Origin of the sequence: Roseomonas sp. BN140053, assembly GCF_047690175.1 — a bacterium.
In the GTDB taxonomy this organism is placed as follows: domain Bacteria; phylum Pseudomonadota; class Alphaproteobacteria; order Acetobacterales; family Acetobacteraceae; genus Roseomonas.
This window is the reverse complement of record NZ_JBLLEB010000001.1, coordinates 112,958-221,703: the sequence shown is the minus strand read 5'-3', so window position 1 is coordinate 221,703 and position 108,746 is coordinate 112,958. Positions and strand designations below refer to the sequence as shown.

At 71.8% G+C, this 108,746-nt stretch carries 111 protein-coding genes and 2 tRNA genes (1 of these 113 cut by a window edge); 54 read left to right on the top strand and 59 right to left on the bottom strand.

Annotation, left to right across the window (positions count from 1 at the left end; all coding sequences use genetic code 11):
* On the bottom strand, positions 1–179 hold the 5' portion of the coding sequence (locus tag ACLIBK_RS01100; protein WP_415385359.1) for an NAD(P)-dependent oxidoreductase. It extends 1,261 nt beyond the left edge of the window; 179 of the gene's 1,440 nt are visible here — the first part of the coding sequence; the start codon lies at positions 177–179; its stop codon lies off the left edge, out of view.
* Between the two features lie 192 nt (positions 180–371).
* On the bottom strand, positions 372–1,322 hold the full coding sequence (locus tag ACLIBK_RS01095) for a complex I NDUFA9 subunit family protein (RefSeq protein ID WP_415385358.1): 951 nt from the start codon (positions 1,320–1,322) through the stop codon (positions 372–374).
* A 237-nt stretch (positions 1,323–1,559) separates the two neighbouring features.
* Here ACLIBK_RS01095 and ACLIBK_RS01090 point away from each other — a divergent pair.
* From ACLIBK_RS01090 to hflX, 8 genes are all read left to right on the top strand, one after another.
* A tRNA-Leu gene (locus ACLIBK_RS01090) sits at positions 1,560–1,643 on the top strand.
* Positions 1,644–1,713: 70 nt separating this feature from the next.
* On the top strand, positions 1,714–2,349 hold the full coding sequence (locus ACLIBK_RS01085) for a ribonuclease D (RefSeq protein WP_415385357.1): 636 nt from the start codon (positions 1,714–1,716) through the stop codon (positions 2,347–2,349).
* Positions 2,350–2,373: 24 nt separating this feature from the next.
* Positions 2,374–3,417: a KpsF/GutQ family sugar-phosphate isomerase gene (locus ACLIBK_RS01080; RefSeq protein WP_415385356.1), complete on the top strand. Its 1,044-nt coding sequence runs from the start codon at positions 2,374–2,376 to the stop codon at positions 3,415–3,417.
* Positions 3,414–4,118: an LPS export ABC transporter periplasmic protein LptC gene (gene lptC, locus ACLIBK_RS01075; protein ID WP_415385355.1), complete on the top strand. Its 705-nt coding sequence runs from the start codon at positions 3,414–3,416 to the stop codon at positions 4,116–4,118. The genes ACLIBK_RS01080 and lptC overlap by 4 nt, the downstream gene beginning before the upstream one ends.
* A complete protein-coding gene (locus tag ACLIBK_RS01070; protein ID WP_415385354.1) occupies positions 4,115–5,209 on the top strand; it encodes an LptA/OstA family protein in 1,095 nt (364 codons plus the stop codon). The genes lptC and ACLIBK_RS01070 overlap by 4 nt, the downstream gene beginning before the upstream one ends.
* A complete protein-coding gene (gene lptB, locus ACLIBK_RS01065) occupies positions 5,206–5,970 on the top strand; it encodes an LPS export ABC transporter ATP-binding protein (RefSeq protein WP_415385353.1) in 765 nt (254 codons plus the stop codon). The genes ACLIBK_RS01070 and lptB overlap by 4 nt, the downstream gene beginning before the upstream one ends.
* A gap of 2 nt (positions 5,971–5,972) precedes the next feature.
* Positions 5,973–7,454, top strand: a complete 1,482-nt coding sequence (gene rpoN, locus ACLIBK_RS01060; protein WP_415385352.1) for an RNA polymerase factor sigma-54 — start codon at positions 5,973–5,975, stop codon at positions 7,452–7,454.
* Between the two features lie 117 nt (positions 7,455–7,571).
* Positions 7,572–8,924, top strand: coding sequence for a GTPase HflX (hflX, locus tag ACLIBK_RS01055; RefSeq protein ID WP_415385351.1), 1,353 nt, complete (start codon positions 7,572–7,574; stop codon positions 8,922–8,924).
* A 52-nt stretch (positions 8,925–8,976) separates the two neighbouring features.
* On the opposite strand, the gene ACLIBK_RS01050 is transcribed toward hflX, so the two are convergent.
* Positions 8,977–9,201 carry a DUF1150 family protein gene (locus ACLIBK_RS01050; RefSeq protein WP_415385350.1) on the bottom strand — a complete coding sequence of 75 codons (225 nt, stop codon included), beginning with the start codon at positions 9,199–9,201 and terminating at the stop codon, positions 8,977–8,979.
* An 86-nt stretch (positions 9,202–9,287) separates the two neighbouring features.
* Positions 9,288–9,665, bottom strand: coding sequence for an Hsp20 family protein (locus ACLIBK_RS01045; protein ID WP_415385558.1), 378 nt, complete (start codon positions 9,663–9,665; stop codon positions 9,288–9,290).
* A 362-nt stretch (positions 9,666–10,027) separates the two neighbouring features.
* On the opposite strand from ACLIBK_RS01045, the gene def reads away from it, so the two are divergent.
* Genes def through truA form a run of 3 tightly spaced genes read left to right on the top strand, consistent with a single transcriptional unit; the run spans position 10,028 to position 12,260 of the window.
* A complete protein-coding gene (gene def / locus ACLIBK_RS01040) occupies positions 10,028–10,570 on the top strand; it encodes a peptide deformylase (RefSeq protein WP_415385349.1) in 543 nt (180 codons plus the stop codon).
* 8 nt (positions 10,571–10,578) lie between these two features.
* Positions 10,579–11,493: a methionyl-tRNA formyltransferase gene (gene fmt, locus ACLIBK_RS01035; RefSeq protein ID WP_415385348.1), complete on the top strand. Its 915-nt coding sequence runs from the start codon at positions 10,579–10,581 to the stop codon at positions 11,491–11,493.
* 5 nt (positions 11,494–11,498) lie between these two features.
* Positions 11,499–12,260, top strand: coding sequence for a tRNA pseudouridine(38-40) synthase TruA (gene truA / locus ACLIBK_RS01030; protein ID WP_415385347.1), 762 nt, complete (start codon positions 11,499–11,501; stop codon positions 12,258–12,260).
* Positions 12,261–12,276: 16 nt separating this feature from the next.
* On the opposite strand, the gene ACLIBK_RS01025 is transcribed toward truA, so the two are convergent.
* The 3 genes from ACLIBK_RS01025 to dapD are packed head-to-tail and all read right to left on the bottom strand — an operon-like array spanning position 12,277 to position 14,856.
* Positions 12,277–12,825 carry a hypothetical protein gene (locus ACLIBK_RS01025; protein ID WP_415385346.1) on the bottom strand — a complete coding sequence of 183 codons (549 nt, stop codon included), beginning with the start codon at positions 12,823–12,825 and terminating at the stop codon, positions 12,277–12,279.
* A gap of 50 nt (positions 12,826–12,875) precedes the next feature.
* On the bottom strand, positions 12,876–14,003 hold the full coding sequence (gene dapE / locus ACLIBK_RS01020) for a succinyl-diaminopimelate desuccinylase (protein WP_415385345.1): 1,128 nt from the start codon (positions 14,001–14,003) through the stop codon (positions 12,876–12,878).
* A 13-nt stretch (positions 14,004–14,016) separates the two neighbouring features.
* Complete coding sequence (gene dapD / locus ACLIBK_RS01015; RefSeq protein ID WP_415385344.1) at positions 14,017–14,856, bottom strand: 2,3,4,5-tetrahydropyridine-2,6-dicarboxylate N-succinyltransferase; 840 nt, start codon at positions 14,854–14,856, stop codon at positions 14,017–14,019.
* A gap of 120 nt (positions 14,857–14,976) precedes the next feature.
* Here dapD and ACLIBK_RS01010 point away from each other — a divergent pair, with 120 nt between their 5' ends.
* Complete coding sequence (locus tag ACLIBK_RS01010) at positions 14,977–16,344, top strand: diguanylate cyclase domain-containing protein (protein WP_415385343.1); 1,368 nt, start codon at positions 14,977–14,979, stop codon at positions 16,342–16,344.
* Positions 16,341–17,492 (top strand): DUF2336 domain-containing protein, encoded by a 1,152-nt coding sequence (locus ACLIBK_RS01005; RefSeq protein WP_415385342.1) that lies wholly within the window; start codon positions 16,341–16,343, stop codon positions 17,490–17,492. The genes ACLIBK_RS01010 and ACLIBK_RS01005 overlap by 4 nt, the downstream gene beginning before the upstream one ends.
* Positions 17,493–17,573: 81 nt before the next feature.
* Here the strand turns inward: ACLIBK_RS01005 and argB are convergent, their stop codons facing one another.
* The 6 genes from argB to rpmH form a co-directional block, all read right to left on the bottom strand.
* Positions 17,574–18,434 carry an acetylglutamate kinase gene (gene argB / locus ACLIBK_RS01000; RefSeq protein WP_415385557.1) on the bottom strand — a complete coding sequence of 287 codons (861 nt, stop codon included), beginning with the start codon at positions 18,432–18,434 and terminating at the stop codon, positions 17,574–17,576.
* Between the two features lie 136 nt (positions 18,435–18,570).
* The gene (gene yihA / locus ACLIBK_RS00995) at positions 18,571–19,233 is read right to left on the bottom strand and encodes a ribosome biogenesis GTP-binding protein YihA/YsxC (RefSeq protein ID WP_415385341.1); all 663 of its coding nucleotides are present in this window, start codon (positions 19,231–19,233) and stop codon (positions 18,571–18,573) included.
* Between the two features lie 11 nt (positions 19,234–19,244).
* Positions 19,245–21,011 (bottom strand): membrane protein insertase YidC, encoded by a 1,767-nt coding sequence (gene yidC, locus ACLIBK_RS00990; protein WP_415385340.1) that lies wholly within the window; start codon positions 21,009–21,011, stop codon positions 19,245–19,247.
* A 3-nt stretch (positions 21,012–21,014) separates the two neighbouring features.
* A complete protein-coding gene (yidD, locus tag ACLIBK_RS00985) occupies positions 21,015–21,251 on the bottom strand; it encodes a membrane protein insertion efficiency factor YidD (RefSeq protein ID WP_415385339.1) in 237 nt (78 codons plus the stop codon).
* Positions 21,248–21,652, bottom strand: a complete 405-nt coding sequence (gene rnpA / locus ACLIBK_RS00980; RefSeq protein ID WP_415385338.1) for a ribonuclease P protein component — start codon at positions 21,650–21,652, stop codon at positions 21,248–21,250. Before rnpA ends, yidD begins: the two co-directional genes overlap by 4 nt.
* A 28-nt stretch (positions 21,653–21,680) precedes the next feature.
* Positions 21,681–21,815 carry a 50S ribosomal protein L34 gene (rpmH, locus tag ACLIBK_RS00975; protein ID WP_415385337.1) on the bottom strand — a complete coding sequence of 45 codons (135 nt, stop codon included), beginning with the start codon at positions 21,813–21,815 and terminating at the stop codon, positions 21,681–21,683.
* A 290-nt stretch (positions 21,816–22,105) separates the two neighbouring features.
* Here rpmH and ACLIBK_RS00970 point away from each other — a divergent pair, with 290 nt between their 5' ends.
* Positions 22,106–23,533 carry an FAD-dependent oxidoreductase gene (locus ACLIBK_RS00970; protein ID WP_415385336.1) on the top strand — a complete coding sequence of 476 codons (1,428 nt, stop codon included), beginning with the start codon at positions 22,106–22,108 and terminating at the stop codon, positions 23,531–23,533.
* A 38-nt stretch (positions 23,534–23,571) separates the two neighbouring features.
* Positions 23,572–24,363, top strand: a complete 792-nt coding sequence (locus ACLIBK_RS00965; RefSeq protein WP_415385335.1) for a 3-hydroxybutyrate dehydrogenase — start codon at positions 23,572–23,574, stop codon at positions 24,361–24,363.
* Positions 24,364–24,408: 45 nt separating this feature from the next.
* On the opposite strand, the gene ACLIBK_RS00960 is transcribed toward ACLIBK_RS00965, so the two are convergent.
* Entirely contained in the window at positions 24,409–25,629 is a 1,221-nt protein-coding gene (locus tag ACLIBK_RS00960) for a class I SAM-dependent rRNA methyltransferase (RefSeq protein WP_415385334.1), read from the bottom strand.
* A 194-nt stretch (positions 25,630–25,823) separates the two neighbouring features.
* Here ACLIBK_RS00960 and ACLIBK_RS00955 point away from each other — a divergent pair, with 194 nt between their 5' ends.
* The 6 genes from ACLIBK_RS00955 to ACLIBK_RS00930 all read left to right on the top strand — a co-directional run bounded on the left by ACLIBK_RS00955 (position 25,824) and on the right by ACLIBK_RS00930 (position 33,187).
* Positions 25,824–26,579: a peptidoglycan-binding protein gene (locus tag ACLIBK_RS00955; RefSeq protein WP_415385333.1), complete on the top strand. Its 756-nt coding sequence runs from the start codon at positions 25,824–25,826 to the stop codon at positions 26,577–26,579.
* A gap of 80 nt (positions 26,580–26,659) precedes the next feature.
* On the top strand, positions 26,660–27,298 hold the full coding sequence (locus tag ACLIBK_RS00950) for a glutathione S-transferase family protein (RefSeq protein ID WP_415385332.1): 639 nt from the start codon (positions 26,660–26,662) through the stop codon (positions 27,296–27,298).
* A 112-nt stretch (positions 27,299–27,410) separates the two neighbouring features.
* The gene (locus ACLIBK_RS00945; protein WP_415385331.1) at positions 27,411–28,658 is read left to right on the top strand and encodes a Zn-dependent hydrolase; all 1,248 of its coding nucleotides are present in this window, start codon (positions 27,411–27,413) and stop codon (positions 28,656–28,658) included.
* A gap of 298 nt (positions 28,659–28,956) precedes the next feature.
* Positions 28,957–30,903: a transketolase gene (gene tkt, locus ACLIBK_RS00940; RefSeq protein ID WP_415385556.1), complete on the top strand. Its 1,947-nt coding sequence runs from the start codon at positions 28,957–28,959 to the stop codon at positions 30,901–30,903.
* A 30-nt stretch (positions 30,904–30,933) separates the two neighbouring features.
* Complete coding sequence (gap, locus tag ACLIBK_RS00935) at positions 30,934–31,974, top strand: type I glyceraldehyde-3-phosphate dehydrogenase (protein WP_415385330.1); 1,041 nt, start codon at positions 30,934–30,936, stop codon at positions 31,972–31,974.
* A gap of 13 nt (positions 31,975–31,987) precedes the next feature.
* Complete coding sequence (locus tag ACLIBK_RS00930; protein ID WP_415385329.1) at positions 31,988–33,187, top strand: phosphoglycerate kinase; 1,200 nt, start codon at positions 31,988–31,990, stop codon at positions 33,185–33,187.
* An 82-nt stretch (positions 33,188–33,269) separates the two neighbouring features.
* Here the strand turns inward: ACLIBK_RS00930 and ACLIBK_RS00925 are convergent, their stop codons facing one another.
* The gene (locus ACLIBK_RS00925; protein WP_415385328.1) at positions 33,270–34,259 is read right to left on the bottom strand and encodes a D-2-hydroxyacid dehydrogenase; all 990 of its coding nucleotides are present in this window, start codon (positions 34,257–34,259) and stop codon (positions 33,270–33,272) included.
* A 91-nt stretch (positions 34,260–34,350) separates the two neighbouring features.
* On the opposite strand from ACLIBK_RS00925, the gene ACLIBK_RS00920 reads away from it, so the two are divergent.
* The 4 genes from ACLIBK_RS00920 (at position 34,351) to wrbA (ending at position 38,172) form a co-directional block, all read left to right on the top strand.
* Positions 34,351–35,925: an ABC transporter substrate-binding protein gene (locus tag ACLIBK_RS00920; RefSeq protein WP_415385327.1), complete on the top strand. Its 1,575-nt coding sequence runs from the start codon at positions 34,351–34,353 to the stop codon at positions 35,923–35,925.
* Complete coding sequence (locus tag ACLIBK_RS00915) at positions 35,925–36,683, top strand: SDR family NAD(P)-dependent oxidoreductase (RefSeq protein WP_415385326.1); 759 nt, start codon at positions 35,925–35,927, stop codon at positions 36,681–36,683. Before ACLIBK_RS00920 ends, ACLIBK_RS00915 begins: the two co-directional genes overlap by 1 nt.
* Positions 36,680–37,456, top strand: a complete 777-nt coding sequence (locus ACLIBK_RS00910) for an N-acyl homoserine lactonase family protein (RefSeq protein WP_415385325.1) — start codon at positions 36,680–36,682, stop codon at positions 37,454–37,456. The genes ACLIBK_RS00915 and ACLIBK_RS00910 overlap by 4 nt, the downstream gene beginning before the upstream one ends.
* Before the next feature lie 116 nt (positions 37,457–37,572).
* Entirely contained in the window at positions 37,573–38,172 is a 600-nt protein-coding gene (wrbA, locus tag ACLIBK_RS00905) for an NAD(P)H:quinone oxidoreductase (protein ID WP_415385324.1), read from the top strand.
* Between the two features lie 13 nt (positions 38,173–38,185).
* On the opposite strand, the gene ACLIBK_RS00900 is transcribed toward wrbA, so the two are convergent.
* Positions 38,186–39,013 (bottom strand): IclR family transcriptional regulator, encoded by an 828-nt coding sequence (locus ACLIBK_RS00900; RefSeq protein WP_415385323.1) that lies wholly within the window; start codon positions 39,011–39,013, stop codon positions 38,186–38,188.
* Between the two features lie 102 nt (positions 39,014–39,115).
* Here ACLIBK_RS00900 and ACLIBK_RS00895 point away from each other — a divergent pair, with 102 nt between their 5' ends.
* The 5 genes from ACLIBK_RS00895 (at position 39,116) to ACLIBK_RS00875 (ending at position 45,264) form a co-directional block, all read left to right on the top strand.
* Positions 39,116–40,087 carry a ketopantoate reductase family protein gene (locus ACLIBK_RS00895; protein WP_415385322.1) on the top strand — a complete coding sequence of 324 codons (972 nt, stop codon included), beginning with the start codon at positions 39,116–39,118 and terminating at the stop codon, positions 40,085–40,087.
* Positions 40,084–41,073 carry a Bug family tripartite tricarboxylate transporter substrate binding protein gene (locus tag ACLIBK_RS00890; protein ID WP_415385321.1) on the top strand — a complete coding sequence of 330 codons (990 nt, stop codon included), beginning with the start codon at positions 40,084–40,086 and terminating at the stop codon, positions 41,071–41,073. Before ACLIBK_RS00895 ends, ACLIBK_RS00890 begins: the two co-directional genes overlap by 4 nt.
* Positions 41,074–42,282, top strand: a complete 1,209-nt coding sequence (locus tag ACLIBK_RS00885) for an alpha-hydroxy acid oxidase (RefSeq protein ID WP_415385320.1) — start codon at positions 41,074–41,076, stop codon at positions 42,280–42,282.
* Positions 42,283–42,432: 150 nt separating this feature from the next.
* Positions 42,433–44,166: a thiamine pyrophosphate-requiring protein gene (locus tag ACLIBK_RS00880; RefSeq protein WP_415385319.1), complete on the top strand. Its 1,734-nt coding sequence runs from the start codon at positions 42,433–42,435 to the stop codon at positions 44,164–44,166.
* A 105-nt stretch (positions 44,167–44,271) separates the two neighbouring features.
* A complete protein-coding gene (locus ACLIBK_RS00875; protein ID WP_415385318.1) occupies positions 44,272–45,264 on the top strand; it encodes an ABC transporter substrate-binding protein in 993 nt (330 codons plus the stop codon).
* Between the two features lie 36 nt (positions 45,265–45,300).
* Here the strand turns inward: ACLIBK_RS00875 and ACLIBK_RS00870 are convergent, their stop codons facing one another.
* The 4 genes from ACLIBK_RS00870 to ACLIBK_RS00855 all read right to left on the bottom strand — a co-directional run bounded on the left by ACLIBK_RS00870 (position 45,301) and on the right by ACLIBK_RS00855 (position 50,766).
* Entirely contained in the window at positions 45,301–46,269 is a 969-nt protein-coding gene (locus tag ACLIBK_RS00870; RefSeq protein WP_415385317.1) for a Bug family tripartite tricarboxylate transporter substrate binding protein, read from the bottom strand.
* 64 nt (positions 46,270–46,333) lie between these two features.
* Positions 46,334–47,422 carry a Bug family tripartite tricarboxylate transporter substrate binding protein gene (locus ACLIBK_RS00865; RefSeq protein ID WP_415385316.1) on the bottom strand — a complete coding sequence of 363 codons (1,089 nt, stop codon included), beginning with the start codon at positions 47,420–47,422 and terminating at the stop codon, positions 46,334–46,336.
* 33 nt (positions 47,423–47,455) lie between these two features.
* A complete protein-coding gene (locus ACLIBK_RS00860; protein WP_415385315.1) occupies positions 47,456–49,246 on the bottom strand; it encodes a thiamine pyrophosphate-binding protein in 1,791 nt (596 codons plus the stop codon).
* Between the two features lie 251 nt (positions 49,247–49,497).
* Positions 49,498–50,766 carry an FAD-dependent monooxygenase gene (locus ACLIBK_RS00855; RefSeq protein WP_415385314.1) on the bottom strand — a complete coding sequence of 423 codons (1,269 nt, stop codon included), beginning with the start codon at positions 50,764–50,766 and terminating at the stop codon, positions 49,498–49,500.
* 144 nt (positions 50,767–50,910) lie between these two features.
* Between ACLIBK_RS00855 and ACLIBK_RS00850 the strand changes: the two genes are divergently transcribed.
* On the top strand, positions 50,911–51,525 hold the full coding sequence (locus ACLIBK_RS00850; protein WP_415385313.1) for a MarR family winged helix-turn-helix transcriptional regulator: 615 nt from the start codon (positions 50,911–50,913) through the stop codon (positions 51,523–51,525).
* Here the strand turns inward: ACLIBK_RS00850 and ACLIBK_RS00845 are convergent.
* Positions 51,489–52,220, bottom strand: a complete 732-nt coding sequence (locus ACLIBK_RS00845) for a class II aldolase/adducin family protein (RefSeq protein ID WP_415385312.1) — start codon at positions 52,218–52,220, stop codon at positions 51,489–51,491. The two genes, ACLIBK_RS00850 and ACLIBK_RS00845, sit on opposite strands and share 37 nt — an antisense overlap.
* 74 nt (positions 52,221–52,294) lie before the next feature.
* Here ACLIBK_RS00845 and ACLIBK_RS00840 point away from each other — a divergent pair, with 74 nt between their 5' ends.
* Genes ACLIBK_RS00840 through ACLIBK_RS00820 form a run of 5 tightly spaced genes read left to right on the top strand, consistent with a single transcriptional unit; the run spans position 52,295 to position 57,390 of the window.
* Entirely contained in the window at positions 52,295–53,287 is a 993-nt protein-coding gene (locus ACLIBK_RS00840) for an amidohydrolase family protein (RefSeq protein ID WP_415385311.1), read from the top strand.
* A 51-nt stretch (positions 53,288–53,338) separates the two neighbouring features.
* On the top strand, positions 53,339–54,325 hold the full coding sequence (locus ACLIBK_RS00835; protein WP_415385310.1) for a Bug family tripartite tricarboxylate transporter substrate binding protein: 987 nt from the start codon (positions 53,339–53,341) through the stop codon (positions 54,323–54,325).
* Positions 54,326–54,336: 11 nt separating this feature from the next.
* A complete protein-coding gene (locus ACLIBK_RS00830; protein WP_415385309.1) occupies positions 54,337–55,317 on the top strand; it encodes a Bug family tripartite tricarboxylate transporter substrate binding protein in 981 nt (326 codons plus the stop codon).
* Positions 55,318–55,352: 35 nt separating this feature from the next.
* On the top strand, positions 55,353–56,360 hold the full coding sequence (locus ACLIBK_RS00825) for an amidohydrolase family protein (protein WP_415385308.1): 1,008 nt from the start codon (positions 55,353–55,355) through the stop codon (positions 56,358–56,360).
* Positions 56,361–56,412: 52 nt separating this feature from the next.
* On the top strand, positions 56,413–57,390 hold the full coding sequence (locus tag ACLIBK_RS00820) for a Bug family tripartite tricarboxylate transporter substrate binding protein (RefSeq protein WP_415385307.1): 978 nt from the start codon (positions 56,413–56,415) through the stop codon (positions 57,388–57,390).
* Between the two features lie 13 nt (positions 57,391–57,403).
* On the opposite strand, the gene ACLIBK_RS00815 is transcribed toward ACLIBK_RS00820, so the two are convergent.
* Entirely contained in the window at positions 57,404–58,381 is a 978-nt protein-coding gene (locus ACLIBK_RS00815) for a Bug family tripartite tricarboxylate transporter substrate binding protein (protein ID WP_415385306.1), read from the bottom strand.
* Positions 58,382–58,526: 145 nt separating this feature from the next.
* Here ACLIBK_RS00815 and ACLIBK_RS00810 point away from each other — a divergent pair, with 145 nt between their 5' ends.
* Positions 58,527–59,519 carry an ABC transporter substrate-binding protein gene (locus ACLIBK_RS00810; RefSeq protein WP_415385305.1) on the top strand — a complete coding sequence of 331 codons (993 nt, stop codon included), beginning with the start codon at positions 58,527–58,529 and terminating at the stop codon, positions 59,517–59,519.
* 40 nt (positions 59,520–59,559) lie between these two features.
* On the opposite strand, the gene ACLIBK_RS00805 is transcribed toward ACLIBK_RS00810, so the two are convergent.
* From ACLIBK_RS00805 to ffh, 19 genes are all read right to left on the bottom strand, one after another.
* Positions 59,560–59,928 carry a response regulator gene (locus ACLIBK_RS00805; RefSeq protein WP_415385304.1) on the bottom strand — a complete coding sequence of 123 codons (369 nt, stop codon included), beginning with the start codon at positions 59,926–59,928 and terminating at the stop codon, positions 59,560–59,562.
* 58 nt (positions 59,929–59,986) lie between these two features.
* Positions 59,987–61,138 carry a sensor histidine kinase gene (locus ACLIBK_RS00800; RefSeq protein ID WP_415385303.1) on the bottom strand — a complete coding sequence of 384 codons (1,152 nt, stop codon included), beginning with the start codon at positions 61,136–61,138 and terminating at the stop codon, positions 59,987–59,989.
* Positions 61,139–61,405: 267 nt separating this feature from the next.
* Entirely contained in the window at positions 61,406–62,281 is an 876-nt protein-coding gene (locus tag ACLIBK_RS00795; protein ID WP_415385302.1) for an ABC transporter permease, read from the bottom strand.
* Positions 62,281–63,213, bottom strand: a complete 933-nt coding sequence (locus ACLIBK_RS00790) for an ABC transporter permease (RefSeq protein WP_415385301.1) — start codon at positions 63,211–63,213, stop codon at positions 62,281–62,283. The genes ACLIBK_RS00795 and ACLIBK_RS00790 overlap by 1 nt, the downstream gene beginning before the upstream one ends.
* 6 nt (positions 63,214–63,219) lie before the next feature.
* A complete protein-coding gene (locus tag ACLIBK_RS00785) occupies positions 63,220–64,269 on the bottom strand; it encodes an ABC transporter ATP-binding protein (protein ID WP_415385300.1) in 1,050 nt (349 codons plus the stop codon).
* Complete coding sequence (locus ACLIBK_RS00780) at positions 64,266–65,264, bottom strand: ABC transporter ATP-binding protein (RefSeq protein WP_415385299.1); 999 nt, start codon at positions 65,262–65,264, stop codon at positions 64,266–64,268. Before ACLIBK_RS00780 ends, ACLIBK_RS00785 begins: the two co-directional genes overlap by 4 nt.
* Positions 65,261–66,517, bottom strand: a complete 1,257-nt coding sequence (locus ACLIBK_RS00775; protein WP_415385298.1) for an alkaline phosphatase family protein — start codon at positions 66,515–66,517, stop codon at positions 65,261–65,263. The genes ACLIBK_RS00780 and ACLIBK_RS00775 overlap by 4 nt, the downstream gene beginning before the upstream one ends.
* A 5-nt stretch (positions 66,518–66,522) precedes the next feature.
* Complete coding sequence (locus tag ACLIBK_RS00770) at positions 66,523–68,154, bottom strand: ABC transporter substrate-binding protein (protein WP_415385297.1); 1,632 nt, start codon at positions 68,152–68,154, stop codon at positions 66,523–66,525.
* A 5-nt stretch (positions 68,155–68,159) separates the two neighbouring features.
* Positions 68,160–69,788 carry an ABC transporter substrate-binding protein gene (locus ACLIBK_RS00765; RefSeq protein ID WP_415385296.1) on the bottom strand — a complete coding sequence of 543 codons (1,629 nt, stop codon included), beginning with the start codon at positions 69,786–69,788 and terminating at the stop codon, positions 68,160–68,162.
* Positions 69,788–71,320, bottom strand: coding sequence for a phosphoric/sulfuric ester hydrolase PehA (gene pehA / locus ACLIBK_RS00760; RefSeq protein WP_415385295.1), 1,533 nt, complete (start codon positions 71,318–71,320; stop codon positions 69,788–69,790). The genes ACLIBK_RS00765 and pehA overlap by 1 nt, the downstream gene beginning before the upstream one ends.
* A gap of 275 nt (positions 71,321–71,595) precedes the next feature.
* Positions 71,596–71,672 (bottom strand) — tRNA-Arg (locus ACLIBK_RS00755).
* A gap of 46 nt (positions 71,673–71,718) precedes the next feature.
* Entirely contained in the window at positions 71,719–72,831 is a 1,113-nt protein-coding gene (leuB, locus tag ACLIBK_RS00750; protein ID WP_415385294.1) for a 3-isopropylmalate dehydrogenase, read from the bottom strand.
* The gene (gene leuD / locus ACLIBK_RS00745; RefSeq protein ID WP_415385293.1) at positions 72,828–73,457 is read right to left on the bottom strand and encodes a 3-isopropylmalate dehydratase small subunit; all 630 of its coding nucleotides are present in this window, start codon (positions 73,455–73,457) and stop codon (positions 72,828–72,830) included. The genes leuB and leuD overlap by 4 nt, the downstream gene beginning before the upstream one ends.
* A complete protein-coding gene (gene leuC, locus ACLIBK_RS00740; RefSeq protein ID WP_415385292.1) occupies positions 73,454–74,872 on the bottom strand; it encodes a 3-isopropylmalate dehydratase large subunit in 1,419 nt (472 codons plus the stop codon). Before leuC ends, leuD begins: the two co-directional genes overlap by 4 nt.
* An 82-nt stretch (positions 74,873–74,954) precedes the next feature.
* Positions 74,955–75,386 (bottom strand): 50S ribosomal protein L19, encoded by a 432-nt coding sequence (gene rplS, locus ACLIBK_RS00735; protein ID WP_415385291.1) that lies wholly within the window; start codon positions 75,384–75,386, stop codon positions 74,955–74,957.
* Between the two features lie 15 nt (positions 75,387–75,401).
* Positions 75,402–76,142, bottom strand: coding sequence for a tRNA (guanosine(37)-N1)-methyltransferase TrmD (gene trmD, locus ACLIBK_RS00730; RefSeq protein ID WP_415385290.1), 741 nt, complete (start codon positions 76,140–76,142; stop codon positions 75,402–75,404).
* Positions 76,139–76,672: a ribosome maturation factor RimM gene (gene rimM, locus ACLIBK_RS00725; protein WP_415385289.1), complete on the bottom strand. Its 534-nt coding sequence runs from the start codon at positions 76,670–76,672 to the stop codon at positions 76,139–76,141. The genes trmD and rimM overlap by 4 nt, the downstream gene beginning before the upstream one ends.
* A gap of 29 nt (positions 76,673–76,701) precedes the next feature.
* A complete protein-coding gene (gene rpsP / locus ACLIBK_RS00720; protein WP_415385288.1) occupies positions 76,702–77,043 on the bottom strand; it encodes a 30S ribosomal protein S16 in 342 nt (113 codons plus the stop codon).
* A 24-nt stretch (positions 77,044–77,067) separates the two neighbouring features.
* Positions 77,068–78,453, bottom strand: a complete 1,386-nt coding sequence (gene ffh, locus ACLIBK_RS00715) for a signal recognition particle protein (RefSeq protein WP_415385287.1) — start codon at positions 78,451–78,453, stop codon at positions 77,068–77,070.
* A 349-nt stretch (positions 78,454–78,802) separates the two neighbouring features.
* On the opposite strand from ffh, the gene ACLIBK_RS00710 reads away from it, so the two are divergent.
* Positions 78,803–80,311: a serine hydrolase domain-containing protein gene (locus tag ACLIBK_RS00710; protein WP_415385286.1), complete on the top strand. Its 1,509-nt coding sequence runs from the start codon at positions 78,803–78,805 to the stop codon at positions 80,309–80,311.
* 63 nt (positions 80,312–80,374) lie between these two features.
* Here the strand turns inward: ACLIBK_RS00710 and ACLIBK_RS00705 are convergent, their stop codons facing one another.
* From ACLIBK_RS00705 to ACLIBK_RS00670, 8 genes are all read right to left on the bottom strand, one after another.
* Positions 80,375–80,770, bottom strand: coding sequence for a hypothetical protein (locus tag ACLIBK_RS00705; RefSeq protein ID WP_415385285.1), 396 nt, complete (start codon positions 80,768–80,770; stop codon positions 80,375–80,377).
* Entirely contained in the window at positions 80,767–81,474 is a 708-nt protein-coding gene (locus tag ACLIBK_RS00700; protein ID WP_415385284.1) for an RraA family protein, read from the bottom strand. Before ACLIBK_RS00700 ends, ACLIBK_RS00705 begins: the two co-directional genes overlap by 4 nt.
* Positions 81,475–81,667: 193 nt before the next feature.
* Entirely contained in the window at positions 81,668–82,072 is a 405-nt protein-coding gene (locus ACLIBK_RS00695) for a hypothetical protein (RefSeq protein ID WP_415385283.1), read from the bottom strand.
* Between the two features lie 6 nt (positions 82,073–82,078).
* A complete protein-coding gene (locus tag ACLIBK_RS00690) occupies positions 82,079–82,360 on the bottom strand; it encodes a DUF883 family protein (protein ID WP_415385282.1) in 282 nt (93 codons plus the stop codon).
* A gap of 78 nt (positions 82,361–82,438) precedes the next feature.
* Positions 82,439–84,160, bottom strand: coding sequence for a sensor histidine kinase (locus ACLIBK_RS00685; RefSeq protein ID WP_415385281.1), 1,722 nt, complete (start codon positions 84,158–84,160; stop codon positions 82,439–82,441).
* Positions 84,161–84,228: 68 nt separating this feature from the next.
* Positions 84,229–84,402: a NepR family anti-sigma factor gene (locus tag ACLIBK_RS00680; RefSeq protein WP_415385280.1), complete on the bottom strand. Its 174-nt coding sequence runs from the start codon at positions 84,400–84,402 to the stop codon at positions 84,229–84,231.
* A 32-nt stretch (positions 84,403–84,434) separates the two neighbouring features.
* Positions 84,435–85,076, bottom strand: a complete 642-nt coding sequence (locus ACLIBK_RS00675) for a sigma-70 family RNA polymerase sigma factor (RefSeq protein WP_415385279.1) — start codon at positions 85,074–85,076, stop codon at positions 84,435–84,437.
* 117 nt (positions 85,077–85,193) lie between these two features.
* Positions 85,194–85,727 (bottom strand): sigma-70 family RNA polymerase sigma factor, encoded by a 534-nt coding sequence (locus tag ACLIBK_RS00670; RefSeq protein ID WP_415385278.1) that lies wholly within the window; start codon positions 85,725–85,727, stop codon positions 85,194–85,196.
* A gap of 51 nt (positions 85,728–85,778) precedes the next feature.
* Between ACLIBK_RS00670 and ACLIBK_RS00665 the strand changes: the two genes are divergently transcribed.
* The 5 genes from ACLIBK_RS00665 (at position 85,779) to ACLIBK_RS00645 (ending at position 90,935) form a co-directional block, all read left to right on the top strand.
* Positions 85,779–86,510 carry a PhyR family response regulator anti-anti-sigma factor gene (locus tag ACLIBK_RS00665; protein WP_415385555.1) on the top strand — a complete coding sequence of 244 codons (732 nt, stop codon included), beginning with the start codon at positions 85,779–85,781 and terminating at the stop codon, positions 86,508–86,510.
* A 195-nt stretch (positions 86,511–86,705) separates the two neighbouring features.
* A complete protein-coding gene (locus ACLIBK_RS00660; RefSeq protein WP_415385277.1) occupies positions 86,706–86,867 on the top strand; it encodes a DUF1328 domain-containing protein in 162 nt (53 codons plus the stop codon).
* A gap of 11 nt (positions 86,868–86,878) precedes the next feature.
* The gene (locus ACLIBK_RS00655; RefSeq protein WP_415385276.1) at positions 86,879–87,559 is read left to right on the top strand and encodes a hypothetical protein; all 681 of its coding nucleotides are present in this window, start codon (positions 86,879–86,881) and stop codon (positions 87,557–87,559) included.
* Positions 87,556–89,409: an ABC transporter ATP-binding protein/permease gene (locus tag ACLIBK_RS00650; RefSeq protein ID WP_415385275.1), complete on the top strand. Its 1,854-nt coding sequence runs from the start codon at positions 87,556–87,558 to the stop codon at positions 89,407–89,409. The genes ACLIBK_RS00655 and ACLIBK_RS00650 overlap by 4 nt, the downstream gene beginning before the upstream one ends.
* A gap of 155 nt (positions 89,410–89,564) precedes the next feature.
* On the top strand, positions 89,565–90,935 hold the full coding sequence (locus ACLIBK_RS00645) for a glycosyltransferase family 4 protein (protein WP_415385274.1): 1,371 nt from the start codon (positions 89,565–89,567) through the stop codon (positions 90,933–90,935).
* Here the strand turns inward: ACLIBK_RS00645 and ACLIBK_RS00640 are convergent.
* A complete protein-coding gene (locus ACLIBK_RS00640) occupies positions 90,919–91,893 on the bottom strand; it encodes a glycosyltransferase (protein ID WP_415385273.1) in 975 nt (324 codons plus the stop codon). The two genes, ACLIBK_RS00645 and ACLIBK_RS00640, sit on opposite strands and share 17 nt — an antisense overlap.
* A gap of 125 nt (positions 91,894–92,018) precedes the next feature.
* Here ACLIBK_RS00640 and ACLIBK_RS00635 point away from each other — a divergent pair, with 125 nt between their 5' ends.
* Entirely contained in the window at positions 92,019–92,780 is a 762-nt protein-coding gene (locus ACLIBK_RS00635) for a glycosyltransferase (RefSeq protein ID WP_415385272.1), read from the top strand.
* Here the strand turns inward: ACLIBK_RS00635 and ACLIBK_RS00630 are convergent.
* The 3 genes from ACLIBK_RS00630 to ACLIBK_RS00620 form a co-directional block, all read right to left on the bottom strand.
* Complete coding sequence (locus ACLIBK_RS00630) at positions 92,762–93,901, bottom strand: glycosyltransferase family 4 protein (RefSeq protein ID WP_415385271.1); 1,140 nt, start codon at positions 93,899–93,901, stop codon at positions 92,762–92,764. The two genes, ACLIBK_RS00635 and ACLIBK_RS00630, sit on opposite strands and share 19 nt — an antisense overlap.
* Entirely contained in the window at positions 93,898–94,779 is an 882-nt protein-coding gene (locus ACLIBK_RS00625; RefSeq protein WP_415385270.1) for an aldo/keto reductase, read from the bottom strand. Before ACLIBK_RS00625 ends, ACLIBK_RS00630 begins: the two co-directional genes overlap by 4 nt.
* Positions 94,780–94,931: 152 nt before the next feature.
* A complete protein-coding gene (locus tag ACLIBK_RS00620; protein ID WP_415385269.1) occupies positions 94,932–96,515 on the bottom strand; it encodes a hypothetical protein in 1,584 nt (527 codons plus the stop codon).
* A gap of 137 nt (positions 96,516–96,652) precedes the next feature.
* Here ACLIBK_RS00620 and ACLIBK_RS00615 point away from each other — a divergent pair, with 137 nt between their 5' ends.
* Genes ACLIBK_RS00615 through ACLIBK_RS00600 form a run of 4 tightly spaced genes read left to right on the top strand, consistent with a single transcriptional unit; the run spans position 96,653 to position 99,173 of the window.
* Positions 96,653–97,366, top strand: coding sequence for a class I SAM-dependent methyltransferase (locus ACLIBK_RS00615; RefSeq protein ID WP_415385268.1), 714 nt, complete (start codon positions 96,653–96,655; stop codon positions 97,364–97,366).
* A 30-nt stretch (positions 97,367–97,396) separates the two neighbouring features.
* Positions 97,397–98,437, top strand: coding sequence for a glycosyltransferase family 2 protein (locus ACLIBK_RS00610; protein ID WP_415385267.1), 1,041 nt, complete (start codon positions 97,397–97,399; stop codon positions 98,435–98,437).
* Entirely contained in the window at positions 98,434–98,769 is a 336-nt protein-coding gene (locus ACLIBK_RS00605) for a multidrug transporter (RefSeq protein WP_415385266.1), read from the top strand. The genes ACLIBK_RS00610 and ACLIBK_RS00605 overlap by 4 nt, the downstream gene beginning before the upstream one ends.
* On the top strand, positions 98,766–99,173 hold the full coding sequence (locus ACLIBK_RS00600; protein WP_415385265.1) for a DUF3574 domain-containing protein: 408 nt from the start codon (positions 98,766–98,768) through the stop codon (positions 99,171–99,173). Before ACLIBK_RS00605 ends, ACLIBK_RS00600 begins: the two co-directional genes overlap by 4 nt.
* Before the next feature lie 13 nt (positions 99,174–99,186).
* On the opposite strand, the gene ACLIBK_RS00595 is transcribed toward ACLIBK_RS00600, so the two are convergent.
* The 4 genes from ACLIBK_RS00595 to ACLIBK_RS00580 form a co-directional block, all read right to left on the bottom strand.
* The gene (locus ACLIBK_RS00595) at positions 99,187–99,663 is read right to left on the bottom strand and encodes a hypothetical protein (protein WP_415385264.1); all 477 of its coding nucleotides are present in this window, start codon (positions 99,661–99,663) and stop codon (positions 99,187–99,189) included.
* 77 nt (positions 99,664–99,740) lie between these two features.
* A complete protein-coding gene (gene pdxY, locus ACLIBK_RS00590; RefSeq protein ID WP_415385263.1) occupies positions 99,741–100,589 on the bottom strand; it encodes a pyridoxal kinase PdxY in 849 nt (282 codons plus the stop codon).
* Positions 100,590–100,710: 121 nt separating this feature from the next.
* Complete coding sequence (locus ACLIBK_RS00585) at positions 100,711–102,129, bottom strand: amidase (protein WP_415385262.1); 1,419 nt, start codon at positions 102,127–102,129, stop codon at positions 100,711–100,713.
* An 86-nt stretch (positions 102,130–102,215) separates the two neighbouring features.
* Complete coding sequence (locus ACLIBK_RS00580) at positions 102,216–103,175, bottom strand: ornithine cyclodeaminase family protein (RefSeq protein WP_415385261.1); 960 nt, start codon at positions 103,173–103,175, stop codon at positions 102,216–102,218.
* 161 nt (positions 103,176–103,336) lie between these two features.
* Between ACLIBK_RS00580 and rpmE the strand changes: the two genes are divergently transcribed.
* The 3 genes from rpmE (at position 103,337) to ACLIBK_RS00565 (ending at position 105,072) form a co-directional block, all read left to right on the top strand.
* Positions 103,337–103,567 carry a 50S ribosomal protein L31 gene (rpmE, locus tag ACLIBK_RS00575; RefSeq protein ID WP_415385260.1) on the top strand — a complete coding sequence of 77 codons (231 nt, stop codon included), beginning with the start codon at positions 103,337–103,339 and terminating at the stop codon, positions 103,565–103,567.
* A gap of 215 nt (positions 103,568–103,782) precedes the next feature.
* The gene (locus ACLIBK_RS00570) at positions 103,783–104,271 is read left to right on the top strand and encodes an Hsp20 family protein (RefSeq protein ID WP_415385259.1); all 489 of its coding nucleotides are present in this window, start codon (positions 103,783–103,785) and stop codon (positions 104,269–104,271) included.
* 225 nt (positions 104,272–104,496) lie between these two features.
* On the top strand, positions 104,497–105,072 hold the full coding sequence (locus ACLIBK_RS00565) for a DUF1013 domain-containing protein (protein WP_415385258.1): 576 nt from the start codon (positions 104,497–104,499) through the stop codon (positions 105,070–105,072).
* A 75-nt stretch (positions 105,073–105,147) separates the two neighbouring features.
* On the opposite strand, the gene ACLIBK_RS00560 is transcribed toward ACLIBK_RS00565, so the two are convergent.
* Entirely contained in the window at positions 105,148–106,260 is a 1,113-nt protein-coding gene (locus ACLIBK_RS00560; protein WP_415385257.1) for a DNA topoisomerase IB, read from the bottom strand.
* 236 nt (positions 106,261–106,496) lie between these two features.
* A complete protein-coding gene (locus ACLIBK_RS00555; RefSeq protein WP_415385256.1) occupies positions 106,497–106,679 on the bottom strand; it encodes a YdcH family protein in 183 nt (60 codons plus the stop codon).
* 111 nt (positions 106,680–106,790) lie between these two features.
* On the opposite strand from ACLIBK_RS00555, the gene ACLIBK_RS00550 reads away from it, so the two are divergent.
* Genes ACLIBK_RS00550 through ACLIBK_RS00540 form a run of 3 tightly spaced genes read left to right on the top strand, consistent with a single transcriptional unit; the run spans position 106,791 to position 108,606 of the window.
* Positions 106,791–106,991 (top strand): DUF465 domain-containing protein, encoded by a 201-nt coding sequence (locus ACLIBK_RS00550; protein WP_415385255.1) that lies wholly within the window; start codon positions 106,791–106,793, stop codon positions 106,989–106,991.
* Positions 106,988–107,479 carry a 5-(carboxyamino)imidazole ribonucleotide mutase gene (gene purE, locus ACLIBK_RS00545; RefSeq protein ID WP_415385254.1) on the top strand — a complete coding sequence of 164 codons (492 nt, stop codon included), beginning with the start codon at positions 106,988–106,990 and terminating at the stop codon, positions 107,477–107,479. Before ACLIBK_RS00550 ends, purE begins: the two co-directional genes overlap by 4 nt.
* The gene (locus ACLIBK_RS00540) at positions 107,476–108,606 is read left to right on the top strand and encodes a 5-(carboxyamino)imidazole ribonucleotide synthase (RefSeq protein ID WP_415385253.1); all 1,131 of its coding nucleotides are present in this window, start codon (positions 107,476–107,478) and stop codon (positions 108,604–108,606) included. Before purE ends, ACLIBK_RS00540 begins: the two co-directional genes overlap by 4 nt.
* Positions 108,607–108,746 lie beyond the last annotated feature (140 nt).

Sequence of the window (108,746 nt, the reverse complement as noted above, 5' to 3'; positions counted from 1 at the left end):
GGGCAGTGAATCTGGCAGAAGGGCACGCCGCACTGCGAGCAGCGGCTGGCCTGCTGCGAAGCCCGGGCCGGGTCGAAGCGGTTATAAATGTCCGCGAAGTCCTGGCGACGCTGTTCAGCATCGCGCTTGTCCGGCTGCCGCTGCTCGAGGCGCACGAATTGCAGCATGCGTTCAGCCATGATGAGACCCCTGGCGTTCGGGCAAGCACGATCTGCCCTGAAACAGTTTCGGCGCTCCATTGGCATGCCTGGCCGCACAACGCGAGGGCAAAATTCAGCCAAAAGTCAGTAAAGCTGCCATTTTCCTGCAGTGACGTTGTAGGTAGCCGAGGAACTCCGGCTCGACACAACCTTATTAGGACCGGATCGGGCTCATTCCGTCCGGGTCCGCCGCCGCCCGCCGCCGGGCCGGAACCGATTGAGGTAGCCGGGCAGAATGCTTTCCAGGGAGTGGGGAACGATGCCGAGTTCCTGCAGACCCGGCACCCGCCCGGACGGCACATTGTCGTGCTGCAACAGCAGGATCTGGTCGCGGGTCAGGGGCGGGTTCGGCAGAAACTCGCCGAGGCGGGCCTGTAGCCGTGCCAGTCCGGCAGGAACTTCCACCACCCGACGCCGACGGCCGACGATGTCCAGCATCATCTCCATCAGTTCCCGGAAGGTGGCGACGCGTGGCCCGGCCAGTTCATAGGTCTTGCCCGGCGTGTCCTCCCGGGTGATGGCGGCGATCACGGCATCGGCCACGTCGCCCACGTAGACCGGCTGGAAGCGAGTGGCAGCACCGACCACCGGCAGCACGGGTAATACCCGGGACAGGCCGGCGAAGCGGTTGAAGAACTGATCCTCCGGTCCGAACACGATGGAGGGGCGCAGGATGGTGGCGCCGGGAAAACCTGCCCGCACGGCATCCTCACCTGCCGCCTTGCTGCGAGCGTAGAGGCTGTCGCTGCCATTCTCGGCGCCGATGGCGGACAGTTGCACCAGGCGCGACACCCCGGCCGCAGCCGCGGCGCGGGCGATGCGGCCGGCAGCCTCGGCCTGCAGGCGCTGGAAGTCGCCGGGGCGGCGTTCCGCCAGGATGCCGACGAGGTTGATCACCACCTCCGCCCCCTGCACGGTCCGGGCGATCTCCGCATCGTCGCCCAGGTCCAGGCCGAGCGGCACGATCTGCCCGACGCGACCCTGGGTGATCAGCGGGCGGACGCGGTCGGGGATGCGGGTGGGCACCCGCACGACGTAGTCCAGCCGCGCCAGCCGCTGGACGACATACCGCCCGATAAAGCCGGAGCCCCCGAAAACCGTCACCACGCGCCGCGTCGCCATGCTGCATCAGTCCTGTTGCGGAATGCTGGCGGACCATATGGGCGGCGCTTCCCGGCGCCAAGGCGCAGCGGCCATGCCGTGGCGCGGGTGCCGCCGCGAGGGCCGATGGCAGGCTTTCGGAAGCGACGGCCGACGCGAGCCGGCGGGAGCAGGTTGGAGCACGTTCGGGAACCCGTTTGGGGTGGCTTGACGGCGTCGCGGCACGACCGTAATACCCGCCCCACACAGTGCCTGTTTGCCCAGGTGGTGGAATTGGTAGACGCGCTGGCTTCAGGTGCCAGTGACCGCAAGGTCGTGAAGGTTCGAGTCCTTTCCTGGGCATAACTCCTCCCCCTCCTGCCGGTGTGCAGCGCCAAGCGCGACGGGAACCACTTTGGGGAGCACAGTGTTCATGCCCAACGCCGCGATCCGCCTGTACCGGCATGACCTGCCCGACGATCTCGACCTCGGCCCGGTGGTGGCCGTGGATACGGAAACGATGGGCCTCAACCCGCATCGCGACCGTCTCTGTCTCGTGCAGCTTTCTGCCGGCGACGGTAGCGCGCATCTCGTGCAGATCGTGCCGCGGGAACTGGGTGGGCGAGGCGACGATTGCCCGAACCTGAAGCGGCTGCTGGCCGACCCTGCACGCATCAAGCTGTTCCATTTTGCGCGATTCGACGTGGCGGTGCTGCGGCACGCGCTGGGCGTGCACACCGCGCCGGTGCGCTGCACCAAGGTGGCGTCGCGGCTGGTGCGGACCTTCACCGATCGGCACGGACTGAAGGAACTGTGCCGGGAATTGCTGGGCGTGGATATTTCCAAGCAGCAGCAGAGCAGCGACTGGGGCGCGGCCGAGCTGAGCGCCGAGCAACTGAGCTATGCGGCGTCCGACGTGCTGCACCTGCATGCGCTGTGGAACCGCCTGGAAGGCATGCTGCGCCGCGAGGGACGCCTGGAACTGGCGGAAGCCTGCTGCCATTTCCTGCCCTTCCGGGGGCAGCTGGATCTCCTGGGCTACGGCGATCCCGACATCTTCGCCCATTGATGGTGTTCCAGCAGGGGATTTGGCATGGTTCTTGTCCAGCAGGATGCCGCGCGCGTTGACCCGCTGCCCGCCGCGCCGCATAACGCGGGCGTGAACGCACCCTTTCCCGATCCCGACCTGCTGGTCGGCCGACGCGTGCTGGAGATCGAGGCCGCGGGGCTCTCGGCCCTGGCGGCGTCGCTGGACGGGCGCTTCCGGCAGGCGGTGTCGCTGCTGGGTTCGGCCACCGGCCGCGTGGTGGTGTCGGGCATGGGCAAGTCCGGCCACGTCGCGCGCAAGGTCGCGGCGACCCTGGCCTCCACCGGCACGCCGGCGCAGTTCGTGCACCCCGCCGAAGCCTCGCATGGCGACCTCGGGATGATCGTGGCGGGGGATGCCGTGCTGGCCATCTCCAACAGCGGCGAAACCAGCGAGTTGGCGGATCTGGTGGGGCATGCCCGTCGCTTCGCCTTGCCGCTGGTGGCCATGGTGGGACGGGCGGACAGCACGCTGGGCCGCACCGCCGACGTGGCGCTGGTGCTGCCGCAGGCGCCGGAAGCCTGCCCGATGGGGCTGGCGCCCACCACCTCCACCACCATGCAGCTGGCGCTGGGCGATGCGCTGGCGGTGGCCCTGCTGGAACGCCGCGGCTTCACCGCCGCCGATTTCCGTGTCTTCCACCCCGGCGGCAAGCTGGGCGCCCGGCTGATGCGGGTGCGCGAGCTGATGCATGCCGGCGACTCCGTGCCACTCGTGCCCCCGGACATGCGCATGGACGCGGCTCTGGTGGCCATGACGCGCAAGAGCCTGGGCTGCCTGGGCATCGTGGAGCACGGCCGCCTGGCCGGGGTGATCACCGACGGCGACCTGCGCCGCGCCCTGGATGCCGGGATCGACGACCTGCTCGGGCGGGAGGTGCGGGAGGTGATGACGCGCGAGCCGCGCACCACGGCGCCCGACGCGTTGGCAGTGGAAGCGCTGCGCGTGATGAACGAACGCAGCATCACCGCCCTGTTCGTGACCGATGCGGACGGCGTGCCGGTGGGGCTGCTGCACATCCACGACCTTTTGCGCGCGGGGGTCGCATGAGCGGCGCGTCCGGCCCGCAGGGCGGCGGCGTCGCCCCCCTGCCCTTTCCCGCCCGGGACGCCGCGTCGCGCGATCTGCCGCTGCCGTCGCGCGCGCGCCGGCGGCCGACGCGCGGTTCGCTTCTGCGCCGGCGCTGGTTGTTGCGGGCCGCCAAGGTGCTGCTGCCGGTGGGCGCGCTGGGGCTGCTCGCGGCCGTGGCGCTGTGGCCGGAGCTGGACCGCGCGGAAGACCGGGCGCGGCTGTCGTTTCGCCGGGTGACCCAGGGCATGGCGGACGCCATCCGGGTGGTGTCGCCGCGCTACCAGGGCATCGACGAGCAGAACCGGCCCTTCGACGTCACCGCCGCCTCGGCCACGCAGCCCGCCAGCGACGCCCCGATCGCGCTGGATGCGCCCCGGGCTGACATGACCCTGGCCAACGGCGCCTGGGTGCTGCTGGAAAGCGAGCGCGGGCTGTACAACAGGCCGGCCGACCTGCTGGATCTGGAAGGCAACGTGACGGTTTGGCACGACAACGGCACCACCATGCGGACGGCGGCGGCGCGCATCGAATCCAGGCTCGGCCGTGCCGAGGGCGACAGGCCGGTGGCAGCGCAGGGTCCGTTCGGCACGCTGACGGCGGATGGCTTCCGGTTGGAGAACAGCGGGCAGGTGGTTTTCTTCACCGGCAACACCCACGCCATGCTGGAGGGCAGCCGGTGACCCGCGCCATCTCCCCCCGTCGCAACGCGGCCGCCGGCCTGCTGCTGCTGGTCGCGGCGGCGCTGCCGGGGCCGGTGCTGGCTCAGGGCCTGGACATGACCCAGGGCGGGCCGGTCGAGGTCACCTCCACCAATGGCATCGAGTGGCGGCAGGGTGAGCAGGTGGTGATTGCCCGCGGCAATGCCCGCGCGATCCGCGACGGCGTGACGCTGGAAGCCGACCGGCTGATCGCGCGCTACCGCAACCGCGGCGGCCAGGCGGCCCCGGCCGCTCCGGCAGCGAGCGGGGCGCCGGCGGCGGCCGACACGCCGCTCTCGGGCGGCGAGATCTGGCGCATGGAGGCGGAGGGCAGTGTGCGCATCAGCACCGCCACCGACCGCGCCCAGGGCGACCGCGCCGTGTACGACATGGATCAGGCAGTGATGGTGCTGACGGGCCGCGACCTGAAGCTGACCACGCCGCAGGACACCATCACGGCCCGCGACAGCCTGGAATACTGGTCCGGCCGGCGGATGGCCGTGGCGCGTGGCGCCGCCGCCGTGGTCACCGAGGACAACCGGCGCATCAACGCCGACACGCTGGTGGGCTACTTCCTGGAACAGGCGCCCCCGCCGCGGCCCCAACCGGTGGCCGCGCGTCCCCCGGCCCGCCCGGGACAGCCGGCGCCTGCCGCGCAGCGCCCGGTGCCGGGCGAAGGCTCCAAGCTCGACCGCGTGGAAGTGTTCGGCAACGTGGAGATCCGTACCGAGGCCGAGGTCGTGCGTGGCGACCGCGCCGTGTACAGCCCGGTGAACGGCACCGCCCGCGTGCTGGGCAATGTCCGGATCACCCGTGGCGACAACCAGCTCAACGGCGCCGAGGCTATCGTGAACCTGCGCTCCGGCGTGGCGCGGCTGGTGGCTGCCCCCGGCAGCCGGGTGCAGGGGCTGGTGCTGCCCGGCAGCGGCAGCAACCTCGCCGCCGGCGCCGCGCCGGGACGCAACCGCCCGGCGGCGCAGACCCCGCCGGCCGGCGGCAACGCCCCCGCCCGGGGCACCCCGAACCGCAACGCTCCCGCCGGCAACGCCCCGGCCCCGGGGGCCGCGCGATGAGCGCCGCGCGCGAGGACCGGCTGAGGCCGGTGGAAGGCTCCGGCGGGCTGGTCGCCAAGGGGCTGGGCAAGCGCTTCAAGAAGCGCTCGGTGGTGAAGAACGTGTCCATCAGCCTGCGCCGCGGCGAGGCGGTGGGGCTGCTCGGGCCGAATGGCGCGGGCAAGACCACCACCTTCTACATGATGACCGGGCTGGTGCGGCCGGACGAGGGTCAGGTCTTCCTCGACGGTCACGACGTCACCATGCTGCCCATGTACCGCCGCGCGCGCCTCGGGCTGGGTTACCTGCCGCAGGAAGCCTCGATCTTCCGGGGCCTGTCCGTGGAGAACAACATCCGCGCTGCGCTCGAGGTCGTGGAGCCGCAGCGCGAGCGGCGCGAGCAGATGCTGGACGGGCTGCTGGCCGAATTCGGCATCGCCCATCTGCGCCGCTCGCCGGCGCTGGCGCTGTCGGGCGGTGAGCGGCGGCGCTGCGAGATCGCCCGCGCGCTGGCGACGCATCCCGACTACATCCTGCTGGACGAGCCACTGGCCGGCATCGACCCGATCGCGGTGGGCGAAATCCGCGACCTCGTGAAGCACCTGAAGGATCGCGGCATCGGGGTGCTGATCACCGACCACAACGTCCGCGAAACGCTGGAGATCATCGACCGCGCCTATATCCTCCACGAGGGCCAGGTGCTCATGGAGGGCAGCCCGCACGACGTCGTCGCGCATGAGGGCGTGCGCAAGGTCTACCTGGGGGAGCGCTTCGCGCTCTAGCCATGGCGTTCTCCCTCGGCCCTCGGCTGGACCTGCGGCACTCGCAATCGCTGGTGATGACGCCGCAGCTGCGGCAGGCGATCAAGCTGCTGCAATCCTCCAACCTGGAAGTCGTGGCCTTCGTGGAGGAGGAGTTGGAGCGCAACCCGCTGCTGGAGCGGGAAGAAAGCGAGCCCGCCGGTTTCGCCGAGGATGCCGGGCCGGAAGCCGGACTCGCCGTCAGTTCGATCGGCGACGATGCGCCGGTGGATGGCGAAGCCGGCACCAGCGCTTCGTCGCTGGACCTGCACGACACGCACAACCTCTACGAGGCCGCGGACGCGGCGATGCCCTCCCGTGGCGCCGGCCAGGGCTTCGAGGAGGATGAGCGCGGCATCGACGAGCTGGCGCGGGAACGGCCGCGCTCCCTGCGCGAGGAGCTGGCGGAACAGGCGCGCCTCGCCTTCGGCACGCCGCGCGAGCGGCTGATCGCCGGGCAGTTCATCGCCCTGCTCGACCCGGCCGGGCGCGTCGCCGTGACCGATGCGGTGATCGCCCCCGCGCTGGGCTGCGAGGAAGCCGAGGTCGCCGCGGTGCGCGCGCGCATGCAGCGCTTCGAGCCAGTGGGACTGTTCTGCCGCGACCTGGCGGAATGCCTCGGGGCGCAGCTGGCGGAGCGCAACCGGCTGGACCCGGCGATGCAGGCGCTGCTGGAGAACCTGGACCTGCTGGCCCGCCGCGACACCGGGGCGCTGCTGCGCGCCTGCGGCGTGGACCTCGCCGACCTGACGGAGATGGTCGCGGAGATCAAGCGGCTGGACCCCAAGCCCGGCTGTTCCTTCGACGATACCCCGGCCCCCACCATGGTGCCGGACGTGCTGATGCGCCGGGGCCCGGATGGCGGCTGGACGCTGGAGCTGAACCCCGAAACCCTGCCGCGCGTGCTGGTGAACCGCGGCTTCCACGCCCAGGTCCACACCGCTCTGCGCTCACGCGAGGAGCGGGCCTTCCTGGCGGAGCGGCTGCAAACGGCGAACTGGCTGGTGAAGTCGCTGGAACAGCGCGCCAGCACCATCCTGAAGGTCTCGGCCGAGATCGTCCGCCGGCAGGACGGCTTCTTCCAGCACGGCATCGCGCATCTGCGCCCGCTGATCCTGCGCGACGTGGCGGAGGTGGTGGAGATGCACGAGAGCACCGTGTCCCGCGTCACCGCCAACAAGTACATCGCCACCCCGCGCGGCACCTTCGAGCTGAAGTTCTTCTTCACCACGGCCATCGCCGGCACCACCGGTGAGACCTTCTCCGCCGAGGCGATCCGCTACCGCATCCGCGACATGATCGGCGCGGAACGGCCGGACGACATCCTGTCCGACGACGCCATCGTGGAGCGGCTGCGGGCAGAGGGCGTGGACATCGCCCGGCGCACGGTGGCCAAGTACCGGGAGGCGCTGCGCATCCCGAGCTCCGTGCAGCGCAAGCGCGAGAAGATGGTCTCGGCCTACTGACGCGGGGCGGGTGCGGTCCAGGGCCGCAGGGTGACCGTCGCGGAGCGCCGGGAGGCGTGAAGGATCGGGTAGGCTCCGGTTCGGCGCTGCGGGCCGATCCGTGCTAGAGCCGCCGGCATGGAGACCAGACCAGCCACCCCGCGTGCCGTTCTCGTGGGCATCCAGACACCGGACGTCGATGACGTCGCGCACGAAGCCAGCCTGGAAGAACTCGGCCGGCTGGTGAAGACGCTCGGCTACGAGGTGGTGGGCACGGTGTCGCAACGGCGCGAAGGCACAGGCGCCGGGGCGCTGCTGGGCAGCGGCAAGTTGGCGGAACTGGCGGCGCTGACCGGCGGCACCGGCGTGGTCGGCAGTATGGCGCCGCCGCCACGTTCCAAGGCGCGGCAGCGCTTCGAAGGCGCGGCGGACAGCTCGCCCGAGGCTGAGCCCGAGGAGGAAGCGGCTCCCCGGCCGGAATTCGTGATCGTGGACCACGAGCTTTCGCCCAGCCAGATCCGCAATCTGGAACGCGCCACCGGCGCGCAGGTGTTGGACCGCACGGGCGTGATCGTCGAGATCTTCCACCGTCACGCCAATACCCGCGAAGCCAAGCTGCAGGTCGAGATGGCGCGGCTGAAGTATGTCGCGCCGCGCCTGCGCGAATCCGCCACCGGGGGCGGGCGGCAGCAGGGACCGGGCGCCGGCGAAAGCAACCTCGACCTGGACCGCCGCAAGATCCGCGACCGCCTGGCCGAGTTGAAGGAACAGCTGGAAGCGGTGCAGCGCGACAGCGACAACCGTCGCGCCGCCCGGCGCGACCAGTTGCGGGTCGCCCTGGTGGGCTACACCAATGCCGGCAAGTCGTCGCTGATGCGGGCGCTGACCGGCAGCCAAGTGCTGGTGGAGGACAAGCTCTTCGCCACGCTCGACACCACCGTGCGCATCCTGCAGCCGGAAACCCGGCCGCGCATCCTGGTGTCCGACACGGTGGGCTTCATCAAGCAGCTGCCGCACGACCTCGTGGCCTCTTTCCGCTCCACCCTGACGGAAGCGCTGGAAGCGTCGCTGCTGCTCTACGTGGTGGACGCCTCGGACCCAACCTACGAGGCGCAGCTGGAGGTCAGCCGCAGCGTGCTGCGGGAGATCGGGGCGGAGGTGGTGCCGTCGCGCCTGGTGCTGAACAAGATGGACCGGGTGGATGCCGCGGCGCGCGCCGCGCTGGCGGAAAAGCACCCGGACGCCATCATGCTGTCCGCGCATGCACCCGAGGATGTCAGCGCCCTGCGCGACACCATCATCGCCTTCTTCGAGGCGGCGATGGTGGAGGACGTGCTGACCCTGCCCTACGCCAAGCAGGGCCTGATCGGCGAAGTCTACGAGAGCGCCCGGGTACTGTCGGAAGACTACAACGAGACCGGCCGGGTGTTGACGGTTCGTGGGCTGCCCGGCGCCATCGCGCGGCTGCAGCGTAGCCTCGCGGCGCAGTAAGGACCGGCCGGCGGCCGGACCGGCATGGCCGCCCCGGCCGGGCCGGCTCTCCTCAGTGGAGCCGGGCCGGCTCCATCTCGTGCTGGATGATGGCCGCCACCGCGAGGTCCAGGGTCGGGGCCGCGCCGATCGGCGTCCCGTCGGCGGAGTGGATCGCCACGGCCTGCACCCCGTCCACCACCACCGGGCGGACATAGGCGATCTGTTCCAGGCCGAAGCTGGCCCAGTCAGCCGGGGAAAGGCCGCGCAGGGGCGGCTGTTCGTTGGTCTGGTTCATGGGTCTGAAAACTCCCCCAGGGGTGCCCTCCCGCGACGCGGCAAGGTCACCCGTTCAAGGATGCAACGCCGTCCCGGCGCAGGGGTTCAGGTTTCGCCGTCCACGACCGGTCGGCCCGCGCCGTTGATCCGGATCGTGCGGACCCGGGTTTCCGGCTGCGGGCGGCGGAGGTCGACGTGCAACAACCCGTTGTCGAGCCAGGCGCCCTCGACCTCGATGCCCTCGGCCAGCACGAAGGCGCGCTGGAACTGCCGGGCGGCGATGCCGCGATGCAGGAAGATACGGCCCTCGCCCTCGTCGCGCGAACGGCCGCGGATCACGAGCTGGTTATCTTCCTGGGTGATCTGGAGATCGTCCATGGAAAACCCGGCGACCGCGAGCGTGATGCGCAACCGGTCGGATGCGATCTGCTCGATGTTGTAGGGTGGGTAGCCGTCGGCGTTCTTCTGCACCCGGTCGAGCATCTGCTCGAGATGGTCGAAGCCGAGAAACAGCGGTGAGCCGAAAACGGATGGACGCGACACGGATGGTGCCTCCTCGTGTGAGCGAGACCTGCGCCCGGCCCGAAGCACCGGAACGCCCGTCATAGGTCGGGGCCACGGCCAGCGGATGCAAGGGGTTAGACGCGAGGAGGTGCCGGCCGCACCGGCCCTTTGGTCCTCTCGGGTTTCCACGGGGCGCTGCGCCACGGCGGCCCGGCCGTACGGCAGCCGCGGTGTCCCTGACCCAACGCTTCCCTGCCCACGCCCCCGCAGGGCGGCCATGTCCGGGGCGGCGGGAGGCGCACCGTTGCCAGTGCGGGGGCCGGTACCCTAGATGCCTCCCTATGGCGACCGACGCCCCCCTGATCCCGATCCTGCTGCTGCCCGATGCCCGGTTGCGCGCCAAGGCCCGTCCCGTTGCGGAGGGCGACGGCGACGCCGTGCGCGCCCTGGCGCCGCGCATGCTGGCCGCGATGTACGAGGCCCCCGGCATCGGCCTCGCCGCGCCGCAGGTGGGCGAGCTGCTGCGGCTGGCCGTGGTGGACCTGCAGCCGGACGAGAAGCCGGAGCCGATGGTGCTGGTGAACCCCGAGATCGTGGAACGCTCGCGCGAGCTGGCCACGCGCGAGGAAGGCTGCCTGTCCATTCCCGGCCTTTACGCCGATGTGGAGCGGCCGGAGCGGGTGAAGGTGCGCTGGCGCGACCTGGAAGGCGCGAAGCACGAGCTGGTGGCGGAAGGGCTGCTGGCCACCTGCCTGCAGCACGAGATCGACCACCTCGACGGCGTGCTGTTCCTGGACCACCTGACCCCGCTGAAGCGCAACATGCTGACGCGCAAGTTCCTGAAGGACCAGAAGAACAAGGCGCGCGAGCGGGACGAGGACTGAGCGCCCCCATGCGCCTGGCCTTCATGGGAAGTCCGGATTTCGCGGTGCCGGCGCTGCAGGCGCTGGTGGCCGCGGGGCATGAGGTCGCGGCGGTGTACTGCCAGCCGCCTCGCCCGGCCGGGCGCGGGCAACGCGAAACCCCCTGCCCCGTGCATCGCGCCGCGCTGGAACTCGGCCTGCCCGTCCGCACCCCCGCCCGGGTGAAGCGCGACGAAGCCGAGCATGCCGCCTTCGCGGCGCTGGAACTGGAGGCGGCGGTGGTGGCGGCCTACGGGCTGATCCTGCCGCAGCCCATGCTGGACGCGCCGCGCCGGGGCTGCCTGAACATCCACGCCTCGCTGCTGCCGCGCTGGCGCGGGGCGGCGCCGATCCACGCCGCCGTGCTGGCCGGCGATGCCGAGACGGGCGTCACCATCATGCAGATGGAGGCCGGGCTGGACACCGGCCCGATGCTGCTGGCGGAAAGCACGCCGATCGACCCGCGCGACACCACCGCCGCGGTGCATGACCGGCTGGCCGAGATCGGCGCACGGCTGATCCTGCGGGCGCTGGACGAGGCGCCCGCCCCGGTGCCGCAGCCCGAGGCCGGCGTCACCTATGCCCCGAAGCTGAGCAAGGCCGATGCCGTCCTGGACTGGCGGAAGGACGCCGCGGCGCTGGACCGCCGCGTCCGGGCCATGACTCCCTGGCCCGGGGCGCAGTTCCGCCTGGGCGAGGACACGATCCGCCTGCTGGCCGCCATTCCCGCGGCGGGCGAGCCCGGGGCCGCGCCGGGCACGGTGCTGGACGGGACGCCGCGGGTGGCCTGCGGCAACGGCACCGCGCTGACCTTGCTGCGGCTGCAACGGGCCGGCCGCGGCGCCATGGAGGCGGCGGAGTTCCTGCGCGGCCGCCCCCTGCCCGCCGGCACCGTGCTGGGCTGAGCCGGATGCCGTCCTACGCCCTGCTGGTGGAATACGACGGCAGCCCCTTCGCGGGCTGGCAGCGGCAGGAGAACGCGCTGTCGATCCAGCAGGTGATCGAGGAAGCCGCGGGCGCGCTGAACCACGACCGCGTGGCCAGCACCACGGCGGCGGGCCGCACCGATGCCGGGGTGCACGCCGTGGGCCAGGTGGTGCAGCTGGAGGTGGCCGCCGACCTGCCGCCGGGGCGGCTGCGCGAGGCGCTGAACTTTCACCTGCTGCCGCACCCCGTGGCAGTGGTGGCCGCCGCCCGCGCGCCGGAGGGGTGGAACGCCCGCTTCTCCGCTACGGGGCGCGCCTACCGCTACCGCATCCTGAACCGGCAGGCGCGAGCGGCGCTGGATTTCGGGCGGGTCTGGCACGTGCCGCGGCCGCTGGACGCGGCGGCGATGCACGCGGCGGCGCAGACCTTGCTGGGGCGGCACGACTTCTCCTCCTTCCGGGCGAGTTCCTGCCAGGCCAAGGACGCGCTGCGCACGCTGGACCGGCTGGATGTCAGCCGCTTCGGCCCCGAGATCGAGATCATCGCGGAAGCGCGCTCCTTCCTGCACCACCAGGTACGCAACCTGGTGGGCACGCTGGCGCAGGTGGGGCTGGGGCGGCAACCGGTGGAATGGCCGCGCGCCGTGCTGGACGCGCGCGACCGCGGCCGCGCCGGGCAAACCGCGCCGGCGCAGGGGCTGTGCCTGACCGCGGTGCGCTACGAGCCCGCACCGGAGTGGTGCTGACGGCGATGCCGTCGGGTCAGCGCGGGAGGCCGCGGGCCAGCGCGTCCACGGTGCCGTTGAGCAACAGGCTGATCACGAGGTCCAGTGCCACCACGACCAGCGCCGGCCCCTTGTGCAGCCGCAGCCCGATGCGCGCCACGAACCACTCCAGCCACAGCACGTAGCCGAACACGGCGAGCTGCGCGGCATTGGCCACCGGGCCGTCGGGGATCAGGCTGATCAGCACGAGCAGTGCGTACTGGCCCAGGCTCATCCAGTTCCAGGCCGCCAGGAAGCGCGGCCAGAGCGGCGCGCGGCCCCAGGCGGCGGCGAGCCGTTGGGACGCCAGCGCGAACCCGCTCCAGGCGGCGGCGTAGGCGGCCAGTTCCGCGATCCAGCGACGGGTCGGGTCGCCCTCCGCCAGGGTGGGATCCGACAGGCGCAGCAGCACGAAAATGGGCAGGCAGATCGCCGCCGCCCAGAAGGAACGCGCCGCGCCGCTGCGCGACAAGGAGGCGAAGAGCAGCCCCTCGACCCGCCCGCGCATCAGCAGCAGCGTCGCGCGCAGGCCGCAGACCAGCTGCACCGCCAGCGTCGGTTCTGCCGGCGAAGCCGGATCGGGCGGCGCGGGAGCGTTCAGCCCAGGCACTCCGCCACCACGGCGGCGTAGAGCGTCGCCAGGGCGCGCAGTTCCGCCACGGGGGTGCGCTCGTCCAGCTGGTGCATGGTGGTGCCGACGGCGCCCAGTTCCGCCACCGGGCAGTAGCGCGCCACGAAGCGGGCATCGGAGGTGCCGCCGCCGGTGTCCAGGCGCGGCTCTTCCCCGGTGATGGCGCGCACGGCCCGGCGCAGCGCGTCCACGAAGGGACCGGGGCGGGTCAGGAAGGCCTCGCCGGAACAGTCCAGGGACAGGTCGTGCCGGGGTGCCTCCGCGGCCAGGGCTTCGCGCAGCAGGACTTCCAGGCTGGCCGCCGTGTGGAGGTCGTTGAAGCGGATGTTCAGCCCGGCCCTTGCGGCCGCGGGGATGACGTTGGTGGCGGGATTGCCGACATCGATCCCGGTCACCTGCAGCGAGGAGGGCTGGAACCATTCCGTGCCCTCGTCCAACGGCGCCGCCGTGAGCCGGCCGAGGGCGCGGATCATCCGGTGCACGGGGTTGTCGGCGCGCTGCGGGTAGGCGACGTGGCCCTGGGTGCCGTGCACGGTGATGGCGGCGTTCAGGCTGCCGCGGCGGCCAATCTTGATCGTGTCGCCCAGCCGCGCGGTGGAGGTGGGTTCGCCCACCAGGCACATGTCGGGGACGTGTCCGTGGGTGGCCATCCAGTCCAGCACGCGTACCGTGCCGTCGCGGGCAGGCCCTTCCTCGTCGCCGGTGATCAGGAAGCTGAGGCTGCCGCGCGCTTGCGGCGCCGCGGCGGCCGCCACCATGGCCGCCACGCCACCCTTCATGTCGGTGGCGCCGCGGCCAAAGAGCACCCCGTCCTCCACGGTTGCCGCGAAGGGATCGTGCCGCCAGCCGGCAAAGGAGCCGTCGGCTCGCTCCTCGCCGCCGGGCGGCACCACGTCCACATGGCCGGCGAAGCAGAGATGCGGCCCCGCCGCGCCGCGCCGGGCAAAGAGGTTCTCGGTCTCGTTGAAGCGCAGCCGGGTGCAGGCGAAGCCCAGCGGTTCCAGCGCCGCCTCCAGCACCGCCATCGCGCCGTCATCCCGCGGGGTGACGGAGCGGCAGCGGATCAGGGCCTGGGCGAGCGGCAGCGGGTCCATGCGGGGGCGCGGCTCAGTCGCGCAGCAGGTCGTTGATGGAAGTCTTCTCGCGCGTGCGGGCGTCCACCCGCTTCACGATCACGGCGCAGTACAGCGAAGGGCCAGGGGTGCCGTCCGGCAGGGCGCGGCCGGGCAGGCTGCCGGGCACCACCACGGAAAAGGGCGGTACGCGGCCGGTGAAGACCTCGCCCGTGGCGCGGTCGATGATCTTGGTGGAAGCGCCCAGGAACACACCCATGCTCAGCACGGAACCCTGGCCGACGATCACGCCCTCCGCCACCTCGGAGCGGGCGCCGACGAAGCAGTCGTCCTCGATCACCACGGGGTTGGCCTGCAGCGGCTCCAGCACGCCGCCAATGCCGACGCCGCCGGAGATGTGGCAGTTCTTCCCGATCTGGGCGCAGGAACCGATCGTAGCCCAGGTGTCCACCATGGTGCCGCTGTCCACATAGGCGCCCACGTTCACGAAGCTGGGCATCAGGATCACGTTGGGCGCGATAAAGGCGGAACGGCGCGCCACAGCGCCGGGCACCGCCCGGAAGCCGGCGGCGGTGAAATGGTCGGCGTTCCAGCCCTGCCACTTCAACGGCACCTTGTCCCAGGCCCCGGCGCCCTCGGCCGCACGCTGGGTGTTGTCTTCCAACCGGAAGCTGAGCAGCACGGCCTGCTTGAGCCACTGGTTGACCCACCAGCCGCCCTGCCCGTCCGGCTCGGCGACGCGGGCACGGCCGGAGTCGAGCAGTTCCAGCGATTCCTCCACCGCGGCGCGCTCGGCGCCGGCGGTGGCCGGGGACAGCTCGGCGCGGCGCTCCCAGAGGCCCTCAATGGTGGATCGCAGCGCGGATTGGTCCATGTCCCGGGGGTCCTGGCGGTGGCCGGCCCGTGTCACATCGCGGTCGGGATGCTGTCAACGTCGCCGGAACGCCGGCCGCGTTCACCGGACCTTCATCGGCGGCGCGGCATGAAGGCGAGGATGGACGGCACCGACCTCCTGCCCCCGAATGCCAGCCCGGCGCTGGCCCGGCCACTGCACGCGGCGCTGCTGGAATCGCGCGTCCGCTGGCGCGACCTCGCCACCCTGGCGGCCGACCTGTTGTTCGAGGCTGACGAGCTGGGGCGGCTGACCTTCCTGGCGCCCGACCCCCTGCTGGGACGCCCCGCGACCTCCCTGCTCGGGCAGCCGCTGGCGGCCTTGCTGGAAACGCCGGGGCCCCTGCCCTTCGACCGCGCCGCGCGCGGGCTGACCGCCTGGGTCCGGGGTGCGGATGGCAGCCGCCGCTGCTTCCGCGTCAATCTCGCGCCGTTGCGGGATGCGCAGGGCGAGGCGGTGGGGCTGCGCGGTGCGGGGGGCGACGTGTCCCGGGAAGAGGCGCAGGCCGAAGCCGCCGCGGCCGCGTTGCGCCGCTCGGCGGCGCTGGATCACTTGGTCCGCCGCGTGCGGGAGGAGCGCTCGCCCGGCGACCGCCTGCAGGCCGCGCTGCGTGCCATGCTGCCGGCCCTGGGGTGCCACGGCGTGGCCGTGCTGAGCATCGATCCCCGGATGTCGCCGACGGTGCTGCACGCCGCGGGGCAGCCAGGCCCCTTGCCGCCGGGGTTGGAAACGCTGCGCGAAGACCGCTTCCTGCTGCTGGACGGCCAGCCGCTGGCGCTGCTGCCGCACGGGGCCCAGAACGGCCAAGCCACGCTGCTCGCCGCGTGGCGCCCCATGGAGTCCCGCCCCTGGGACGCCGACGACGAGGACCTGCTGCGCTCCACCGGCGAGCTGCTGCGCGCCCTGCTGGCCAACGAGGCGCAGCAGCGGGAGCTGGAGCACCAGGCGCGCACCGACCCGCTGACCGGGCTGCTGAACCGCCGCGCCTTCCTGTTCGACCTCGACCGCCGCCTGGAGCGCCCGGGCCCCCTGGGAGCGGTGTTCTTCGTGGATCTCGACAACTTCAAGCCGGTCAACGACCTGCTGGGACACGAGATGGGCGACGCCGTGCTGCGTCGGGTGGGCGTGATTCTGCGCGACGGGGTTCGCCTTGGGGACCTCGCGGCGCGCTTCGGCGGCGACGAGTTCGCGCTCTGGCTGGACGGTGTGGACGCCACCGCGTCGGGCCTGCGCGCCGAGGGCCTGCTGCACGAGGTCGCGCGGGGGCTGGCCGACATCGTCGCGCCGGGCGCCCGGCCCCTATCGATGAGCATCGGCATCGCCCTGGCCGGGCCGGGTCGGGCGGACGCCCCTGCCAGCCTGCTGGCCCGGGCCGACACCGCCATGTACGCGGCCAAGCGCCGTGGCCCAGGTTGCTGGGTCATCGACCCGTCCTCGCCTTTCCCTCCGGTGCCGGAGACGGTGGGTTGAGTCTCCGGCACGGAGTTCTGCCGGGACGCGACCTCAACCCCTGCGGGGACGAGGCGTCGCGCACCGTGGTCGCCTCACGCCGGGAAACCGCGCCGGAGCTGCTGTTCTTCCTGGCCAATGACCCGGCGCGCAGCGTGCGGGTGGCGGTGGCGGCCAACCTCGCCACCCCCGCCATGGCCGACCGCATCCTGGCGCAGGACGAGGATGCCCGGGTCCGCAAGGTGCTGGCGGCCAAGATCGCCGCGATGGCGCCGGAGCTGGACGGGGAGACGCTGGACCGGCTGCGCCGGCAAACCTGGGAAACGCTGACGCTGCTGGTGAACGACCAGGCGGAATGCGTGCGTGCCACCATCGCCGAGATCGTGGCCGAGATGCCGGTGGCGCCGCGCGGGCTGATCCTGCAGCTCGCGCGCGACCTGCGGATGTCCGTGGCCGAGCCGATCCTGCGCCTGTCGCCGCTGCTGAGCGAGGCCGACCTCCTGGCGCTGGTGGCCGCGCCGCCTCAGCCGGAAACCCTCGCTGCCATCGCCCGACGTCCGGCCCTCAGCGAAGTGCTGTCGGATGCCATCGCTGCCAGCGCGGATGATGCGGCCATCGGCGCGCTGCTCGCCAACACGTCCGCGGCGATCCGGGAAGCCACGCTGGATGCGCTGGTGCTGCGCGCGGCGGAGCGTAGCACCTGGCACCTCGCCTTGGTGGAACGGCCCCGGCTGACGGCGCCCGCCGCCCGCGCCCTGGCGGGCTTCGTAGCGGAGGAACTGCTGCGCGTGCTGGCGGCCCGGACCGATCTCGGCCCGGAACTCGCGGAGGAGCTGCATCGCCGTCTGGCGGAACGGCTGCAACCGCCCGAACTGCCGGCCGCCGTCGGCGAGGACGGGTTCGTGCGGGCACTGGCGCACAACCTGGTGGATGACTGCATCACTGTGCTGGCCAGGCGCACCGGACTGAAGCCGCAGGGAGTGACACGCGCCTTCCAGCAGCGCAACAACAAGGCCCTGGTCAGCCTGTGCTGGCAGGCCGGACTGTCGCCGCAAGCCGCCGCGCGCCTGCAGGCCTCCGTGGCCGGGCAGGTCCTTGCTGGCGGCGACGGTTGGCCGATGAGCGAGGAGGAAATGCGCTGGCAGATCGACCTGCTGCGCCACGGCTGAGGCACGCTGGGCCGGGCCGCAGCGGCGTAGGCGCAACACGGCGGCGTGGCCAGCCCACCGGGCCGCGCCGGGCGTTGCCTGTCAGGGCTTGATCAGCGTACCCGGGCCGGACTCGGTGAAGAGTTCCGCCAGCACGGCATGCGGCACGCGCCCATCCAGGATCACCGCCCCTTCCACGCCGCCCTCGATCGCGGCGATGCAGGTTTCCACCTTGGGGATCATGCCGCCCGAGATCATGCCGTTCGCGATGCCGGCGCGGACCTCGGCCACCGTCATTTCCGGGATCAGCTGCTTGTCGCCGTCCAGCACGCCCGGCACGTCCGTCAGCATCAGCAGCCGCGCGGCGCGCAGGGCCCCGGCAATAGCGCCCGCCACGGTGTCGGCGTTGATGTTGTAGGTCTGACCGCGCTCGTCCACGCCCAGCGGTGCCACGACCGGCACGATGTCGGCGCCGATCAGCAGCCGCAGCACCCGCGTATCCACCCGGGCCGGCTCGCCCACGAAGCCGAGGTCGAGCACCTGTTCCAGGTTGCTGCCGGGGTCGCGCACCGTGCGCGTCGCCTTGCGGGCGGTGATCAGCCCGCCATCCTTGCCGCTGATGCCCACGGCCAGGGCGCCGGCACGGGTGATGGCGTCGGCGACCTGCTTGTTGACGCTGCCGGCCAGAACCATCTCGACCACGTCCACCATCTGGGCGTCGGTGACCCGCAGCCCCTGCACGAAGGTGGACTGCACGTTCAGCCGCTTGAGCATGGCGTTGATCTGCGGCCCGCCGCCATGCACCACCACGGGGTTGATGCCGACCTGTTCCAGCAGGGCGACATCGCGGCCGAAGCGGCCGGCGGCCTCCTCCTCGCCCATGGCGTGGCCGCCATACTTCACCACCACGATCTGGTCGTCGTAGCGCTTCAGGAAGGGCAGCGCGCCGGACAGGATCTCCATGCGGAGTTCCGATTCTGCGGGCGAGTCGTCGTTCACCGGGCGGTTCCCTGTCCGGAAGGCGGGCGGGCGGGCTGTAGGGGCGGCGGCGGGATGGGTCAACCCGCGGCGCCGCAGCGGCAGCCCGCGCGACGGGTGGTCAGGTCGCCGGCGCGGTGTCCGGCGGGGCAGCCAGGGCGGCGATCTCGGCGCGCAGCTCCGGGATGCCCAGCCCGTTCTCGCTGGAGGTGGTGATCACCGTGGGATGCGCGGCGGTGCGCTTCTTCACGAAGGCCGCCATCTCCTCCTGCCGCTTGTTCAGCCAGTAGGCCTTGGCGTCATCCGCCTTGGTTAGCACCAGCTGGAACGGCACCGCGGCCTCGCCCAGCAGGTCCATGGCGGCGAGGTCGGACGCCTTGGTCTCGATGCGGGCATCCATCAGCAGGATCACGCGGCGCAGGTTCGGGCGGCCGCGCAGGTAGTCGAACATCAGCCCCTGCCAGTCCGCCTTTACCGCCTTGGACGCCTGGGCGTAGCCGTAGCCGGGCATGTCCACCAGCACCAGCCGCCCGCCCAGGTCGAAGAAGTTCAGCTGCTTCGTGCGGCCGGGCGTGTTGGACACGCGGGCCAGGGTCTTCTGCCCGGTCAACGCGTTCACCAGCGACGACTTGCCGACGTTGGATCGGCCGCAGAACGCCACCTCCGGCAGGCTGGATGGCGGCAGCTTGTCGATCTGCTGCGCGGCGAAGAAGAATTCGCACGGCCGGGCAAAGAGCAGCCGGCCGGCTTCCAGCGCCGCCGCCTGCTCCTCGTCGGGCGTCATCGTCCCCGGCGTCACGTCGACGCCAAGGCCTTGGTCTGCTTGCGCTCTGCCCGCTCGTGACGGGAGATGTAGTACTGCTGCGCCACCGAGAGCAGGTTGTTCCAGCTCCAGTAGATCACCAGCCCGGCCGGGAAGCTCGCCAGCATGAAGGTGAAGATCAGCGGCATAAAGGCGAAGAGCTTGGCCTGCACGGGATCGGGCGGCGTCGGGTTCAGCTTGAACTGGACGAACATCGTGATGCCCATGATGATCGCCCAGGCCGGCATGTGCAGGAACTCGGGCGGCGTCCAGGGGATCAGGCCGAACAGCGTGAACAGGTTGGTCGGGTCCGGCGCGCTGAGGTCGCGGATCCAGCCGAAGAAGGGCGCCTGCCGCATCTCGATGGTGACGAACAGCACCTTGTAGAGTGCGAAGAAGACCGGGATCTGGATCAGGATGGGCAGGCAGCCGGAAGCCGGGTTGATCTTCTCCGTCTTGTACAGGCCCATCATCTCCTGCTGCGCCTTGGCCGGGTCGTCCTTGTTGCGCTCCTTGATCTCCTGCATCTTGGGCGCGAGATTCTTCATCCGCGCCATGGACTTGTAGGCCTTGCTGGCCAGCGGGAAGAACAGCGCCTTCAGCGCCACCGTGAAGATCAGGATGGCGATGCCGAAATTGCCGAACACCTGGAACAGCCAGTCGATCGCGTAGAAGAACGGCTTGGTCAGGAAGTAGAACCAGCCGAAGTCGATGGCCTTGTCGAAATTGGTGATGCCCAGCCCGTCGCGATAGGCGTCCAGCGTCCGCACTTCCTTGGCGCCGGCGAAGAGGCGCGTGGAGAAAGTGGCCGTGGCGCCGCTCGCGGCCTGGATCGGCGCGGGGGCGGCGAAATCCACCTGCCAGCGATCGGCCGCGGCGGCGGGCAGCCCGGCTTCCGCCGTGTGGCGGAAGGCGGCGCGCATGCGCACGGACTGGTCCGTCGGCGCGATGGCCGCCAGCCAGTACTTGTCGGTGAAGCCGGCCCAGCCGCCGGTGGTTTCCTGCTCCAGCGCCGTGCCGGCGGCACCGCCCTGCGCCTTGGCGGCGGCATCCTTGGCGGCGGCGTACTTCTCTTCCTGCAGGCGACCGTCGAGCACGCCGACGAAACCCTCGTGCAGGATGTAGTAGCCGGCGGTGGTGGGGGTGCGCTCGCGGCGCACGCGGCTCCAGGGCAGCACCTGCACCGGCTCGGCGGCGCTGTTGATGACGCGCTGCTCGGCGGTGAACATGTAGTTGCTGTCCACCGACAGCCCGATCTCGAAGACCTGGCCCTGTCCGTTGTCCCAGCGCAGCGTCACCGGCCGGTCCGGGCCGAGCGGACCCGCGCCCTGCACCGTCCAGTCCGTGTCACCGTCGGGCACGCGGGTGCGGCCGTCCGTCGCGGTCCAGCCCCACTGCGCGTAATAGGGCGCCAGCTCCTCGCGGGGCGCGAAGATGCGCACCAGCGGCGAGTTCGGCGCCACCGTTTCGCGGTAGTTCTTCAGCACGAGGTCGTCGAGCCGCGCACCGCGCAGGTTCAGGCTGCCGGACAGGCGCGGCGTGTCGATCGGCAGGTGTTCGGCCGCAGCACGGGCCGGCGACTCGTTGTTGGCGGTCGGCGCGGGCGAGGCGGTGCCGGGCGGCAGCGGCATGGTGGGTGCCGTCTGGGCCTGCTGCTGCGCCTGCTGCTGCTGCTGCACGCCGGGACGCTTCCACAGCTCGAAGCCCAACAGGATGGCGACGGAGATCGCGATCGCCAGGAGCAGTCGCTTGTTGTCCATGGTTCAATCATTCTCGCGGGCGGGGGGCACGGGATCCCAGCCGCCCGGGTTCCAGGGGTGGCAGCGCAGGATGCGCCGGGCCGTCAGCCAGGCGCCGCGGGCGCCGCCGTGCGTGGCCAGCGCTTCCAGTGCGAAGTCGCTGCAATGCGGGTGGAAGCGGCAATGGCTGCCGATGATCGGCCGCAGGCCGTAGCGGTAGGCATGCACGGCCACGGTGAGCGCCCCGGCAGCGGGTGTCATGCCGGCGGCTCCGCGAAGTCGCGGGCGGGCGCCGATGGCCGGGGCCGGGCATGGTCGCCGGAACCGCCGGGCAGAACGCCGGCCTGGCGCAACGCCCCACGGAGATCGGCGAGCAATAAGGCATAGGGCCGCCTGGCCGTACCGTCGCGCCCGAGAAGCACGAGGTCCCAGCCTTCGGGCGGCGCTCCGCCCAGGACATCCTGGGCAGCCGCGCGCAGCCGCCGCTTGGCGCGGTTGCGCACCACGGCATTGCCCAGCTTCTTGGTGGCGGTGAAGCCCACCCGCAGCGGCCCGCCCGTACCGGGTAGGGCCTGCAACCCCAGGCTGGACCGGGCGGCACGCTTGCCGCCGCTGCCGACGCGCAGGAACTCGCGCCGCCGCTTCAGCCGCGGCAGGGCCATGGTGCTGGAACCGCGGGTTGCCGCCGCGTCAGGCCGAAAGGCGCTTGCGGCCCTTGGCGCGACGGTTGACGATGACCTTGCGGCCACCGACCGTTTCCATGCGGCTGCGGAAGCCGTGCCGGCGCTTCCGGACGAGCTTGGAGGGCTGATAGGTACGCTTCACGGCACGTGGCTCCGATGCGAAGAAAGGCGGCCGGGGTTGTGGCCCGCACACCCCGGGGACGGCAACCGCAGGCCCTTGCCGAACGGGTTCGGACATCGGGCACGCGGGCAGCGCCCAGGGGCGTGGCCCGGCGCGGGTGGCGCTGTATAGGGAGGGCGTGTCCACGCCGTCAACCGATACCCCGCCGCACCGGGCCCTTCGCCTGCCCGCCGTGTGGCGGCCGGGCCGGTGGCGGCGGCCCTGAACCGCGCCGCCCCCGGGCGGCCACGCTGGAACGAGTATCCCGCCCCATGCCCGACACCGACATCGCCGTGATCGGCGCCGGCACGGCCGGCACCGCCGTGGCCACGCTGGCCGCCGCCCTGGGCCTGCGTGTCACGCTGTTTGAGCGCGACCGCATGGGCGGACGCCGCCTGCACGGCGGCGGGCTGGCCGGGCAGGCGCTGCTGCGCTGCGCGCAGGCCGCGCAGGCGATCCGCGATGGCGGCCGATTCGGGGTGCGGGCGGCGGATCTCGCGGTGGACTGGGACGCGGTGCGGGCGCATCTGCGGGCGGTGGCGGAGGCTGTGGCCCCGGAGGTTTCGGAAGCCCGCTTCGCCGGCATGGGCGTGGAGGTGGTGCGCGCCGCCGCCTATTTCGCCGGTCCCCGCAGCCTGCAGGCCGGGGGGCGCAGCTGGCGCTTCCGCCGCTGCGTGATCGCCGCCGGGTCCGAGCCGCTGGTGCCGGCCGATCTCATGGGGCTGGGCGAGGTGTCGGCGCTCACGCCCGACACGCTGCTGCAGCTGGAACAGCCGCCCGGACACCTGCTGATGCTGGGCAGCGGGCCGGAAGCCCTGGAACTGGCGCAGGCGCATGCCCGGCTCGGCTGCCTCGTCACGGTGGTGGCCGCGGAGCGCTTCGCGCCGGCGGAGGACCCGGACCTCGCCCTGGGGCTGCGGGACGCGCTGGAACGGGACGGCATCACCGTACTGGAAGGGCAGCCCGCAGTGCGGGTGGCGCGGCAGGAGCTGGGGCTGGAGCTGCTGCTGGCCGATGGGCGCCGGGTCACGGGCACGCACCTGGTGCTGGCGCTGGGCCGGGTGCCCCGGCTGGCGCCGCTGGACCTGCCGGTGGGCGGGGTGCGGTTTTCCGTGCTGGGGGTCGAGACGAACGCGGCGCTGCGCTCGCCCAGCAACCGGCGCGTCTGGGCTGCGGGCAGCGCGGCGAATCCGGCGGGCGCCGGCCCGCAGCATCCAGGGGCGACGGCAGCTGAGCATGCCGGGCTGCTGCTGCGCTCGCTGCTGTTCCAGCTGCCGGCGCGGCTTTCCGCCCGCCCCCTGCCCCGCACCACCTTCACCGCGCCGGCGCTGCTGCAGGTCGGGCTGACGGCCGAGGCGGCCGCGGCTGCCGGGCACGAGGTCCGCACGCAGCGCTTCCCGCTTTCCGCCACCGACCGTGCCGCGGCCGATGGGCTGGAAGGCGGGTTGGTGAAGCTGGTGGCGGATTCGCGCGGCCGGCTGCTCGGGGCCGGGGTGCTGGCGCCCGACGCAGCGGAGATGGCAGGGCTGCTGCAGAGGCTGGTGGCGCAGCGGTCGCGGCTTTCCGCCCTGGCAGCGCTGGCGCTTCCCTCCCCCACCCTGGCGGAAGGAACGAAGCGGGCGGCGGCGGAATTCTACGCCCCCCTGGTCACCGGCCCTTGGGCGCGCAAACTCGCGCGCCTCGCCCGGCTGCTGCCCTAGGCAGCGCCACCCCTCCCCCGATCGGAAGAACGGACCCCATGGAACGTACCCTGCAAGGCCGCACGGCCCTGGTCACCGGCTCCACCAGCGGCATCGGCCTCGGCATCGCGCAGGCCTTCGCCGCCGCGGGCGCCAAGGTCATGCTGCACGGCCTGGGCGCGCCCGGGCAGATCGATCAGGCGCGGGCCGAGTTGTTCAAGCTGATGGGCGAAGATGCCCCCTATTCCCCCGCCGACCTGTCCGACCCGCGCGAGGTGCGCAGGATGTGCGCCCAGGCGCAGGCCGAGCTCGGGCGCGTGGACATCCTGGTGAACAATGCCGGGATCCAGTTCACCGCCCCGGTGGAGGAGTTCCCGGAAGAAAAGTGGGACGCGATCATCGCGATCAACCTGTCCTCCGCCTTCCATGCCACGCGCGCGCTGCTGCCGGGGATGAAGGAAGCCGGCTGGGGCCGGGTGGTGAACATCGCCTCCGCGCATGGGCTGGTGGCCTCGCCCAACAAGGTGGCCTATGTCGCGGCCAAGCATGGGATCGTCGGCATGACCAAGGTGGTGGCGCTGGAAACCGCCCGCTCCGGCGTGACCTGCAACGCCATCTGCCCGGGCTTCGTGCGCACCCCGCTGGCGGAAAAGCAGGTCGACGCCATCATGCAGGCGCAAGGGCTGGATGCCGAGCACGCGCTGACGGACGTGCTGCTGCACAGCCAGCCCAGCAAGAAGTGGGTGGAGATCGAGGAGGTCGCGCAGATGGCGCTCTATATCTGCGGCCCCAACAGCGGCTCTCTTACCGGCGCGGCGCTGTCCGTGGACGGCGGCTGGACGGCGGGCTGACCACCGGGACGCCGGCGCGACCCGTCTGGCCGCTGGCCGGGCGGGTCAGCGCAGGTGCAGCAGCACACCCTTGAGATAGGCGCTCTCGGGCAGCAGCGGGTGCACGGGATGGTCCGGGCCGGCGCCGGTCAGGGCCAGGATGCGGGCCTCCCGCCGGGCGCGAAACACGCCGGACAGCACCACGTCGGTGAACTCGCCCGAGCCGACATGGTGCGAGCAGGAGGCGATGAACAGGATGCCGCCCGGCTCCACCAGCACGGCGGAGCGGCGGGCCAGCTGCTCATAGGCGCGCAGCGCCGCCGGGTGGTCCTTGCGCGACTTGGCGAAGGCGGGCGGGTCCGACACCACCACGCCGAAGCGACGGCCCTCGGTTCCCAGCCGGGCCAGGGTGTCCATGGCTTCCCCGCGCAGCAGTTCCACCCGGTCGCCCAGGCCGTTGCGCTCGGCGGTGTCGCGCGCCGTGGCCAGGGCGTGCTCGGAACGGTCGAGCAGGGTGACCCGGCTGGCGCCGGCGCGCGCCGCCTGCAGGCCGAAGCCGCCGGTGTGGCAGAAAGCGTCCAGCACGCTCTGCCCGCGGCTGAGGGCGGCGACGCGGGCGCGGTTCTCCCGCTGGTCGAAGAACCAGCCGGTTTTCTGTCCGCCCAGCGGGTCCACGGTGAAGGTGACGCCGCCTTCCTCGATCGTGGTGGCGGCCTCCGTGCCGTGCAGCAACCGGCTTTCCAGCGGCAATCCTTCCAAGGCGCGCACCCCGGCATCGTTGCGGGCCAGCACGGCGCGCAACGGCAGCAGGTCCAGCAGGGCTTCCAGCAGCGCGGGGGTGGCAGCCTCCATGCCGGCGGTGTTGGCCTGCAGCGCCACCACGTCGCCGTAGCGGTCCAGCACCAGGCCCGGCAGCCCATCCGCCTCGGCGTGGGCGAGGCGGTAATAGGGCACGTCGCGCAGGCGCTCCCGCAGGCTCAGCGCTTCGGCCAGGCGGGCGCGCCAGAAGCCGGCGTCGAGGCTGGCCCGCGGCTCACGCGACAGCAGCCGGGCAGCGATCAGGCTGTGCGGGTTGAAGTGGAAGGAGCCGAAGCGCGTGCCGTCGGCCGCTTCCACCGTGACGGCGCTGCCGGGCGGCAGCGCCTTGGCCGCCGGCGTCATCGCGATCTCGTTGGAGAAGACCCAGGGATGCCCCGTGCGGGCGCGGCGGTCGCGCCCGGGTAGCAGACGCAGCACCGGCCGCTCGGCCGGAAACGCCTCGGTGGAGGTGATGGGGGAAGCCGTCATGAGGCGCCGGACCATGCCGATGGGGCGGCACGCTGTCCATGCGGGGCGACCAGGCGCCCGCCTCGCCGCAGCCGGGAAGGATCGTTGAGGAGGACCGCAGGTCTCACCCGAACGGGTGATGGACGGGAATGCCCCGCCGAAATACCACGCTGCCCTCATTCATTGCCGATCATCAACATCCTTGAAGGCGTGCCATGCAGAAGGCTGCGATCCCCGGCTCCAACGGCGTCCACGTGCAATCGCTGCAGCGGGCGTTGAACGCGTCCATGAATGCCGGGCTGCTCGCCACCGGCTTCTACTGCCCCCAGACCATGCGGGCCGTGCAGGCCTGGCAGGCCAAGGTCGGGCTGCCCGCCACCGGTGCCTTCCAGTTCCCCGCCGGCGGCGGCATGCAGGGCCGCGACACGCCGCTCCGTCTGACCGCGGCCGACGGCAAGGTGCCGCTCTGGTTCGACATCGCCACCGCCGAGATCGGGGTGGAGGAGATCAAGGGCAACGGCAGCAGCCCGCGTGTCCTGGAGTACCTTCAGTCGCTGGCCAGCCACTTCAAGCGCTTCCAGTGGGAGGCCGGCATGGAGTCGGACTCCACCGCCTGGTGCGCCTGCTTCGTGAACTGGTGCCTGACCCAGGCCGGCTGCCCGGCCGGGCGCGATGCCCGGGCCTACCATTGGAAGGACTACGGCATCGGGCTGAAGGAAACCTCGCGGCGGCTGGGCGCCATCACGGTGATCAAGCTGAACAATGCCGATCCCGGGGTCACCACCTCCGGCTGCCATGTCGGCTTCCTGGCGGGATGGGGACCCACCACCATCAAGCTGCTGGGCGGCAACCAGGGCGTCGCCAACAAGGACAAGGCGAAGAGGACGGAGGGCGTCACCGTCAGCACCTTCAAGGTGCCGGCCAACGCGCAGGTGCTCGCTTATCGCTGGCCCGCCACGATCCGCCACTGAGGGTTCCGCGGCCGGAAAGGGGCTTCCGCCCACCGGCCGCCGGGGCGACCCTGCGAGCCGGTTTCGCAGGAACAAACGCCATGATCCGCGTCCATCATCTCGAGAGTTCCCGCTCCCAACGCGTGCTGTGGCTGCTGGAGGAGCTGGGCATCCCCGACTACGAGGTGGTGCGCTACGAGCGGAACCCGGCGACCATGCTGGCCCCGCCGGAGCTGCGGCAGGTGCATCCCCTCGGCAAGTCGCCGCTGATCCAGGAGGATGACGGGCCGGCCCTGGCCGAAACCGGGGCGATCATCGAGGACCTGCTGCAACGCTTCGACACCGCGGGCCGGCTGGTGCCGCTGCGCGGCACGCCGGAACATCGGCGCTACCTGCACTGGCTGCACTTCGCCGAGGGCACGGCGATGACGCCGCTGCTGCTGAAGCTCTACCTCGGCCGGCTGGGCGAGGCCGCGGGTCCGATCCTGCCGCGGGTCGAGGAGCAGATCCGCGCCCATCTCGACTACATGGAAGCTTCCCTGGCGGACGGTGGGCACTTTGCCGGCGACGCCTTCAGCGCAGCGGACGTGCAGATGAGCTTCCCCGTGGAGGTGTCCGTGGCACGGGGCGGACTGGGGCCGGACCGGCCGAAGCTGTGGAACTGGCTCGGGCGCATGCAGGCCCGCCCGGCCTACCGGCGGGCGCTGGAGCGCGGCGGGCCCTACGCCTTCGCCCGCTGAACCCCGGCGAGTCCGCCCGGGCATGACGCCGGTGCGCGCTGCCCTTCCGGCGCGCTTGCCTGCAACCCCAGGCCGGGCATCATCGCGGAACGGCGCAGCGGCAGGAGGCAGGGTGTCCGGCACCAACCAGCGGATCGACGGGCGGCGGCTCTGGACCAGCCTCATGGACATGGCGGCGATCGGTGCCACCCCCAAGGGCGGCGTGCGGCGCCTGACGCTCACGGCGGTGGACAAGGCGGGGCGCGACCGTTTCCGGGCGGAGTGCGAGGCGATCGGGCTGACCGTCCGGGTGGACGCCATCGGCAACATGTTCGCCCGGCGCGAAGGGCGGGACCCCTCGCGCCTGCCGGTGCTGTTCGGCTCGCACCTGGACAGCCAGCCCTCGGGCGGCAAGTTCGATGGTGCGCTGGGCGTGCTCGCGGGGCTGGAGGTGATGCGCACCCTGCACGCGCTGGACATCAGCACCGAGGCGCCGCTGGAACTGGTGAACTGGACGGATGAGGAAGGCAGCCGCTTCGGCCACTCGCTGATGGGCAGCGGCGTCTGGGCCGGCGTTTTTCCCCAGGACAAAGCCTACGGGTTACGCGACACCGAAGGGGTGAGCGTGGCCGAGGCGCTGGACGGGATCGGCTACCGGGGCGAGCACCCCGCCGCGCCTTTCCCCGCCGACAGCTATTTCGAGCTGCATATCGAGCAGGGCCCGATCCTGGAGCGGGAAGGCAAAGCCATCGGGATCGTCACGGGCGCCCAGGCCATGGTGTGGTGGGACGCGCGCATCCTGGGCCAGGACGCCCATGCCGGCACCACGCCCCCTTCCGCCCGGCGCGACGCGCTGGTGGGCGCGGCGGAGGTGATCGCCCTGGTGAACCGGCTGATGCGGGAGCGCGGCGAGGATGGCCGCGGCACGGTGGGCGAGCTGCACGTGCTGCCCAACAGCCGCAACGTCATCCCCGGCGAGGTCCGCTTTTCCGTGGAGTTCCGCCACCCCGAGGATGCCGAGATCGAAGCGCTGGCCGACGGCTTCCCGCGCCTGACCGCCGCGGCGCTGGAAGGCAGCGGCCTGCAGCTGGAACTGACGGAGCTGTTCCGCATCGCGCGCCAGCCCTTCGACTCCGGCTGCGTCGACCTGGTGCGGCAGGCGGCGGCGCGGCTGCACTTGCCGGCGCGGGAGATCACCAGCGGGGCCGGGCACGACGCCGTCTACGTCGCCCGGCACGTGCCCACCGCCATGATCTTCACGCCCTGCAAGGACGGGCTGTCGCACAACGAGGCCGAGAGCATCGAGCCCAACGAGGCGGAAGCCGGCTGCCAGGTGCTGTTCGAGGCCGTGCTGACGCGCGCCAACCGCCCGATCGGCTGAACGGGGACGCGGCCCGCCGCGCCGGCTGGCGACCGGGAAAGCGCCGGAAGGACCCGTCCAGGAACGGGCCCGGGCGCGTGGCGGCGTGGCGCGTCCAGGGATGCGCCCCGGGCGCGGCGGGGATGCCGGGAGGGGTACCAGGGTTGGCAGCCTGCCGGGCCGTGGTTATAGCGGCCTGCGCCTGGAGAACTACACCGTGGCCACTGCCGAACCGGACTCCCAAGCACCCGCGCCGCCGAATCCCGCCCTGGCGGCCCAGGCCGCCATCCTGGCACGGCCCGCCACGCCGGAACGCCGCATGGCCGACGCGATCCGGGCCCTGGCGATCGACGCGGTGGAAGCCGCCAAGTCCGGTCATCCCGGCATGCCCATGGGCATGGCCGATGTCGCCACCGTGCTGTGGACGCGCTTCCTCAAGATGGACGCGGACGATCCGCGCTGGCCGGACCGCGACCGCTTCGTGCTGAGCGCCGGCCACGGGTCGATGCTGCTCTATTCCCTGCTGCACCTGACCGGGCAGGCCGGGATGACGATCGAGGAGATCAAGCGCTTCCGGCAGTTGCACTCCGCCGCGGCCGGGCATCCGGAGTTCGGCGAGCATCCGGGCATCGAGACCACCACCGGCCCGCTGGGCCAGGGCATTTCCACGGCGGTCGGCATGGCGATGGCCGAGCGCATCCTGGCGGCCCGCTTCGGCAAGTCGCTGGTGGACCACCGGACCTGGGTGATCGCCTCGGATGGCGACCTGCAGGAAGGCATCAGCCACGAGGCCTGCTCGCTGGCCGGGCACCTGAAGCTGAACAAGCTCTGCGTGCTGTGGGACGACAACCACATCTCCATCGACGGCGACACGGCCATCTCCTTCTCGGAGGACGTGCTGGCGCGCTTCCGCGCCTATGGCTGGGCGACGCGCCGGGTAGACGGGCACGACCATGCCGAGGTCGCCGCCGCCCTGGCCTGGGCGCAGAAGAGCAGCAAGCCGGCCATCATCGCCTGCCGCACCATTATCGGCTTCGCGGCACCCAAGAAGGCCGGCACCGCGGCCAGCCACGGCGCCGCGCTGGGCCCCGACGAGGTGCGCGGCGCCAAGGAAGCGCTGGGCTGGGACGCACCGCCCTTCGAGATCCCCGAGGACATCCGCCAGCAGTGGGAAAGCGCCGGCCGCCGTGGCGGTGGCACGCGCCGCTCCTGGCTCAAGCGGCTCAACAAGCACCCGCAGCGCGCCGAGTTCGAGCGCGGCGTGGCGGGCAAGCTGCCCGAAGGCTGGCAGGAAGCCTTTGCCGCCTATAAGGCCAAGCTGGTCGAGGACAAGCCCAAGATCGCCACCCGCATCGCCTCGCAGCGGGCGCTGGAAGTGCTGGTGCCGGCGATCCCGGAGATGATCGGCGGCTCGGCCGACCTGACGGGTTCCAACAACACCAACGTCAAGGGCGTGCCCTCCATTTCGCCGGACAATTTCGGCGGCCGCTACGTGCATTACGGCATCCGCGAGCACGGCATGGCCGCGGCGATGAACGGCATGGCGCTGCATGGCGGGCTGCTGCCCTATTCCGGCACCTTCCTGGTCTTCGCCGATTACCTGCGCCCCTCGCTGCGCCTGTCCTGCCTGATGAAGCAGCGCGTGGTGCACGTGCTGACGCATGACAGCATCGGCCTGGGCGAGGACGGGCCGACGCACCAGCCGGTGGAAACCCTGGCCTCGCTGCGCGCCCTGCCCGGGCTGCACGTGTTCCGCCCGGCCGATGCGCTGGAAACCGCGGAATGCTGGGAACTGGCGGTGCGCCGCGCCGACGGGCCTTCCGTGCTGGCGCTGAGTCGGCAGAACCTCCCCATGCTGCGCGACGATGCCGGCGAGAACCGTTCCTCCCGCGGCGGCTACGTGCTGGCGGAAGCCTCCGGCGAGCGGCGCGCCACGCTGATCGCCACCGGCTCTGAGGTGCACATCGCCATGGCGGCGCGCGAGGCGCTGGAAGCGGAAGGCCTGCCCACCGCGGTGGTGTCCCTGCCCTGCTGGGAGCTCTTCGCGCTGCAGGACAGCAGCTACCAGCAGGCCGTACTGGGCGACGCGCTGCGCGTGGGCGTGGAAGCCGCGCTGCGCTTCGGCTGGGACCAGTGGCTGGGCCGCGACGGGCTGTTCGTCGGCATGACCGGCTTCGGCGCCAGCGCCCCGGCCGAGCAGCTCTACGCGCATTTCGGCATCACGGCGGAGGCGATCACCGCCGCCGTTCGACGCCGGCTGAACTAGTTCCACAGAACAGAAGAAGGAAGCCGAGACATGGCCGTGAAGGTCGCCATCAACGGGTTCGGGCGCATCGGTCGCCTGGTGCTGCGCGCCGCGATGGAAAGCGGGCGCGACGATGTGGAGTTCACCCACATCAACGATCTCGGCTCCATCGAAGCCAATGCCCACCTGTTCCGCTACGACAGCGTCCACGGCCGCTTCCCCGGCGAAGTGCGCGTCGAGGGCGACAGCCTGATCATCTCGGCGCACGGCAAGACGCACAAGCCGATCAAGGTGACGGCCGAGCGCGACCCGACCAAGCTGCCCTGGGCCGGCGTGGACGTGGCCGCCGAGTGCACGGGCATCTTCACCAAGTCGCCCGATGCCGCGAAGCTGCTGCAGGCCGGCGCGCGCAAGGTACTGGTGTCCGCCCCCGTGACCTGGGGCGAGGAACTGGCCGACGAGTCCGCCCAGGCCACCATCGTCTACGGCGTGAACCACAAGGTCCTGCGCCCCGAGCACAAGATCGTTTCCAACGCGTCCTGCACCACCAACTGCCTGGCGCCCGTCGCCAAGGTGCTGCACGACAAGTTCGGCATCCTGCGCGGCTACATGGTCACCATCCACGCCTACACGGGTGACCAGAACACCGTGGACACGCTGCACAAGGACCTGCACCGCGCCCGCGCCGCGGCCGTCTCGGCCATCCCGACCTCGACGGGCGCGGCCAAGGCCGTGGGCCTCGTGCTGCCGGAGCTGAAGGGCAAGCTGGACGGCACCGCCATCCGCATCCCCACGCCCAACGTGTCGCTGATCTCGCTGGACGTGAACCTGAAGGCCACGGGCGTCACCAAGGAGATGGTGAACGCGGCCATGAAGGAGGCTTCCGAGGGCGAGCTGAAGGGCATCCTCGGCTACAACACCGCGCCGTTGGTGAGCGTGGACTTCAACCACGACCCGCATTCCTCGACCTTCGACGCGACTCAGACCCAGGTGGTGGACGGCGCGCTGGTGCGGGTGATGAGCTGGTACGACAACGAGTGGGGCTTCTCGTCGCGCATGAGCGATACCGCCGCCCTGCTCGGCAGCCTGTAAGGAAGACCTGGACATGGCCCGCTTCCGCACGCTCGACGACCTCGACCCGCGCGGCAAGCGGGTCCTGTTGCGCGCCGACCTGAACCTGCCCGTCCGCGACGGGCAGATCACCGATTTCACCCGCATCGAGCGGCTGGTGCCGACGATCAAGGAACTGGCCGACAAGGGCGGCCGGGTGATCGTCTGCTCCCACTTCGAGCGGCCCAAGGGCAAGGTGGTGCCGGAAATGTCGCTGCGGCCGATGGCCGCGGCGCTGTCCCGCGCGCTGAACAAGCCCGTGGCCTTCGCGGAGGACTGCGTCGGCCCCGCGGCCGAGGCCGCTGCCGCCGCCCTGGCCGATGGCGGGGTGCTGCTGCTGGAGAACACCCGCTTCCACGCCGGCGAGGAGAAGAACGACCCGGCGCTGGCGCAGGGCTTGGCCAAGCTGGCCGAGGTCTACGTCAACGACGCCTTTTCCGCGGCGCACCGCGCGCACGCTTCCACCGAGGGCGTCGCCAAGCTGCTGCCCGCCTATGCCGGCCGGCTAATGCAGCAGGAGCTGGAAGCGCTGGACAAGGCGTTGGGCAACCCGTCGCGCCCGGTGGTGGCGATCGTGGGTGGCTCCAAGGTGTCCACCAAGCTCGACCTGCTCGGCAACCTGTCGAAGAAGGTGGACGTGCTGGTGATCGGCGGCGCCATGGCCAATACCTTCCTGGCCGCGCAGGGACACCCGATGGGCAAGTCGCTGCAGGAAGCCGAGATGCACGACACCGCGCTGCGCATCCTGGACGAGGCCAAGGCCGCGCGCTGCGAGGTGCTGCTGCCGCGCGACCTCGTGGTGGCATCCCGCTTCGAGGCCAATGCCGCCACCCGCACCGTGCCGGCGGAAGCCGTGCCCGCGGACATGATGGCGCTGGATGTCGGCCCCGACACGGTGGCGGTGATCGAGGACCGGCTGCGGCAGGCCTCCACCCTGGTGTGGAACGGGCCGCTGGGCGCCTTCGAAACGCCGCCCTTCGACACGGCCACGGTGGCGGTGGCGCAGGCCGTGGCCTCGCTGGGCACCTCGGCCGGGCTGAAGTCGATCGGCGGCGGCGGCGACACGGTGTCGGCGCTGCGCCATGCCGGGGTGCTGGAGCGGATGACCTACGTGTCCACCGCCGGCGGTGCCTTCCTGGAATGGCTGGAAGGCAAGACCCTGCCGGGAGTCGCAGCGCTGGAAACGGCGGCCTGATGAGGAGGGCGGCCCGGTCCGCGAGGATCGGGCCGGAGGCTTCGGCGGTCCGCGGCCGCGCCTCGGAGAGGCGCGGCGGGCGTCAGTAGCCCTTCGCCGGATCGACCCGGTTCGGCAGCGGCTTGCCGTCCCGCTCCGCGCGCAGGTTCTCGAACAGGATGTCGAGCGTGCGGTCGTTGTAGATCGTCGGATCGTCGCTCGACATGTGCGGCGTCACCACCATGCCCGGCGTGCGCCACAGGCGGTGGTCGGGCGGCAGCGGTTCCGGCACCGCGACATCAGTGACGCAGCCGGACAGGTGCCCGGCCTCCAGCAGGTCGCAGGCGGCCTCCTGGTCCCAGATCGCGCCGCGGGCGATGTTCACCACCCCTGCCCCAACAGGCAGCAGCGCCAGCCGGGCGCGCGACACCATGCCGCGGGTGCGGTCGGTCAGCGGGCAGGTAATCATCAGGAAATCGCAGCGCGGCAACACCGCGTCCAGTTCGGCCTCACCGAAGACCTCGTCGCAATCGGGATGCGGTCGTGCCGTGCCGCGGATGCCCAGCACGCGCATGCCGAACTGCCTGGCGCGCTTCGCCACCCCCGAGCCCAGCGCGCCAAGCCCGAGGATGCCCAGCGTGCTGCTGGACAGGCTGGGTGCCAGCCACTGGTGCCAGCGGCCCTGACGCTGGCAGTCGATGAAATGCGGCAGGTGGTTGCGCAGCATCAGGATCGCCATGATGCCGAACTCGCCGGCCTTGTCGCCGTGGGCGCCGCTGTTGTTCAGCACCGAAACGCCCGGCGGGACCCAGTCGAAGGGCGCCAGCCGGTCCAGCCCCGCCGAGGTGAAGGCGACGATGCGCAGCTTCGGTGCCGCCCCATGCAGGGCACCGCCCGCGAAATGGCGGCGCGCCACGCCGGTGAAGGTCAGCAGCACCTCCGTGTCCGGCAGCGCGGCGTCCAGCCCGGCTGCGTCCTCGGCGATGCTGGCCTGCAGGCCGGCCATCTCGGGGTGGCGCGCGACGGCCGCATCCCATTGCGCGCGGGTCACCGCGTGTTCGCTGCCCGGCGGATTCTGGATGTGCAATCGCATCCATGGAACGTCGCATGGCCAGGAGCGCGTTGACAGGCCGGGGCGAAGCGGCTGCGATGTCGGAAACGAACCTAGCGGGAATTTCATCGACATGCGTTTCACCGCATCCATGCTCGCCTGCATGCTGGCCCTGCCGGCCGCGGCGCAGAACCTCAGCGTCGGCACGCGTGGGGAGCCGAGCACGATGGACCCGCAGTTCAACCTGCTGGGCACCAACACCTCGGCGCTGCGCAACATCTACGACACGCTGCTGACGCGCGACCCCAGCCTGCAGGTCCGGCCGGGCCTCGCCACGAGCTGGCGCGCGGTGGACGAGACGACCTGGGAGTTCAAGCTGCGGGAGGGCGTGACCTTCCACGATGGCAGCCCCTTCACCGCGGAAGACGTGCGCTTCTCCATCGCCCGCGTGCCGTCCATCCCCGGCAACCCGAACCCCTATTCCACCTATATCCAGGGCATCAAGGAAGTGCAGGTGGTGGACCCGCTGACGGTCCGCTTCATCACCGAGGGGCCCTCGCCCCTGCTGCCCACCAACCTGTCCAACATCTTCATCGTGTCCTCCGCCAAGGGGAACCGGACCACAGCGGAATTCAACACCGGCGCGGCGGCGATCGGCACGGGGCCCTACCGCTTCTCCTCCTGGCAGCCCGGCCAGCCGTTGGTGCTGGAGCGCAACCCGAACTTCCACGGCGGCCTGCCGGAAGGGCAGCCGCAATGGCAGCGCGTCAGCTTTCGCCCTATCCCGAACGACGGCGCGCGGGTGGCGGCGCTGATCTCGGGCGACGTGGACTTCATCAACTACGTGCCGCTGCAGGACGTGTCGCGGCTGGAGAAGGAGGGCAACGGCCGCTTCAGCGTCTTCGCCGGCCCCTCCGCCTACGTCTACATGCTCTACCCCGAAGTCGAGAAGCCGACGCCGAACAACCTCCGCACCCCCGAAGGCCAGCCGCTGGGCCGCAACCCCTGGCAGGACCCGCGGGTGCGTGAGGCGCTCAGCCTGGGCATCAACCGGCAGGTAATCGTGGACCGGCTGATGGAAGGCCGCGCCCGCGTCGCGAATCAGGCGGTGCCGGAAGGCTTCCTCGGCTACAGCTCCCGCATTCCTCCGGCCCGCTTCGACGCGGAGCGCGCCCGCGCGTTGCTGCGCGAGGCCGGCTATCCCAACGGCTTCGGGACGCAGCTCGCCTGCCCCAACGACCGCTTCGTCAACGACAGCAAGATCTGTGAGGCCGTGGCGCAGCAGCTGCAGCGCATCGGCATCCGCATCGACCTGAGCGCGCAGCCCAGCGCCACCTTCTTCCCGGCCCGCGCGCGGCGCGACTGGCCGCTGCACGCCGCCGGCTGGGGCAGCCTGACGGGCGAGAGCAGCTACTTCCTGACCAGCCAGGTGCACAGCCCGAACCGCGAGCTGGGCCTGGGCGCCATCAACACCAACGGCATCGCCGAGCCGGAGCTGGACCAACTGATCCAGGAAGGCCGCCGGGTGCTGGACGAGAACCGCCGGCGCGCGGTGCTGGAGCAATCCATGGAAGGGTTGATGAGCCGCAACCTCGTGGTGCCCATCCTGACCTTCGAGGCGATCTGGGCAGGCCGCGCCGACCGCGTGCGCTTCACCACCCGCGCCGACGAGGAAACGCTGGCGATCGAGGTCCGGCAGGCCCGCTGATGCTGGGGCTGGAGGGCAAGCGCGCGCTGGTGACCGGCGCCGGCACGGCCGGCATCGGCGCCGCCGCGGCGCGCGCGCTGGCGGCGGCGGGGGTCCGGGTCGCCGTGCACCACCTCGCCCAGCCCGAGGCGGCGGCGGCGCTGGCGGCGGAATGCGGCGGCGTGGCGTTGCAAGCCGACCTGGCGGAACCCGGGGCGGCGGCACGGCTGCCGCACGAGGCGGCGGCGGCGCTGGGCGGGCTGGACATCCTGGTGGCCAATGCCGCGGTGCTGCTACGCAAGCCGCTGGCCGACACCACGGAAGCGGAGTTCAGCCGCGTCCATCAGGTCAATCTCGTGGCGCCCTTCGCCCTGGCGCGGGAAGCGGCGGGGATCATGCGGGCAGCCGGGACTGGCGGGCGCATCGTGATCACCTCCTCGGTGAACCAGTGGATGCCCAATCCCGGGCTGGTGGCCTATGGCAGCGCCAAGGCCGGCATCGGCGGGCTGGTGCGGCAGCTGGCGCTGGAGCTGGCGGCCGAAGGGATCACGGTGAACGGCATCGCGCCGGGCACCATCCTGACGGAGATCAACCGCGCCCGGCACGACGACCCGGACTGGATTGCCGCGAAGCTGGCGCTGATCCCGGCCAACCGGCTCGGCCGGCCGGAGGACGTGGCGGGGGCGGTGGTGTTCCTGGCCAGCGCGCTGGCGTCCTACGTCACGGGAACCACCCTCACCGTGGATGGCGGGCTGTCGCTGATGGGATCGCGCGCGTGAGCTGGGAAGTCTACGCCATCCGCTACGCCGATGATCCCGGCCGGACCTCGGCGCGCTGCTTCCTGGACGCCTTCGGCGGCGACGCGCCGATGCCCACCGCCTACCACGCCTTCCTGCTGCGCGGGCCGGCGGGCGTGGTGATGGTGGATACCGGCGCCGACGCGGCCGTGCTGCAGCGCCTCAACAAGCCGGTGCGCGGCAGCATCCCCACGGCGCTGGCGGCGCTGGGCGTCGCGCCGGAGGAGGTGACGGAGGTGGTGCAAACCCACCTGCACTGGGATCATGCTGGCGGCACGGCACTGTTTCCCCGCGCGCGCTTTCATCTCCAGGCGCGCGAGATGGCCTATGTCACCGGCCCGGCCATGCGCCATGCCGTGCTGCGGGCCGGCTACGAAACCACCGAGATCGCCGCCATGCTGCCCCTGCTGCATGACGGGCGGCTGGTGCTGCACGACGGAGACTGGACGGGGCCGGGCGGGCTGTCGGCCTTCCACCTCGGGGGCCACACGGACGGCTTGCAGGCCCTGGCGCTGCCGACGCGGCGCGGGCGGCTGTGCCTGGCGGGGGATGCCGTGGCGCTGCACGCCAACCTCCGGCGTCGGGTGCCCTTCCCTGCCCTGTTCCATGTGGGCGACGCGCTGGACGCCTTTGACCGCGTGCTGGCGGAAGCCGGCGGCCCCGAGGCCGTGATCCCCGGCCATGACGTGGCCGTGGTGGACGCGCACCCGCCGGCCCGGCACGGCACGGAGGGCTGGATCGCCCGGCTGGACTGACGTCGCGCCGGTGCGATGATGATCATCACCGGGGGCAATGGGGATTCCACCTCTCACCCCTGGTTCGCCCGACCCTCGGGACCCAACCTGCGACGCACAGGAACGGGAGAGATCCGATGGCGAAGGTGCTGGTGCTGTACTACTCGATGTACGGCCACCTCGAAACGATGGCGAATGCGGTAGCGGAAGGCGCGCGCAGCGCGGGCGCCGAGGCGGTGGTGAAGCGGGTGCCGGAGCTGATGCCCGCCGAGTTCTTCGCCAGGTCCGGTGGCAAGGCCGACCAGGCCGCCCCCGTGGCCACCCCGCAGGAACTGGCGGAATACGACGCGATCATCGTCGGCAGCCCGACGCGCTACGGCCGCATGGCGTCGCAGATGGCGCAGTTCTGGGACCAGACGGGCGGGCTGTGGTTCACCAATGCGCTGGTGGGCAAGGTGGGCGCGGCCTTCACCTCCACGGCCACGCAGCATGGCGGGCAGGAAACCACGCTGATGGCGATCCACACGCAGCTGCTGCACATGGGCATGGTGGTGGTGGGCCTGCCCTACACCGCGGCCCAGCAGATGACGCTGGACGAGATCACCGGCGGCAGCCCCTATGGCGCCTCCACCATCGCCGGCGGCCAGGGCCAGCGGCAGCCCAGCGTGGGCGAGCTGGAGATGGCGCGCTTCCAGGGCGCGCATGTGGCACGGGTGGCGGCCAAGCTGGTCGGCTGAGCGCCGGCCCTCGCTAATCGCCCGACGCGGCCGGGGCCAGGCTGCCGGCCCTGGTCCCGGCGCTGGGCGCGGCAGAACTCCCCAGCGCCGCCGAGATCGCCCCGGCCGCCTCGGCCAGCGCCGCAGCGGCCGTGCCACCCAGCGCGATATCCAGCTCGCCGGCCGGGCCGAGCGCGGTCAGCGCGCCCGCCAGCCGGTTCTCGTGGTCCAGGATTGGCGCGGAGAGCGCGTTGAAGCCGGCGTGGATCAGGCTGTCCGCCCGGCCGAACCGGCAGCGGCGAACCTCCTCCAGCAGCGCTTCCAGGGTTGCCGGGGCAGTGGCCACCCGCTGGCTCGCCAGTTGCCGGCGTGCTTCCGGCAGGAAGGCCAGGAAAACCCGCCCGGTGGCGGAACTTTCCAGCGGCAGGGCATGCCCCACGCGGATGGAGAAGGGCAGCGAATGCGCCCCGTCCAGCCGCGACACGATCACCGGCGCCTGCCCGGACCAGACCGACAGGTAGATCCCTTCCCCGATCGCCGTATGGAAGCGCTGCATGGGCGCTTCCGCCGCCTCGCGCACATCCAGCCGGCGCAGCGCCGCGAGGCCGAGCGCCAGCGCGTAGGGTCCCAGCTCGTAGCGTTCCCCTTCGCCCGCCTGCCGCACCAGCCCCAGGGCACGGAAGCTGGCGAGATAGGCATGCGCCCGCCCCGGCGTCATGCCGGAGGCCGCGGCGAGGTCCTTCAGCGGCATCGGCCGGGCGCTCGCTTCCAGCGTGCGGATCAGCGCGAAGCCGACGGTGATGGACTGGATGGAGCGTCGGTCGGCGGCATCCTCCGCCGGGAGCGGTTTCGTCCTGGGCACGCCGTCATTAGACATTGACGAACTTCGTTAGACAATCGAGAACGTAGAGCGCAGGCGCGGCGGCGCAGACCGCCGTGCACGGGGCAGGAGAAGCGCGTCGGCATGGGTGCATCCGCGGCGAAGAGCGTGCTGATCGTGGGCTGCGGCGCCATCGGCGGCGTCCTCGCGGCCAAGCTCGCGCCGCTGGCTCGGGTCGTGGCGCTGGACACCGATGCCGCCCATGTCGCGGCCATTCGCGCCGAGGGGTTGCGCCTGACGGGCGTGACGGCGGCCACCGCGCGCATTGAGGCGGTGCCGAACGCGACCGAACTCGCCGGGCAGCATTTCGACGCGGTGATCTTCCTGGTGAAATCCGCCGCCACCGAACCCGCCGCCCGCGCCTTGCTGCCGGTGCTGGAAGGCCGCCCCTGGCTGGTGACCCTGCAGAACGGCATGGGCAATGCCGAAACGCTCTGCGCCCTGAGCGACCTGCCCGTCGCCCGCGGCGTGGCCATGCAGGCCGGGCGCTTCGCCGGCCCTGGACAGGTCGAGCACCTGATCGACGGTGCCATCTGGCTCGGCCCGGTGCGCGGCGATGCGGCGGATCTGCGCTGGCTCGGCGCCCTGCTGAACGATGCCGGCCTGTCCGCCACCGTGCTGGACGAACCGATGGGCGCCGTGTGGTCCAAGTTCGTGTTCAACGCGGTGATGAACCCTGTGGGCGCGCTGCTACTGGGCAACAACGCCGCGCGCTACGAGGTCCCCGAAGTCCGCGAGCTGATCGACGAGATGGCAGCCGAGTGTATCGCCGTGGTGGAGGCGTTGGGTGGCACCCTGGCCTTCGATCCCATGGACTTCGTTAAGAAGATCCGCACCGGCCAGGCACCACTCTCCCGCCATGCCGGCTCCATGGCGCTGGACGTGGCGCGCGGCGCGCCGCTGGAAGTCGATGAGCTGACCGGCTTCGTGGTGCGCGAGGCGGCGCGGCTGGGCATCCCGGTGCCGAACTGCCGCGCCGTGTTTCGGCTGACCAAGGGCTTGGAATATGCGGCGCAGCGGCGCCGGGAAACAGAGAAGGAAGGGAACGGGGCATGATCACCAGGCGCGACTTCGGTCGGGTTCTCGGCGGCACGGGGCTGGCGCTGGCGACACCGTCGCTGGTGCGTGCGCAGGGCGCCGGCGGGCAGTGGCCGGACCGGCCGGTGCGCCTCGTGGTGCCCTATGCGGCCGGCGGCACCAACGACATCCTGGCGCGTCTCTACGGGCAGAAGCTCGGCGAGAAGCTCGGCCAGCCCGTGGTGGTGGAGAACCGCGCGGGCGCCCAGGGCATCGTCGGCACGGAAGCCGTGTCCACCGCGCGCCCGGACGGCTACACGCTGCTGCTCGGCGCCATGGGGCCGATCGTCTACAACCCCGCCACCTATGAGCGGCTGCCCTACGACAGCATGCGCGACCTGATGCCGGTGTGCCGCATGGTGGTGGTGCCGGTGACCCTGGTGGTGGGCGCCAACAGCCCCTATCGCGACCTCAACGCGCTGCTGGAGGCCGGCCGCACCAAGCCCGATGGCCTGACCTACGGCACCTCCTCCGCGGCGTTCCAGCTGCCGACCGAGCTGCTGAACCAGCGCGCCCGCACCCGGATGATTTTCGTGGCCTATCGCAGCGCCGCGGACAGCATCAACGCCGCCGCCAATGGCGAGGTGGATATCGGCGTGATGGACACGGGCGCCATCTCGGCAGCCCTGCAGGGCGGGCGCATCCGCGCGCTGACCGTGCTGTCGCCGACGCGCGACCCGAACTTCCCCGACATCCCCGCCATCTCCGAGCAGGGCTACCCCGACTTCGACGCCAACACCTTCAGCGGCCTCTTCGCCCCGGCCGGCACGCCGGCAGCGATCGTGGACCGGCTGGCCGGCCTGTGCGACGGCATCTCGGCCGAGGCCGACCTGAAGGAGAAGATGCAGGCCCTGGGCATGACCCCCTCGCCCCAGCCGCGCGCCGAATTCTCGCGCTACATCGCCGAGCGCATCCCCTTCTGGCGCGACGTGGCGAAGCGGGCGGGGCTGCAGCTGGAGCGCTGAGTGGACCCGCGCCGCATCCTGACGCTGGAGGAGCTGGAGCCGGCGGTGCGCCGGCACCTGCCGCGGGGGGTGTACACCTTCGTGTCCGGCGGTGCGGAAAGCGGCGCGGCGCAGCGGGCGCAGCGGGCGGCCTTCGCCTCCCTGGCGCTGCAGCCACGGGTGCTGCGCGACGTGTCGGTGCGGCAGCAGGCGGTGGAATTGTTCGGCGAGCGCTACACCTCCCCCTTCGGCGTGGCGCCGATGGGCGGCATGGCGCTCTGCGCGCGGGACGCGGACCTGCTGCTGGCCCGCGCCGCGACGGCGGAGGGTGTTCCCTTCGTGCTGAGCGGCGTGTCCTGCGTGCCGATGGAGCGCATCGCGGAGGAAGCGCCGCGCGCCTGGTACCAGGGCTACCTGCCGGCGGACCGGCTCGCGCTCGGTCGGCTGCTGGACCGGGTCGGCAAGGCCGGGCTGCGCGTGCTGGTGGTCACTGCCGACGTGCCGCTGGCCCCCAACCGCGAGGACTGCGCGCGCGTGGGCTTCGGCGTACCGCTGCGCGTGGGGCCGCGCCTCGCCCTGGACTCCCTGGCGCGGCCGCGCTGGCTGTTCGGCACGCTGGGGCAGACGCTGCTGCGCGACGGCGTGCCGCGCTACGAGAACATGGAAGCCGAGCGTGGCGCCCGCTTCATCGGCCCCCCTGCCCCCGCCTCGCGCCACCTGCGCGCGGCGCTGGACTGGGAGGACCTGGACTGGCTGCGCCGGCGCTGGCCGGGGCCGCTGGTGGTCAAGGGCGTGCTGTCGCCCGACGACGCCCGCCGCGCGCGGGATGCCGGGGCGGATGGCATCGTCGTGTCCAGCCACGGCGGCCGGCAGCTCGACCACGCCGTGGCACCGCTGCGCGTGCTGCCCGCGATCTGCCGCGAGGCCGGGGAGATGACGGTGCTGCTGGACGGCGGCATCCGCCGCGGCACGGAAGTGCTGAAGGCCCTGGCACTGGGCGCGCGCGCGGTGCTGGTGGGGCGTCCTATGCTCTACGCCACGGCGCTGGCGGGGGAAGTCGGAGCGCGGCGCGCCATCGCCATCCTGCGGGCGGAGCTGGACCGCGACCTCGGGCTGCTCGGGCGCGCCGACGTGGCGGAGGTCGGGCGCGACTGCGTCGTGCCGGCAGACCTGGACCCGCTGGCGGAACCGGAACGGCGGCCACGGCCGCCGGAACTCCGGAGAGCCTAGAACGGTGATGGACCACAGCGGCGGTCGCCTCGCAGCGCCGGGGACCATTGCCCATGACCGGTGCGAGGGCCGTTCCGGCTGCCCGGGCGGCCTCCGGTGGCCGCGGCACCTTTTCCGAACCTATCACGCCTTGCACGAGGACTTGCCGGCATGACGACCCACAGCAGCGGCCACTACTTCCTGGAAGGGCTCCAGGAGATGGGGCTCACCAGGATCTTCGCCAATCTCGGCACCGACCACGTCACGCTGATCGAGGAGCTGGCGCGCTGGCGCGCCGACGGCCGCGCGGCGCCGGAGGTGATCACCGCCCCGCACGAGAACGTCGCCGTGCACATGGCCGGCGGCTACGCCATGGCCACCGGCCAGGGCCAGGTGGTGGTGGTGCACGTGGATGCCGGCACGGCCAATTCCGCCATGGGGCTGCACAACCTCGCGCGTTCCCGCGTGCCGGTGTTCCTGATGGCCGGCCGCGCGCCGCACACCATCCACGGGGAGCTGGTGGGGTCTCGCGACAACTTCGTGCATTTCGTGCAGGACCCCTTCGACATGAACAGTGTCGTGCGGCCCTACGTGAAGTGGGAATACAGCCTCGCCACGGGTGTCAACGTGAAGGAGGTGCTGCGGCGCGGCCACACGGTGATGGAAAGCGACCCGCCCGGGCCGGTCTACATGACACTGCCGCGCGAGGTCTTCGCGGCGGAATGGCCCGAGGAGAAGATCGCCTCCTATCCGGCGGCGCGCTACGGCTCCGTGCAGGCTGGCGCCGCGACGCCGGAACAGGTGGAAGCCATTGCCTCCGCGATCCTGGCGGCGGAAAAGCCGGTGGTCATCACCTCCTATCTCGGCCGCAAGGCGGAGGCGGTGGCGGCCCTGGACGCGCTGTGCCGCGAGGCCGGCATCGCCGTGGTGGAAACCACCCCGGTGCACCTGAACATCCCGCATGACAGCCCCTGCTTCGTCGGCGCGGACTCCGTGGCCGCGATGGAGGGCGCCGATCTCGGTATCCTGCTGGACACCGACGTGCCCTACCTGCCGCAATTCGCGCCCAAGGCGGACCAGCTGCGCTGGCTGCAGGTGGACGTGGATGCGGTGAAGAAGGACTTCCCGATGTGGGGCTTCCCGGCCGACCTGCGCGTCCAGGCCGACTGCGCCGCGGTCCTGCCGCAGGTCCTGGAGGTTCTGCGCGCCAAGGCCGACGACGCTTTCCGCCGCCGCGCGGCCGACCGGCTCGCCGCGCTGACCCGCGGTGCCGAGGAGCGCCAGCAGCGCCGTGCCCAGGCGGCGGCCAAGACCGGCGAGCAGGATGCCGTGTCCGTGGCCTATCTCGGCTCGGTGCTGGCCGAGCAGATGCGGCCGCAGGACATCCTGGTGAACGAGGCCGTGCGCAACGCCGGCACGGTGGGCGCCTTTATCCCCCGCACCGTGCCCGGCACCTATCTCGGCTCCGCCGGCGGCGGGCTGGGCTTCAGCGGCGGCGTGGCGCTGGGCGCCAAGATGGCGCGTCCGGACGCGCGCGTGGTGCAGGTGGTGGGCGACGGCGTGTTCCACTTCACCGCGCCCGATGCCGTCTACGCCACGGCGCAGCAGTACCGGCTGCCGATCCTGACGGTGGTGCTGGACAACCGCGGCTGGAACGCGGTGAAGGCCGCGACCCTGCGGACCTATCCCAACGGCGCGGCCAAGGACGCGGACCAGTTCCATGCCCGGCTGGACGGGCGGGAACAGGGCGTGCAGCGCCGCTTCGAGAAGGTCGGCGAGGCCTTCGGCGCGCATGGCGAGATGGTGTCCGACCCGGCGGAACTGCCGGCGGCGGTGAAGCGCTGCTTCGACGCGCTGGAGCGCGGCGTCTCGGCCGTGCTGAACGTGCGGATCGCGCCGCTCTGAGCTAGAGCGATGCTTGCCGGTGCGCCGCTTCGCGCGGCGCACCGGTTTTCGCGCCGGGCGCCGTGCCGCCCGCGCGAGCGGAATGGATCACAGGAGGAAAGCGCCATGCCCGTCAACGTGCCCATCACCCTGGCGCTGAGCGAGTACGACCACGTCCGCGACCTGCTGGACGGCACCGTGCCGGTTCCCGGCGTGGATCTGACCGTGCTGCGCATGCCGGTGGAGGAGATCTTCTACCGCTTCACCTTCCATCGCGAATGGGACGTCTCGGAGATGTCCTTCGCCAAGGTGATCGCGCTGCTGTCGCAGGACGATCCCGGGCTGGTGGCGATCCCCGCCTTCGTGTCGCGGGTGTTCCGGCATTCCTCCATCTACCTGCGCGCCGACAGCCCGCTGACCAGCCCGGACCAGCTGGCGGGCAAGCGGATCGGCGTGCCGGAATGGGCGCAGACCGCATCCATCTATTCCCGCGGCATGATCGCGCACGAGTACGGCGTGGACCTGCGCTCCATCAAATGGGTGCAGGGCGGGGTGAACGAGGCCGGGCGCGTCGAGAAGGTGAAGCTGAACCTGCCCGAGGGGCTGGAGGTGACGCCGGTGCGCGACCGCTCGCTGTCCCAGATGCTGCTGGACGGCGACCTGGACGCGGTGCTCACCGCCCGCGCGCCGACGCCCTTCACCTCCGGCGACGGCAGGCTGCGCCGCATGTTCGACGACTACCCCGCGGCGGAAGCGGCCTATTGGCGCAAGACCGGCATCTTCCCGATCATGCACACGGTGGTGATCAAGCGCGACGCCTATGAGCGGCACCGCTGGCTGGCGATGAACTTCCTGCAGGCGCTGGAAGCGGCCAAGAACCGCAGCCTGGCCCGGGTGGAGGAGATGGCGCTGTCCTATTTCCCCGTCCCCTGGATGGCGGAGCACAGCAAGCTGTCGCGCGAGATGATGGGGCCGGATTTCTGGCCCTACGGCGTGGAAGCGAACCGCAAGACGCTGGACGCCTTCACCACCTACGCGCACGAGCAGGGCATCACCCAGCGGCGCATGATGCCGGAAGAACTCTTCGTTCCCGAGGTACGGAGCAAGTTCAAGGTGTGAGCGGCGGGCGGGGGCTTGCGGCCCCCGCCCCCTCGGTCACTCGACCTTCAGCCCGATCTCGCGGATCAGGTTCGCGTATTTCTCGGAGTCGCTGCGGATCAGCTCCGCGAACTGTTCCGGCGTGGTGATCATGGGCTCCAGCCCGCCGCCGTCGCCGAGGCGGCGGATCACGTCGGGCTCGGTGAGCAGCTCGTTCACCTCCCGGCGCAGGCGATCCACCACCGGTTGCGGCGTGCCGGCCGTGGTAAACAGGCCCTGCCAGATCGTCACCTCGTAGCCCGGGTAGAACTCACCAATGGTGGGCAGGTCCGGCAGGATGCGCGAGCGGCGCGGCCCGGTGGTGGCCAGGGCGCGCAGCAATCCCTGCTGGATCAGCGGCGCCGAGGAGGTACCGGAAAAGGTCGCCGCGGCCTCCCCTGCCACCGTGGCCGTGGCCGCCGGATTGCCGCCTCGATAGGGCACGTGGAGCATGCGGATGCCGGCGCGCCGCATCAGCAGTTCCATGGACAGCTGGTGCTGGCTGCCGATGCCGCCCGAGGCGAAGGCCAGCGGCGGGTCGGAACGCTTGGCGAGGTCGATGAATTCCTGAAAGGTCCGCGCCGGCAGCGAGGGATTGATCGACAGCACGAACTGGTTGCCGGCCAGGCTGGCCACCGGCAGCAGGTCTTTGTTCACGTCGATCGGCATGCGCTCATAGAGAGCCGGATTCACCGTGATCTGGCTGTCGGCCGCAACGATCAGCGTGTAGCCATCCGGCCGGGCCTTGGCCACGACCTCCAGCGCGATGTTGCCGTTGGAGCCGCTGCGGTTCTCCACCGCCACGGGCTGGCCCATGCGCTCCTGCAAGCGCTGCCCGATGACGCGGCCGATGATGTCAGGCGCACCGCCGGGGGCGACGGGGATGATCATGCGGATCGGGCGGTCGGGATAAGCGGGCTGGGCCAGCGCGGCCTGGCTCCACGCCAGGCTGATCGCGGCCAGACCTGCGGCGACGAGTTGCCTCATAAGGGGCGTTCCTCCTGTTCGTGGCTCAGGATGTCGCGCCGCCGCTGGCCGCCGTCAACGGCGCTTATTCCAGCTTGATGTTCTTCTCCCGCACCAGCCGGGTCCAGAGCGTGATCTCGGAATCGATGGACTGACGCAGCGCCTCGGGCGTGCCGCCGACGGGAACGCCGCCGCTCTCGTCCAGGCGGCGGCGCAGGTCGGCATTGTCCAGCGCCGCGGCCACGGCGCTGCGCATCCGCCCCGCCATCTCCGGCGGCGTACCGCGGGGCGCCATCATCCCGAACCAGGAGGTGCTGGTGAAATCGATTCCCTGTTCCCGCGCGCTGGGGACGTCCGGCGCGGCCGCGACGCGCGCGCCGTCCGTGCCCACCGCGATGGCGCGCAGCGTGCCGCCGCGCATCTGGCCGAGGATGGTGGGGATCACCGCGATCACCAGGTGCACCTGCCCGGCCACCAGATCCGTCGCCGCCTGCGCCATCCCGCGATACGACACGTGGTTCATGCGGATGCCCGCGACGTCCTGCAGCAGTTCCGTCTGCATGTGCGGCACGCCGCCGACGCCGTTGGAGCCGTAGAAGAGTTGGCCCGGCCGTTCCTTGGCGTAGGCCACGAACTCCTTGAGGTCCCGCACCGGCAGGGAGGGGTTGACCATCAGGATCGGCGCGTATTCCGCCAGCATGGTCACCGGCTCCAGCTCGGTCTTCGGGTCGAAGCCGAGATCGCGATTCAGCGCGACGGCGAGCGGCAGCGCGTTGTCGCACACCGTCACCGTGGTGCCGTCGGCCGGGGCGCGGGCAGCGGCCTGCCAGCCCACGGCTCCACCGCCGCCGGTGCGGTTCTCCACCACGAAATTCTGGCCGGTGACTTCCTGCAACCGGGCACCGATGCTGCGGGCCAGGAAGTCCGAGGTTCCGCCGGCGGCGAGCGGCACGATCACCCGCACCGGGCGGTCGGCGGGCCATGCGGCGCGTCCGCCCCCGCTGCCCTGCGCCGCCGCCTGGCGCACCAGGGCCGGCGCCGCCAGGAGAGCAGCCACCGCGCCGCGGCGGGTCAGCCCGCCGGGCGTCCCAGTATGGGGCGCATCAGGGGCAGTGGCGGCCCCGGCCCGGAAAACGGGCTCCGGCGCCGCGGCGCCGGTCGTGTCTTGCGACATCTTTGTTTCCTCCCCTGCTTCGCTGCCCTGGCGTCAGTCGGAACCGCGCGTCAGGGCGCGGGTCATGGCCGGCGCGTAACCGGGCGCCACGCGCGCATCCACCAGCGCCGTGCCGCCCGCCTCCACGTGGGCGATGGCCTCGGCCAGGGCGGCGTCCAGCGCGTCCCGGCTTTCCACCGGGCCGATGCCCATCAGCCCCAGGCCACGCGCCAGGGTGGCGAAATCCGGATCGGGGTCGCGGATCGCCTGCCCCACCCACTTGTTCTCCACCGGCCGTCCCCGCTCGCGCGCCACGCGCTCCTGGTGGACCTCGTCGTTGAAGAAGGAGCGGTTGTTGGACACGATCACCAGCAGCGGCACGCGGTAATGCGCGGCGGTCCAGAGGCCGCTCAGCCCCATCATGCAGTCGCCGTCGCCCAGGATCGCCACGGGCAGCCGGCCGCTGCCACGCAGGGCCAGGGCGGCGCCCACGGCCATGCCGGGACCGCTGCCGATGCCGCCGCCGCCATCCTGGCCGAGGTAGTCCATCGGCTCACGGAAGGGCCAGAGCGCGCCGTCCCAGCCCAGCGGCAGCCGGATCAGGGTCACGGGCCGCTCGCCGACCGCGCCGCGCAGCGCGGCCGACAGGTCGGGGATGGTCATAGGGGCGCCGGGCTCGGAAGGCTCCACCGTGGTCGGCTCGGGCGCGGCCTGGGGCTTCGCCGGGGCGGCATTGCCGGCCGGCAGCGCGGCGAGCAGGGCCTGCACCACCGGGTCGGGCTCGTTGTCGAAATACAGGTCGGAGGGCGGCAGGCCCTGGTGGTCGAAGCTCCAGCCATTGTGGATGCGCTGGTCAGGCGAAACGCGGATCACCCGCACGCTCTCGGCCCCGGCCGCGCGCAGGGTGCCGCCGAGATCCACCCAGTCCAGGCTCAGCACCACGTCGGCCTCGCGCAGCGCATCCAGCACCGGCCCGCTCGGAAAGGTGCCGGGGGCGCCGATGTGCAGCGGATGCTCGGTCGGGAACACCGCGCCGGTCTTCAGGTCCGTGGCCACGCCGGCATTCAGCCGCTCGGCCAGGGCCACCCGCTCCGCCCAGCTCTCGGTCGAGCGGCCGACGCGGCCGATCAGGATCACCGGCCGCTTGGCGCCGGACAGCATCGCCGCCGCCTCAGCCAGCAGCTCCGCATTGGGCGCGGCCGGCGGCGGCGGGGCGTAGCGGGACACGGCCGGCGTGGGCGGCGCTTCCGGCAGCTCCGCTTCCTGCATGGCGGCGTCGAGGTTGACGTAGACCGGACCCTGCGGCGCCGTGCGCATGATCTGCGACGCGCGCAGCAGCGCTTCCTGCGCCGCCGGCACGGAAGCAGGCTGCCCGTCCCACTTCACGAAGTGGCGGATCAGCGCGCCCTGGTCCTGCGCCGTGTGGATCCAGTCGATCCAGGGGCGCCGGCGCGCCGCGTCGACCGGCCCGGTGGCGCCGATCACCAGCACGGGCACGCGGTCGCACCAGGCATTGAAGATGGCCATGCTGCCGTGCATCAGCCCGACATTGCTGTGCAGCGCCGCGGCGATGGGCGTGCCGGAGGCCTTGTAGTAGCCGTGCGCGAGGGCGACGGCGTGTTCCTCGTGCAGGCAGAGCAGCATGTGCGGCGCGGCGTTGCCGAGCCGGTTCACCAGGCTGTCGTGCAGGCCGCGATAGCTGGCGCCGGGGTTGAGGGCGATGAAGGGGATCTCCATCGCGCGCAGCACCTCGGCGATGGCGTCGCTGCCCCAGATGCGGTTGCTGCCCGGTTCGATGGGAACCGGCCGGTCCATGCCTTCCGCACCGATATCATCCCTCGGCATCGCTCTCTCCCGCTGCGTGTTGCGCGGCACCGTGGCAGCCAATGCGCCGGCCGCCAAGCCCGGATCAGAGCGGCCGGCACCAAGAAATCCGTGGCGGTGATCACCCGGAGTTCGGCGCGGGCACGACGAAGATCGCGCAGCGACCCCGACGGGATCGCCGCCTGTTCAGGCCCGGTTCGCGCCGCGGATGCAGCGCCATGCGTGGTAGGCGCGGCATGGCCGACCGGGCCGGGCCGCGCCCTGGCCAGCCCTTAGCCCGGATACGGCGTTACGGCATTGGTGCCGGGGGAACGATGCCGCAGCCAGTTCACCGCCTGGCTGTCGGATTCCTTCTCCGCCGCCAGGGGGTCATGGCCATAGAGCCAGTCGAACAGGCGATAATCCTCCGGGTCCCGCAGGCGGAACAGCGAGTTGCGGAACATCGCGGCGACCCCCGTGGCGTGGCACACCTCGCCGAAGAAGCGGGCCGTGAGCTGCACCCGCGCGGTGTGCACGCGACGGGCATCCTGGTAGCGGCGCAGCCCGGCATCCGTGTCGTTGAGCGAGCGGTCGAGGAACTCCGCCAGGCACACCGCATCTTCCAGCGCCTGGCAGGCGCCCTGGGCGAGGTATTGCAGCATGGGATGCGCCGCATCGCCCAGCAGCACGATCCGGCCCCGCACCCAGCTGTCCAGCGGCGGGCGGTCGTACATGGCCCAGCGGCGGTCGCGGCCGATGGTTTCCAGCGAGGCGCGGACGAGGCGGTGCAGCGGCGTGAACTTGGCCTCCAGCTCCTCCACCGTGCCCCAATCGTCGCTGTCGGGCTTGTAGTTGTGCGAGCGGAACACGGCGACCTGGTTGAACAGCTCACCCCGGCGCACGGGATACTGCACGAGATGCATCTCGGGCCCGATCCAGCCGACCATGCTGTCGTTGCCGGCCAGCTCCGTCATCTGGGCCATCGGCACCGTGCCGCGATAGGCGACGTATTCCTCGCAGACCGGCGGGGCGTCGTCGCCCAGCAGCTTGCGCGTGCGGGAATGCAGCCCGTCCGCGCCCACCACCAGATCGGCGTGATAGGTCGAGCCATCGGCGCAGCGCACCAGCGCGGCCTCGCCCTCATCGGTGATGTCCACCACCGCGCGGTTGTTTTCCAGCGTGACCAGCGGGCTTTCGCGACAGGCGTTCAGCAGGTGCGCGTGCAGGTCGGTGCGGTGCATCACGGCGTAGGGATGGCCGTAACGCTCCTTGAACGCTTCCCCGATCGGCACGGTGGTGATGCGCTCGCCGCTCACCGCGTCCAGCATCAGCAGCTGGCGGGGAAACACCGCGTCCGCGCGCACCTCGTCCAGCACCTGGAGGCGCTCCAGCGCGCGCAGGGCGTTGGGGGCGAGCTGCAGCCCGGCCCCGATCTCGCTGAACTCCGGCGCCTGCTCGATGACGTGGACCTTGCGTCCCTTCAGGGACATGGCCCGCGCCGCCGCCAGGCCGCCGATGCCGCCGCCGATCACCAGTACCGGTACGCGCTGTGCTGTTGCCATGACCGGAGTTCCTCCCTGGGCGTCCGGGCCCTTGATGGCCCGTCGCCGCTGCACCACCCGAATTGACAGCACTATGATTATCAGTACAGTTCTCGAATGCAAGAGCGGATCGCGTCCCCGGGCCGCGATCGGGGAAGGAAAGCGATGAAGCCGGCCCTGGACGACCCCAAGCCCCCCGCGTCCGAGGAGTCCGGAACGCTGGAGGCGGTGCTCTACAACAAGCCCGGCCACCTGATCCGCCGCCTGCAGCAGATCGCGGTGGGCATCTTCCTGGAAGAAGCCGGCGCGCTGGACCTGACCCCCGTGCAGTACGCGGTGCTGGAAACCATCCATGCCCAACCCGGACGCGACCAGATCAGCCTGGCCAACGCGATCGGCTTCGACCGTACCACCATCGGCGGCGTGCTGGACCGGCTGGAGAACAAGGGGCTGGTGGCGCGGCAGGTGCCGGCGCACGACCGGCGCAGCAAGGTGCTGCTGCTGACCGATGCCGGCAGCGCCATCCTGCGCGACATCCAGGCGGCCTCCGACCGGGCGCAGCGGCGCATGCTGGACCCGCTGGGGCCGGCCGAGCGGGAAGCGCTGATGACCATGCTGTCCCGCGTCGTGTGGCACCACAATTCCGGCAGCCGTACGCCGGTGCGTCGCGCCGCCGAGGAGGACGCGGCCGCCCCGCCCCCGGGTTCGCCCCGGCCGGCGGTGCGTCGTGCCCCCCGGCCGGCCTACAGCCCGCCGAAGCCGGCCCGTGCGCGGCGGTAGTTCCAGGACCGCGACATCGGCCCTTCCGAAAACTGCGAGGCCTGGGTCAGGCGGATCTCGCCGGGGCTGAGGAAGCGCAACTCGTGTCCGCCCGCCTCGGACTGCAGCTGCAGCTCCGCATTCTCCTTCATGTAGATCGACACGAACACGGCCTGCGGCAGGTTGCCGCCGACGCAGACCGCGCCGTGGCTGCGCAGCAGCGCCGTGGGGTTCCCGCGCAGCGCACGGGCCAGGCTGTCCGCCTTGGGCGCGTCGTCGATCAGCATGCAGGTGTCGCCGAATTCCGGCGTGCTGTCCCACAGCGGCACCTCATCCCCGATCACGGCGCCGAGGTGGAAGACCGGCCGCAGCTTGCGGCTGCTGATGGTGAAGGGCAGCACGGCGCGGGCATGGTGATGCACCACGGCGTTCACGTCCGGGCGCGCGGCGAAGATGCGCGCGTGCAGGATGCTCTCGATGTAAGGGCGCCTGTGACCACGATTCTCCGGCACGGCGTCCAGGTCGAAGCGCAGCAGGTCCTCGCGGGCCACCAGCTCCGGGCTGCGGGAACAGGACAGCCAGAAATGGCCGGGATCGGCGGGGTCCCGGACGGAGACATGGCCGAAATCATCCACCACCCCCTCACGAGCCAGGATCCGGTTGGCGATCACGAGATCGCCGAGCAGCGCGTCCAGCGAGCCGTCTTCAGCGGGCATCGGGCTTTTCCTCCCTTGCGGTTGCCACGCAGTATAATGATAATCAGCATGCGATCAAACGAGGAAACGTCCAGGTGAGCCACACCCGGATCGACGTGCACTGCCATACGGTGCCGCCCGCCTACCGCGTGGCCATGGCCCGCCCCGGCACGGCTGCCTTCGTGCGCGTGCCGAACTGGACGCCGGAAGCGATGCTGGACGTCATGGACCGCCACGGCATCGCGGCGGTGCTGCCCTCCGTTTCGGTTCCCGGCACCCACGCGGGCGACGACGCCGCGGCGCGGGACCTGTCGCGCCGCTGCAACACCTTTATGGCCGAATGCGCCGCCCGCTGGCCCGGGCGCTTCGGCGGCTTCGCGGTGCTGCCCCTGCCCGACATCGACGGCGCCTGCGCCGAGATCGAGCACGCGCTGGACGTGCTGCACCTCGACGGGGTCGGGCTGTTCACCAGCTACGGCGACCGCCACCTCGGCCATCCCTCGCTGGACCCGGTGCTGGAAGCGCTGAACGCGCGCGGGGCGGCGGTGTTCGTGCATCCCGCCGCGCATCCCTCGGCCCACCAGGTCGGGCTGAACCTGCCGCCCTTCGCCATCGAGTACGCCTTCGACACCACCCGCGCCGCGGTCAGCCTGATCCTGTCGGGCGCCATGGACCGCTTCCCGCGCATCAACTTCATCCTGTCGCACGCGGGCGGCACCCTGCCCTTCCTGTCCTGGCGCGTCGCCACCCTGTCGGAACGGCTGCTGACCCAGCCCGCCCTGGCCGAGACGTATTCCTGGCCGCTGCTGCGGGGCGAGTACGGACCGGTCACCGCCGACGCGGTGATGGTCCGGCTGCGGCGCTTCTGGTTCGACATCGCCAACGCCGCCGGCGCGCAGGTGATCCAGTCGCTGGACGTGGTGGCCGACCCGGAGCGCGTGCTGTTCGGCAGCGACTGGCCCTATGTTCCCGATGCCGTGGTGGGCGACACCGTGCGCAGCCTCGCCGCCGCCACGGAAGGGCGGGACGATCTGCGCCGGCGCATCGAACGCGGCAACGCCGAGGCCCTGTTTCCGCGCTTCCGCTGAGGCCGAACAGGAGCCGCCGGGTCGAGGTGGCCAGGAGGGAACACGAGAACCATGCAACGACGGCACCTGTTGCGGGCCGGCCTGCTCGCCGCGCCGCTGCTCGGCACCGCCCGTCCCCCGGCCCTGGCGCAGGGAACCGGCAGCTATCCCGTGCGGGAAATCCGTCTGATCACGCCCTACCCGGCGGGCGGCGGCACCGACCTGATCAGCCGCATCGTCGGCAAGGCCCTGGCGGAAAGCTGGCGCCAGCCGGTGGTGGTGGACAACCGCCCCGGGGCTAGCGGCATCCTCGGCACCCGGCTGGCGGCCGCGGCGCCGCCCAATGGCTACACGCTGCTCTCGGCCTCCTTCGGGCAGGGCGTGTCGGCGCTGCTCTACAAGGACGCCAACTACGACCTGTTCACCGACTTCGTGCCGGTGATCCTGATGAGCACGCTGCCCAACCTGCTGGTGGTCAACCCGGCCCTGGGCGTGTCCAGCCTGCGCGAGCTGCTGGCGCGGGCGAAACGGGAACCGGACCGGTTGACCTACGCCACCATCGGCGTGGGCTCCTCGCCGCATCTGGCGAGCGAGGCGCTGAAGGACATCGCCCAGGTCCGCATGCGCGACATCCCCTATGCCGGCAGCGCCCCCGCCATCACCGACGTGATCGGCGGGCAGGTGGATATGATGGTGGACAGCTTGACCTCCTCCCTGCCGCATGTGCGTGACGGCCGGCTCAAGGCGCTGGCGATCACCGCGGGCACGCGCTCGCCGCTGCTGCCCGACGTGCCGACGCTGGCGGAAGCGGGCATCCCCGATTTCGAGATCAACGGCTGGTTCGGCATCCTCGCGCCCAAGGGCACGCCGCCGGAGGTCGTCGCGCGCTGGAACACGGAAACCAACCGCGTGCTGCGCGATCCGGCCGTGTGGAACCAGCTGGAAGCCATGGGCATGGAACGGCGCGGCGGTCCGCCCGAGGCGCTGACAACCTATCTGCGCAACGAAGTCGCGCGCTGGTCCGCCCTGGCCAACCGCATCGGGCTGAAGCCACAATGAGGAACCGCCACATGACCGTCATCCCCCACGCTACCCTCACCCGGCGCGCCGCCCTCTCCCTGCCCGCGGCGCTCGCCGCCCTGCCCGTCCGTGCCCAGTCGGCTGCCACGGTGCGGCTGATCGTGCCCTTCGCGCCCGGGGGCGCCATCGACACCATTGGCCGCTTCTACGCCCAGGCGATGGGCCCCAGCCTCGGCCAGAACTGGGTCGTCGAGAACCGCACCGGCGGCAACGGCGTGATCGGCGCCCGTGCCGTGGCCGCGGCGACGCCGGACGGGCGGACGCTGATGTTCCACGCCGATGCCGAGATCGTCGGCAACCACGTGATGCGCGACCCCGGCTACGACTCCCTGACGGACTTCACGCCGGTGGCCCGGGTGGCGCAGGGCCCGCTGGTGCTGGTGGGGCATCCCTCCATCCCGGCGCGCGACCTGCCGGCGCTGACGGCCGCGATGCGGGCCGATCCCAGCCGCTTCGCCTTCGCCAATTCCTCGCTGGGCGCGCTGGGCCACCTCGCGACGGAATGGTTCAAGCGGCAGGTCGGGGCGGCGGATGCGACGCTGGTCAGCTATCGCGGCACGGCGCCGGCGCTGAACGACGTGCTGGCGGGCAGCCCCAACCTGATGATGGCGCCAATGCTGGCCGCGCGCCCGCTGGTGCAGGGCGGGCAGCTGCGCGCCTATGCCGTTTGCGCGCCGCAACGTTCCGCCATCGCGCCCGAGATCCCCACGGGCGCGGAAGGCGGGCTGCCCGGGCTGAACTTCGTGGTCTGGTACGGGATGTGGGGCCCGAAGAACCTGCCCGAAGCGATCGTAACGCGCCTCAACGACGCGGCGATGGCCGCCGGGCGCGACCCGGAGATGGTGCGCCGCCTGGCCGAGCTGGGCTGCGAGCCGGTGCTGGAGGACGCTGCCGGCTTCCGCCGCACCATCGCGGCGGACTACGCCCGCAACGTCGAGATCATCCGCCTCGCCGGCATCCAGCCGGAATAGGAACGCCCGCGCGGCAGCACAGGGAGCAGGACGGCATGGCATCGCCGCACACGGACACGCCGCGCGACCCGCGCGAGATCGGCAGCGGCCGGCGCATCGACCTGCACCACCACGTGGTGCTGCCGGAATACGAGAGCGCCCTGGCCCGTTCCGGCGCGGCCGACCCGTCGCGTCCGCTGCGCAAGAACAGCGACCCGCTGCGGGAATGCGAGACCATCGCGGCGCTGGGCACGGCCGGGGCGATCGTGAACCCGCTCTCCGTCGCCGGCGTGCACCACGGCGATGACGCGAATGCCCGCTACCTGACGGAGTCCGTCAACGAGGCCCTCGCCCGTTTCGTTTCCCCCGTGCCCCGGCAGCTCGGCTTCTTCGCGACGCTGCCGGTGCCGGACGTGGACGGCGCGCTGACCCAGATGGAGCACGCGCTGGACCAGCTGGGCGCGGATGGCGTGGTGTTCCTGAGCAACCAGAACGGCGTCTACCTCGGCGACCCGATCCTGGAACCCCTTTATGCCGAGATGGACCGTCGCGGCGTGGTGGCCTTCGTGCACCCGGCCAGCCCGGCCTACGTGCCCACGCTCAAGCTCAAGCTCTGGGCCGCCTACGTGGAATACCCGTTCGAGACCACGCGGGTGGCGGCCAACCTGATCTACAACGGCGTGATGCAGCGCTACCCCAACATCCGCTGGGTGCTGGCGCATGCCGGGGGCGCCCTGCCCTACCTGACCACGCGGCTGAAGCTGATGGAGGAATCCGACAAGAACCGCCCTCCCTTCATCGACCGCGTGCCGGAAGGCGTCACGCCCTACCTGAACCGCTTCCACTTCGACACCGCCCTGTCCGGCGGCGCGGCGCCCATGGCGGCGCTGATGGCGATGGCCGATCCGTCCCGCGTCTTCTACGGCTCCGACTGGCCCTATGTGGACCGGCACTTCATCGGCGAGCAGCTCGCCACGCTGGAACGGCATCCGGGCTTCGCCGATGGCCGGCTGGCGGCGATGGAACACGACAACGCGGAGAGGCTCTTCCCGCGCTTCCGCTGAGCAGACATGCGCGGCCCGTGCAGGACCGCGCCCGATGGGGAGGAGAAACGGCATGCGACTCAGGGATGCCCTGCTGGGGCTCGCCATGCTGGCGGGCAGTGTTCCGGCCGCGCGGGCGCAGGACGCCACCGCGACCTACCCATCGCGGCCAGTGGTGATCGTGGTGCCGGTCTCACCCGGCGGCGCGCTGGACATCATGGCGCGGCTGGTGGCGGAACAGTTCCGCGCCACCTTCCGCGCGCCCGTGGTGGTGGAGAACCGCGCGGGTGCCAACACCGACATCGGCAACCTCTACGTCGCCCGCTCGGCACCCGACGGCCACACGCTGCTGCTGCAATCCGACAGCCTGGCGGCCAATGCCAGCATCCACCCCAACCCCGACTATGACCCGATCCGCTCTTTCCAGCCGGTGGCGCTGCTGGCCACGGCACCGGGGATGCTGGTGGTGCGGCGGGACATGGACGCCCGCAGCCTGGCGGAGTTCGTGGCGCTGGCCCGCAGCCGCGGCGACGGGCTGACGGTGGCCTCCACCGGCACGGGCACCACCAGCCACCTCACCGGCGTGCTGCTGAAGCAGTCGCTGGGCCTGCGCTGGACGGACGTGCCCTATCCCGGTTCCGGCCGGGCGGTGACGGACCTGCTCGGCGGCCATGTGGACGCGCTCTGGGTCATGTCGGCGGCGGTGATGCCCTATCTGCGCAGCGGCGAGATGCGGGCCATCGCGGTGTCCTCGCCGCAGCGCTCGGGCGCCTTCCCCGAAGTTGCCACCGTAGCGGAAACGGCAGTGCCCGGCTTCGACGTCACCAACTGGCAGGGGCTGCTCGCCCCCGCCGGCACGCCGCAGCCCATCGTGGCCCGGCTGGCGGCGGAAGTGGCACGCATGATGCGCGAGCCCGACAGCCGCCGGAAGGTGGAGGAACTCGGCCTCGAGCCCAGCGGCGCCGGGCCGGAGGTGCTCGGCGCGGAACTGCGCCGCGCCGTGCCGAAATGGGCCGAGGTGGCGCAGCGCGCCGGGCTGCGAAGCCAGTGACGACCCGCGGCCGCTAGTTCACCTCGATCTTCGCCTCGCGCACCAGCTTCTCGGCATCCGCGCGGCCGCGCTGCACGAAGGCGCCGAACTCGGCCGGGCTGCTGCCCACCGGCTCGGCGCCGAGCTGGGCCAAGCGGCGCGTCACCTCGGGGTCGCGCAGCACGGTGGCGACCGCGGCCTGGAAGCGGTCGATCACCGGCTGCGGCGTGCCGGCGGGGGCGTAGAAGCCCATCCATTCCTCGATCACCGCGTCGGGCACGCCGCTCTCCACCAGCGTCGGGAGATCCGGCATCAGCGGCGTGCGGCGGGCGCTGCTGACGGCCAGGATGCGGGCCCGGCCGCTCTCCGCCAGGGAGGCGACGGAAAGCAGCGCCACGGTGGCGCAGTCCAGCGTGCCCGAGGCGAGGTCGCGCACCGCATCAGCGCCGCCGCGATAGGGCAGTTCGTTCAGCGTGATGCCGGCGCCGCGCTGCAGCAGCACGCCCACCAGATGCGCGGCGGTGCCGTTGCCGGAATGGCCGCAGGACAGGCTTTCGCGCCGCCCCTTGGCCAGGGCGATGAACTCCGCGACGCTGCGCGCCGGCAGGTCGGTTTTCACCGCCAGCGCCAGCGGCAGGCGCGTGACCTGCGTCACCGGCGTGAAGGCGGTGTTGTAGTCGAAGGCGATGTTGCGCAGCGTGAAGGGGTTGATCAGGCTGGGTACGCCTTCCGCCATGAAGGTGTAGCCGTCCGGTGCCGATTGCGCGACGTTGCTGCCGCCCACCGTGCCGCTGCCGCCCGTGCGGTTCTCGATCACGATCGACTGCCCCAGCGCGGCGCCGAGCTTGTCGCTGATCACGCGGGTGCTGGAATCCATCGCACCCCCGGGGGCATAGGGCACCACCACGCGGATCGGACGGCGGGGCCAGTTCTCCGCGGTTTGCGCCAGCGCCAGGGATGGCAGGGCCAGCATGCCGGCGAGCACGCCGCGCCGGTGGAGGGAATGCAACATGGTGCGGGACGCTCCTCGGTGCCGTTGCCGGCTTCTCCTGGCCGGAATGGTCACGATGTGCCGCGGTCGCGTCAAGCGGGTGGCGCATTGACACGGCGCGCTGCTTCCCGATGCTCGCGCGCGCTCGGCGTGGAGGAACACACATATGGCGAACTTGCAGATCTCGATCGGCTGCGGCGACTACGACCGGACCCGGGCCATCCACGACGGCCGCGTGGCCGTGGAAGGCTGCAACGCCGTGTCCGTGCCCCTGGGGCCGGAGGAGGTGTTCTTCCGCTCCTTCCGCCACAGTGCCTTCGATGTGGCCGAGCTGAGCTTCTCCTCCTTCCTGATCGCCACCTCGCGCGGCACCTGTCCGTATGTCGGCGTGCCCGCCTTCGTGTCGCGCGCTTTCCGGCACGGCGGCATCTACGTGCGCCGGGACGGTCCGGTGCGGCGGCCGGAAGACCTGCGCGGCAAGCGCGTCGGCGTCCCGGAATACCAGGTCACTGCGGCTGTCTGGGTGCGCGCTCTGCTGGAGGACGACCACGGCGTCGCGCCGTCGGAGATGCACTGGCTGACCGGCGGCATCGAGGAACCCGGCCGGCACGAGAAGATGGCACTCGACCTGCCGCCCGCGATCCGCGTGGAGCCGATCCCGCAGAACCGTGCCCTGGGCGAGATGCTGCTGGCAGGCGAGATCGACGCCCTGGTCACCCCGCGGCCGCCGCTGTGCTACGGCCAGGGTCTCGGCGAGATCGTGCGGCTGTTTCCCGACACGGGGCAGGCCGCCGCGGACTACTTCGGCCGCACGCGCATCTTCCCGATCATGCACCTCGTGGGCGTGCGCCGCACCCTGGTGGAGCAGCACCCCTGGCTGCCTGCCAGCGTGTTCAAGGCCTTCAGCAAGGCCCGCGACATGGCGATGGCCAGCTTCGACAACGACGCGGCGCTGGCGGTCAGCCTGCCCTTCCTGCTGGAAGAGGCCGCGCACACGCGCCAGGTCATGGGCAAGGATTTCTGGCCCTACGGCGTTGCCGGCAACGAGACCACCATCGAGGCGCTGCTGGACCACCACCACCGCCAGGGCCTCTCGCCGCGGCGGCTGACGCTGGACGAAGTGTTCCACCCGTCCACGCTGGAGCAGGTAAAGGTCTGACGGACAGGCGGGGGGGGCCGGCGACGGCCCCCCTGCCCGCTCAGTGCACCGTGTGGTGCAGCAACTCGCGCACGGCGTCGGTCAGTTCTTCCGAGCGGAAGGGCTTGGCCAGGGCGCGCTCATCCTGGGCCAGGTGGTGCTCGGCGAAGATCCAGGGCCGGCCGCTCACGTAGATCACGGGCATGTCGGGCAGCAGGCTGCGGGCCTGGTCGGCCACCGCGAAGCCGTCCTGCGGCGTGCCGAGATTGATGTCGGTGACCAGAAGCTTGCAGGCGCCCGGCACGGACAGGATGGCCAGGGCATCGGCCGGATCGCGGGCTTCCCGAACGGTCCAGCCTTCCATCTCCAGCACGGCGGCCAGGGTTACCCGCACGCCATCATCGTCATCCAGAACCAGCACGTCACACACCGATTTTTTCCGCCCGTTCCGCTCGCTCAACACCAGAGCGCCTGAACGAGGCAGAAGTTCACGTTGGCGCGTGCGATCTTGTCAAATGAACCAGGAAGCGGGTGTGGCCGGCGTGCCGGTCCACCTCGACACGGCCGTCACGCACCAAGCCGCGGATCAGCCGCATGCCCAGCCCGTGCACCGCGGCGGGGTCGAAATCCGCCGGCAGACCCCGGCCCTCATCCTCCACCGCCAGCAGGATGCGGCCATCATCCTGCTCGCGCAGGGTCACCCGGATCGTGCCCTCGCCGTACTTCATGGCGTTGGTGACCAGCTCCGTCACTGTCAGGCCAAGATTGGGCACGTCGGCCACGGCCCAGGTCATCGCCGCCACGTCCAGTTCCAGGCTCCGCCCGGTCAGGGTGGATCCCATGGCGGCGGACATGTCGTCCAGCAGGCTCTGCAGATAAGGCCCGACCTCGACCTCCAGCGCGGCACCGGAGCGGTACAGGCGGTCATGGATGGCGCCGATGGTGCGCACCCGGGCGGCGCTCTCGCCCAGCTGCGACGCCGCCTCCGTGCCCTTGGCAGCCCGGGCCTGGAGGCTGAGCAGGTTCTGCACGAGCTGGAGGGAGTTCTTCACGCGGTGGTGGACCTCCAGCATCATGAGGTCCTTCTCGCGCAGGCTTTCCGCATGCTTCGCGTGCCGCCGCACCACGGCCCCCAGCGTGGCGGCCAGGGTTTGCAGGAAACTGGTGTCGTGGTCGGCAAAGTCCTCGCGATCCGTGGCGTCGGCTTCCAGCACGCCGAAGGGCTGCTTGCCGTCCTCCACCAGCACGTTGATGGCGCGCTTGACCCCGTGCTCCGCCAGCACGGCGGGGGTGCGGAAGCGGTTCTCGCCATCGAGGTGGTTGGAGATCACCGGCTCGCCCGTCCGGAAGGCGTGACCGGCGGGGCTGCGATCATCGGCCCCGAACAGCGCGTGGCCCACCACCCCCGGCCGCCAGCCGACGCCGGCGCGCATCAGCAGCATCTGTTCCCCGGGCAGCCATTCCAGCACCTTGGCCAGGGAGGTCCGCATGCCCTCGGCCGCCACGCGGCAGGCTTCCTGAAGCGTGCTCTGCAGGTCGTCCTCCCGCAAGGCAAAAAGGCCGAAGGCGGCAACGAGCTGCTGTTGCCTTAGCCGAACGGCGAGTTCGCCTCCACTCGGCGGGTGGTCGATCGGCTGCATGGTTCACCGTTACGTGATTCCGGACCGAAAATCCACCTCTCCCACACGGAACACCGGCATCGGTGCCGCCTCCCGGGAGGTTCGGTGAAGTTCCTCTCCGACCGGCCCGGACGACCTCCGTCAGGGTGTTTCTCGACGGGCCGGCGCCATTTCGGCCAGCCTCCCGGCGCCGGAGGGTGCCCGGAGGCACCGCCGCGAGCCGCTTTCGACTTGGCAGCACGCCAGCGCACGGCCCGGCGCGCCGACGCCCTGCCCCCCCTTCGCGCCTCAGCGCAGGGTAGGGTCCAGCCGGTCGCGCAGCCAATCGCCCAGCAGCGACACGGACAGGGTGGTCAGCACGATGGTCACCGAGGGCGCCAGCAGGATCCAGGGCGCCCGCGTCAGGTATTCCCGCCCGTAGCCGACCATGTTGCCCAGGCTGGTATCGGGCGGCTGCACGCCCAGGCCCAGGAAGCTCAGCCCGGATTCCAGCAGGATGATCTCCGGGAAGCTCAGCGTCATGGACACGATCAGCGTGGAGGCGATGTTGGGCAGCACGTGCCGCCCGTAGACCCGCCAGGGCGAGGCTCCGAGCTGCCGTACCGCCGCGGCGTAGCCCTGGGCGCCGGCGCTGATCGCCAGGCCGCGGGCGATGCGGGCATAGCGTTCCCAGCCGTTCAGCCCCAGCAGGCAGATCAGCAGCGGCAGGGCATTGCCGAAGAAGGCCAGCACCGCGAGGGCCAGGATCAGGAAGGGCATGGCCGCCTGGAAGTCCACCAGCGCCAGCACCCCTTGTTCCACCAGGCCGCGGAAATGCGCCGCCAGGAAGCCCAGCCCGACGCCGACCACGGCGGAAATCACGGTGGCCCCGAAGGCGATCAGCAGGCTCATGCGGATGGAGGCGATCAGGCGGCTCAGCACGTCGCGGCCCAGCTCGTCCGTACCCAGCGGGTGCAGCCAATCCCCGCCCAGCCCCACCGGCGGCACCAGCCGGTGGCGCAGGTCGAGCGCGGTGATGGGAAAGGGCCGCACCCAGTCCGCAGCCAGCGCCACGGCCAGCATCAGCACCACCCAGAACAGCGCCAGGGCCACCAGCAGCGGCAGCCGGGCCCGGCGTGGCGCCGTTGGCGCGGCGATGGCGGGTTCGATCGCGAGGCCCGACATCAGTTCGCTCCTCGCAGGCCGGAGCGGAGCCGTGGATCCAGCACGCCGTAGAGCAGATCCACCACAAGGTTGGCCATCACCATGGTGGCGGCCACCAGCAGCAGGATGCATTGCACCACCGCGAGATCGCGGTTCGCCACCGCCACCACCAGTAACCGCCCGACACCCGGCCAGGAGAAGACGCTCTCCACCACCACTGCACCGGCCAGCAGCGAGCCCACCATGAAGCCCACGATGGTGACGGTGGGAATGGCGGCATTGGGCAGGGCGTGGCGGCGCACCGCGACGGCCCAGGGCACGCCCTTGGCGGTGGCGGTGCGCATGTAGGGCTGCCCCAAGACCTCCAGCATGGCGGAGCGCGTGAAGCGCGCCAGCACCGCGGCACCGCCGACGCCCAGGGTGATCACCGGCAGGATGGCGTGGCGCCAGCTGTCCTGCCCACCCGAGGGCAGCCAGCCCAGCTGCACGGCGAAGACCAGCACCAGCACCAACCCCAGCACGAAGGAGGGCACGGTGAAGCCCGCCACCGCCAGCAGCATCACCGCCCGGTCGGCCAGCGAGTTCCGGTGCAGCGCCGCGTAAACCCCAGCGGGGATGCCGATGCCCACCTTGACCAGCAGTGCCGGCACGGTCAGCGCCAGGGTGGCGGGGATGCGCTCGCTGACCAGCTCGATGGCGGAGCGGCCGTCGCGCATGGACTGGCCGAGGTCGCCGTGGGCGATCGCGCCGAAGTAGCGCAGGTATTGCTGCCACAGCGGGTCATCCAGCCCCCAGGCGCGACGAAAGGCGGCGATCGCCTCCGGCGGCGCATCGGCGCTCATGATCAGCAGGGCGGGATCGCCGCTCAGGCGCAGCACCACGAAGGCGAAGGTCACCACCAGCACCAGGGTCAGCAAGGCCCGCGTCAGGCGGAAGCCCAGGAAGCGCAGCATCGGGGTTCAGGCCGCCTCGGGAAGGGGTTGCGAGAGGGCCGTGGGCACGTCGCCAGCCCCCGGGGCGACGTCGCCATGCGCCACGTGGCAGGCCACCAGCCGGCCGTCCAGGCGCGGCTTCAGCGCCGGGATCTCGCGCGCGCAGAGGGCGGCGGCCTGCGAGCAGCGCGGGTGGAAGGCGCAACCCGGCGGTCGCGCCGCGGGATTGGGCGGGTCGCCCTGCAGCACGATGCGCCTGCCGCCGCGGCCGGGATGCGGGATCGCGGACACCAGCGCCTGGGCATAGGGATGCGCCGGCGCGTGCAGCACCCCGTCCGGCTCACCCTCCTCCACGATGCGGCCGAGATACATCACCGCGACGCGGTGGCTCATCTGCCGCACCGCGCGCAGGTCGTGCGACACGAACAGCATGGCTATCCCGGTGCGCGCCTGCAGCTCGGACAGCAGGTTCATCACCTGCGCCTGGATCGACACGTCGAGGGCGCTGATCGGCTCGTCGCAGACCAGCAGGTCGGGCTCCGTGGCCATGGCGCGGGCCAGCACGGCGCGCTGCCGCTGCCCGCCCGACAGCTCGTGCGGGTAGCGCGCGCCCTGGTCGGGACGCAGCCCCACCCCGCGCAGCAGCGCCTCCACCCGCGCGTCGCGCTCGCCCCGCGGCAGGGTCGCGTGGATCTCCAGCGGCTCCGCCACCTGGGCCGCGACGGTGAGCCGCCGGTCCATGGCGCCGAGCGGGTCCTGGAACACCATCTGCATCCGCGCCCGCTGCGCCCGCCAGGCGGCGCTGCCCGGTGGCGGCATGGGCGCGCCGCCGAAGCGGACCTCGCCGGCATCGGGCTTCTCCAACCCCAGCACGAGGCGTCCGGTGGTGGATTTGCCGCAGCCGGACTCCCCCACCAGCCCGAGGGTGCGGCCGCGTTGCAGGGTCAGCGACACGCCGTCCACCGCGCGCACCTCCACCGGCCTGCCGAGCAGGCCGCGGCGCATGCCGTAGCGGCGCACCAGCCCCGTCGCCTCCAGCAAAGGCACGCCGCGATGGGTGTCCGGGGAAGCGGTCACGCCGGTAACAATTCCGGCAGGGCGGTCGCGCGGCGGGCCTGGCCGCCACCGGGCCGGATGCAGGCGGCGCGATGGCCCTCCACCACGGGCCGCAGGGCCGGCGGCACCGTGTCGCAAGCGGCGACCCGGCGTGAACATCGCGGCGAGAAGGGGCAGCCCGGCGGCATGGCCCAGGGTTCCGGCACGCTGCCGGGAATGGCCGCCAGGGGCCGGCGCGGCCCGCCCATGGGCGGCAGGGCGGCGAGCAGCCCTTCGGCGTAGGGATGCGCGGGCGCGCGGAACAGCTGCTCCGTGCGTGTTTCCTCCACCACCCGGCCGGCGTAGAGGATCAGCACGCGGTCGCAGGTTTCCGCCACCACGCCGAGGTCGTGCGAGATCAGCACCAGCGCCATGCCGGTGTCGCGCCGGATCTCCGCCAGCAGTTCCAGGATCTGCGCCTGGATGGTGACGTCCAGCGCCGTGGTGGGCTCGTCCGCCACCAGCAGCTCCGGCCGGCCGGCCAGGGCCATGGCGATCATGACGCGCTGGTTCTGCCCGCCCGACAGCTCGTGCGGATAGGCGTCCAGGCGGCGCCGCGCGTCGGGCATGCCGACCTGGTCCAGCAGGCGCCGGGCTTCCTCGCGTGCCGCGCCGCCCGACAGGCCGCGATGCAGGCGCAGCGCCTCGGTCAGCTGGCGGCCGATGCGGTGCACGGGGTTCAGGCTGCTGGCAGGGTCCTGGAAGATCATGGCGACGCGGCCGCCGCGCACATGGTCCAACACCGCCGGCGCGGCGCCCAGCAGCTCCTGCCCGTCCAGACGCACGCTGCCGGTGACCTTGGCCTTGGCCGGCAACAGGCCCAGGGCGGCCAGCCAAGTGACGGACTTGCCGCAACCGGACTCGCCCACCAGCGCCACCGCCTCGCCGCGGCCGACCGAAAGGTCCACGCCGCGCAGCGCGGGCATGCCGTCGAAGGACACGCGGAGATCGCGGACCTCCACCAGGGAAGCACTCATGCCGCGGCCTCCGCATAGGCGGGCTGCAGGGCGCGGCCATCCATCCCGTGGGTGGAAAGGCCGAGATGCGCCAGCACGGTCGGGGCGATGTCCACCAGGCTGGTGGGCGCCGTGACCTGCGCCGCGGCGAAGCCAGACCCCAGGGCCAGCAGCGTCGGCCCCTGCTCGCCCACCCCGAAGCCGCCATGCATGCCGTGGCCGAGCCGGTCCGGCTTGCCGAAATCCGGCTTGGCCATGACCGAGCTGCCCGCCATGCCGTAGCGGTTCGGCGCCTCGGAAGAGCGCAGCGCCACGGCGCCGAACAGGTGGTACCGGGCGGCCTGGCCGTGCTGCCGCAGCGCTTCCGCGTCCAGCACCCGGCCGGCCCAGGGCATGCCGCGCAGCACCTCCAGCGCCCGGGCAGCGTCGGCCTCGCGGCCCGGCAGGGCGTAGAGCATGGCGGCAGTGCCGTTGGCCACCGCGCGCAGCCCGTGGTCCTCCGGGCCGTGCCGGACGCCCACGGCCTCCAGCGCGGCGTTGACGTCCACCACCTCGGTCACCGTGTCATGGCCGTGGTCGGAAGCCACCAGGAACAGGATGTCCTCCCCGGCCGCGCGCCGGGCCTGCACCGCCGCCGCGACCTGGGCCACGCGGTCATCGGCGCGGCGCAGCACCGCCAGCACCTCGGGCGAGCCCAGCGGCGCGGCGTGCTGCACGTGGTCCGGCTCGCAGCACCAGGCGATGGACACGGCGAAGGGCCCGTTCACCGCCTCGGCAATAAAGGCGCGCACCAGCGCGGCGTCGCCTTCGACGTCGATGCTCGTGTCCAGCGACGTCCCGCCGCCCCAGCCGGAGACGCGGTTGCGGGCATAGGCCACCCCGTTCGGATCGTGCGCCCGGCACGACCCGGGCGAGCCGTTGCTGAACACCGCCAGCCCGCCCTGGGCCGCGACGCGGTCGGCCAGGGTCGGCACCTCCAGCATGGAATCGGTGGCAGCGCGCTTGTGGTCGAGGAAGTCGGGCTCACCCGCGTCGCGCAGCACCAGCCGGCCGTTCTCCTCCAGTGCCACGGTGTTGGCCTGCAGGCCGTTGCGCGCTGCGAAGCAGCCGGTGGCGAAGGCGGCGGAACAACAGCGCGTGACGGAGGGGAACACGGACCGGTGCGCCGCGAACCAGCTGCCCTGCCGCGACAGGGCGTGCAGCGCGGGCATCGCCTCGGGCGTGACGGAGTCCCGTCGCAGCCCGTCGAGCACCAGGATGATCACACGGCGCATCGGCTTCACGCTCCCACCTGCAGGTTGCCCGGCCGGAAATCCATCGGCCAGCCTTTCGCGGCGCGCCACGCGATGTCCCGCCGCTTGGCGGTAAAGGACGCGGCCTGGTGCAGCACGAAGGTCCCGGGGTCCTCGCGCTCCACGATCTCCAGCATCCGGCGGAACAGGGCGCGGCGGCGGGGAAGATCGGTGGAACCGGTCAGTTCCGCCGCCACGCGGTCGAACTCCGCGCTGCTCCACTCGCCGTTCGCGGCGGGGTCGGTGTTGGGGCCATAGGCGCGCAGCACGCCCGCCACCGGATCGCCGAAGGTCGAGGTGTTGGACCAGTCGCGGATGCCGCGCCCCGGGCCGCGCTCCACCTGCTGGGAGGAGTTCTCCTTCATCTCGATCGCGACGTTCAGCCCGACGGCGCGCCACATCTCCACCAGGATCTGCGCCGTGGCGGTCTGGTTGGCGTAGTAGTCGCGCAGCAGGCGGTGGGGGATCGGCTGGCCGGCATAGCCCGCGTCGCGCAGCAGCCGGCGCGCTTCCGCCGGGTCGAAGCGCGGGTTTTCCCAATCCGCGAGATACATCGCCCCGTAGTTCTCCAGCTGTAGCCCGCGCGGAATGGCGGTGCGGCCGGCCCAGAGCGCGTCCACGATGGCCTGACGGTCCACCGCGTGGGTCATCGCGCGGCGGATGCGCGCATCGGCCAGCACGGGATGCGTCTTGTCGAAGGTCAGGATGCGGATGTTGTTGATCGGGCTGCCCAGCACCTCGAAGCGCGCGTTGCGCTCCACCACGGCGATCTGGTCCGGCGAGATGTCGCAGGCGAAGTCGTATTCCCCGGCAAACAGCCCATTCACGCGGCTGGACGCTTCCGGCACCTCGACGAAGCGGATGCGGCGCGCCGGCGGGCGGCCGCCCCAGTAATCGTCATGCGCCTCGAAGGTCACGGAATTGTCGGGCCGGTACTCGGCGATGCGATAGGGGCCGGTGCCGACCGGGCGGCGCGCCCAGGCCAGCCAGTTCTCGCTGGCCGCGAAGGCCGCGCGCGACATCACCGTGCCGACATTCTGCGCCAGCCGTCCCTCGACCGTGATGTCGGGGCGGGCGGCGACGTAGCGCACGGTGTGGGACCCGACCACCTCCATCCGCTCCAGCCCGGGAAAGGAGCGGCGCGCCACCGCGATCACCTCGCCCGGCGGCTCGCGGCCCGCGGTGCCGGCCAGCAGGCTGGCGGAACTGCCGGTTGCGGCCGTGCCACCCGGCCCAGCCGCGCCGAAGAGCCGCTCGTTGAAGGAAAACGCGACGTCCTCGGCCGTCATCTCGCGGCCGTCGTGGAAGCGCACGCCGGGCCGCAGGTCGAGTTCCACCGTGCGCTCGTCCACCCGCCGCCAGGCTGCGGCGAGGCCGGGCACGGCCCGCAGGTCGCCGAGCCAGTCGGTGTCGATCAGCGGCTCCGCGTAGAGGCCGGAGCTGCGGAAGCCGGTGTTGGACTGTTCGCGCGGCGGTTCCAGCGTGTTGGAGCCGGCGATCCTCTGCACGGCCACGGTGAGCGCCGGCCGTGTATCGGCCTGGGCCAGCGCGGGCCGGGCCAGCGGCAGCAGACTGGCCCCGGCGCCGGCCAACGCCGTGCGGCGAGAAAGCATCGGCATGCGCCTCACGCTCCCCAGTTGCCCTGACGGAACTCCATCGCGAAGGCCGGCGCCGCCTTCCAACGGATCTCCTTGCGCTTGGCGGTGAAGGTCGCGTTCTGGTGCAGCACCTGATAGGCGGGGTCCTCGCGCTCGCAGATTTCCAGCATGCGGCGGAAGGCGGCCTTGCGGCGGTCGCGGTCGGTGGAGGTTTCCAGCTCCACCGAGAGGCGGTTGCTCTCCTCGTTGCTCCACAGCCCGACCTGCTGCACCTGCCCGTTGGGGCCGAACTGGTTGACGATGCAGGACACGGGGTCGTTGAAGGGCGCGGAAGCGGACCAGTCGTAGACGCCGCGCTGGCCGTTGCGGTCCAGCACCTGGGTCCAGTTCTCCTTCATCTCGATCCGCACGTTCAGGCCGACCTGCTGCCACATCTCCACCAGCACCTGCGCGGTGGGTGTCTGGTTGGTGTAGTAGTTGTTCAGCAGGCGGTACGGGATCGGGTCGCCTTTGTAGCCGGCCTCGCGCAGCAGGCGGCGCGCCTCGGCCTGGTCGAACTTCGGCACGCTCCAGTCCGACACGAACATCTGGCCGTAGTAGTCCCACTGCAGCCCCTTCGGGACGACGGTGCGTCCGGCCCAGAGGCTCTCGACGATCGCGTCCCGGTCCACCGCATGGGTGAAGGCGCGGCGCACGCGCGGGTCGCGCAGCGCCGGATTGTTCTGGTCGAACACGGAGATGCGGTGGTTCAGGATGGTGCCGCCCTGCACTTCCAGCCGCGCATCGGCCTCGACGCTGGGGATCTGGTCGGGCGGGATGTCGCAGGCGAACTGCACCTCGCCCGAGCGCAGGGCGTTGATGCGCGCCGGCACCTCCGGCACTTCCAGGAAGCGGATCTGCTTCAGGGGCGGGCGGCCGCCCCAGTACTCGTCATGCGCCACCAGGGTCAGCGACTGGTCCGGGCGGAACTCCGCCACCTTGTAGGGGCCGGTGAGGATCGGCTGCCGGGCCCAGTCGAACCAGGTCGGCGCTTCCGTATAGGCGCGCTTGCTGATGATCTCGCTGCCGTAGCGCGCCAGGCGACCTTCCAGCGTCACGTCCGGCGTCGCGTTGTGGAAGCGCACGGTGTAGCGGTCCACCGCCTCCACGCGCTCCAGCGCCGGCCAGGAACGGCGGGCGACCGCGGGGATCTCGGGCGGCAGCTCGCGCCCGGCGCGGGTGGGGATACTGTCGCCGCGCACGGGGATGGTACGGCCCATCGCCGTGGCCGGCGTGTCGCCGAACATGCGCTCCGAGCCGAAGGAGAACACCACGTCCTCGGCGGTCATCTCGTCGCCATTGTGGAACTTCACCCCGGGGCGCAGCTTCAGCTCCACGACGCTGTCGCTCAGCCGGCGCCATTCGGTCGCCAGCAGCGGCGTTTCGCGCAGCCCGTTGAGCCATTCGCGGCCGATCAGCCCTTCCCACAGCGAGGAGAAGAACACCCGCTCGCCGACGTTGCTCTGCTCGCGCAGCACTTCCAGCGTGTTGGAGTTGCTGATCTTCTGCACGGCGATGTTGATCGATGGTCGCTGATCGGCTTGCGCGATGGCGAAGCGCGGCAGGGCGAGGCCGGCGGCGCCGGCCCCCAGCACCAGGGAACGACGGGGAAGCATCACGAGCGTCTCTCCTCCAAGCCCTGGGGCGTGGCGCGGAAATGGGTCAGGGTCTTCTCGGCATGGCGCATGCGGTGCGACAGGGCGCGCTGCGCGTAGCGCGCGACGATGGCGGCATAGGCCGGGTCGTCGGCAAGGTTCCGGAACTGGTCGGGGTCGCGCCGCAGGTCGAACAGCAGCGGCGGCAGCGCGGCGAAGTGGACGTATTTCCAGTCCGCATCCTGCACGACGCAGAGCGAGCTCTCGTCCATGCCCAGGCCGAGATCGCCCTCGGGCCGGGAATAGAACACGTCGCGGAAGTCGTATTCGTAGAACAGGTGTTGCCGCCAGTCGGCCGGCGTCTCGCCCCGCACCAGCGGCAGCAGCGAACACCCGTCGCTGTTGCGCGGCGCCGTGCCGCCCAGCCAGTCCAGCACCGTGGGCATGATGTCCACGCTCTCGGTGAAGGCGCTCTCGATCCGCCCGGCACTCTCCGGCCGATCCGGGTCCACCACCACCAGCGGGATGCGGAAGCTCTCGTCGTGGTAACCGACCTTGCCCAGCAGCCAATGGTCGCCGAGCTGCTCGCCGTGGTCGGAGGTGAAGATCACCAGCGTGTTCTTCCACTGATCCGTCGCGTCGAGATGCGCGATTACCTCGCCCAGCGCCGCATCCACCTCGGAGATCAACCCGCTATAGGTCGCCCGCATCTGCCGGATGGAGGCCTCGTCCAGCCCCGTCGCCGCGCCGCCGGCGCCGTGGAAGAAGGACCCCTGCCCGATGCCGCGCAGGTAGAAGGACAGCAGCGGGTGCTGCTCCGCCTCGGCCTGCCAGGAGGGGCTGCTCACCGGCGCCGGCATGTCCTCCGGCCGGTACATCCGGTTGTACGGCTCGGGCGCGATGAAGGGCGGGTGCGGGCGGTAGTAGCCGAGGTGCAGGAACCAGGGCTTCTCGCCCTTGCCCTTCAGGTAGGTCAGGGCACGCTCGGTGAAGAAGGCGGTGTCGGACAGATCCGCGGTGATGCGGCTGGGCCGGTCCGTGGCGCCGGGAACGGCATCCTCGCCCTCCGGCAGCCAGATATCCTCGCGGTTGGGGGGCAGCCGGTAGCCCTTCTGGGCCAGCCAGCCGAAATACCCGTCCATTGAGGGCTCGAAGGCGCCGACGGAGCGGAACCCGTCCATCAGGTCGCCCAGCGTGGTGAAGCGCGGGTCGCGCGGCGCCGTGGTGCGCGGGTCGGGCGTGGTGGTGGTGTAGCCGATCAGCGCGGGGTCGTAGCCCATCTCCCGCAGCGCCTTGCCCAGGCTGACATGGCGGGCATCCAGCGGCACGGTGTTCTGCACCGCCCGGTGGTTCATCAGGTACAGGCCGGTCAGCAGGCTGGCCCGAGCCGGGCCGCAGGGCACGGTGGTGGTGACGTGGTTGCGGAAGGTCACCCCTTCCCGGCAGAGCCGGTCCAGGTTGGGCGTGCGCAGGAAGCCCGCGCCCAAGGCGGGCACGAAATCCGCCCGCCATTGGTCCACCACCACGAGAAGTACGTTGCGCCGCTGCGCCATCCCGGTTCCAGCCACACGGTTGCTGGCAGGTGGCTTACTGCTGCGGCGAGACGGCCCGATGACGCCCGGGTTTCAGGAGCATGACACCTGCCGAAACCGCCGAACCGGCCGGGACTCCGCACAGCATGGCCCAAGGCCGGGGGGCGAAGGCGCAGGCGAACACGAAGGGGATGTCGGGGTGGCCGTTGGAATGACGGGAGATGCGGCCTTGCCGGCGCTAACCGGCGGAACTGCGCTGCGGAGCAGCAACATCAGGCGAAGAACTTGGGAGGGACTGGCGCGCCCGAGAGGATTCGAACCCCTAACCTCCAGATCCGTAGTCTAGCGCTCTATCCAGTTGAGCTACGGGCGCCGGCCAGTGACCGCGAGATAGCCGAGCCTCGCGGCCGGCGCAACCCTCAGGCAGCGAGTTTATCGAGTTCCCGCAGGATTGCCTCACCCATCACGGAGGTGCCGACCCGCGCGGTGCCCGCGGCCATGATGTCGGCCGTGCGCAAACCGCCCGCCAGCACCTTCTCCACCGCCTGCTCGATCAGCCGCGCGTCCTCTTCCATGCCGAAGCTCCAGCGCAGCAGCATGGCGAAGCTCAGGATCTGCGCGCAGGGGTTGGCGATGCCCTTGCCGGCGATGTCGGGGGCGGAGCCGTGGATCGGCTCGTAGAGCGCGTGGCGCCGCCCGGCAGCGTCGGGCGCCCCCAGCGTGGCAGAGGGCAGCATCCCCAGCGACCCCGTCAGCGCGGCCGCCAGGTCCGAGAGCAGGTCGCCGAACAGGTTGCCGGCCAGGATCACGTCGAACTGCCGCGGATTCGAGGCGAGCTGCATGGCGCAGTTGTCGGCGTACATGTTGCTCAGCTGCACGTCGGGGAACTCGGCCTTGCCGACCTCCCCTACCACGGCGCGCCACAGGCGGCCGGACTGCATCACGTTGGCCTTGTCGATGCTGGTAAGCTTGCCGCTGCGCCCGCGCGCCAGCTCGAAGGCCACGCGGGCCACCCGGACAATCTCGTCCTCGGTATAGACTTCCGTATCGATGCCCCGGCGCTTGCCGTCCGCGCCGGTCTCGATGCCGCGCGGCTCGCCGAAATAGATCCCGCCCGTGCTTTCGCGCACGATCATCAGGTCCAGCCCGCGCACCACCTCCGGCTTCAGGGAGGAAGCGCTGACCAGCGGGTCCAGCACCGTGGCCGGACGCAGGTTGGCGAACAGGCCGAGCTCTTGTCGCAGCCGCAGGATGCCCAGCTCCGGGCGCCGATCGAAGGGCAAACCGTCCCACTTGGGACCACCCACCGAGCCGAACAGCACGGCGTCGGCCGCCTTGGCGCGCTCCACCGTCTCGTCGGAACAGGGCGTGCCCTCGGCGTCCAGCGCGGCGCCGCCGACCAGCCCTTCCTCGACCTGGAAGGACACGGAACGGCGACGGGACATCCAGTCCACCACCCGGCGGACTTCGCGCATCACCTCGGGGCCGATGCCGTCCCCGGGGAGGACCAGCAGCTTCTTGTTGGCGGTCACCCGGCGACGCCTTCCGTGCTGGTGGCCCAGGGCTGGCTCGTGCGGCGCTGCGCCTCGAAGGCGTCGATGGCGGAAGCGCGCTGCATGGTTTCCCCGATATCGTCCAAGCCGTTGAGCAGCCGGTGCTTGCGCAGCGGGTCCACGTTGAAGGGGATCTCCTCTCCGTCCGGGCGGATCACCACCTGCCGCGGCAGGTCCACCGTGATGCGGGCGTTGCCGCCCAGCCTGGCATCCTCCATCAGCTTTTCGCAAACCGCGTGCGGCAGCTTGACCGGCAACACGCCGTTCTTGAAGCAGTTGTTGTGGAAGATGTCGGCGAAGTCCGGTGCGATGACGCAGCGGATGCCGAAATCCAGCAGCGCCCAAGGAGCGTGCTCGCGCGAGGACCCGCAGCCGAAATTCTCGAAGGCGATCAGGATCTCGGCGTGGCGGTAGGGTTCCCGGTTCAGCACGAAATCCGGGTTCTCCTCCCCGCCGGGCCGGTAGCGCAGCTCGGAGAAAAGCCCCTTGCCCAGCCCCGTACGCTCGATGGTCTTGAGGAAGCGGGACGGGATGATCTTGTCCGTGTCCACGTTCGCCATCGGCAGCGGCGCGGCGACGCCGGTCAGCGTGGTGAAGGGCGTCATGCCGCGATCTCCCGCACATCCGTCAGGCGGCCGGTGATGGCCGCCGCGGCCGCCATGGCCGGGCTCAGCAGGTGCGTCCGGCCGCCCGGGCCCTGCCGCCCCTCGAAATTGCGGTTCGACGTGGAAGCGCAGCGCTCGCCGGGCTTGAGCTTGTCCGGGTTCATGCCGAGGCACATGGAACACCCCGCCTCCCGCCACTCGAAGCCCGCCTCGATCAGCACGCGGTCCAGCCCCTCGCGCTCCGCCTGCTCCTTGACCAGGCCGGAACCCGGCACGGCCATGGCACGCACGCCGGGGGCCAGGTGCTTGCCGCGCACGATCTCCGCCACGGCGCGGATATCCTCGATGCGGCCGTTGGTGCAGGACCCCACGAACACCGCGTCGATCCGCACGTCCTGCATCGGCTGGTTGGGGGTGAGCCCCATGTAATCCAGCATGCGCTGCATCTGCCCGCGCTTGGCCTCGTCCGGCTCGGCGCTGGGATCGGGCACGCGGCCGGTGATCGGCACCACCGTTTCCGGCGAGGTGCCCCAGGTCACCAGCGGCGCGATCTCGTCAGCATGCAGCACCACCTCGCGGTCGAACACCGCGTCGGGGTCGCTGGGCAGCGTGCGCCAGTACTCGATCGCGCGCTCCAGCGCCTCGCCCTTGGGCGCCATCGGGCGCTCGGCGACGTAGCGGAAGGTGGTCTCATCCGGGGCGATCATGCCGGCGCGGGCACCGGCCTCGATGCTCATGTTGCAGATCGTCATGCGCCCGGCCATGTCGAGCGCCCGGATCACCTCGCCGGCGAACTCGATCACGTAGCCGGTGCCGCCGGCCGTGCCGATCTTGCCGATGATGGCCAGCATCACGTCCTTGGCCGTGACCCCCTGCCCCAGCGTGCCGTCCACCGTGACTCGCATGTTCTTGGCCGGCTTCTGCAGCAGCGTCTGGGTGGCCAGCACGTGCTCGACCTCCGACGTCCCGATGCCGAAGGCCAGCGAGCCCAGCGCGCCGTGGGTGGAGGTGTGGCTGTCGCCGCACACGATGGTCTGGCCGGGCAGCGAGATGCCCAGCTCCGGCCCGATGATGTGGACGATGCCCTGGCGGTTGCTGTTCAGCGGGATGTAGGGAACGCCGAACTCCGCGACGTTGCGCTCCAGCGTCGCGATCTGCAGCGCGCTCTCGGGCTCGTTCACGCCGGAAAAGCGGGTCGCGTCGGTGGGGACGTTGTGGTCCACCACGGCGATGGTGGCGTCCGGCCGGCGCACCTTGCGGCCGGAGGTCCGGAGACCCTCATAGGCCTGCGGGCTGGTCACCTCATGGGTGAGGTGGCGGTCGATGTAGAGGAGCACCGTGCCGTCCGGCAGCGTCTCGACGACGTGGGCGTCCCAGATCTTGTCGAACAGCGTCCGCGGCTTGGTGGCCGACATCGGTTTTCCCCCAGAGATAACAACAGCCCTGATATAGTGGGGCCCGCCCCGGTTTTTCACCGGGCGGGCCCCGTCACGCAGGTCAGCCCTGCGATGCCTCGGCCGCAGCCGGGGCGGGTGCGGCCGGCGCCGCGGCAGCATTCGCATCCGGGCGCGGCGCCGCGCGCTCGGCGATGCGGGCGGACTTACCCGTGCGGCCGCGCAGGTAGTACAGCTTGGCGCGACGCACCTTGCCGCGGCGCACCACCACGATCTCCGCCACGTTGGGCGAATACAGCGGGAAGACGCGCTCCACGCCCTCGCCGTAGGACAGCTTGCGCACGGTGAAGTTGCTGTTCAGGCCGCGGTTGGAGCGCGCGATGCACACGCCCTCATAGGCCTGGGTGCGGATGCGCTCGCCCTCGACCACCTTCACCATCACGCGGAGCGTGTCGCCCGCGGCGAAGTCCGGCGTGGCGCGGGTGGCGGAAAGGCGGGACTGCTGGTCCGCCTCGAACTGCTGCAGCAGGTTCATCTCGTTGGTCCTTTTCTAAGCACTCGTGTAGGCGGCCGGAGCCGCCCCGTCCAATTCTTCGCGCCGGCGCCAAAGGTCCGGCCGCCGCTCGCGCGTCGCCGCCTCCGACTGCGCCGCGCGCCAGCGGGCCACCTCGGCATGGTGGCCGGACACCAGCACGTCCGGCACGCGCAACCCGTTCCATTCCGCCGGCCGGGTGTAGTGCGGGTATTCCAGCAGCGGGCCCCGGCCGCCGGCCGAGAAGGATTCCTCCTCCGCGCTGGCAGCCCCGCCCATGACGCCCGGCAGCAGGCGCACGCAGGCGTCCAGCAGCACCAGCGCCGCCGGCTCGCCGCCGGACAGCACGTAGTCGCCCACCGAGACTTCCCGCATGCCGCGCGCCTCGATCACCCGCTGGTCCAGCCCTTCGTAGCGGCCGCAGAACAGGATCACCCCCGGTCCTGCCGCCAGCTCCCGCACGAGGTCCTGCCCCAAGGGCCTTCCGCGCGGTGTCAGGTAGACCAGCGGCGCGCCGGGGTTGCCCTCCTGCGCCCAGGCACAGGCGGCATCCGCCACGTCCGGCCGCATCACCATCCCCGCCCCGCCGCCGAAGGGCGTGTCGTCCACCGTGCGGTGCTTGTCGGTGGCGAAGGAGCGGATGTCCCGCGCCTCGATCGACCAGCTCCCGCGCGACAGCGCGCGCCCCGCCAGGGAATGCCCCAGCGGACCCGGGAACATCTCGGGGAACAGCGTGAGCAGGGTGGCGCGCCAGCTCACGCCGCGTCATCCCCCTCGTCCTCGGCGGAACGGCCCTCCACCACCACCTCGTCGGGTGGGACGATGGTGCAGGTGCCGCCCGCGAGATCGACCGTCGGCACGCAGGCGCGGGTGAAGGGGATCTCGCTGTCCCGCCCCGCCGCGTCGCGCAGCGTCAGGAAGCTGCCGCCGCCGAAATCCTCCACGGACACGACGCGGCCGAGTTCCGCCCCTTCCGCCGTCACGGCCCGCAGGCCGAGGAGGTCGGCGAGGTAGAACTCCTCCTCCTCCGGCGGCGGCAGCGCGTCGCGCGACACGTAGAGGCGCAGCCCGGTCAGCTTCGCCGCGGCATCGCGGTCGGCCACTCCCTGCACGCGCGCGATCCCGCCCGGCAGCACCTCGATCGCGAAGTGCCGCGTCCCGCCCTCATCCGAGAGCGGGCCGTAGGAGCTGATCGCGTCGGGGTCGGCGGTGAAGGTGCGCAGCTTGAGCAGCCCCTTCACGCCGTGCGGCCGGCCGAACTCCCCCACCAGGATGCGCTGGGAAACCATCGCGGGATGCTAAGCGGCAGGAACCGTGGTCAGCCGTTGGCGGCAGCCGCGGCCGCCGCCCGCTCCTGCGCCTTCTTCTTGGGCGCGGACTGCTTGGGCTGCTCGGGGTAGACGGGCATCGGCGCCAGCCCGGCCTTGCCGAGGAACTTGGCGACGCGGTCGGTCGCCACGGCGCCCTGGCTGATCCAGTGGGTGATGCGCTCATCGACCAGGCGGATGCGCTCGGCATGCTCGGCCGGCAGCATCGGGTTGTAGGAACCCACCTTCTCGATGAAGCGGCCGTCGCGCGGGGAGCGGCTGTCGGCCACCACGATGTGGTAGTAGGGGCGCTTCTTGGCGCCAGCGCGCGACAGGCGGATCTTCAGTCCCATGGAAACACTCTTCCTTCTGGTGTTCTAGAAAGGCCGTCGGCCACCGGCGCCGGGGAGCAGGGCACCGAGCCCGCCCCGCATCAGCCCCTTCTGACCGAGCTTGTTCATCCGCTTCATCATCGCGGACATGTCGTCGAACTGCTTGAGCAGGCGGTTCACGTCCTGCACCGTGGTGCCCGACCCTGCGGCGATGCGGCGCTTGCGCGACGCCTTCAGGATCTCGGGCTTGCGCCGCTCGGCCGGCGTCATGGAGGAGATGATCGCCGCCTGCCGCCCGAGCATGGACTTGTCGAGGTTCGCGTTCTCGATCTGCGCCTTCATCTTGCCCACCCCCGGCAGCATGCCGAGGATGCCGCTCAGCGACCCCATCTTGCCGATCTGCTTGAGCTGGGCCGCATAGTCTTCCAGGTCGAACTGACCCTTCTGCATCTTCGCGGCCAGCTTCTCGGCCTGGTCGCGATCCACCGTCTCGGCCGCGCGCTCCACGAGGGAGACGATGTCGCCCATGCCGAGGATGCGGTTGGCGATGCGGTCGGGGTGGAAATCCTCCAGCGCGTCCAGCTTCTCGCCCGCGCCCAGCAGCCGGATCGGCGCGCCGGTGACCGCGCGCATGGACAGTGCCGCGCCGCCGCGGGCGTCGCCGTCCACGCGGGTCATGACGATGCCGGAAACGCCCACCTTTTCCTGGAAGGCGCGAGCGGTGTTCACCGCGTCCTGGCCCGTCATGGCGTCCACCACCAGCAGGCTCTGGTGCGGCCTGGTCGCGGCCTTCACGGCAGCGACCTCGGCCATCAGCGCCTCGTCGATGGCCAGCCGCCCGGCGGTGTCCAGGATCACCACGTCGTAGAGCTCGCGCCGCGCCACATCCAGCGCCCGGGCGGCGATCTCCAGCGGCCCCTGCCCGGCCACGATGGGCAGGCTGCCGACCTCGGCCTGCTTGGCCAGGGTTTCCAGCTGCAGCTGCGCCGCCGGCCGGTGCACGTCCAGCGAGGCCAGCAGCACCTTCTTGCGCTCCCGCGTGCGCAGCCGCAGCGCGATCTTGCCCGAGGTGGTGGTCTTGCCCGAGCCCTGGAGCCCGACCATCAGGATCGCCACCGGGGCAGGGGCGTTGAGGTCCAGCCCGCGCTGCCCGTCATCGCCCTCGCCGCCGCCCAGGGCTTCCACCAGGGCATCGTTGACGATCTTGATGACCTGCTGGGCCGGCGAGACGGACCGCACGACCTCGGCGCCCACGGCACGCTCGCGCACCTTGGCGATCAGGTCGCGCACCACCGGCAGGGCGACGTCGGCTTCCAGCAGCGCCACGCGGACCTCGCGCAGCGCCTCGTTCACGTCGGCCTCGTTCAGCGCGCCGCGACGGCGCAGCCGGTCGAAAACCCCGTTCAGCCTGCCTGAGAGCGCCTCGAACATCGGTACGCCCGTACCTTCCAGTGTGCCCCCTGGGGAGCGGCCAACGACACGCGCGCCGCTGCGCGAGTCTTCGCGGAGCGACGGAGCCGGCCGCACGGGGCAGCCGACCGAAAAACGCGGAACGTGTCCCGCGAAGCGCGCCGTCTACGCGCCCTGACCCACCGCGTCAAGCGATGCCCCCCAGGCGCCGCCCCACCCCGCGCGACGGATTGCCCGGCCTGCTGGCGACCGAAAGCGGAACCCAGGGTTCCACCCGGCCAGGGCCGCCAGAGCGCCCAGCCCCCCGACCCTTGTGCCTCACGGTTCCGAACGCCGAAACTGCGCGGGCACAGTTCGGCCAGATCCCAGCATGCCCACGCCAGACCGTTCCCGCGCCGCCTCGGAAGCCGCGGCCCTGACCCGCGCCTGGGCCGAGGAGGGCGGCCCGGGCGGCGCCATCGTGCTATTCGACGCGACGGGGCCGCGGGACGGCTTCGCGGGCGGCTATGCCTCACTGGAACACCGCCTGCCTTTCGGTCCCGGCACGCCGTCCCGCTGGGCTTCCATCAGCAAGCAGTTCTGCGCGGCGACCCTGCTGCTGGAAGGCGTGCCGCTGGACACGCCCTTTGCCACCTGGATCGACGGGCTGCCGCCCAGCCTGGGCGCGGTGCCGCTGCGGCGCGGGCTGGATATGACCGGCGGGCTGCCAGACCTGGTCGAAACCTTGTCCCTGGCGGGCTTTCCCTTCTCCGCCACCCTCACCGCGGCCGAGGGCTTGGAAGCCCTGCGCCGCCTGCCCGGCCTGAACGCGCCCACCGGCGCGGAGGGCGGCCCGGAGATGACCTACAGCAACACCGGCTACCGCCTGGTGCAGGCCGCCTTTCCCGCCGCCGCCGGCCGCCCCTACGCCGAGGCGTTGCATGCTCGGCTGCTGCAACCGCTCGGGCTGGACATCTGCTTGCCCGAGGACGAGGCCACGGTGGTGGACGGCCTCGCGACCGGCTACCGCAAGGATGGCACCGGCTGGCGGCGCGGCCGCTACGGCGCGCAGTATTCCCCTTCTGGCGGCCTGGCAGGCAGTGCCGAAACCCTGGCACAATGGGGTGCCGCCCTGCTGGCCGGACGCGGACCGCTGACGGGCATGCTGCCCCGGCTCTGCGAGGCCGGACCGCTCGGCGGCCCGTACCGGCTCGGCCTGTCTCTGCCGCAGCTGGACGGCCTGCCGCTGGCCGGGCACGGCGGCTCCCTGCCCGGCTATCGCGACCACCTGCTGTTCTCGCCCTCGCTGGGCATCGGCGCCGTGGTGCTGTGCAACCGGGAAGACACGGAACCGCTCTGGGCCGCCCTGCGCATCCTGGCCGCCTGGGCCGGGCTGCCCCTGCCCGTCCCCGGCACCCTGCCTCCCGGTCTCTACGCCGCCGCGACCGGCCCGGGCTGGGCCGAAGTGTCGGGCGGCGAGATCACCTTCATGGGCAGCACGGAGAAGCTGCTCGCCACGCCGGACGGAGTGCGCAGCCTCCCTTCCAGCCTGGACCTCGCCTTGCGGCCGGAAGCCGACGGCATCCTGGCCGGACAGGTCGGCCGCACGGCGCAGCGGTTGCTGCCGGTGCCGGGCGACACCGCCCTGGACCCCGCGATGGCCGGCTCCTGGCGGGATGATGCCTTCGGAAGCGTGCTGGAAATCCGGCCGGACGGTACCGCCCGCCTGCCGGGCTTCGGCGTGCCGGCTGTGCCCCTAACCCCATTTCCCGGTGGCCGCGCCCTGGTGTCGCGAGAGCATGGCGGCTCGGTGCTGCGCGCCAGCCTATGGCTCTGCGACCGGAACACGCTGCTGCTGAGCTCCCACCGCTCGCGGGTCCTGCGCCTCCACCGCGCTTAGACACTCAGCGGCCGGCACCAGCACCGGCCGGGGAGCCCGCTGGACCGGCGGCGCCCCCGGCCTTCAGCGGCACGCCGGATAGGCCAGCCACCCCAGCGGCCGCCCGTCCGCCCCGTCGATACGGCGGGCATCCGGGCAGTTCCGTTCCAGCAGGAAGGCCCGGTCGCCCTCGCCGGGAAAGGGCGGCGCCGCGCCCACGGGGCGGCGATCCTCCACCCGCGGCGGCGTGCCGCCGGAGGCCACGCAATCCATCCGCGTCCCGTCCCGGGCCTCGACCCGTGCCAGCACCCGGCCGCCCGACAAGGGCACCGCCGCGGTCACCATGCTCCCCGGCGCCCCCGCGAGGCAGGCGGCCAGGGCGGGCGCGACGCCCGGCAGCAACCGTTCCCAGCCCGCCTCCTGCGCCGCCGCGGGCAGGGCCGCGCCGAGCAGCAGCAACGGCAGGGCGAAGCGCGTCAATGGATCTCGTCCGCGCGGGCCAGCGCGTCCTTCAGCGCCTCCACCGTGAAGTCGCGCGACCCGCAGGCATCCAGGATCAGTCGCTCCCGGCGTAGGCACAGGTCGATGGCGGCGGGAATGCGCACCACGGCGTCGTGCGGGATCACCACCGCGCCGTGGCGATCGGCATGCACCACCGCGTCGTGGTGCGCGGCCATGCCGTGCACGGAGACTTCCTGCCCGTACTGCACGATGTGAACGTAGGCGTGCGACGGATTCACCATCCCGGCCAGCAGCTGGAAGCCGGCGGCGCTGGTGTCGAGGTCGCGGATCGAGCCGCTGGTGACCACGCCCTGCGCGCCGAGCGCCTTGTGCACGTTGGTATGCACCTCGCCCCAGAAGGCGCCGGTGCCGGGCGTGTCGTCCAGGTCCTGCAGCACCACCACGGTCGGCATCGCGGCCTCCGCGACGTAGTCGTACCAGCCCAGCCGCGCCGCCCGGTCCACCGCCGCCGTCCGCCCCGAAGGCGCCGCGGCGCGGATGGTGCCGGTGCGCGCCAGGCCGCAGATCGGCGGCAGGCGCGGATCGGCCGCCACCAGCTGGCGCACCGTGAAGCCGTAGCCGCGCCGGTGCGGCACCACCAGCTCCAGCGCGTTGCAGATGGTGGGCGTGTCCCATTGCCGCAGGGCGTCGAGGTCGGCGGCGGTGAAGGGGTACTCGGCCATGCGCGTCTCCATTCCCGGGCAGGTCCCGGCAGGGTGGCGCATCCTCGCGACGGTGATGGCCAGGGTCAAACACCGCCTGCGCGGCGGGAAGGCGCGTCGCTCGGATCACCGGCTGACGCGAAGCGGCCGCTACGAAGCAGACCGTGGCGGAACCGCGCCGCATGGGCCCGGTTCCGCCACGGCGCCCATCACGTCAGCGGCGGCGCAGCAGGGTCAGGCCGATGCCGCCCAGCACGGCCAGGGGCGCGCTGCGCTTGGCCACGCCCAGGAACAGCTCCTCCGCCGCCCCGGCCAGCGCCACGTCGCGCACGGCCCGCGCTTCCACCTCGGCTTGGGAATGGCTGGACCGCGTGGCCAGAAACGCCATGGCGCCGGCCAGCACCAGGTCGATGAGCAGCACGATCGCCGCGGCCCAGATCGGCCCGAGCCAATGCCACACCGCGTTGTACAGCAGGATGTGCAGCAGCACGTAGGCGGTCAGGCCGAACACCCCCGCCACCACCCAGTAGACAAGGCCGGAAACCTTGGCCCCGGCCTGGATCTTGAGGCGCCGGCTTTCCGCCTGCGCCGCCATGCCGACGAGGCGCAGCGCCCTCAACACGGCCTAGCGCCCCAGGATGCGGGCGAGCACGAAGCCCGCAACAGCAGCGATCAGGATGGCGGTGGCCGGCTTTTCCCGCACGCGGTCCTGCAGGTCCTCGAAACGGTGCTGCGCCTTGTCGGCCACGTTGCCGGCATAGACCTCGGCCCGGTCCACCGCGCGCGACAGGTTCTGGCCCTGGTCGGCCAGCAGGCCCTCCACCTTGCGGCGCAGTTCCGCGATCTGTTCCCGCGCGTCGCCGGAGGAGGGATCGTCGAAACTGTGGGTCTGTGTCGTGCCTGACATCGTCGTGCTCCTGTCGCCTGGATCCCACTCGCAACGTCGCCTTTCAGCGCCGGTTGCGCCACCCCGGCGCGAACTCCGCTAGGCCACCGCCTCCGCGGGCGAGCGACTCGGGACGCGCGGCGGCGCGGCCCGTTCGCGCAGGGGAAAGCGCACGCTCCAGCCCGTTCCCGGCCCGGGCTCCCGCCGCAACCGGCCCCCGAGCTGCCGGGCAAAACCGTCCAGCAGCTGCAGCCCCAGCCCGGAACCGGCACCCCGCGCGACCTCCGCGAAGCCGACGCCGTTGTCCCGCACACTCAGCAGGATGTCCGCGCCCTCACGCTCCACCCGCACCGTCACCGTGCCCGAGCGATCCCCGGGAAAGGCGTGCGTCACCGCGTTGCTGACCGCCTCCGTGACCAGCAGCGCGACCGAGACCGCCTGATCGGTGGAGATCATCACCTCGCCGGCCTGGACCTCCAGCGTGATCCGGCCACCCGACAGCTCGCCCCGGCCCTCCAGCTGCTGCGCCGTCAACTCTTCCAGGAAGGGCTTGAGCGAGATCGCCTCGAAGGAATGCTGCAGATAAAGGTGCCGGTGCAGCGTGGTGAGCGCCCGGACGCGGTTGCGCGCGGCGCGGAACTCCGCCTGCGCGGCCGGATCGGCGATACGGTTGGCCTGCAAGTTCAGCAGCGACGCGACGATCTGCAGGTTGTTCTTCACGCGGTGGTGGATCTCGGCCATCAGCGCCTCGCGCTGGTCGATCGCGGCGCGCAGCTCGTCCTCCCGCGCGGCGAGAAGCTGGGCCGCGCCATCGAAAGCCTGTTCCAGCTCGATCACCTCGCGCGGTTCCGTGCTGCTGGGGGCGCGGGCAAAGGCCACCCCCGGCCGCCAGGCGTTGACCCGCTGCACCAGGGATCGCAGCGGCCGCACCATGGCGAGGTCGACGCCGATCACGATGGCGGCGAGGCAGATCAGCAGAAAGGAGGCGAGCTCCGCGAGCCGCTGCAGCAAAGTCCGCCAGGCCGCATCCTGCACCGGGGCAAACGCTTCGCCCGTCACCACCCAGAGGTCGCCACCCAGCGACGCGGCGGCATAGGCCATGGCCTCGCCGCCCACCGACCGAACCTGCCGCAATTCGCCGGTGCGCAGCAGGTCGCGGATCGCCGCCGGCGGGGCGAGGCGTCCCGGAACGGTGCCGGGCAGCGGCACGGCGGCGCGGCTGCCATCCAGGAACCAGGTCTGCCGTTCCGCCGGACGCGCCGTCCGCGGAGGTGCCAGCCCGCTCAGCATCAGCGTCCCGCCGAGCACGCGGCGTCCGTTCTCCGGCGTATCCACGGTGAGTGCGAAAGGAAGCAGCATAGGAGGCGGCGAGGCCACGGCCGCCATCGCGGTGCCGTAGGCGACGCCTGGACTGCCGGAGGTGAAGTTGCCGAAGGCCAGACGGTCGGAAAACCGCGCCCGTTCCAGCCGGGCAGCGTCCGGCAGGATCGGCGGCGTTTGCCCGGGATGGCTGATGCAAACAGGACGCCGTTCGGCGTCCAGGATCCAGAAGCCTCCGTAGCGGCCTGGATGAAGCTCGGTCAGGCGGGACAGGAGATCACCGCACGCCGAGTCGCCGCCGCGGACCGCCTCGGTGCGCGCCAGGGCCCGCAACAACCCATCCAACTCGTCCAGCGCGGCGCCGCTCTCGGCCACCGCCACCTCGCGGGCGACCAGCACCCGCTGCAGCCCGGACTCCAGGGCAGCGTCACGACCCTGGAAGGCATTCCCGGCCGCGATGAAGATCACGGGCACCCCTGCTGCCATCAGCAGGACGACCATCCGGCCGCGAATGCCCGAAAGGAACTGCCTCACCCGCCCCGCGCCGCGCGCGAGGGCGGGCGGGGGCGTCACTTGTTGCGGTCCCGCTCGATCAGGCGCCGCAATTCCTCGGGGATCGGTTCATTGGCCACGTCGTCGAACATAGCGTGCAAGCCACGTTGCAGCCAAATGTTGAACGCGGCGTCGGCGGCGCCCTTGGGTGGTTGGCCCGAGGGTGCCGGCCCTTCTCGCGGACTGGACACGCCTCCCCCCTTCTTTGTCCCCTTGTCTTCCATTAACCGAGGAGGGCTGCGGACTCATCCTTACCCGCACCGGAAGCCGCACGCTGCCGATCGGCGATCAGCGTCCGGGACGCCGCGCGGCGGTTGCGGGCCGCCTTCTGGGCGCCGCTGCGCTCTTCGCCGGTCAGCCAGCGCTGCAGGGTCTGGCGGGCGCGGAACACCCGGCACTTGGCGGTGCCCACGGCGCAGTCCATGGCCTGGGCCACTTCCTCGTAGGACATGCCCTGCACGGTCACCATCACCAGCGCGGTGCGCTGTTCCACCGGCAGGCGCGCCATGTGGATGCGCAGTTCGCGCATCACCAGGCTGTCTTCCTGGGCGCCGGGGCGGGCAAAGGCGCTGCTGGGAACGTCGTCGAGATCCGTGGTTTCGCGCTTGCGGCGGATGTCGGAGATGAAGCGGTTGCGCAGGATGCGGAACATCCAGGCGCCGAAATTGGTGCCGGGGGTGAAGGAGGTCTGGGCGGCCAGGGCGGACGTCACCGCCGCCTGCACGAGGTCGTCGGCATCGGCCCGGTTCCGGGTAAGGGCCAGGGCCTGAACGCGCAGCCGGGGAAGGGTGGTGGTGAGCAGGTCGTGGAAGCTGAACTCGGCCTGCGGAGCGATGCCGGTCTCGGTGGTAGCAGCGTGCGTCACGGTGAAATTCCCCCGTTTGAAACGACCCGGCTCAGCCGGCTCTCGGGACATCAATGAGCGGGTCTGAAAAACCGTTGCCTCGCCCCGGACGATTTTTCAGCTTTTTTCCGATCGCCCTCAAAGGTCCGCATTCTCGCCCTCGGTGGAGGCCGGCGCGCCGCCCGCCTCGGATGGGAAATGCTCCACCAGCGCCCGGCGCGCGCGCGACACCCGGGCCTTGAGGGTTCCCACCGCGACCCCCGCCACCTTGGCGCCTTCCTCGTAGGAAAAGCCCAGTGCCCCCACCAGCACCAGGGCTTCGCGCTGATGCGCCGGCAGCACGGACAGCGCCGCATCCAGGCTGGCCACCTCCATGCGGTCGTGCTGGCGCGCGGCCTCGCTGACCGGCGGTTGCACGGCATCCAGGACGCGACGTTCCACCGCGCCGCGGCGACGCCCCTCGTAGAAAGCGTTGCGCAGGATGGAGAAGCTCCACGCACGCAAGCTTGTTCCGGCCTGCCATTGCGACTCGGCACGCAAAGCACGCAGAAGGGCTTCCTGAACCAGGTCGTCCGCGGCAACCGCATCGCGGGTGAGAAACCGGCCGAAGGCGCGCAGGTCGGGCAGAAGTTTCGCCAGGCCTGCCCTGAATTCGCTTTGGTCTCGGTTCATCCTATCTCGTCTATGGCGTCCACCGGGGCGTCGGCCCAAGGGAGTAGCATGATGAACGCTGTGTCGCAGGGGGAGCTGCTGCGGACCCTGCCCTACGCCAGGCGCTACGCACGCGCCCTTGCCGGCGGGCAGGAGCGCGGCGACCAGCTGGTGGCGGAGGCCCTGCGCGCCGGCCTGCCCCCCGTTCCCGGACACCTCGCCCTGTATGCCGGCGTGACCCGCCAGGTGCAGCAGGACGGGGCGGCCGTGGCGGGCCGCGACGGGGCGATGAGCCTGGCGCAGCGTCAGCTCCTCCTGCTCACGGCGCTGGAGGATCTGAGCCTGCCCGACGCCGCCGTGGTGCTGGGCCTGCCTGGCGAGCAGGCGGCGCGCGAGCTGGACATCGCCCGTGCCGCCCTGCGCGCCACCGCCGCGACGGAAGTCCTGGTGATCGAGGACGAGCCGATCATCGCCATGGACATCCAGCAGCTGGTGGAAGGCTGCGGCCACCGCGTGGTCGGCATCGCCTCCGACGAGGCGGAAGCCGTCGAGCTGGCGCGCCGGCTGAAGCCCGGGCTGATCCTGGCCGATGTGAACCTCGGCCCCGGCGGCGACGGCATCTCGGCGGTGGAGCGTATCATGGGCGAGCAGACCATCCCCGTGATCTTCGTCACCGCCTACCCCGAGCGCCTGCTGACGGCGGAACGGGTGGAGCCCGCCTTCATCATCAGCAAGCCCTTCGAGCCGATCGCCCTCGCGATCGCCACCTACCAGGCGGTGTCCGCCGGGGTGTCGCTGGACTGACCCCCGCCCGGCCCGGCGGCTGATCCCCTCCCTCGGCCTGGGTCGCGCCGGGACCGGGGAACAGCCGCCGCCGGGAAAGGGCGCCCCTTCATCGGGCAAGGGCGGCGCTCCGGGCGTTGCGGCAGACGGGCGGCGGGCAACTGCCGCTCCCCGCAGAACGTTGAACGGGAACAACAAACCCCGGATGCCGCCACCATGCTGTACTGGACCGTCATCTTCCTGGTGATCGCGCTGATCGCAGGGGTTCTGGGCTTCGGCGGCGTGGCCTCGGCGGCCAGCGGGATTGCCAAGTTCCTGTTCGTCCTCTTTATTCTTTTGTTTCTGGCCAGTCTGGTACTGGGCCAGGGCTGGATTTGAGCAGGACATAGATGATCCGCTGGGGGCTGCCCTTCGGCATTGCGGCGCTGATCACGGCCGGCGCCCTGGCCCAGGGCGACCCCGGCAGCCGCTCCGCGCCTGCCCCCGCCGGGCCGGGGGCCTCCTGGTTCGACCCGACGCAGCTGCCATCCTTCACCGGCGTGGTGGATCGCTACCTGATGGACCCGACAGGACGGACGGAGCGGCTGGTGTTCCGCGAGGGGCCGCAGGTGATCCTGCCAGAGCAGGTTGCCGGCGAGGTCGAGCACGCCGTGGAGGTCGGGTCGAGCATCGTGGTGTGGGGTATCAGGGCCCGGCGCGCGCCGGTGATCACCATGCTGGCCTGGGCCAAGGACAGCGACTCGCCACCCAGCTTCGTGGAACGCCCGAGCTGGGGCGTCGGTGAGTTCCGGCCGGGCACCAGCCACCTGGAAGTGTCCGGCGAGGTGGTCGCCCCGCTCTATACCCCGCAGGGCGAGCCGATGGGCGCCATCCTGCAGGACGGCATGGTGATCCGCCTGCCGCTGGCAGTGGCCGCGGCCATGGGCGGCCGGCTCAACCCCGGGCAGAAGCTCGCCGCCGCCGGGCAGGGCAGCAGCGGCCCGCACGGCCGCGCCGTCGATGCCGAGACGATCGGCGAAAGCCTGTCCACGCTCGGCCCCCTGCCCGCCCCTGCCGGAAGGCGTCCGTGACGCCGCCGCTTCCCGACCCGCGGGCCCAGACTCAGATCCAGACCAGCGCAGTGCGAGGCTTCCTCCGCCTCGCCGGCGGCTTCTTCTGGCAGGAAAAATCCGCGCGCCTGCTGGCCTTCGGCCTGGTCGCCCTCACGCTGCTGCAGATCGTCATCCAGATCCGCTTCAACCTGTGGAACCGCGACTTCTTCAACGCGCTGGAAAATCGTGACCGGGCCGATTTCGTGTGGCAGATGACGCTGTTCATCGGCTTCGCCATCGCCTCCATGGTCACGGCCGTGTACCAGCTCTACGTCAAGCAGCTGACGCAGCTGCGCTGGCGGCAATGGCTCACCGAGAAGCTGTTGCAGGACTGGATGTCCGATGCCCGCCACTACCAGCTGGAAAAGGCGGGCGACGCCGACAACCCCGACCAGCGCATCGCCGAGGATGCGCGGCTGAGCACCGAGATGGCGGTGGAGTTCGCCACCGGCCTGTTCAACGCCGTGGTGATGCTCTGCGCTTTTATCGGCATCCTCTGGACCATTTCTGGCCCGCTCAAGCTGGTGCTGCTGGGACAGCCGATCGAGATTCCCGGCTACATGGTCTGGGCGGCGCTGTTCTACGCCGTGGTCGGCTCCACCCTCACCTATCTCGTGGGCAAGCCGATGGTGGGGCTGAACTTCCGCCGCGCCTCGCGCGAGGCGGATTTCCGCTTCGGCCTCGTGCGCGCCCGCGAAAGCAGCGAGGGCATTGCGCTGATCGGCGGCGAGGCCGACGAGCGCCGCGGGCTGCTGGGCCTGCTGTCGCGCACCGCCGATGCCGTGCGCGACCTGATGAAGAGCCAGCGCCGGCTCATGTGGCTCACCAGCGCCTACGGCATGCTGACCTACGTCTTCCCCACCATCGTGGCCGCGCCCTCCTATTTCTCCGGCGCGATCACCCTGGGCGGGCTGATGCAGATCGGCTCCGCCTTCGGCTCCGTGCAGTCCTCGCTGAACTGGTTCGTGGATAACTTCCCCCGGCTGGCGGAATGGCGCAGCAGCGTGGAACGGCTGCTGACCTTTCGCGAGGCCCTCGGGCAGGTGGAAGCCACCGTGGCCGACCCGCAGCAGCCCACCATCCTGCGCACGGTGGAACCGCTCGGTCAGAAGCCGGAGGTCATGTCCTTCCGCGACGTCCAGGTCGCCTTCGCCAACGGTTCCGTGGTGATCGCCGAAGCCTCGGCCGAGATCCATGCCGGCGAGCGCGTGCTGATCAAGGGCGAGTCCGGCACCGGCAAGAGCACCCTGTTCCGCGCCTTCGCCGGCGTCTGGCCCTGGGGCAGCGGCGAGATCCGCATGCCGCCGCGGGAAGCCACCATGTTCATGCCGCAGCGGCCCTACCTGCCGCTGGGTTCGCTGCGCGCCGCCCTGGCCTATCCCCTCGGCGCCGACAGCGTTTCGGACGAAGTCGCCGGCGCGGCGCTGGACCAGGTCGGGCTGCTGCGGCTGACGGAGAAGCTGGATGTCGAGGATCGCTGGGACCAGGTTCTCAGCCTGGGCGAGCAGCAGCGCTTGGCCTTCGCCAGGATGCTGATCCAGAAGCCGCGCTGGATCTTCATGGACGAGGCCACCGCCGCCCTCGACGAGGGCAACCAGGACGCCATGATGCGGCTGGTGGTGGACGGGCTGCCCGGCTCCGCCCTGATCTCCATCGGCCACCGCCCGGGGCTGGACGCTTTCCACGATCGCACCCTGACCCTGCACCACGGGCCGGAAGGCGCCCGCCTGACCATGCGCGCCCGCCGGCAGATCAAGCTGCGCCGCATCCGCGACCGCCTCCCGCGTCTCCGGCGGCGCCGCACGCCGCCGGTGATGGAGCGCGTGTGACCTGACCCGCCGGGCAGCAGCGGCCGGCGGCGCGGCAGGCCCGCCGCAGCGCCACGCCATGAGGCCGTATGCCCGATGCCGCGCCGCGCCATGCTGCCACGGATAACCGGGGTGCCGCCGTGACCGCCCCCCCGCCCCCGACCGCAGCCCCCGCGATGGGCGGCAGGCTGATCCTCGACGTATCCTCCCTGGCGCGCTGGACCGGCCCGCCGGTGGGCATCGCGCGCGTCGAACACGCCCTGGCGCGACGGGCGCTGCGCCGCCCAGGCACGCTGCTGTCCTTCTTCGATCGCGCCGAAGGCCGCTTCCGCAGCCTGAAACCGGAATGGGCCGAGCTGGTGACCGGCTGGCTCGGCGCGGTGGACACCGGCGGCGAAGGGCGCGCGCGCTCCGGCTGGCGCGCCCTGGTGCCCTCGCGGCAGCCGGTGGTCAGCTGGCTGGAACGCCGGCGCCTGCTCACCCGCTCGCCCCTCCTGGCCGGGCTGGCGGATGGTTTGCAGCGCGCGATCCTGGCGCCGCGGCGCCACGGCACCCCGCTGCGCGACGCCGGCGGACGCCGCATCGCCCACGTCCCCGCCGACCTCGCCCTGGGCGAGGCGGTGGTGCCCGGCCCCGGCGATGTGCTGCTTTCCGCCGGCTCGGACTGGTTCCACCTCGACGCAGCCCAACTCGGCGAGATGAAGCGGCGGCACGGATTCCGCTACGCCACCCTGTGCTACGACCTGATCCCCGCCACCCACCCGCAATTCTTCCGGAAGGAGGACGTGCGGTTGGTGCGCGACCATTGGCGCCGGGTCCTGCCGCTCGCCGACCTCGTGGTGGTGAACGCCCGCTGCATCGCCGCCGATCTCGGCCGCTTCTGCCAGGATGCCGGACTGCCCGAACCCGCCACCGCCGTGCTGCCGCTGGGCTTCGACCCGCCGCCGCCCGGACCGGCCGCGGCACCCCTGCCCGCCGGGCTGCGCGCCGGGCACTACGCCCTCTTCGTCAGTACGATCGAGCCGCGCAAGGGTCACGCCCTGCTGCTGCGCGCCTGGCGCAACCTGCTGCGGCGCGGCCTGCCGCAGCGGCGCGGCTTCCAACTGGTCTTCGTCGGCCGCCCCGGCTGGATGGTGGAGGAGGTGCTGCAACAACTGGCCGACCCCGCGCCCTGGGATGGCAGCCTGCTGCACCTGTCCGGCGTGGCGGAGGCGGAGCTGGACGCGCTCTACGATGGCGCCGCCTTCTGCCTCTACCCGTCGCGCTACGAGGGCTTCGGCCTGCCGGTGATCGAGGCCTTCGCCCGCGGCAAGCCGGTGCTGGCCTCCACCGGCGGCGCGGTGCCGGAAACCGTGGGCGGCCTGGCGCCCTGCCTGGACCCCGAGGACGCAGGTGCCTGGGAAGCGGCCCTGGCGGAGTGGATCGAGCACCCCGCGTCGCGCGACTCCGTCGCCGTGGGTATCCGGGCCGGCTTTGCCCATCCGGACTGGGACACCGCGGCGGCCGCCATCCTGGAAGCCGCCGCGGCCCTCACCCGCCGCGGCTGACGCGGCCCCACGGATGGGCGGCCCGCAGCCGCAGCACCCACAGGTGCAGCCGCGTGCGCGCCCGCAGCCCGGGCTGTTGCAGCCCCAGCGCCACCGCCGCCCGGGCCGCCGCGAACTGCTCCGCCCGCAGCGCGTCCTTGGCCGTGCCCAGCGCGCGGGCGAGCAGCCCGTCGCGGATCGCCTCCGCCGTCACCCCGAGGCGCCGCAGCAACGCGCGATCCACCGGCCCCGGCCCATCGGCGCCGTCCGCGCCACCCGCCCGCCGGCGGGCGGCGGCGGCCAGCGCGCCCATCTCCGACAGGGCACGCTGCTCCAGCGCCTGCCAGGCGGACTGTCCGGCATGCTCGCGGTAATCCAGCAGGGGTTCGGGCAGGTTGCGCAGCTCGTGCCGCTCCGCCAGCCGCAGCCAGAGGTCGAAATCCTCCGCCAGCCGAAAGGCCGGGCGATAGCCGCCGACACCCAGCACCGCCGCGCGACGCAGTATGACGGTGGGATGCGCGATCGGGTTGGCCCGCACCAGCGCCGCCCGGATCGCCTCCGACCCGGTGGGCGGGGATACGTCCCGTCGCGGCTGGCCATCCGCCCGCACCACGCGCCAGCCGGTGCCCAGCAGCGCCACCTCCGGCGCGGCCTCCAGCGCCGCCACCTGCCGCGCCAGCCGCTCGGGCGCCGCCACGTCGTCGGCATCCATGCGCGCCACCAGCGGGGCCCTCGCCTCGCGCAGCCCGCGGTTCAGCGCCGGCACCAGGCCGAGCGGCGGGCCCGACAGCACCCGCAGCCGCGCGTCCGCCGCGGCCAGCCGGCGCAGGATGGCGGGGGTTTCGTCGCGCGAACCGTCATCGACCACCAGCAGCTCCAGCTCCCGCAGGCTCTGGCCGAGGATGCTGTTCACCGCCGCTTCCAGGAAGCGCGCGCCGTCGCGCACGGGCAGCACCACGCTGACGGCCGGGGTCCTCAACGCCCTTCCCCCCAGCTTCCGTCCTGAAACTTCGGTGAATCGTGCCGTGCCGCTGCCGCAACCATCCCCCTCGGCCCGGAATGCCCGTAGGCTGCGCCGCGACGCCATCCGAAAGGTCCTGCCGCGTGTCCGACGCATCGCCGCTGCCCGCGGTCAGCATCGTCACCGTCGCCAATGACGGGCTGTTCTTCGTGCGGCTGCTGGTGGAGCAGGTGCGGGCCCTGGCCGGCCCGCGCCCCTACGAGATCATCGTGGTGGACCGCGGCTCGCACGACGGCACCCGCGCCTGGGTGCGGGCGCAGCCCGACGCGCGGCTGCTGACGCACCGGCAATGGTTCTGGCAGCGCGGCCACCGCCACGGCGAGGCGGCGGAATACGGCGCCCGGGCGGCCCGCTACGACCGCATCGTGCTGCTGGACAGCGACGCCCACCCGATCGACGCGAACTGGCTCCGCGACAGCGCCGACCGGCTGGACGCGCACCACCGTCTGGCCGGCGCGATCTTTCGCGACAAGCACCGCGGCAACCCGCATGGCTGGTACGTGCACCCGCATTTCATGGCCTTCTTCAAATCCGACCTCGGCGGGCTGGTGGTGCTGCGCAAGCTGCGCGGCGACGACACCGACACCGGCGAGGAAGCCACCATCCGCGTCCTGGCCGCCGGCAAGGGCGTGGTGGAACACCCCATCGCCTTCTGCCGCGAATTCGACGTCGGCCATCCCCGCGTGCCCACCGTGGCCGGCGGCGTGTTCCACGCCTGGTACGTGTCGCGCCTGACGCATAACGAGGCCGAGGTGATCCGCGAAACCGATGGCGAGGTCAGCCGCGCCCGCTACCTCGACCCGCTGCTGGCACGGCTGCGCGGCGCCTATGGCGTGGCCGGCTGAGCCGCCTCGAACAACAGGGATTCCACCGCGCGCAGGTTGTCGCGGATGTCGTGCCCCTGCGCGGCGAGATGCGCCGCCGCGCCGATCCGCCGCCGCGCCGCCCCGTCCAGCAGCAGCCGCATCCGGGCCGCCAGCGCCCCGGCATCCTCGGGGTCGGACAGCACGAAGCCGGTTTCCCCGTCCCGGATCAGCTCGGCCGCGCCGTTCATCGCGGTGGTGATCACCGGCAGGGCGGCGGCTGCGGCCTCGATGGTGGAGAGCGAGCAGGCATCCCAACGGGTCGGATGCACGAAGGCATCCGCCGCGGCAAAGAGCGGCGCCATCTCGTCCACCTGGCCGAGGAAGCGCACCCGGTCCGCCACGCCCAGCTCCGCCGCCAGCCCGGTCCAGTGCGCATCCGCCGCGCCGCCGGCAATGGCGAGATGCGCCTCGGCCCCCGCCGCCCGCAGCGCCGCCAGCGCCCGCATCGCCGTGTCCATGCCCTTGAGCCGCAGGTTGTGCGCGGCACCCAGGAACAGCACGCCGCCCTCCGCCAGGCCCAGTTCTCGCCGGGCCGCCTCGCGCAACCCGCCGATCCGTTCCGGCGCGAAGCGGGCGGTGTCGGCGCCGTTGTGGATCACCGCGATCCGCTCCTCCGACAGGCCGTGCCGGGCGGCGAGGTCGCGGCGGATGCGGTGCGACACCGCCACCACCCGCCGGGCCCGCGCCGCCTGCAGCGCTTCCAGCCGGCGCAGCCGCCAGCGCCGCAGATTGGTCCGCGGCGACACCGCCGCCTTGAGCCGCCGCAGCGGCGGGTGCGAGGCGATCTCCCGGTCCAGGCTGCCGAGATGCGAACCGGTCTGCGGGTGGAACACGTCGCCCGACCAGCCACTGCCGGTGTCGTGCACCACCGCCGGCCGCAGCCCCGCCAGGCAGCGCTCGATCAGCCGCCCGCGCGCCAGCACCGAGCGCGCGAAGGGCAGCTGGTGCACGCGGACCGGGAGCCCATGCTCCCCGACGGCAAAGGTCACCACCTCCACCGCGTGCCCGGCTTCCAGCAGGTGTGCCGCGAGGCGCGCGGTCCAGCGCTCCAGCCCGCCGCCCAGCGGGTCGAAGCGGTCCACCACCAGCACGGTCCTCATGCCGCGGCCAGCTCCGCGAGGTCGCGCGCCGACAGCGCGAGGGTGCCGGCACGGAAATTCTCCTCCAGGTGGTCGGGCCGCAGCGTGCCGGGAATCGCCACCACGTTGGGCGCCCGGTGCAGCACCCAGGCCAGCGCCACCTGCGCAGGCGTCGCGTCCAGCCGGCGTGCCACCCGGCCCAGCGCCTCCGCCCGCGGCTCCGCGCCGCCGCGCAGCACGGCCAGCGGGCCATGCGCGATGAAGGGGATGCCGCGCGCGGCGCAACGGTCCAGCAGCGCGTCGCTGCCGGCATAACCCAGGCTGAGGTGGCACTGCACCGCCGCCACCGGCAGCACGGCCTCCGCCGCTTCCAGCTCCGCCAGGCCGAGATTGCACAGCCCGACCGCCCGCACCTTGCCCGCCGCCAGCAGTTCGGCCAGCGCCCCGAGCTGGTCGGCAAAGGGCACCGCCGGATCGCGCCAGTGCAGCTGATACAGGCCGATCGCCTCCAGCCGCAGCCGGCGCAGGCTGTTCTCGCAGGCGGCGCGCAGCTGGGCAGGGCGGCCATCCAGCCGGGCGCGCGTGCCGTCGGCCTCGCGCACCACGCCGCCCTTGGTGGCGACCAGCAGCTCCGGCGGATAGGGATGCAGCGCCTCGGCGATCAGCTCCTCCGACAATCCCGGGCCATAGCTGTCCGCGGTGTCCAGCAGGGTCGCGCCCAGCGCCACGGCGCGGCGCAGCAGCCCTCGCGCTGCGGCCGGGTCGGGGAAGCGCCCGGGCCGCCCGGTTTCCCCGCCCACCCGCAGGGCCGCCCCATAGCCGATCCGCCCGACCCGGTGGCCGGCGATCCGAAGCGGCGCCGCGGCCGGGTCGGCGGCCAGCACGTCGAGGTCCTGCATGGTCCGGCCCGGTATTCCATCGAGAAGGTCCGAACACGAAACAACATCGGACGCGCACTGATCAAGGCCTTCCGCCGCTGGCCCTCCGCCGCGCGGGCCCGAAGCGCCCGGTGCCCCAGTCGTCACCCGCCGGCGGAGCCACCGTCCCGCGCCTAGTCGTCGCGCAGAAACAGCTTGTAGCCCTCGATCTCGCCCTGCTGGTGATAGCGCCGCCAGGTATCGGCAAAGAGCGGGTGGCGCGAGAAATACTCCACGAAGTCGAACTCGCCGCCGCACCAGGGAATGCCGGGGTTGCGGGTGATCAGCACTGCCGCCGGCGGGGCCCGGGCGAAGTCCTCCGCCACGGTGCGGTACACGAAGAACTCGGCCCGGCTCATCTCCCAGGGCTCGCGGTAGCGCGAACCGTTCTCCGGGCAGCTCCGGTACACGCCCTGCAACAGCCACATGTTCATGGTGCGCAGCGTGGACTGGGCGTGGGCGTAGTTCAGCGCCGGATAGACCGGGAAAATGTCGGGCGTGAGGATCAGCAGCCGCTCACCGTAGGCTTCCCGCCGCAGCCAGGCGGTCAGGCGTCCGGCCTTGGTGTTCTCGAACTGGATCTCGCGGAACGGCGCTTCCCCGCCACGCACGGCGAACAGCGCCAGCCCCGCCGCCGCCAGCGCCGCCAGGGCGGGGGCGGCGCGCCGGGCGCCCGAGGGCGGCAGCGCCCGGTCGGCCCAGCGCGCCGCCAGCAGCCCGGCCAGCACCCCGCCCAGCATCAGGATCGGGGCGACATGGTAGGTCCAGCCCTTGTGCTGCACCCAGGCCGCCGCGAAGGCGCCCGTGGCGGCCGCTCCCAGCGCCGTGGCCAGCCCGCCGGCGCCGCGCCGCAGCCCCAGCGGCAGCAGCACCAGCAGGAACAGGGTGGCCGCGCCCATGTCCTCGGTCAGCAGCACGTGCCAGGGCCCCTGGCCGCCGAGGTCCAGGTAGTACTGCCACACCAGCGGCACGACATGGCCGAGATAGTCCGGGAACAGCACCGGAATGGCCGCGAGGTAGCAGCACCACACGGCCGCCATCACCCAGGGCACGGCGTCCCGCAGCGCCCGCCGCGGCCCGCGCCGCACCAGCACGGCGAATTCCACCAGTGCCGCCACTGCCAGGAAATGCGGCTTCAGCGCGAAGCCCAGCGCCGCCAGCACCGCCACGCCCAGCCGCAGGCCGGTGGCGGTACGCTGCCCGTCTATGCGGCGCGCGGCCAGCACGCAATAGGGCAGCGCGCAGGTGGCCATGATGACCTCGCGCTGGCCGAAATCGTAGCCGGACACCACCAGCGCCAGCGGGATCAGCGCCCCCAGCACCGCGCGCTCCACCAGCCCTTCCGGCCGGTCCGCCCGCAGCCGGGCACACAGCCACCAGCACAGCCCGGCCAGGGCCAGCAGGCAGAGCTGCAGCGCCTGCACCCCGTCCAGCGGCGTCCAGCTCGCGATCGCCGCCGGCAGGAGGTTGAGCACGAAGATCAGCGGCGGGTTGACGTCGATCAGGTCGGCATAGAGCCGCTCCCCGGCGATCCAGCGCTGGGCGAAGTTCAGCACCGCCGCGACGTCGTGGTTCAGCGGCGGCGACAGCACCGTCAGCAGGAACAGCAAGGCCGGCACGAAGGCCGCCAGCCGCAGCACCCGGTTCCGCAGGGAAACGGCGGGCCGCGACAGCTCGGCGACGGGGGCGGCGATCGGGGGTGGAAGGGGCGCGTTCATATCCGAACCGGGGCATGAGGCCCCACGGCAACGTGATTGCCATGCGATTGCGGCAGATGCTAGGCGATCCTGCCTTGTCCCTGCCCCCCGCGGGTGGCTGACTGCTGTCCGCCGTGGAACCCGCCGAATACGCCCTGATGGATTCGGCCGAGGACGGCATGTGGTGGTACCGCGCCATCCATGCCCGAATCGGCGATGCCCTGCGCCGCTCCCCCGCTGCCCGCGGGGGCCGGGTGCTGGACGCCGGCTGCGGCACCGGCGGCGGTTTGCGCGCCCTGGCCGCCGCCCTGCCCGGCGCCGCCCTGGTCGGTCTGGAATACGACACCGAGGCCGCCGCCCGCGCCGCCCGGAAATCCGGCATGCCCGTGACCGGTGGCGACCTGAACCACCTGCCCTTCGCCGACGGCAGCTTCGACGCCGCCCTGTCCGTGGACGTGCTGTGCCACCGTGGCGTGACCGAGGCGGCCGCCCTGGCCGAGCTGCACCGCGTGCTGGCCGCTGGCGGCACGCTGGTGCTGAACCTGCCGGCCTTCGAGTGGCTGCGCTCGGCCCACGACACCCGCGTGCACAATGCCCGCCGCTACACCGCCCCCGGCGCCGCCCGGCTGCTGCGCGAGGCCGGCTTCGCTTCGGTGGAAGCGCGCTACTGGAACAGCCTGCTGCTGCCGCTCATGGCCGTGCAGCGCAAGCTGCTCAACGCGCACGAGGACGCCGCCAGCGACGTCGCCCCCTTCCCGCCCTGGCTGGACGCCACGCTCTTCGCCGTGGACGCGGCCGAGCGCCGCCTGGCCGCCCTGGGCCTGCGCTTTCCCGCCGGCGGCTCCGTGCTGGCCGTCGCCACCCGTCCCTGACACACCCTTTTTCCGATGGAACCCCCGCGCATGAACGCCCTGTCCGCTTCCCTGACCGCCGCACCGGAAGGCTCCACCGCCCCCGGCCTGTCGGTGGTGGTGCCGGTGTATCGCGGCGCCGCCACGGTGGGCCGGCTGGTGGCGGCGCTGTCCGCCCTGCGCCCCGCGGGCGGGCTGGAGATCGTGCTGGTGAACGACGGCAGCCCGGACAATTCCGGCGAGGTCTGCCGCGCGCTGGTGGAAGGCGCCACCGTGCCGATCACCTACGTGGAGCACGCCCGCAACTTCGGCGAGCACAACGCGGTCATGACCGGCCTGCGCCGCGCCCGCGGCTCCTTCGTTATCACCATGGATGACGACCTGCAGAACCCGCCGGAGGAGGTGGTCAAGCTCTACGACCACGCCCGCCAAGGCCATCCCGACGGCGGCGGCTGGGACGTGGTCTACACCCGCTACGCGGAGAAGAAGCACGAGGGCTGGCGCAACCTGGGTTCCCGCTTCGCGAACCGCGTGGCCGACGCGCTGATGGACAAGCCCAAGGGCCTTTACCTGTCCTCCTTCCGCTGCATGTCCGCCATGGTGCTCCGCGAGGTCACCAAATATTCCGGCCCCTACCCCTATATCGACGGGCTGGTGATGCAGGTCACCACGCGGATCGACAGCATCGAGGTCCGCCACCTCGCCCGCGTGGAGGGCCGCTCCAACTACACGCTGAAGCGGCTGGTGCTGCTCTGGCTCAACCTCGCCACCTCCTTCTCGGTGGTGCCGCTGCGCTTCGCGACCCTGGCCGGCGTCGCGATGGGCGCGCTGGGCCTCCTCGGCGCCGTGGTGGCGGTGGTGGAAGCGGCGGTCAGCGGCACGCCCTCCGGCTGGGCCTCGCTGATGGTGGTCACGCTGCTGCTTTCGGGCGTGCAGTTCGTGATCCTGGGCGTGCTGGGCGAATATGTCGGCCGCGCCTTCCTGTCGGCCAACGGCAAGCCGCAGGGCGTGGTGCGCGAGGTGCTGCGCGCCGAGCCGGAGGCCGGCGCCCGCCCGGCCGCCGTCCAGGAGGCGGCCTTTCCCGCGCCATGATCCCCTACTGGATCTCCCTGGCCGCCGCGATCAGCACCTCCCTGCTGGGCCAGGTGCTGCTCAAGGCCGGCGCGGTGGCGGAGGGCGGCTTCCTCAGCCAGCTCTTCCGCTGGCAAACGATCATCGGCCTGGGCGCCTATGGCGGCGCGGCGCTGCTCTATATTGTGGCGCTGCGCCGCATCCCCATGAGCGTCGCCCTACCCTGCACCGCCGCGTCCTACGTGGTGATCGCCGCGGTCGGGCACTTCGCCTTCGGCGAGGTGCTGGGGCCGACCAAACTGGCGGCGCTGGCGCTGATCTCGCTGGGCGTCGTGCTGCTGGCCACGGCGTGAGAACCGCGGCGGCCGCGCTGGGAACGGCGCTGCTCCTGGGCGCCTGCGCCGCGCCCACCGCCTGCCCGCCCGGCACCACCCCCGCCGCCCTGGCCGAGGCAATCTTCGGCCGCAACCGCGACGGCGCCCTGCGCGTAAGCGAAGCCGACTGGGACCGCTTCCTGGCCGAGGAGGTCACCCCCCGCTTCCCGGACGGGCTGACCGTGCTGGACGCCCGCGGCCAGTGGCGCGGCGCCGATGCCCGGCCGGAGCGCGAGCCGGCGAAGCTGCTGCTCCTGGTGCTGCCCGGCACCACCCCGGCCGAGGCTGCCGCCCGCCTGGAACCGGTCGCGGCCGCCTATCGCACCCGCTTCGACCAGGAATCCGTACTGCGGGTCCTGCAACAGGGCTGCGCCGCCTTCTGACCCGGGCAGCGCGCTACCAGCGCGGCGTGACGTCCACCTCGCGGATATTGAGGCCCAGCAGCTTGGCGATTTCCGCCTTGGTGGCGAGGCGGATGGAGTTGACCGTCAGCCGCGCCAGGATGCCGGCGCCGATGCCGTAGGCGCCGCGCTCGTTCTCCTTCACGATCACCTGCTCGGGGTGCTTTGTTTCGCCCTTGCAGGCGGGCGAGGGATAAACCACCCAGTTCGCGTCGTTGCGGATGATCTTGTCCACATCCGCGCCGAAGTCGAAGGCCAGCAGGATGCGGTCCTTCATGATCCGGCGCCCTGGCCGGTACTCGGACTCCGCCTCGAAGACCCAGAAGGCCTTGCGGGACGCGCTGCCCCGGTAGTTCCAGGTCAGCTGGCCCCGTTTCCAGTTGGCGATGTCCTCGCCATCAGCCTCGGTCCAGCGGAACAGCAGAACCGTTTCCGTCCTGACCTTGCCGCCCCTCTTCCGTGTTCCGGACATGTCGTTCCGCCTCCGCCACGGAGGCTAGAACCGCGCCGGGCCCGGGTGGAAGGGAGAACAGGTGGCGCGAGACCCGTTCAGCAGGGCTCCGCCACGAAGGTCTGGGACGGCGCCACGAACTCGTCCTGCGCCGCCACGGTCAGGATCTCGCGCGACCCCGCCTCCGCCGTGCGGCGCAGCAGCCCGTGGATGGAGGACGCCGCGGAGGACACCGCCACCCGCGCATCGCCCCAGCGCAGCCGGTGGAACAGGAACAGCGCGGCGATGGCATCGCCCGCCCCGTTCACGGAGATCGGCAGCATCGGCGTGCGGACGCGCCACATGCTCTCGCCATCCGCCGCCAGCATCTCGATCGCGTCCGCCGGCGTGTCCTCGACATGCAGGGAGGTGACCAGCACGCAGCGCGGCCCGCGCGCCTGCAGGCTGCGCACGGCGCGCTTGGCGTCGGCCAGGGAGGACACGCGCCCGCCGGTCAGCCATTCCAGCTCGAACTGGTTGGGCGTGAGGACGCCGGCGGCCGGCACGGCGCGGTCGCGCATGAATTCCGGGATGCCCGGCCGCACGAAGACGCCGCGCCCGACATCACCGATCACGGGATCGCAGCAATACACCGCGGCCGGGTTCAGCGCCCGCACCCTCGCCACCGCGTCCAGCACCGCCTCGCCGATGGCGGCGTCGCCCATGTAGCCGGACAGCACGGCGTCGCAGGTGCCCAGCACGCCGCGGTCCTCGATCCCCGTCACCAGGTCGCGGACCAGCTCGGCGCCGAAGACCTGCCCCTTCCAGGCGCCGTAGCCGGTGTGGTTGGAGAACTGCACGGTGTTCACCGCCCAAACCTCCGCCCCCAGCCGCTGGAGAGGGAACACCGCCGAGGCGTTGCCGACATGCCCAAAGGCGACCCAGGACTGGATGGACAGGATGTTCATGGCCGCCGATCCTAGGTGACGGTCCGGCGGGGCGCGAGCAGCCCCGGCGCACCCGGCCCCGCTCCGCGCCGGCGGCCGCTCTGCGCGGTGGGAATGGCCCGCCGCCCGGCCCCGCGGCCCTTCAGCCGCGGGCCATGGCGGGCAGGCCGAGGAAATGCGGCTCCAGCTGCGTCGCCAGTTGCAGCAGCACCGCGTCCTCTGCGAAGCGGGCGATCGCCTGCACCCCGATCGGCAGTCCTTCCGCCGAGCGGTGCAGGGGCAGATTCATCGCCGGCTGCCCGGTGGTGCTCCCCAGCACGGTGAAGGTGGCGAGGCGGCCGAGGGCGGCGTTGAAGCCGTCCACATCCTCTGTCTGCATGGACAGCTCGCCCGGACGCAGCGGCGGCACCGGCAGGGTCGGGGTCAGCACGACATCCCAGGCGCGGAACTGCCGGGCGATGCCGCGCACCAGCGTGTTCAGCCGTGCCAGCGCCGCCTGGAACTCCACCGCCGAGGTACCGCCCCAGCGTGCCGCGACGGCGCGGGTCAGGGGCTCGATCTCCTCGCCCGCGGGCCGGCCCAGCTCGGCCTCGCGCCGGCCGATGATCGCGGCCAGCCCGGGCAACAGGATGGTCCAGCAGCAGTCCAGCAGCGCCTCCGCCTCCACCGAAAGGGAGGCGGGCGCGACCTCGTGGCCCAGCGCGGTGCAGAGCGCCCCGGCAGCCTCCACCGCGGAGGCGCAATCCGGGTGCACCGGCTCGCCGTGCCAGTCCGTCGTCACCAGCCCGATCCGCAGCCGCCCGGGGTCGCGCCGGGCGAGCCGCGCGAAGGGTTCGGACGGCGATGCGGTGAACCAGGGCGCGCCCTCGTCCGGGCCGGCGGTGGCGTCCAGGATGGTGGCGCAGTCCCGTACGCTGCGCGAGATGCAGTGCTCGTGGCTGAGTCCCTGGTTGGCGTCGCCCCGGTGCGGCCCGACGGGGATGCGGCCGCGCGTCGGCTTCAGCCCCAGCAGCCCGCAGCAGGCGGCGGGGATGCGGATGGAGCCCAGGCTGTCCGTGGCATGCGCCGCCGGCAGCATGCCGGAGGCCACGGCGGCGGCCGCACCGCCGCTGGACCCGCCGGTGGAATGGGCGGTGTTCCAGGGGTTGCGCGCCGGGCCGTGCAGCGCCGGCTCGGTGGTCGCGGCCATGCCGAATTCGGGCGAGTTGGTGCGCCCGGCGATGTTGAAGCCGGCGCGGCGCAGCCGGGCCACCGTTTCGCTGTCGAAGTCGAAGCTGCTGCCGGCGAAGAAGCGGCTGCCGTGGCTGAGCGGCAGGCCGCGCACGGGGGCGTGCAGGTCCTTGATCAGATAGGGCACGCCGGTGAAGGGCCCCTCGGGCAGTTCCCCGGCGGCGCGGCGGGCTTCCGCGAAGCGCTCCAGCACCACGGCGTTGATGGCCGGGTTCACCGCTTCCACCCGGGCCGCCATCGCCTCCAGCAGTTCCGCCGCGCTGACCTCGCGCCGGCGCACCAGCTCGGCCAGGCCGGTGGCATCGTGCCGGACGTAATCCTCGTGGCGCATGGCGAATCCTCGCGGTCCGGAAGGCGGCAAGCTGCGGAAACGGCGGCGCCGAGGCAACCCGGCGCCGCGCGGACGCGTCGCCCCGCTCAGATCGGCGCTTCCACCCCGCGCCCCGCCGCCTCCGCGCGCTCCAGGACCAGTTGTGCCGCGGCGAGGTCCTGTGCCGCCACGCCCAGCGAGCGGTAGAGGGTGATCTCCCCGTCGCCGTGCCGGCCCGGCCGCTTTCCGGCCAGCACCTCGCCGATCTCGGTGCCGGTGTGGTCCGGCGCGACCAGCCCCGTGGCCCGCGCGTCCCGCAACTCGCCCGCCTGGGCTTCCAGCGAGGGGCGGTAATCCGTGAACAGCGTCACCGCGGGCAGGCAATCCGGCGCGATCTCCTGCATCGTGGGAACGCTGGCGCCCACCGCGTTCACGTGCTGGCCGGGGCGCAGCATGGCCGGAAACAGGATGGGCGAGGCCGCGGCGGTCACGGTGCAGAGGATGTCGGCCGCCGTCACCGCCTCCCCGACCCCCGGCACCGCCTCCACACCGGGGTTGGCGGCGGCGAAGGCGGCCGCGCGCGCGGGGTCGCGCCCCCAGACCAGCACCCGGCGGATGTCGCGCACCGCCCGCAGCGCCTGGAGATGCGCCTCCGCCTGCTCGCCGCAGCCCAGCAGCACCAGCGTCGCGCTGTCCGGCCGCGACAGGGCCCGGGTGGCCAGGGCGCTGGCCGCCGCCGTGCGCAGCGCCGTCAGCCGCGACGCGTCCAGGCAGGCGCGCGGCAGGCCGGTGGCACGGTCGAAGAGCAGCATCAGCCCGGCATGCGAGGAACGGCCCTGGGCGGGATTATCGGGAAACAGGCTGAGCAGCTTGGCGCCGTAGCAGGCCGGGTCGTCCAGCCGCCCCGGCATCACCCCCAGGAAATCCTTGCCCCCGAGCGGCATCACCGTGCGCAGGGGCAGTTCCACCGCCCGCTCCGACACCCGGCGCATGGCCGCATCGATCGCCGGGATCAGGTCGGCGGCGGATACCAGGCTGTCGATATCCTGGGCGGAAAGGACGCGCATGCGGGCTCCGTGACGCGGGTCGGGGTGGGCGGCCAGCCTAGCACGGGCGGCGGGCAAGCCGCCCCGCGCACCGCCGTGGTTGCGCCACCCCGGCCGGACCGCTAGACACCGCGGTTCCGCGCGCCCGGTCGGCATCGGGCGGCCATTCCACGAGATTCCCGATGAAGTCCGATATCCATCCCGACTACCACGACATCACCGTGATCATGACCGACGGGACGACCTACAAGACCCGTTCCTGCATGGGCAAGGAAGGCGACACGCTGCGCCTGGACATCGATCCCAAGTCGCACCCGGCCTGGACCGGCCAGCAGCGCGTGATCGACACGGGCGGTCAGATCGCCAAGTTCAACAAGAAGTTCGCCGGCATCGGCGTCCGGAAGCAGGGCTGATCGCAGCGGGCCGGCCCCCGACGCCCGCCCACTGTTTTTTTTGCCTTTCCGGGGTCTTGAACCCCTAAATCTCCTCGACCAAATCTGTGTCCGTCGGTGGTGCCCCGCAGGGGGCCACCGGCGCGGCAAAGGTGCCGTCGACGCCGCCCGTAGCGGGGCGTCCGCAGGCTCCTCCGCCGCTCCATAGACCGGACCTTGCTTCCGAGGAGGTTCTCATGAGCACGCTCGACTTTTCTCCCCTGTTCCGCACCGCCATCGGCTTCGACCGCATGGCCCGCCTGGTGGACACCGCCCGCGCTGCGGCCGAGGGCCCGGCCTACCCGCCCTACAACATCGAACGCACGGGCGACGACGCCTATGTGCTGACGATGGCCGTGGCGGGCTTCGGTCCCGATGAGCTGGACATCACCGCGCAGGACAACGTCCTGACCGTGTCCGGCAAGGCCCCGCAGCCCGAGGAGGGCCGCCGCTACCTGCACCGTGGCATCGCCGGCCGCGCCTTTGAGCGCCGCTTCGTGCTGGCCGACCACATCCAGGTGGTGGGCGCCGACCTCCGCAATGGCCTGCTGCACGTGGCCCTGAAGCGCGAAGTGCCGGAGGCCCTGAAGCCCCGCCGCATCGCGATCGGCCAGGGTGCTCCGGCGCCGAAGGCGATCGAGGTCGAAGCCGCCAACGAGCAGGACGATCGGGCCCAGGCGGCCTGATCACGCCCTCGTCGAGGTGATCGAACGGGGCCGGCGGAGCGATCCGCCGGCCTCTTTTCCTGTTCCACCCCCGGGCCGCACGCCCGCCGGGGCATTTGACCGCGCTTCGCCGCGCGCTCTCTATACGGCGCGCCGTCCGCGGCTCTATACGGGGCGCCGCCCCGAGGCGGAGGGAGCGCTTCCCGCGAAGCCCACAACCGCCGGACGCCGAAGGTTCCTATCGAAATGTCCTCTCCCCTGATGCCGAAGGCCACCGCGGTGTGGCTGATCGACAAGACCTCCCTCACCTTCGAGCAGGTCGCCGACTTCGTGGGCATGCACCCGCTGGAAGTTCAGGCCATCGCGGACGGCGAAGTCGCCCAGGGCATCGTCGGCTACGACCCGGTGGCCAACGGCCAGCTGACCCGGGAAGAGATCGCGGCCTGCGAGGCCGACTCCAACCGCCGCCTGAACCTGCTGCCCACCGCCATCCCGCTGCCCAAGAAGCGCGGCAAGGGCGCCCGCTACATCCCCGTGTCCAAGCGCACCGACCGGCCGGACGGCATCGCCTTCCTGCTGCGCAACCACCCGGAGCTGACGGACTCGCAGATCGAGAAGCTGCTGGCGACCACCAAGGAAACCATCACCAAGGTGCGCGACCGGACGCATATCAACACCGCGAACATCAAGCCGCGGGACCCCGTGATCCTCGGCCTGTGCACGCAGTCGGAGTTGAACGCCGCGGTGGCCGCGGCCGGCGAGCGCGGCTCGGGCGTGCCGCCGGTGAACATGCCCTCCGTGGCCGAGGACGACGCGGCCTGATCCGCCCCGCCCGCCGCACGGCGGGCGGACCCGTCTCCCCGCGGGCGCGCATCATCGGCCGCGCCCGTGAGCCACTCAGCCCATGGCGGCCGCCGCTTCCGGCAGCTTGCCGTTGCCCTTGAGCTTCGTGAGCAGCGCCAGCACCGCGGCTTCTTCCGGCCGCAGCGCGGACAGGTTGTCGCGAAGCTCCGCCTTGGCCTCCTCCACGATTTCCAGCACCAGCCCGCCTTCCAGGTAGGTGTCCAGCACGTCCGGGTGGACGTAGCACTTGCGGCACACGGTGGGCGTATTGCCCAGCTTGGCCGAAACCCGCTCGATCGCCGCCTTGACGTTGCGCTTGGCGGCCGCCTGGCTGTCGAAGCGCTCGAACTCCCGCAGCGCCAGCGCCGCCAGCACCGTGCCCGCCCAGGTCCGGAAGTCCTTGGCGGTGATGTCGCGCCCGGAAATCTCGTGCAGGTAGCCGTTCACGTCGGCCGATGTGACGTCATGCGGCGTGCCGTCGGCATCGAGGTACTGGAACAGCTCCTGCCCCGGCAGTTCCTGGCAGGCGCGGACGATCTTGGCGACGCGCCTGTCCGATACCTTCAGCTTCCACTGCTTGCCGCTCTTGCCCTTGAAGCCGAAGCGCAGCTCGCCGCCATCCACCTTGACGTGGCGGTTCTGCAGTGTGGTCAGTCCGTAGGAGCCGTTCTGCTCGGCATAGTCGTCATTGCCGACGCGGATCAGCGTGGTTTCCAGCAGGTGCACCACCGTGGCCAGCACCTTCTCGCGCGGCAGGCCGGGCCGCTTCATGTCGGCCTCTACCCGGGCGCGGATCGCCGGCAGCGCTTCGGCGAACTCCATCACGTGCTCGTACTTGGACGCGTCGCGCACCTCGCGCCAGCGCGGGTGGTAGCGGTACTGCTTGCGCCCCTTGTCGTCGCGCCCGGTGGCCTGGATGTGCCCGTTGGCGTGCTGACAGATCCAGACATCCTTGTAGGCCGGCGGAATGGCCAGCGACCAGATGCGCTCCAGCACCGCCTTGTCCTTGATCGGCTTGCCGTCCGGGCCGCGATAGGAAAAGCCGCTGCCCGACTTGCGGCGGGAAATGCCGGGCGCTTCGTCCGACACGTAGCGCAGGCCCGCCGAGAGTGCGGCGTCGCGGGGATCAACGATGGTTTGAACGGCGGACGGGTCGTCGAGCGGCATGGGGCGCGGCTCCTCCTGCCGCACACAACCCGCGCCCACCGGCCGGGGTTGCCGGAGCCACCCCCCGACCGCGCGGCCGTGAACGTCCGCGGCAGCAGCCCGCGCCGCTGTATCCCGCGGCCGCCCGGGCATGGCCCCCGTCGGAACGGCGGCCGCAGCGTCACGCACCGGCTGCCCGGGCCGGGCTGAGATGCCACCGCGCCGGGAAACGCGATCCCCGGCGCGGCCCGACGCCGCTACGCGCTGCCGGCGGGGGCGGCGCGCAGCCGCTCCATTTCCTCCTTGAGCTTCAGCTTCTCGCGCTTCAACCGGGAGAGTTCCAGGCTATCCGGCTGCGGCCGAACGGTTTCCGCCTCCAGGCGCATTTCCAGCGCGGCGTGGCGGTCCTGTAGGGAACTCAGGCGAGGTGCGGTCTGCATCGACACTCTGTTCCTTCTCCCGTTGCGGCGGCTGTCACGGCCGCCGTCCCCATGTTATGGGCATTCGGCCCCCGAGGCGCGACCCTTTCGGAAGATGCAGCGACCGACCCGATGCTCGCCGACCGCGACAGCCTTCTCCGCCGCCTGCATGAGCTCCGCTCCGAACACCGGGACCTCGACACGGTGATCGCCAACATGGGCGACTCGGTGCTCGACCAGCTCCAGCTCCAGCGCCTCAAGAAGCGCAAGCTTCGCCTCAAAGACGAGATCGCCTGGGTGGAAAGCCGCCTGGTGCCGGACATCACGGCATGACCGCCGCGGCCGCCCCGCTGGTGGGCATCATCATGGGCAGCCGCTCCGACTGGGACACCATGCGCCACGCGGCCGAAACCCTGGCCGCCCTGGACGTGCCGCACGAAACCCGGGTGGTTTCCGCCCACCGCACCCCCGAACGCATGTTCCGCTATGCCGCGGAGGCCGCCGGGCGCGGCCTCCGCGTATTGATCGCCGGCGCCGGCGGTGCGGCGCATCTGCCGGGCATGACCGCCTCGCTGACCCCCCTGCCCGTGCTCGGAGTTCCCGTGGAAAGCCACGCGCTCAAGGGCATGGATTCGCTGCTTTCCATCGTGCAGATGCCGGCCGGCATCCCCGTGGGCACCCTGGCCATCGGCCGCGCCGGGGCGGTCAACGCAGCGCTCCTCGCCGCCGCCATCCTGGCGGGCACGGACGCGGAACTGGCGGCGCGGCTGGCAGCCTGGCGGGCGGCGCAAACCGCCGCCGTGCCGGACGACCCGGCATGAGCAGCCTGCCCCCGGGCGCCACGATCGGCATCCTCGGCGGCGGGCAGCTCGGGCGGATGACGGCGCTGGCCGCGGCCCGGCTGGGCTATCGCTGCCACGTCTTCGGGCCCGAGGACGACTCCCCCGGCATGCTGGTCGCCGCCGCCCGCACGGTGGCGCCCTTCGAGGACCGCGAAGCGCTGCAGCGCTTCGGCCGCGCCGTGGACGTGGTGACCTTCGAGTTCGAGAACGTCCCCGTCGCCACCCTGGACGCGCTGGAGGAGGTCGTGGCCTGCCGCCCCGGCCCCCGCGCCCTGGCGGTGTGCCAGGATCGGCTGCTGGAAAAGGACTTCCTGGCGCGCCACGGCGTTCCCGTCGCGCCCTGGCGCGCGGTGGAAAGCCGCGCCGACCTGGATGCCGCCGCCGCGGCCATCGGCCTGCCGGCGGTGCTGAAGACCACCCGCCTCGGCTATGACGGCCGCGGCCAGGCCGTGCTGCGCGACGCCGCCGATCTGGACGCCGCCTGGGAGCGGCTGCAGCCGCGCCCGCTGATCCTGGAAGCCTTCGTGCCCTTCGCGGCGGAAGTCTCGGCCATCGCCGCGCGCGGGCTGGACGGCCGGGTGGAAACCTTCGACGCGGTGGAGAACCGGCACCGCCACCACATCCTCGACCTCAGCTTCGCGCCCGCCCGCGTGCCGCCCGAGGTCGCCTCCCGCGCCCGCGCCCATGCCGCGGCGGTGGCCGAGGCGTTGGAACTGGTGGGCGTGCTGGCGGTGGAGTTCTTCCTGCTGCCGGATGGGCAACTGCTGGGCAACGAGATCGCGCCCCGGCCGCATAATTCCGGCCACTGGACCCTGGATGCCTGCGCGGTCTCCCAGTTCGAGCAGCACGCCCGTGCCGTGGCCGGCCTGCCCCTGGGCCGCCCGGACCGCCACGCCGACGCGGTGATGCGCAACCTGATCGGCCCCGAGGGCATGGCCGCTTGGCCGCTTCTGGTCGGGGCGCCCGGCGTGGCCGGCCAGCTCTACGGCAAGGCGGACGCCAAGCCGGGCCGGAAGATGGGCCACGCGAATCTGTTGTTGCCGCCCGGCACCCTGGCAGGAACGCCGGAAGCCGGGCTGCTGGCCCAGCTTCCGGCGCATGGCTGACCCACCGCCGCTGTGCGCCCTTGCTGGGCCACCGCCCGGCTGCGCCCTTGCCCGGATGGATCGCCCCCGTAACACGCGTGGCGCCCGCGCCACAGTGATGCGGAAACACCAGGGAGGTCCGTGCGAACGGCCACTCCCGG

Bases quoted from the DNA above. Each gene is read 5' to 3' on its own strand.
- ACLIBK_RS00615 (WP_415385268.1), top strand. From the start codon at position 96,653: ATGGATTCGGCCGAGGACGGCATGTGGTGGTACCGCGCCATCCATGCC.
- ACLIBK_RS00925 (WP_415385328.1), bottom strand. From the start codon at position 34,259: ATGCGATTGCACATCCAGAATCCGCCGGGCAGCGAACACGCGGTGACC.
- ACLIBK_RS00660 (WP_415385277.1), top strand. From the start codon at position 86,706: ATGCTGTACTGGACCGTCATCTTCCTGGTGATCGCGCTGATCGCAGGG.
- truA (WP_415385347.1), top strand. From the start codon at position 11,499: ATGCCGTCCTACGCCCTGCTGGTGGAATACGACGGCAGCCCCTTCGCG.
- ACLIBK_RS00775 (WP_415385298.1), bottom strand. From the start codon at position 66,517: ATGCGCCGTGTGATCATCCTGGTGCTCGACGGGCTGCGACGGGACTCC.
- yidD (WP_415385339.1), bottom strand. From the start codon at position 21,251: ATGACACCCGCTGCCGGGGCGCTCACCGTGGCCGTGCATGCCTACCGC.
- ACLIBK_RS00540 (WP_415385253.1), top strand. From the start codon at position 107,476: ATGAGCAGCCTGCCCCCGGGCGCCACGATCGGCATCCTCGGCGGCGGG.
- ACLIBK_RS00920 (WP_415385327.1), top strand. From the start codon at position 34,351: ATGCGTTTCACCGCATCCATGCTCGCCTGCATGCTGGCCCTGCCGGCC.
- gap (WP_415385330.1), top strand. From the start codon at position 30,934: ATGGCCGTGAAGGTCGCCATCAACGGGTTCGGGCGCATCGGTCGCCTG.
- ACLIBK_RS00870 (WP_415385317.1), bottom strand. From the start codon at position 46,269: ATGAGGCAACTCGTCGCCGCAGGTCTGGCCGCGATCAGCCTGGCGTGG.
- ACLIBK_RS00685 (WP_415385281.1), bottom strand. From the start codon at position 84,160: ATGGTCGTCCTGCTGATGGCAGCAGGGGTGCCCGTGATCTTCATCGCG.
- ACLIBK_RS00710 (WP_415385286.1), top strand. From the start codon at position 78,803: ATGCCCACGCCAGACCGTTCCCGCGCCGCCTCGGAAGCCGCGGCCCTG.
- ACLIBK_RS00820 (WP_415385307.1), top strand. From the start codon at position 56,413: ATGCGACTCAGGGATGCCCTGCTGGGGCTCGCCATGCTGGCGGGCAGT.
- def (WP_415385349.1), top strand. From the start codon at position 10,028: ATGGCGACCGACGCCCCCCTGATCCCGATCCTGCTGCTGCCCGATGCC.
- ACLIBK_RS00765 (WP_415385296.1), bottom strand. From the start codon at position 69,788: ATGCTTCCCCGTCGTTCCCTGGTGCTGGGGGCCGGCGCCGCCGGCCTC.
- ACLIBK_RS00655 (WP_415385276.1), top strand. From the start codon at position 86,879: ATGATCCGCTGGGGGCTGCCCTTCGGCATTGCGGCGCTGATCACGGCC.
- ACLIBK_RS00700 (WP_415385284.1), bottom strand. From the start codon at position 81,474: ATGGCCGAGTACCCCTTCACCGCCGCCGACCTCGACGCCCTGCGGCAA.
- ACLIBK_RS00770 (WP_415385297.1), bottom strand. From the start codon at position 68,154: ATGCCGATGCTTTCTCGCCGCACGGCGTTGGCCGGCGCCGGGGCCAGT.
- ACLIBK_RS01050 (WP_415385350.1), bottom strand. From the start codon at position 9,201: ATGAACCAGACCAACGAACAGCCGCCCCTGCGCGGCCTTTCCCCGGCT.
- rimM (WP_415385289.1), bottom strand. From the start codon at position 76,672: ATGGTTTCCCAGCGCATCCTGGTGGGGGAGTTCGGCCGGCCGCACGGC.
- lptC (WP_415385355.1), top strand. From the start codon at position 3,414: ATGAGCGGCGCGTCCGGCCCGCAGGGCGGCGGCGTCGCCCCCCTGCCC.
- ACLIBK_RS00970 (WP_415385336.1), top strand. From the start codon at position 22,106: ATGCCCGACACCGACATCGCCGTGATCGGCGCCGGCACGGCCGGCACC.
- ACLIBK_RS00550 (WP_415385255.1), top strand. From the start codon at position 106,791: ATGCTCGCCGACCGCGACAGCCTTCTCCGCCGCCTGCATGAGCTCCGC.
- ACLIBK_RS00630 (WP_415385271.1), bottom strand. From the start codon at position 93,901: ATGAGGACCGTGCTGGTGGTGGACCGCTTCGACCCGCTGGGCGGCGGG.
- ACLIBK_RS00555 (WP_415385256.1), bottom strand. From the start codon at position 106,679: ATGCAGACCGCACCTCGCCTGAGTTCCCTACAGGACCGCCACGCCGCG.
- ACLIBK_RS00955 (WP_415385333.1), top strand. From the start codon at position 25,824: ATGCAGAAGGCTGCGATCCCCGGCTCCAACGGCGTCCACGTGCAATCG.
- pdxY (WP_415385263.1), bottom strand. From the start codon at position 100,589: ATGAACATCCTGTCCATCCAGTCCTGGGTCGCCTTTGGGCATGTCGGC.
- pehA (WP_415385295.1), bottom strand. From the start codon at position 71,320: ATGGCGCAGCGGCGCAACGTACTTCTCGTGGTGGTGGACCAATGGCGG.
- leuC (WP_415385292.1), bottom strand. From the start codon at position 74,872: ATGTCGGCCACCAAGCCGCGGACGCTGTTCGACAAGATCTGGGACGCC.
- ACLIBK_RS00585 (WP_415385262.1), bottom strand. From the start codon at position 102,129: ATGCGCCACGAGGATTACGTCCGGCACGATGCCACCGGCCTGGCCGAG.
- ACLIBK_RS00865 (WP_415385316.1), bottom strand. From the start codon at position 47,422: ATGTCGCAAGACACGACCGGCGCCGCGGCGCCGGAGCCCGTTTTCCGG.
- ACLIBK_RS00845 (WP_415385312.1), bottom strand. From the start codon at position 52,220: ATGCCCGCTGAAGACGGCTCGCTGGACGCGCTGCTCGGCGATCTCGTG.
- ACLIBK_RS00930 (WP_415385329.1), top strand. From the start codon at position 31,988: ATGGCCCGCTTCCGCACGCTCGACGACCTCGACCCGCGCGGCAAGCGG.
- purE (WP_415385254.1), top strand. From the start codon at position 106,988: ATGACCGCCGCGGCCGCCCCGCTGGTGGGCATCATCATGGGCAGCCGC.
- rpsP (WP_415385288.1), bottom strand. From the start codon at position 77,043: ATGGGACTGAAGATCCGCCTGTCGCGCGCTGGCGCCAAGAAGCGCCCC.
- ACLIBK_RS01085 (WP_415385357.1), top strand. From the start codon at position 1,714: ATGCCCAACGCCGCGATCCGCCTGTACCGGCATGACCTGCCCGACGAT.
- dapE (WP_415385345.1), bottom strand. From the start codon at position 14,003: ATGGACCCGCTGCCGCTCGCCCAGGCCCTGATCCGCTGCCGCTCCGTC.
- dapD (WP_415385344.1), bottom strand. From the start codon at position 14,856: ATGGACCAATCCGCGCTGCGATCCACCATTGAGGGCCTCTGGGAGCGC.
- ACLIBK_RS00810 (WP_415385305.1), top strand. From the start codon at position 58,527: ATGGCGAACTTGCAGATCTCGATCGGCTGCGGCGACTACGACCGGACC.
- ACLIBK_RS00965 (WP_415385335.1), top strand. From the start codon at position 23,572: ATGGAACGTACCCTGCAAGGCCGCACGGCCCTGGTCACCGGCTCCACC.
- ACLIBK_RS00815 (WP_415385306.1), bottom strand. From the start codon at position 58,381: ATGTTGCATTCCCTCCACCGGCGCGGCGTGCTCGCCGGCATGCTGGCC.
- ACLIBK_RS00565 (WP_415385258.1), top strand. From the start codon at position 104,497: ATGTCCTCTCCCCTGATGCCGAAGGCCACCGCGGTGTGGCTGATCGAC.
- ACLIBK_RS00570 (WP_415385259.1), top strand. From the start codon at position 103,783: ATGAGCACGCTCGACTTTTCTCCCCTGTTCCGCACCGCCATCGGCTTC.
- yidC (WP_415385340.1), bottom strand. From the start codon at position 21,011: ATGGACAACAAGCGACTGCTCCTGGCGATCGCGATCTCCGTCGCCATC.
- ACLIBK_RS00895 (WP_415385322.1), top strand. From the start codon at position 39,116: ATGGGTGCATCCGCGGCGAAGAGCGTGCTGATCGTGGGCTGCGGCGCC.
- ACLIBK_RS00875 (WP_415385318.1), top strand. From the start codon at position 44,272: ATGCCCGTCAACGTGCCCATCACCCTGGCGCTGAGCGAGTACGACCAC.
- ffh (WP_415385287.1), bottom strand. From the start codon at position 78,453: ATGTTCGAGGCGCTCTCAGGCAGGCTGAACGGGGTTTTCGACCGGCTG.
- ACLIBK_RS00620 (WP_415385269.1), bottom strand. From the start codon at position 96,515: ATGAACGCGCCCCTTCCACCCCCGATCGCCGCCCCCGTCGCCGAGCTG.
- ACLIBK_RS00880 (WP_415385319.1), top strand. From the start codon at position 42,433: ATGACGACCCACAGCAGCGGCCACTACTTCCTGGAAGGGCTCCAGGAG.
- yihA (WP_415385341.1), bottom strand. From the start codon at position 19,233: ATGACGCCCGACGAGGAGCAGGCGGCGGCGCTGGAAGCCGGCCGGCTG.
- lptB (WP_415385353.1), top strand. From the start codon at position 5,206: ATGAGCGCCGCGCGCGAGGACCGGCTGAGGCCGGTGGAAGGCTCCGGC.
- ACLIBK_RS00855 (WP_415385314.1), bottom strand. From the start codon at position 50,766: ATGGCAACAGCACAGCGCGTACCGGTACTGGTGATCGGCGGCGGCATC.
- ACLIBK_RS00835 (WP_415385310.1), top strand. From the start codon at position 53,339: ATGCAACGACGGCACCTGTTGCGGGCCGGCCTGCTCGCCGCGCCGCTG.
- fmt (WP_415385348.1), top strand. From the start codon at position 10,579: ATGCGCCTGGCCTTCATGGGAAGTCCGGATTTCGCGGTGCCGGCGCTG.
- hflX (WP_415385351.1), top strand. From the start codon at position 7,572: ATGGAGACCAGACCAGCCACCCCGCGTGCCGTTCTCGTGGGCATCCAG.
- tkt (WP_415385556.1), top strand. From the start codon at position 28,957: ATGGCCGACGCGATCCGGGCCCTGGCGATCGACGCGGTGGAAGCCGCC.
- ACLIBK_RS00960 (WP_415385334.1), bottom strand. From the start codon at position 25,629: ATGACGGCTTCCCCCATCACCTCCACCGAGGCGTTTCCGGCCGAGCGG.
- ACLIBK_RS00625 (WP_415385270.1), bottom strand. From the start codon at position 94,779: ATGCAGGACCTCGACGTGCTGGCCGCCGACCCGGCCGCGGCGCCGCTT.
- ACLIBK_RS00560 (WP_415385257.1), bottom strand. From the start codon at position 106,260: ATGCCGCTCGACGACCCGTCCGCCGTTCAAACCATCGTTGATCCCCGC.
- ACLIBK_RS00850 (WP_415385313.1), top strand. From the start codon at position 50,911: ATGAAGCCGGCCCTGGACGACCCCAAGCCCCCCGCGTCCGAGGAGTCC.
- ACLIBK_RS00950 (WP_415385332.1), top strand. From the start codon at position 26,660: ATGATCCGCGTCCATCATCTCGAGAGTTCCCGCTCCCAACGCGTGCTG.
- ACLIBK_RS00580 (WP_415385261.1), bottom strand. From the start codon at position 103,175: ATGCGCGTCCTTTCCGCCCAGGATATCGACAGCCTGGTATCCGCCGCC.
- ACLIBK_RS00670 (WP_415385278.1), bottom strand. From the start codon at position 85,727: ATGAACCGAGACCAAAGCGAATTCAGGGCAGGCCTGGCGAAACTTCTG.
- argB (WP_415385557.1), bottom strand. From the start codon at position 18,434: ATGGAGATCCTGTCCGGCGCGCTGCCCTTCCTGAAGCGCTACGACGAC.
- ACLIBK_RS00595 (WP_415385264.1), bottom strand. From the start codon at position 99,663: ATGTCCGGAACACGGAAGAGGGGCGGCAAGGTCAGGACGGAAACGGTT.
- ACLIBK_RS01010 (WP_415385343.1), top strand. From the start codon at position 14,977: ATGGACGGCACCGACCTCCTGCCCCCGAATGCCAGCCCGGCGCTGGCC.
- rnpA (WP_415385338.1), bottom strand. From the start codon at position 21,652: ATGGCCCTGCCGCGGCTGAAGCGGCGGCGCGAGTTCCTGCGCGTCGGC.
- ACLIBK_RS00665 (WP_415385555.1), top strand. From the start codon at position 85,779: ATGAACGCTGTGTCGCAGGGGGAGCTGCTGCGGACCCTGCCCTACGCC.
- rplS (WP_415385291.1), bottom strand. From the start codon at position 75,386: ATGAACCTGCTGCAGCAGTTCGAGGCGGACCAGCAGTCCCGCCTTTCC.
- wrbA (WP_415385324.1), top strand. From the start codon at position 37,573: ATGGCGAAGGTGCTGGTGCTGTACTACTCGATGTACGGCCACCTCGAA.
- rpoN (WP_415385352.1), top strand. From the start codon at position 5,973: ATGGCGTTCTCCCTCGGCCCTCGGCTGGACCTGCGGCACTCGCAATCG.
- ACLIBK_RS00830 (WP_415385309.1), top strand. From the start codon at position 54,337: ATGACCGTCATCCCCCACGCTACCCTCACCCGGCGCGCCGCCCTCTCC.
- ACLIBK_RS00780 (WP_415385299.1), bottom strand. From the start codon at position 65,264: ATGAGTGCTTCCCTGGTGGAGGTCCGCGATCTCCGCGTGTCCTTCGAC.
- ACLIBK_RS00890 (WP_415385321.1), top strand. From the start codon at position 40,084: ATGATCACCAGGCGCGACTTCGGTCGGGTTCTCGGCGGCACGGGGCTG.
- ACLIBK_RS00645 (WP_415385274.1), top strand. From the start codon at position 89,565: ATGGGCGGCAGGCTGATCCTCGACGTATCCTCCCTGGCGCGCTGGACC.
- ACLIBK_RS01045 (WP_415385558.1), bottom strand. From the start codon at position 9,665: ATGCTCGACCGGGTGCAGAAGAACGCCGACGGCTACCCACCCTACAAC.
- ACLIBK_RS00605 (WP_415385266.1), top strand. From the start codon at position 98,434: ATGATCCCCTACTGGATCTCCCTGGCCGCCGCGATCAGCACCTCCCTG.
- ACLIBK_RS00795 (WP_415385302.1), bottom strand. From the start codon at position 62,281: ATGTCGGGCCTCGCGATCGAACCCGCCATCGCCGCGCCAACGGCGCCA.
- ACLIBK_RS00800 (WP_415385303.1), bottom strand. From the start codon at position 61,138: ATGCAGCCGATCGACCACCCGCCGAGTGGAGGCGAACTCGCCGTTCGG.
- leuD (WP_415385293.1), bottom strand. From the start codon at position 73,457: ATGACGCCCTTCACCACGCTGACCGGCGTCGCCGCGCCGCTGCCGATG.
- ACLIBK_RS00825 (WP_415385308.1), top strand. From the start codon at position 55,353: ATGGCATCGCCGCACACGGACACGCCGCGCGACCCGCGCGAGATCGGC.
- rpmE (WP_415385260.1), top strand. From the start codon at position 103,337: ATGAAGTCCGATATCCATCCCGACTACCACGACATCACCGTGATCATG.
- ACLIBK_RS00860 (WP_415385315.1), bottom strand. From the start codon at position 49,246: ATGCCGAGGGATGATATCGGTGCGGAAGGCATGGACCGGCCGGTTCCC.
- ACLIBK_RS00610 (WP_415385267.1), top strand. From the start codon at position 97,397: ATGAACGCCCTGTCCGCTTCCCTGACCGCCGCACCGGAAGGCTCCACC.
- ACLIBK_RS00690 (WP_415385282.1), bottom strand. From the start codon at position 82,360: ATGTCAGGCACGACACAGACCCACAGTTTCGACGATCCCTCCTCCGGC.
- ACLIBK_RS01095 (WP_415385358.1), bottom strand. From the start codon at position 1,322: ATGGCGACGCGGCGCGTGGTGACGGTTTTCGGGGGCTCCGGCTTTATC.
- ACLIBK_RS01080 (WP_415385356.1), top strand. From the start codon at position 2,374: ATGGTTCTTGTCCAGCAGGATGCCGCGCGCGTTGACCCGCTGCCCGCC.
- ACLIBK_RS00790 (WP_415385301.1), bottom strand. From the start codon at position 63,213: ATGCTGCGCTTCCTGGGCTTCCGCCTGACGCGGGCCTTGCTGACCCTG.
- ACLIBK_RS00915 (WP_415385326.1), top strand. From the start codon at position 35,925: ATGCTGGGGCTGGAGGGCAAGCGCGCGCTGGTGACCGGCGCCGGCACG.